The sequence below is a fragment of the Saccharibacillus endophyticus genome (assembly GCF_013185185.1).
Taxonomy (GTDB): domain Bacteria; phylum Bacillota; class Bacilli; order Paenibacillales; family Paenibacillaceae; genus Saccharibacillus; species Saccharibacillus endophyticus.
Map to the genome: position 1 here is coordinate 57,672 of NZ_JAAZWE010000005.1, position 115,343 is coordinate 173,014.

The following is a 115,343-nucleotide window of genomic DNA, read 5'->3' on the forward strand; positions in this document are numbered from 1 at the left end:
GATGATCGACCATGCTAACCCCTGCCGCCCGATACGATTCCAGTACCGCCACGTTCAGCTCGACCAAAGCCCGATCCTGCCATAAGGTGCTGCGTCGACTGCGGTCGATCCCCATCAGATCCGCCACGACGGGCAGCAGATTGTAACGTCCTTCGTCCGCCAAATTACGCGCTCCGATCTCGGTTCCCATATACCAGCCGTTAAAAGGAGCCCCGCCATAACGAATACCGCCGATCTCCAGCCGCATGTTCGATACAGCCGGAACGGCGTACCATTTCAGCCCCAACTCGTTGAAACCCGGCAGCTCCGAATGACGAATGTCGACCTCCAGCACATGCTCACGCGGCAACTCGAACCACTTCGGCGCTTGCCCGTCCAATTGGATCACCAGCGGCAGCACGTCGAAATCCGTTCCCGCCCCCTGCCAACCCAGCTGTTCGCAGATTGCAGTGAATTCCAGCGAAGCCGGGTCGCCGATTCGGCTTCCGTCTTCCCGCGTATATCCGGCATAACGGATCAACTGCTCGTTCCATACGCGCGCTCCCGGACGTCCGCCTTGTTCCGGTCGCAGAATCGTGATCGTCGGACGGATGCGTCCCCGATTCGCGGCGTAATCCAGATGCTCCAACAGCGACGCCGCGATCTCTTCCTCGGAAGACGCGTCCCGCTTGTCCACCACATGCAGGCCGTCCCACGGCAAACGTCCGATGCAGCGATTGCTGTTGCGCCACGCCATCCTCGCGCCATGTTGGAGTTCCTCGTAAGTATGGCTGTAAGTTCCGCTCTGTTCGATCTCGCCTGCAATCTCCTTCAGCCGCAGCTCCGCCGCTTCTTCCGTCAGGTTCAGCTCGGCGTAACATTGTTTTATAAAAAATTCCGCTTCCGCGAAAAGAATAGAACGTTCACTCATCGTCTACACCTCGTCTTGTAAATGATCTCAATCACATCTCTTTGTATCATAAAGCAGTACGTTAGAAAATAAGCGGTCTGTTCGGGGAGATTTGGTGTCGAAAAGTCGATACGGCAAAAAGCCGGAGTAGGCGCTCCTGCTTATCGCAGGCAAACCCACTCCGGCTCCGTTCCTATCTATGCGGATTAACGACCCAGGTATGCTTCCAGCATCCAAGCGTCTTTTTCGACTTCAGCCTTCAGGCCGATCAGCATGTCTTCCGTCGCTTTGTCGTCCAACGAACCGGCGATTTCGATCGCGTCTTGCAGTTCGGATGCTTCCGTACGGAAGTCGCGAATCAGCGCTTCAACCATTTCGTCCGCCGTTTCTCTGCCTGTCGCTTCGGCGATGCCGGTCAGCGCGAGGTGCTCGCGAAGCGTAGCGGCCGGCGATCCGCCGATAGTCAGCAAACGTTCAGCTACCTCGTCCATACGTGCCGCGGCCGCGTTGTAGAACTCTTCGAATTTGGCATGCAGCGTGAAGAAGTTCGAGCCCTTCACGTACCAATGGAAGTTATGCAGCTTGGTGTACAACACCGACCAGTCAGCCACTTGTTTGTTCAATGCGCGATGCAGCTCAACCGTCGTATCCACGTTCACGTTCGTTTTTACAGTTTCCATTTTATGTTCTCTCCCTTTATTTTAAATTTAGACTTATTCTAATTCCTGTTTAAATTATAGCACCGTTCCGTTTAAAAAGCGAGGGGTTTAGGAAAGTTTTTCGGTATTGAAAACTTGTTAACAAAAGGCTGCAGATCGCAGGCATTCGGCCTGATTCTTTCCGCATATAACGTAATCAAAAAAGGAAGCCAATCCGGTTTAAAAATGTGTGCATGAGATCAACATTCCTTTGCATTCAAGCGACTTTGAGAAGCATTTGCTGACGTTCAGTCAGCATTTTTATCTTTTTTTCGATCAAATCCTTGTTTTACGCAAAAAATGTTGACGATACGTAAGCATTGGCGTCACAAAGTGTAGTTTCGGGAGAAAATACGTACAAAACGTCAACTTTTCAAACTCTTGAAAATTAACTATATAGAAAAACAAGTTTCGACCGCAAAAAAGCCCGCCTTCTGCGATCGCAGAAGACGAGCTTTCCAATTTGGCGCAGAAAAAACCGAAACGCGGGACTAATAACGTTTGGGAATCGGCTTACGCAGTAAGACGCGCAACCGAAACGCAGGTCTAGTAACGTTTCGGTGCCGATTCCTTCGCCAACTCCGTGATGTAGTCGAAGAAGCCTTCGGCGTTCACGTCGTATACCAGCTGCACAGGACGTCCGTCGGCGGTCTCGACCGTGCGGCCTTGGCTCGGGCCGTCCGGAATGACGATCGCGTTTACGGTGCGGCGTTCAACCAATTCCGGTTTGCCCAGCGAAGCGGTAGTCAGCACGTCCCACAGATAGTAGGTCGAGTTGGTTTCCATGTAGACCAGCGGCGGGCAGAATGCGTAGCATTGGCCCAGGAAGTCGACGCCTTCGTAGCGGCGTTCGGACGCCCAGCGGTTGCGTACGGCCAGCGTCAAAGGAACCTTATTCGTGCTTTCCAGCGCGACCAGGTCGATCTCGATGCCCGTGCGGAACACGCGATCCGCGGATTCCGGGTCCCAGAACACGTTCCATTCCGCCGTGCCGTCATGCTCCGGTTCTTGGACGTTGCCCGTCTCGAACGTGCCGCCCATCCAGAACAGGCGCGAAATCTTCTCCTCGATCTCCGGCGCTTCGTCCAGTGCGCGAGCAAGGTCGGTCAGCGGACCGGTGAACAGCAGCGTCGTCTGTCCTTCCGTACGCTTCACGGTCTCGATCAGATGGCGATGCGCGGGAAGATCCGACAACGGCGCTTCCATTTTACCCGACTCGTTGAGCAGAGGAAGAGCATCGACCAGGAACGAGTGCATGCGCCACTCGGCCGGGAACGGATTTTTGCCGCGCGAGTTGGACTTGGCCACCTCGACGCTTTTGCCTTTTCCGAAACGATCGATGATCTTGCGGCTGGCATCGGTCGCCGGCTCCAAATATCCGTCTGCCGGAATCACCGATACGCCCGTAACTTCCACATCTTCCATTTGCAGCAGCAGAAACAGCGAGACCAGATCGTCTACTCCGCCGTCATGATTGAAATATACTGGTGTTTTCAAACCTTCCACTCCTTAAAGCTTAATGATACCCGTCGAATTTCCTTTATCGTTACATACCCGTCACAACACTATTTATTATGAAGCTTGCAAGGAAGGGAGTAAAGGCAATCCGGCAAATTAAAAAGACCGTTTTTCCAGTATATTTTTCCATTCGGACGCGAAGGTCGAACGGGAGTGATCGGCGCTTAGACTTACGAACGACAACGGCGCGAAGGATCGAAGGATCAAGCCGCGATCGCGCATCAAGCGCGAATTTCGCTTGTTTTCCCGTCCTCTTCCAGCTGCTGCGGCGCGCGCCCCGGCCAGAACGCGGCGCGGCCGAGCAGGCGCGTGATCGCGGGAACCAGGAACGGACGCACGATGAAGGTATCCAGCAGCACGCCCAGTGCCGCGACGACGCCGAACTGAACGAGCACTTGAATCGGCAGCGTCGCAAGTACCGCGAAAGTGCCTGCCAGGATCACGCCTGCCGAAGTAATCACGGTTCCGGTTTCGCCCACGCCTTCGCGAATCGCGCGCTTCAGCGGAAGGGATCGGCTCTTTTTCCAGATGCTCGATACCATGAAAATGTTATAATCCTCGCCCAATGCTACCAGGAATACGAAGGCGTACAGCGGAATCGCTCCCTGGATCGCCTCTTGTCCCAGCCCGTAATGCAGAATGAGCCAACCCAGACCCAGCGCAGAAAAATAGGACAGAACGACGGTAGCGATCAGATAGACGGTAGCGACTACCGAACGCAGGTAGGCGAGCAGCAGCAGCGAGATCAAACCGATGACGACGGGGATGATCAGATCGGTATCCCGTTCGGTCGCGGCTCGGGTATCGGTCTGCGTTGCCGTTTGTCCGCCGATCCAGACTTTTTGATCCGGAGCGACGATTCCTGCACTGCTCAGCGCAGTCTCGGCGGTCGAACGCAGCTCCGCTACATCGTCCATCGCTTCGTTCGAGTAAGGATTGACGTTCAGCTTCACGCTGTAGAGCAGCATGTTCGCGTTTTCGGCCCCCGTCTCAGGTTCAGCGACCGCGTCAACGAAAGACAGATCGGTCAGACGCGCCGCCAGATCGCTTTCTTTCCCTTCGCTGTCGACGATCACTTGAACGGGAGCCAACTCGCCCGGCGAGAAGCCTTCCGCGATCGTATCGAACCCTTCGACCGACGGCATGTCCGACGGGAACGACGATAACAGATCGTAGGTAAAACGAATTTGCGACGAAGCCGCCGCCAAGCCGCCCAATATGATCAGCGAAGCGATAACGACCGTCCATGGGCGCTCCGTGACGATGCGGCCGATGCGGCTGTCTTTTTTTCTTTTCTGATGGCTTACGGGCTTGTTTCGGCGCTTCGCGCGCTCTTCTTCCATCTCCGGCGTACGCGGCACGAACGGGAAGAACGAAGCCCGGCCGATAATCGCGAGCATAGCAGGGACAAGCGTCAAACTGGCGATGCCCATGATCAGAATCGCGACGCCGAACGGCACGGCAAACCGGTGATACGCGCCGTATTGCGCCAGCAGTAAAGTAAACAGCGACAACACGACCGTAAGTCCGCTCATGGCGATCGCGCCGGACGAACCGGAGATCGCGTCTTTCAAAGCTTCGCGTTTGCTGGTCGTCTCCGTCAGGCACTGCCGGAACCGGGTGATCAGGAACAAGCAATAATCCGTGCCCGCCCCGAACAGTAAGACGGTCATGATCGAGATGCCTTGCGCATCCGCCGTGATCCAGCCCCGATCCGCCATCGTGCCTAGAATCGGGCTGATCACCAGATACGCGAAGCCTACGGCTACGATCGGGATAAAAGCAAGAATCGGCGAACGGTAGATGAGCAGGAGGATGACCAGTACAAGCACGACGGTCGCGATCAACAGCGATACGTCGGCATTTTGGAATAACGCGCCGCCGTCGATCGCGATGCCGACCGGTCCGGTTACGCGGGCGGACAGCTCGCTTGTGCCGGCTGCCGTCTCGAACGGATCGCCGCCCGTAATCGAGACGGCTCTTTCCTTCAACTGCTCGACGCTTTCTTTGAGACCGTCCGTATCCGCGGCTTCATCCAGCGTAATCGGCAGGACGATCGTGCTTCCGTCTTCCGACAACAGGGACTGACGTGCAGGAGCAGGAAGCTGATGCAACGGCAGCACCCCTTCCTGATTCGCCAACGGCTCCGCTTCCAACGATTCCGTCAAAGCCGCCAACTGATTCAAATCTTCGGCGCTCAACCCTCCGCTGCGATTCCATACCAACAACGCAGGCTGTCCTCCGTCTCCGGGGAATTCGCGCTCCGCGACCTGCGCGGCCTGAACGGACGGATAGGCGTCGCTCAAGTCGGCAGCAGCGTTATCCTCGCGTTCGTTAATCCCGGGCCACATTACATTTAACAGAATGGCTGCCGCAATCCAAATGCCCACGACCACCCAACGTCCGATCGGTCCGGACAAGGCGCCGGAGGCTCCTTTTCTTTCTCTGCTAGTTCTCTCTTGGTTCGACATTCTAGGTCTTCCTTCTCTCTGTGATCAAATTTCCCCGCTGCGAAAAGTTCCCCCGAAATTTTGCGCCGCTCCCTGTGACTCACGGGTCATTGAACAACATTATGACTCACGGGTCATTTTTGGTCAATCCCTTATTTTAAAAACAGCAAGGTACTAAACAGCCGACACGACAGACGAATGGCTTCGCTTGCCGGCTGGTAAAATCCAACGTATTCGAGAAAACTCAACCTCCGGAAGGCATGGCGTCTATTCCGGCGTCTTCGTCTTCGATCCCGTTCGTGTCTGCATTCGGTCCATAGAAAAAGCGGAGCTTCGAAGGCACTACGGAAATTTCCGCGGGCGTTTGGAGATAGATTTCGCCGTCGCTGTCGATGCCTTTGGGTTCGTCCGTATCGATCCGAAGCGAAGGCGTCCGAATGTATTCGATGATGCCGCCGCTCTCCCGATAATCGGTCAGGTCGCCGCCGTTGATGACCTGCCAGGCCAGCGATAAACCGGCTTCGCGCACGATCAAAACATCCAGCAGTCCGTCCTGGACCCCTTCTCCGGCGAAAGGCAGTTTGGCCGTACCCAACGAGCGGCCGTTGGCGACAAGAATCATCACGGCTTCGCTGTCGATAACGCCTTCTTCATGAGTAAGCCGGAATCGGAAAGGTTCAGCCTGACGCAGCGTTCGAAGCGTACTCAGAAAGTAGCTCAACTTGCCCATTCGTTCTTTTTGGTCCGAATCGATATTTTCCGACGTATCCGTAATCAGCCCGATGCCCACGAAATTGGTAAAAATCCGACCGTTCACCTTCCCGACATCCGTATCGCGCACGCGCCCGGCCAATATTTCCTCCGCAGCACGCCCCACCTGCATCGGCAATCCCAGCGTCCGCGCAAAATCGTTGCAGGTACCGCCCGGCAAAATGGCGATTTCGGGCGGCCCGGCAGCTTCGGCGGCGCCGTTTATGCACTCGTGCACGGTTCCGTCTCCGCCGAGCACAAGCAGCAAATCGTGATCGCTGCCGCGATCCCGGCATATTTTCTCGCCGTCGCCGGGTTCCGTCGTCTGCACAAGCGTCAGCTCGCCCACTTCGCCGGCCAATGCCGCAACGACTTCGCCGAGCTGACCGGCCTTTTCCTTACCCGCTTTGCGGTTATAAACCAACATTGCTCTTCCCCAACGCATACGCTCATCCCCCGTCCACTTCTTTGCGAACCGGTTAGCCGGTTCCCGTTCTCATTATTACCCACGAGAAGAAGAAGCGACGGCAGCAAACTCAAAAGGAATTTCAGTGTCTACTTCTATGTATAACCGTTATGGGATATCGCTGCGCGATGTCACTAATCTGCTCGAACCGCACCGTTTGGAGCCGTGTTGACTCGCCATGCTCCGGCTTCTACTTCCTCGGGCGGCATGGGACGCCCGTAATAATAACCCTGCATTAAAATACATCCGCGCGAAAGCAAGAACTCTGCTTGTTCGGCGGTCTCGACGCCTTCGGCTACCACCTCAAGGTCAAGCAGCCTTGCAATGCCGATAATGCCGACAATCAAAGCTTGCTTGGAAGCCAGATCGCTGCTTTTGACGAAGGATTGATCGATCTTGAGCGTATCAACCGGAATTTCATCCAGTCGTCCCAGCGACGAATGTCCCGTTCCGAAGTCGTCCATCGACACCTGAACGCCGAGATCGCGCACGCGTTGAAGCTGGGAGAGCGTGATCGCCATGTTTTTCATCGCAATCGATTCGGTAATCTCCAGTTCGAGCATCGGACCTGGCAGTCCGCTTGAACGCAAGGCTTCGTCGACCATGTCGAATATCGTCATGCTCTCGAAAACGCGGTACGACATATTCACCGAAATGCATACCTGAAACTTGCTTTCGTCATGCCAGCGCTTGTTCAATCGGCACACTTCGCCCAGCATCCAGCGGGTCATGGGTACGATCAAACCGGTTTCTTCCGCGATCGGGATAAACTCGCCCGGCGAGACGACGCCTTTTTCCGGGTGACGCCAGCGCAGAAGAGCCTCGAATCCGGCTTCTTTCCCGCGGCGCGCATCCCATTTCGGCTGATACACGATAAAAAACTGTCCGTGTTCGAGCGCGAGTCGGAGGTCTTTTTCAAGCTCCATCTTCCGACTGAGCTGCCCGCCGATTCCGGCATTGAAAAATACCGTTTTGTCTTTGCCCGATGCCTTGGCCTGATACAAAGCCGCGTCGGCTGCTTTCAACAGCGCGGCGCGATCCCGTCCGTGAATCGGGAACAAGCTGATACCCGCGCTCGCCGTGACGTATAACTCGTTGCCTTCGATCATATACGGACGGCTGATCTCCTCCAACATGCGGGTGACCTTCTCCAGCAGCAGATGAGGATCTTTTTCCGCGCCGACCAGCAAAAATTCATCGCCGTCCATGCGGAACAGCGCTTCTCGCTCGTGGATACGCGTACGGATGCGCTGCGCCGCATGTGCCAAAAGCAGATCGCCAAGATCGCGGCCAAGCGTATCGTTGATGACCTTAAAGCGGTCCAGATTAATGAGCACCATCGAACCCAGTCGTTCCTCGGCCAATCTGCGTTCGGCTTCTTCGGCAAGGGCATAGCGGTTGCGAAGGCCCGTCAGCGGATCAAGGAAGGCAATTTGCTTGAGCTTTCGGCGTTCAAACACCATGAAAATCCAGGTGATCGCCAGAATGATCGAGATCAACGCGGATGCTCCGGCGATAAAATAGGGCGAAGGCACGCCGGTGTAACCCAGCACGGCGGCCGCGGAATGCAAGCCGTCAATGCGCAGCGACCCCAGAACCGTATACTGCATGGCGAAAATTCCCGTACCCAGAATCAATGACGCTACGGGCTTGGATAAGCTAAATCCGGTTGAACGGTGAAAATTCCCTAATACGTATAAAGCAAAATAACAAGCAATAAACAAGATCGCCACAGAGAAAATGCCGACAACCGTGTCGATATCCACGACCCATTCGGGCCGGAGGGCAAACAAACCGAGCGCGGACATCAACGTAACGCCTACACCGAAGACTGCGCCTGCAATCCGGCTTGTTAGCGGCTTCTGTTTGGCGAACAACGAAAACATTATGTATGCGGATAAACTCACTATCGCGATCGCCGCAATAACGACGGACGGCTTATGGTGCAGCGAAATACGATGATGATACGAGAGCAGACTCATAACATGGACCAACCAGGTTCCCGTTCCGAGAACCAAAGCTGCGACAGCCGGATATAGTCGCTTCGACCTTTTGCCCGATCGGCTGTTTGCCGTAGCCAAACCGAGGCCTAAATAGGCGGAGAGCAGGGCGACCGAAAGCGACAGAACGACAAGCATGCCGTTCCAATTCTCCGTTAAACCTGTGAAAAGGACAGAGATCATAAATCGGTACCCACTTTGCGTTATGATATTTTTATTCAAATGCTCTTGCTTGAGGCAAGTAAAACCTTTTCTTAATTATATCGAATAAATATGCGAAATCCATTAGGAGAGTGAAAAAAAACCGGCACGGGGTGGCCGGGGCATTTTCATGCTTGGAAAGTCCTATTCGTAAAAGAAGCGGGGGCTGCGGGGGAAATTCGTTCAAGCCGCTGTCTCACCCGGAAAGCTGATAGAAGGATTCGAGGAAGAGGCTTTCCGGGTTCAAAGGCGTCTTTCACTGAATTTCCCCCTCCGCCGTCTTCGCTTCGATTACGGGCAGGACTTTCGGGCATGAAAAAGAACCGGCAGAGTGTGCCGGTTCTTTTTTGGGGGAGGTTAGGAACCGAGCGCTTGTTGCATGCGCGTTCGGCTCAACCTCCGGTTTGAACGTGCTAAGTTCAAGGGATCAAATTAAACGGCTTCTTCGGAGAATTGGCTGTTGTAGAGGTCGGCGTAGAAGCCGCCGGCTTCAAGCAGTTCGTCGTGGGTGCCTTGTTCGATCACTTCGCCGTGGTTCATGACGAGGATCAGGTCGGCGCCTTTGATCGTGGACAGGCGGTGGGCGATGACGAAGCTTGTGCGGTCCTGCATCAGTTCGCCCATGGCTTGTTGGATAAAGATTTCGGTCCGCGTATCGACGCTGCTTGTCGCTTCGTCGAGGATCAGGATGCGCGGATCGGCCAGTACGGCGCGGGCAATGGTCAGAAGCTGCTTTTGACCTTGCGAGATGTTGGACGCGTCTTCGTTCAGTACGGTGTCATAGCCTTCGGGCAGCGTGCGGATAAAGTGGTCGGCGCGGGCCGCTTCGGCGGCGCGCACGATCTCTTCCTCGGTCGCGCCTTCGCGTCCGTAGGCAATGTTTTCGCGAATCGTTCCGCCGAACAACCAGGTATCTTGCAGAACCATGCCGAACAGGCCGCGTAAGCGGTCGCGGTCGATTTCGCGCGTATCCACGCCGTCGATCCGGATCGTGCCGTCGTTGATTTCGTAGAAACGCATCAACAGGTTGATCAGCGTCGTTTTACCCGCTCCGGTCGGGCCTACGATCGCGACGGTCTGACCCGGAGCCACGTCGATGCTCATGTCTTTGATCAGCGGTTTTTCTTCCGAATAACCGAAGCGGACATGTTCGAACGCTACGGCGCCGTTACCGGACAAATGACGTTCCAGTTTGCGGTCCGGCGACTGTTCTTCTTCATCCAGAATTTCGAATACGCGTTCCGCCGAAGCGATCGCCGACTGGATCACGTTCGCGATATTCGCGGTTTGCGTGATCGGTTGGGAGAATTGGCGGGCATATTGAATGAAAGCCAGAATGTCGCCGATGCTGATCCGGCCGTTGGTCGCGAAGATACCGCCGACCACGCAGATCAGGACATAGCCGATATTGCCGATAAACGACATGAGCGGCATGATCAATCCGGAGATATATTGGGCTTTCCAGCCCGACTCGTACAGCTCTTTGTTGTGAGTCTCGAATTTCTTCTGCGAGTCGTCCTCGCGTCCGTAAGCCTTGATGACGCGGTGGCCGTTGTACATTTCTTCGACGTGTCCGTTCAGGTCGCCGAGGGAACGCTGCTGACCCGCGAAATGCTTCTGGGAACGCTTGGCGACCATAATGACGACGATCAGACTGAGCGGAATCGTCAGCACCGTAATCAGGGTCATGATCGGACTGATCGTCAGCATCATGATGATCACCCCGATAATGGTCACGAGCGAGGTGATAATCTGGGTCAAGCTTTGCTGCAAGGTGTTGCTGATATTGTCCATATCGTTGGTGACGCGGCTCAGTACGTCGCCGTACGGATGGTTGTCGTAATACTTCAGCGGCAGGCGGTCGAGCTTTTCTTTGACTTCTTTACGCAGACCGTACGAGGTACGCTGCGCGACGCCCGCCATGACGAACTGTTGAATATAGCCGAACAATGCGCTGGCGACATACAGCCCGGCCAGGATCATGACGATCTGCCAGATATACTCGAAGTCGACGGAGGCTCCCGGAATGCCCTGCATTTTGGCGATGACGCCTTCGCTGAGCCTTGTCACGGCTTTCGCCATGACTTTCGGACCCAAAATATTGAAGACCGTGCTCAAGATCGCCGTAATCAGAACAACGAGCAGATGATATTTATAAGGAGCCAGATAGCCCGCAAGACGCTTGAACGTGGCTTTGAAATTTTTCGCTTTGACGACCGGCATGCCCATTCCGCCGGGACCGCCCGGTCCGGGGCCCATACCCGGTCCTTTGCGTGGGGCAGCATTGCGTTTTTGTTCACTCATGTACGTTTCCTCCTACCTGTGCGCCCAGCTCTTCTTCGGACAGCTGCGACGACACGATTTCGCGGTAGACTTCGCTGGTACGCATCAGCTCGTTATGGGTGCCCATACCCGCGATGCGCCCCTGGTCAAGCACGATGATCCGGTCCGCATCCATGACGGTGCTGACCCGCTGCGCAACCATCAGAACCGTGGCATCATTGATTTCCGTCTTCAGCGCGGCGCGCAGTTTGGCGTCGGTCTTGAAGTCGAGCGCGGAGAAGCTGTCGTCGAAAATATAAATTTCCGGACGACGAACAAGCGCGCGCGCAATGGATAACCGCTGCTTTTGACCGCCGGACAGGTTGGACCCGCCTTGCGATACCGGAGCGCCGTAGCCTTCTTCCAGGCCGTCGATGAATTCCGCGGCTTGGGCGATCCGAGCCGCTTCCCGAACTTCCTCGTCGGTCGCGTCTTCTTTGCCGTAACGGATATTTTCTTCCACGCTGCCCGTGAACAACAGCGCTTTTTGCGGCACATAGCCAACTTTCTGCCTTAACGCTTCCTGCGGAAGCTCCCGGATATCGGCGCCGTCTACGAGGATGCTGCCTGACGAAACATCATAGAAACGGGGAATCAGGTTCACCAACGTCGACTTCCCTGACCCGGTTCCGCCGATCAATGCCGTCACTTCGCCCGGTCTTGCTTCGAACGAAATATGCTCGATAGCCGGGGCTTCCGCGCCTTCGTAACTGAACGACACGTCTCGGAACTCCAGATGCCCGCGTTCCGAGACGGATTTAGGCGAACGGGAGTCTTTGATATCGGGAACGGCGTCCAGCACTTCGTTGATCCGTCCTGCCGATACCGATGCGCGCGGCACCATGACGAAGATGATCGATACCATGATCAGCGAGAACAGGATTTGCATCGCGTATTGGATAAAGGCCATCAGGTTGCCGAGTTCCATCTCCCCGGCGTCGATCCGGTGGCTTCCGTACCAAATGATCGCGATCGTCGAGAAGTTCAGGATCAGCATCATGGCCGGCATCATCGCCGCCATCAGCTTGTTGACCTTGATCGCCGTCTCCATCAAGTCGGCACTCGACGCGTCGAAGCGTTTGCGCTCGCTGTCTTCGCGGCCGAAAGCCCGTATAACCCGGATGCCCGTCAAATTTTCGCGCAGGACGAGGTTGAGCTTGTCGATCTTTTTCTGCATGGCTTTGAACAGCGGCAGCGCGCTTCGGCCGAGCACCAAGATCAGCAAAGCCAATACCGGAATGACGACCACCAGCACCAACGACAGCTTCGCGTCTTTGGATACCGCCATAATGATGCCGCCGATCATCATCATGGGAGCCATCGCCATCATGCGGAGCAGCATGATCAGAACCTGCTGAACCTGCGTGATATCGTTGGTCGTCCGCGTGATGAGCGACGCCGTACCGAATTTATCGAATTCTTTCAACGTAAAACGTTGGGCGTGCGAGAACACCCGGCTGCGCAAATCGCGGCCGAAGCCCATCGAGACTTTGGCGGACAAGTAACTGGCCACGATCGAACACGCCATGCCGACCAGTGCCACGCCGAGCATCAACCCGCCGATTTGCCAGATGTACGGGATGTCTCCTTTGGCGATGCCGTCATCGACGATATCCGCCATCAGCGTCGGCAGGAACAACTCCGTCAACGCTTGAACGAATACGGCCAGCAGGACGAACACGACGCCTACCCGGTAGGGCTTAAGCATGCGAAACAGTTTCATCATAACGGTCTCTCTCCTTTATCGGACGCCTCTGCGTCCCTTTCTTGGACAAACTCTTCTTTCTCTTCGGCCAGCTCTCGCGCCTGACGTTCGGCAAAGTAATCGTGCGTGCGCCCGAGCAAATGGATCAGCGTCCGCGTATCGTTTTCCCCGAGATACTCCGCCAGCCCGCCGACCATCGATTCCATTTCCCGGATAAAAGAATCCGTGACGCGTACGCCTTCGTCCGTCAACGTGATCCGCACGGCACGCCGATCGGAAGGATCGCTGCCGCGAACGACGAGCCCGTCGGACTCCAATCCTTTGATCAACTGGGTCACCGTCGGCGAAGTCACGTCCAAAATCCGGCCCAGCTCCGACACCATGATGCCCGGCTCGCCGTCCTCCACGTGATTGCGAAGCACCATGAGCAGCATGCCTTCGCTTTGCTTGCGCCCCGCGATCGGACCGGAATGTTTTTTCTTCCCCCCATGACGAAATCGCCGAATCGTAATCAGCAATTCCCGCGCCAAAGGGCTTATGCGCGATTCCATGATGCTTTCCTTCTTCCGTTATCGAATGTCCTTCATTCCATTTTGAGGAAAAAATAAATATTTAGGTCGGCTAATATTTAGGTATGCAATCTATTAGCTACCTAATTGTATTCCCGTGAACGATGAATGTCAACTTTGACATTTGGAGTGTGGGAAAAAGTTTCTTCGGCGGGGGAAGCGAGAAGACTGCGAGAGAAATTCGTTCAGGGCGCTGTCTCACTTGGAAAACTGGATTGGAATTGAATAGGGAAGTTTTCCAAGTTCAAAGGCGTCCTTCACTGAATTTCTCTCTCCGTCTTCTCGCTTCCAGCTACGTTGGACTTTTTTGATAGGTTTGATGGGAGAAGAGAAAGTAAAAACCCTTCATCATTTTCGATGAAGGGTTTCGCCTTTAAAAAGCTCTTATTCTGTCCGGAAGCGACAGCGGAGGGAGAAATTCAGTGAAAGATGCCTTTGAGCGCGGAAAGCTGGAAGCTTTCTGCGCGAGACAGCATCTTGAACGAATTTCTCCCGCAGCGCCCCCAGCTTCCCCACCGAATAGGACCTTTTTCAACCAAGAAAAACGGTCATCGCGTCCCCCATTCGTCCGGGAGGAGAGAACGGTAGGGTTCCTGGAGGAAACGGTCGTCGGCCAGAATCAGCACTCCGTGATCCTCCTCCGTTCGAATCAACCGTCCTCCGGCCTGCTGAACCTTGTTCATGCCCGGATAGACGTACGCATAGTTGAACCCGCTCCGGCCGCGCTCGTTGTAATAGTCCCGAATGATGTCCCGCTCCAGACCGATCTGAGGCAGGCCGACGCCGATGACCGCTACGCCCGTCAAACGGTCGCCTGCCAGGTCGATCCCTTCCGAAAACACGCCGCCCATGACGGCAAAACCGACCAATGTCTTGTCCCTACCTGTAGAGAACGCGTCCAGAAATCCGGTGCGTTCCCCTTCCGACATGCCCGATTCCTGTCCGAGGATTTCCACGTGCTCCCGATCGATTCGGGTCTCGAACGCCTGCCGAATCTCCTGCAAATACGCATAGGACGGGAAAAAGAACAAATAATTGCCCGGACGCTTGTTCACCGTCTCCGCCAAAGCCGCCGCTAACGCATCCCTTGTTCTTTCCCGGTCCCGGAAGCGCGTCGAGTAAGGCAGCACCGTCACTTCGAGCTGCTCCGGGCTGAACGGCGACGGGATCGACAGCGTGTAATCGTCCTCGGCCGCCCCCAACATTTCCCGGTAAAAACCGAGCGGAGCCAATGTAGCGGAAAAGTAGACGGCGGAACGGTAGTTTTTCGACGCCTGAAGCAGCAGCTCCGACGGGTCGAGGCAGAACATCTTCATCTTCACCTCGCTGCCGTCCGTTTCCACGTAAGTCACGTATTGATCCCCGTACAGCCGTCCGATCCTTAGGAAAGTCTGTGCAGCGAAATACGCCTCCAACAGCTCTTCCTCCGATTCGCTGCCGTGCACGGTCACCAGCGCATGCTCGGCCTGGTCCACGAACGGCTCCAAAAGCTTAAACATGACTTCCGGCGGCTCGTTTCCGACGAAGCGACCTTCTTCCCCCGCCTGCTTGCGCAAGAGAATCAGGTAAGCGTTGACCCGTTCGGCTGCACCGCGCACGCCTTCGTGAACCCCTTTATACGCGCGCTTGATTTCTAAAAAAGCGGACTTCAGCAGCTCGGCCGAAAACATCTCGCGTCCGCGTTCGACCAGGTTGTGCGCTTCGTCGATCAACAGCGCCGACTTGCTGCGCTGCTCGTCCGACAAACGTTTGAACGAGATGCGCGGATCGAATACGTAGTTGTAGTCGCAAACGACCACATCCGCCGCATACGCCGCATCCAGCGAAAATTCGAACGGGCATACGGTATGCTTGCGCGCATAGTGTTCCAGCACTTCCCGCGTAACGCGGGTCTCGTGCTCGAACAAATCCTGAAGCGCGTCGTTGATCCGGTCATAGTAGCCGATCGCGAAGCGGCACTGTCCGCCCGCGCAATCCTCTTCTTCTTTGAAACAAACCTTGTCCTTCGCCGTGATCGTCACCGAGCTTAAATAAGCGCCGCTTTTCTCCAGCAGGTTCAGCGCTTCTTCCGCGCCCGCGCGCGTAGTCGTCTTGGCGGTCAGATAGTAGATACGACCGATCAGACCTTCTCCGATCGCTTTGACGGCCGGGAAAAGGGTGGAGATCGTCTTGCCTGTTCCGGTCGGCGCGCGCGCCAGCAGATTTTTTTCTTCGCGGACCGTTTTGAACACGGCTCCCGCGAACAATCGCTGCCCTTCCCGGTAATGGCCGAACGGAAAGCCGAGCGCCGACGCCGCGGCATTGCGCTTTTCCTCGCGCTTTTTGAGCAGCAGCGCGAACGGCGCATACCGCTCGGCCACATCCTGCACGAAAGCGGTCAGCTCCTCCATCGTTTGCGACGTCTCGCGCACGCTTCGTTCGCCGCCCGGTTTATGCACATAGGTCAATCGCACGCCGACTTTTTGAAGCTGCATCTCCAATGCCAGCATATACGCATAAAATTTTGCCTGCGCCCAGTGCACGTCGCGCCCGCCTTCGATCTGCTCGGGAGTCTCCGACGTCGACTTGATTTCGTCAATCGTGTAGATGCCGTCTTCGCCGAGCAGCACGCCGTCGGAACGCCCTTCCACCTGAATGAGCAGCTCGCCTGCGGCGCAGGATAATTCCGTTTTTAAAAAGACTTCCTTGCGGTCGTTCTCTCCATAGTTCTCCTGGACTTCGCGGTGGATGCGCGTTCCTTCCTGCAAGGCATTGCCGAAGCGCGTCCCCGACTCCAGACTGCCGCTGCGGAAAACGTATTCCACCAGCGGGCGAACAGACGTTTTCACGGTATAAGTCATGCAAACTCCCCCTTTCCGGGAAGATGATCGTCGATTCTTTTTGAACATTTTTCGATTTTTTCGTTTTCATGCAGACCAAAACGTTTTTTGGCGCGTCTATCTTATTATAGCCGATACCCGACGTTCCGAAATCCTTCCAAAGCAAAAAGCGACCTTCGCCGCAAGAGCGAAAGCCGCCTGAAGTGACCCGTTACCTGATCAAAGGCAAAAGGACAAACTTGATTAAATCGACTAAAATTTGCGATTATTGAAGTACGCGTCTTGCCGATACGTAATGATCCTGCCAGTATTTAAGGTCGAGCGGCGAAATGGCTACCCCGTCCTTGCTGGCACTGTTATGTACCAGATTTCCGTTTCCGTCGTAAATGCCTACGTGTCCGATCAGGCCGGGAACGCTGCTCCAGAAAAACAACAGGTCGCCTTTTTGCCACTGATCCTTTTCGACCGCGATGCCGATGTCTTTCTGATAAGCGGTTCCGAACGGCAGACTTACCCCTTCAAGACCGAATACATAACGGGTGAACGAGGAGCAGTCGAACAGAACCGGAGCTTCGCTTTTTCCGAATCCGTAGCGCGTAATGCCTTGCAGAGCAAGTGCATTCTCGATCACGCGATCAGCGGTATCGGGCGTGATCGCGCTGCCGGACGGGAGTTCCGCAGGCGCAGGCGTCGAAATCTCCGGCTGTACCGAAGGAATGCTGACGGGCGGCGCCGGAGGCGCGACGGGAACCTCTGCCGCGGGCGCCGGCGGTGCGGACGACACCGCTCCTGAAAGCGCGTACGTGACATAACCCGTCGAGACGTAGCCGGTCACGCCGCTGCTGTCCGTAATTTTGAGCCAAGCCGAGTTCGTCAGTTCGACTGCCGTAAAACTTTCTCCTGCGGACAATACGCGATACACGTCGCTGCCCGATACAGGCTCGGAGCGGAAGTTGACGTTCTTCGTGACTACGCCGCTGCCTGCGGCAACCGCCGGGCTAGAAACCGGTTTTTCCACAGCCGGCTTCACATTCGAAGGAGCAGAAGCAGCCGGAGCGGATGCCTGCTTCACGGAGGAAGAGGACTTTTGATTCGAAGAAGCCGATTGCGTCTTCGCGGAAGCAGCGGCTTTCGGCGCAGCAGCCGACGGGTTGGTGTAGGTTACATAAGAAGAAGACACGTAGCCGGTTTTGCCTGCCACCTGAACTTTAAGCCAATACGTATCGGACCCGTCCAACACTTCGAGCTTGGTGCCGGGCTGCAAGGTACGGTATACGCTGCCCTCGGATGCCGACGGGGCCGACCTGAGATTGACGGGGCGGTCGACTTTGCCGGGAGCGGCATCCGCTGCGGCGGGCAGGGTCATTACTAAAGTCGATGCTGCGAGCAGGCTGAAGAGCGTTCTTTTCATGATTCCCTCCTTGAAGTACGGCGCCGTGCACCGATTCCTTATCTTCATAAACGAAACGGCACGAAGCGACGCATGAGTGCGATCGGGAGCGCTTAATGAAGACTGGTTACTATTCTAACGATATTTTAACTTCTATCGGCCGGAATCGCCAGCTTTTTGAGCAAATTCCGAAGGAATCGGAAACGTTTTTGACATCTTTTGCCGCCGGGAGCATAATAGCTAAGGATTTATCGCGCATTAGCCAGAAAATGGGACAAATCACGCGAAACGGTTTATCCCTATATAACTGGTTTTTCGGCTGGGGGAATCCCCGTCGCCTCTCCTATTTTCGTAATCCGAAGTATATAGAAAAGGAGCTTTGCATCGTGGAGTCGATAAAAAATTGGCGGTCGCTGCTGACCCAACCTTTCGTTCTTTTTACCCTCATCCTATTGGTCAAGGGCTATATCGCCTGGGGACCGATTTTCGAAGACACGCCTCTATGGGGGCCGCTGCTGACGGAAATTCCGTTCTTGTGGATCATTTTTTGCTTGCTGGAATGGTTGGCGACCAAACGTAAATTGTTGTGGTACATGGTCACCAATCTGTTTGTGACCGCGCTGTTCTTTACGGCGATCATCTATTTCAAATATTACGGTAACCTTGTGACTTACCATGCACTCGATCAGGGCCGTCAAGCCGTAGAGGTCAGCGACAGCGTCTTTTCCCTGATGTCGCCGCAGTATCTGCTGATCTTCACCGATATCATCGTGCTCAGCGTCTGGTTCTTCATGAGCAAAAAAGCGCGCACTTGGCGTAAAACCATCGTGCAGCACCGAATGAGCCGGCGCGCATGGGGCAGCGTGCTGATCGTCTCGCTCGTGCTGTGCACGATGAACGTTTGGCCGAACCGCGCCAGCATGAACGAAGTCGTCAAAGCCGAGAAGATGGGCATTTTGAATTACGAAGCCTACACGCTGCTGACCGACCGCGAAGACGATCCCGTTCCGCTCGACGAGATTTCGCAAGAAAGAATCGATAAACTGAAAGGCGTCACGACGCCCGAGAACCCGGTCTACTACGGTTCGGCGAAAGGCAAAAACCTGATCATCCTGCAAATGGAATCGCTGCAAAACTTCATGGTCGGCCTCAAGATCGACGGCCAAGAAATCACGCCGAACTTGAACAAGCTGACCGGGCAGGGCCTGTATTTCCCGAACTTCTACCAAAGCGCGGGGCAAGGCAACACGTCGGATGCCGAATTTACCGTCAATACGTCGTTCTACATCCCGCCGCGCAAAGCTGCCGTGATCGCTTACGGAGAGAAGGAACTGCCGAGCCTGCCGAAGCTGTTGGAGGCACAAGGCTATCAAACGGCTACTTTCCATACCAACGACGTCACCTTCTGGAACCGAAACCAGCTCTATCCGGCGCTCGGCTTCGACAAGTATTACGATAAAGAATTCTTCGGTACGGACGATACGCTATTCTTCGGCGCTTCCGATGAAGTCTTGTATGACAAAACAACCGACGAACTGCAAAAAATGGACGCATCCGATCAGCCGTTCTACGCGCAGATCGTCTCGATGAGCGCGCACCATCCGTTCACCATTCCGGAAGACAAATACAAAATGACGCTGCCGGAACGGTATGAAGACACGCTCGTCGGCGATTACATCCGGGCGCAAAATTACGCGGATTACTGCTTGGGCCTGTTGATCGACGAATTGAAGGAAAAAGGCTTGTGGGAAGACAGCATGCTGATGCTTTACGGCGACCATCTCGGCCTGCCGCTGCATTCGATGGATGAACGCGACCTTGAGCTGGCAAAAGAAATCTTCGGCCACGACTATACTTATAGCGACATGCCGAACATTCCGTTCATGATTCTCGGTTCGGGCGCGAAGGCGGACAACGTTCAGACGCAGCTCGGCGCGCAAGTCGATATTCTGCCGACCGCCGCCAATCTGCTGGGCGTCTCCCTGGAGAACCATATCCACTTCGGCCAGGATCTGCTCAACCAGGGCGAGAACATGATCCCGGAACGCTACTACTGGCCTTCCGGTTCCCTGATCACGGGCGATACGCTGTTCATTCCCGGCACGGCATACGAAGACGGCACGTATTACCCGCTGAAAAAAGGCGGCACGGCGTCTTCGGGCGTAACCGAGGATCAATACAACCGAATGCTGGAGCTGTTCGGATTATCGAGCAGTTACGTGCGCCAGCTGCCTGACCGGCCGGAGGCCGAAACCGCGGAGTAAGGCGAAAACGACTGTACTCCCCGAACTTGACCTATACGCCAAAAACCGCCTGCGGATCAATCGCGGGCGGTTTTTTTTCGCGAAAACAAAAAGAGAATAAAAAAGCAAGCGAATCGGCGTTACTCCGTATTCAGCTCCGTCACGGAAAAGCGGACCGCGGCGCCTCCTTCCGGACGATTGCGGGCGGCGATCTCCCCGCCGTGCCTGCGCACGATGGTTCGGGCGATGAACAGCCCCAGCCCCGAATGCGCGCCGTCGCCGGGGCCGCCGGCTGCGGATCTTGCCGCGTCTTCGCGATAGAATTTCTCGAAAATGCGGCCGGCTCCGGATTCGGTAAACCCCGGTCCCTCGTCGCGAATCTCGTATTCCGCTTCGCCGGTCCGCAGGCGAAGGTCCATTTCGATTTTTCCGCCTTCCGGCGAATAACGCAGGGCGTTGCCCACCAGGTTGTCCAGCACCCGGTTGATCCGATGCTGGTCCAGCTTCAGCGGAATCCGTTCGCGTTCTTCGCGCAGATCGTTCACGGACAGCACGAACCCGACCCCCTGCCTGCGGCATAAAAAGGCGTATTCCTGCGCTTTGGCGCGCACCGCCGCTTCCGGATCCACCGGCTCGGGACTAAGGATAAAGTCCGGCCGTTCCACTTTGGCGGCTTCCGACAAATCTTCGGTCAGCCGGATCGAGCGGTCAGCCGCGCCCAAGATCGTCCGCGCGTAACGCTCCGCCCGTTCGGGCCGCTTGCCCGCGTCGCCGAGCAACACTTCGGCATGGCCGCGAATCACGCTGAGCGGCGTGCCCAGATCGTGCGCCACGGCCGCGATCATGTCGCGGCGTTCCCGCTCCGACTCCCATTCGCGGCGCAGCGCGTCCTTCAAAGCTTCGCGCATCTGCTCGAAAGCCGTCATCAGCTGGTTCAGTTCGCGAACGCCGGTGCCGCCGCGCTCCAGCGAAAAGTCCAGATCGTGTTCTCTGATCTTTTCCGCGCCTTCGATCAAGCGTCCGAACGGCTTTTCCAACCGCCGGCCGAGCCTGCGTCCGCCCCATACCGCGAAGCCGTACAAGTATGCAAAAGGCGCGGCCGCCATCAGCAGTCCGCCGAGAACCACGGGCACGCTCCATGCCGGATTGGACGAAGCGACCGTCAGCTTGTAACGCAGGGCGATCGCTCCGGCGAAGCGTCCGTCAGCTGCCGTCAGCGGTTCGTAACGCACGTAGTACCCGTCGGAAGAGACTTGGCGGTTCAGCTTTCCGAGCAGGTCCGCCGCGCCGCCGACCGCTGCCGACGGACCGGGCTCGAACGATCCGTATACCCGGTTTCCCGAAGCGTCGTACACGGCGTAACCGATGCCTTCCCGCGGCACGATCCGTTCCATCTCGGAACGGGAAGCCGCGGAAACCGGATCTTCCAGCGCCTGCACGCGCGCCGCGACTTCCGGAATCCGGTTCTCGTAATAATTCGCCGGCCGAAGCGAACTTCCGAACGCCGCAAGCGCGGCAAGTCCCAGCCCCCAGGTCAACAGCGTCGCCAGCACGCTCAGCAGCAGCGTGCCGCGGAATGTCCGCCCGATCAGTACCTTCAACGATCTTTCTTTGGACGCGGGACCGGTTAAGCCAAATCGTTTTTTCCTCACGCCCGTCTTTTCGCCCGATCCGGAATCCGGTCCCGGATTTTTACCGCCGGTCAAGCCTGCCACTTGTATCCGACCCCCCAGACCGTCGCGATCGGATTGCACGCCGCGTCGGCGGCGCTCAGTTTGGCCCGGATTTTTTTGACGTGTTCGGTTACCGTAGCCGAATCCCCGTCCGCTTCCAGCCCCCAAATCCGTTCGTAGATGTCTTCCCGCGCGAACGCCTGCGACGGATGCAGCGCCAGCAGCAGCAAGATATCGAATTCCCGCGCCGTCAACGGCACTTCGGTTTCGCCCAGCCGCACTTCGCGTCCTTTTCCGTCGATCGCGAGCCTGCCGAACCGCAAAAAACGGTCGGAAGCGGCCCGATCCCTTTTTTCCCGGCGAAGATGCGCGTAGATCCTCGTTTTGAATTCGCGCAGACCGAACGGCTTGACCAGATAATCGTCGCCGCCCGCCATCAAGCCGAGCACCCGGTCTTCTTCCGAACGCCGGGCGCTGACGAACAGGATCGGGCACGAAGCCTCTTCCCGGATCGCCGCGCACAGCTCGTACCCGTCCATGCCGGGCATCATCACGTCCAGCACGACGACGTCCGGCTTGCGCGAAAGCAGCTCCAGCGCCTGCTCCCCGCCGTACGCGCACAGCACCCGATATCCTTCGTCCTCCAGCGCGTCCCGCATGAACGCCACGATCTCGCGTTCGTCGTCCACCAACAACACCGTCTCCGCCATCTTCCGTCCTCCCCTTTTCCGTGCCGCGCCGACCGGCGTTCCGCGCTTTCGCGGGCGCTTCGCCCGCTCACTGCGTCCAGTCCCTGCGCTGCCAACTCCATGTTCCTATTATAGCGCAGCCCGCCAGCATCGCGCAGAGCATCCACGCCAGCGAAGCGTCGCTGCCCGGAATCCCTCCGAGAAAACGGAACAGCGAATCCGATACCGACAGCAGGAAAGACAGCCGGTCCGAAACGTACAGTCCTCCGACGATCACGGCCAAGATTCCGACATAAGCCAGCACCGGATTCGGCAGCACCCGCGATACGACGCCCCCGATTCCGATCAGCGCCGAAAACACGCAGAACGCGAGCATATAAAATCCCAACGTGAAGCCGAGCGCGCCCGAACTGTCGAGCCGGCCGGCTCCCATCAGCGTCGTTTCTTCGACCGCGGGCATCGCGATCCGGGCGAACGCCGTTCCGACCGCCCAGGTGAACAGCGTCAGTCCTCCTACCGTCAGGCCGAGCACCAACCATTTGACCCCGAACAGTTTCGCGCGCGAGACCGGCCGGATCAAAACCGTTCGCAGCGCTCCCGAGGAGACGTCTCCTCCGAAGCTGTCCGCCGCCAGCATCGGAATCACGACGAAATTCATCAGAATCGCGAGTTCCCTGAGAAGGAAAGGCGCCGTATTGAGCGAATCCAAAGCCACGCTGCGCCGCGGATCGTAAAAACTCGTGTTCATCATCGTCAAAAATACGCATTCCAGCAGCGCGAACGCCATATAAACGATCAGCACGGCCCAGGTCCGTTTGCGCTTGAACACTCTCTGCGCCTCGCTGCGGACCATATTGCCCAGGCCGACTTTATTTTTGTTATTCAAACGAATCCCTCCTTTTCCAAGCCCATGCCGTCATCCCGCCGAACAATATCGCGTAACCCGCCAGCACGCCGAAATTCCATACCGCCAGCCCGTGCAGGTTCGCGAGCGTCGCCGCCAGTCCTTCCCATTCGATCATGAGCAGCGACAGGAAATACATTCGCATGTAGACGCCCGCGTCCAGCAGCGGCCGAAAATAGTTCAGCAGCGTAGGCGCCGCGTAAGACAACAGCAAAAAGCCGATCCCCGTTCCCAAAGCCGCCGTGGACGAACGCCCGATCGTCGCGATCCAGAAAAACACCGTCAACAAAACCGCCAGCGCCAATGCGGCCAATCCGTAATACGCCAGATCGTAAAATATTCCCTGCGCGTAAGAAACCGTGCCCGCCTCGTAAAAAAGCGGATAAGACGCCGGATTCGGAAATCCGAACCGTCCGATGACGACGGAGCTTAGAAAGTAAAGCGCAAGCTGAATCAGCACGAACGACAGGCAGGCCAGCCACTTTGCCGCCATGATCCGCGTCAGCGAAACGGCTCGCAGCATGCCCATCCGCAGCTGCCCGCCGCGGTATTCTTCGGTCACCGTCAAGCCCGCAAGCACCAGCATCATGCCGCTGAACGCGGTAACGAGCATCTCGGCCAGCGCCAGCACCGGCACATTGCCCGCCGTCGCGTATTCCGGAAGCGCCGGATCGAGCAGCGCGTTTTGGGACAGCAGGTACTTGGCCGACACAAGCGAGGCCGCCGGCGCGGTCAGCGCCATCAGGCGAACGGGCCGCCTTTTCCATAATCTTCTCCATTCCGCTTCCAACACCCGGGCAAACCGGACGCCTTCGATGTTTTCGTTCACCAACAAGCTCATCTCGTCATCATCTCCACGAAGGCGTCTTCCAGACTGCCGCTGCTGCCGATCATTTCTTCGCGGCTTCCCGAGAAGACCTGCTCGCCTTCGCGGATGACGACGATGCGGTCGCAGATCTTTTGCAGTTCGTCCAAGAGGTGGCTGGATACGAGGATCGTTTTGCCGAACTCGGTTTTGAGCTTCAAGATCAACTCGCGCAGCTCGCGGATGCCCATGGGATCGAGTCCGTTCGCCGGTTCGTCCAGGATCAGCAGCTGCGGATCGCCGAGCAGCGCCTGCGCGATGCCCAGCCTCTGCTTCATGCCGAGCGAATACGTTTTGACTTTCTCGTCGGCGCGCTTGTCCATTCGCACGACTTCCAACACTTCTTCGATCCGGCGCTTCCGCGCTTTGCGATCCGGCAGATTGGGATGCAGCAGCGCCAGATTGTCCAGATTTTCGCGCCCCGTCATATAAGGAAAGAAAATCGGCGACTCCACGATCGCGCCCACGTTCGCCACGGCGGCTTCGCGCTCGCGCACCACGCTGCGGCCGCCGATCAGGATGTCGCCCGAATCGGGACGGATCAGTCCGGTCATGACGCGGATCAGCGTCGTTTTGCCCGCTCCGTTGGGACCCAGCAGCCCGCAGATCTCTCCCTGCTCCACCGCGAAAGACACGTCTTTGAGCAGTATGCGCTTCCGCACCTTTTTCGTGACGTTGCCGACTTCCGCCAGCGGATGCGACGCCTGCGGAATCTCGATCGGTCTTTGTTGGATCTTTTCCATGTTCTATCCTTCTCCTTTGCCGCGCCTGCGGTCCGTTTTCCGGAAGCCTTTCTTCCGATGAACCCAGTGTAGAAGGCAAATCTAAAGAAACGCTAAAGAAAGAGGCGAATTTTTCGTTCAGGTTTTTTTCGCAAAAAAAGTCAAAACGCGGCACCCGATCCGGCTACCTCAAGTCGGTCACCGCACACTCGCCGGAGCAGTTCGCCATGATGATGCAGGTTTTTCGGGGCAAAAAAATCAACGCGAAAAAAGCCCTCTTTTTAAAGGGCTCTCAACGTGTCGAGAAAATTCGACGTAACTGGAAGCGAGAAGACGGAGAGAGAAATTCAGTATAGGAATGATAGCGACCGAAACGAATTTCTCTCGCAGCCTTCTCGCCTACCGCTTGCCGCTTCCTTCTTCCACCGGCGTGCCGCCCAACCATTCCCGCGTGAACGAAATCCATTCGCGCGCCGCATACGATTGATATCGATCCTTCCGCCAGATCACGCCGAGCCTCCACCAAATCGCCGGCTCCTCCAAAGGCACGACGCTCACCGCCTTGCCCGACGCCTGGCGGCAGATCGTTTCCGGCAGCAGCGCCACGCCGAGTCCTGCCGCTACCATCTCGCTGATCAAATCCCACTGCGAGCTTTCGTACACGATACGAGGCTGGAAGCCGGCTTGCAGACATTCATTAATAATGCGGTCATGCAGCGTGAAGTCTTCCCGGAAAAAGACGAAGTTCTCCTGCGCCAGCTCTTCCAGCTTTGCGCTCGATGCCCCGGACAAAGCATGCGAGGCCGGCACGATCAGGTTCAACCGTTCTTCGGCGAACTGAAAAGAGTCGAAGACGTCGAACGAGTGGGGAAGCACCACGACGCCGATATCGAGCAGTCCGTCGGCAACGTCGGACTCTACCTTTTTGGCTCCGTCTTCGAATACCTGAAGCGTCACGTCGGGATAACGATTGTGGAACGCGCCGATCACCTTCGGGAAAAAGCTTGATCCGACCATGGGCGGCAGGCCGATCCGAATCTGTCCGCTTTTCAGCTCCGCCAGATCGCCGAGTTTTGCCGACAGGCTGGAGAACGATTGGGTGATCGCCTGCGCCTGTTCCATCACGACGCGCCCCGCATCGGTGAGTTCGATCCGCTTGCCGATTCGGTCAAACAATGTCGCGCCAAGTTCTTCCTCCAACTGGCGGATCGCTTTGCTGATCGCCGGTTGAGTGAGGTAAAGGGATTCGGCAGCTCGAGTGAAGCTTTTCAAACGTGCGGTCTCCAGAAAATAAGCCAAATGCCGAATGTCCATAAGCTACCTCCATATCGAAAATACATAACCCTAAGGAATGATCTTCATTCTTTATATTCATTTTACTCATGAAAGAAAGAGATGTAAAATTTTCAATATAGAGAATCGGTTACAGAACATTTCTAGCATATTTTTCATATATAACTCGGAAAGGAACGTCCCTTTTATGAAAAAAGCACTGCTTGCCGCGATTCAGGTTGCGGGCCTGATGGGTTTCTCCCTGCTGATGAATCGGTTGGCGGTCTGGATGCACCTTCCGGTTCCCGGCAGCATCCTGGGCATATTCGTTTTATTCTTGCTTCTCCAATTTCGGATCGTGAAGCTGGAATGGGTCGAATTGGGCGCGAACTGGCTGCTGGCCGAGCTTCTGTTGTTCTTCATCCCTGCCGCCGTCGGCGTCATGAATTATATCCCGCTGCTTGAACAAGACGGAATCCGCATTCTGGCCGTCGTCATTCTGAGCACCCTGATCGTCATGGTCAGCTCAGGCCTGCTGGCAGGTGCCTTATCCAAAAGAAAGGAGAGTCGAGCCTCATGATTAACGAAGCCGTTACGTACCTGACCGCCACACTGATTATCTACTATGCCGCCAAGTGGGTATATCGCAAATATCCGCGCGTTTATCTATCGCCCTTGCTTGTCACGCCGATTATTCTGGTTGTGCTGCTGCTTGCCACGCATTCGTCCTACGATAGCTACAACGCAGGCGGGGCTTGGCTCTCCAAACTGCTTCAGCCGGCTACGGTCGCATTTGCCGTACCGCTGTATAAAAATCTCCAGACGCTTAAAAAACATGCGGGAGAGATTGTCGCAAGCGTGTTGTTCGGTTCTCTGATGGCTATGCTGTCTTCAGCTCTGTTGGCTCGAATGATGCACCTCAACGGCGAACTCGCCAGCAGCCTTGTCCCTCGCTCGGTCACCACGCCTATTGCGATGAACGTCTCGCAGATGATTGGCGGCGTTCCCACTATCACGGCCGTGTTCGTCATCATGACCGGTTTGCTCGGCGCGATGATGGGCCCTTCCGTCGTTAAGCTGCTGCGCATCGAAGGCGATATCGCCCGCGGCGTTTTATTCGGAACGAGCGCGCACGGTACGGGGACTTCGAAAGCCTTCGAGTTGAATCCGCTGACCGGGACCATTTCGAGTATTTCGATGATTCTTGCGGCTCTGTTCACCTTGTTGGCGGCGCCTGTGATGCTTGGGTTGCTGGGTTAACGTTCGTTTTGCCACATCGTTATTTTCAAAAAAAGACCCCCGCCTCCACTTGTCGGAGAACGGGGGTCTTTAACTATTGCGTTTACTTTGATTATTTCGCTTACGATGTGAAGTTGTCGCTCATGCGCTCGATCAATCGGACCAGGACGGTTGCCGCTTCGGCGCGCGTCGCATTGCCTTTCGGATCAAGCACGCCGTTCGTTTTGCCGATCAAAATGCCTTCTTCAAGCATCCGGCTGATCGGTTCTTTTGCCCAGTTGCCGACACGGTCGTAATCACGGAAAGCTTCTGCCGCTGCGTAATCCGGGCTGTTCGGGAATACGTCCGGATTCAGCCACAGCATGGCGTTGGTCAAAATTTTCGCCATTTCTTCGCGCGTAACCGGTTCGTCCGGATCGAAGTTGCCTCCGGTATAGCCGTTCACGATCCCTTGTTCGTAAGCTCCTTGGATCGAAGCTGTATACCAACGGCCGGCCGGCGTATCCGAGAAGATCGGCGAATTCTGCGAATTGATACCCAGCAGGGTAGCGACCATCTTCGTAAACTGCGCCCGAGACAGCGTTTCGCGCGGTGCGAAGCTGCCGTCCGGCAGGCCGTCGATAACGCCGAGCGCGGCCAATCGTTCGATGGCGCTTTGCGCCCAGTACCCGGAGATATCGTTGAACGTGCGCGGTTCGCGCATCGTCAAGGTTACGATTCGGCCCGGTACGTCAAGTTCTTCGCCTTCACCTTCCGTTTCCGGCGTAACCGGATTCGTTTCCGGGGTGACGGGGTTAGCAGGGGTTACCGGACCCGCAGGCGCGGTTCCTCCGTCGCCTCCTCCTACGCCCGTACCCGGTTCTTCTTCTTCGATACGCGCCGGGTAAACGATCGGCGTCGGCGCGCTTTGCGTCGCGCCTCTTGTCAGAGTAACTTGAATGTTGCCGCCGGCCTCATCGAGCGAAACCGGAATCGCGACGCTGGTCGCTCCCGGCTGAACTTGGGCGCGGCCGATGATCGTGGTGCCGTTGGCCGCATAGACCGTGACGATGTCGCCCGGTTGTACGTTGGATACGACGACGCTGCTGCCTGCTGCCCCATTGTTGTTGACCGCGACGCTGGCAGGTGCCGGTGCAGGTACCAAAGACGGCTCCGCTCCGTACGAAACGGTCGTTCTGCTGCTTTCGATGCCGCCGCGAGTGATCGAAACTTGCACGTTTCCTCCGCTTGGATTCAACGTTACCGGAATGACCCACGTTGCCGGATCGGAGCCGACGGTAACGCGATCGAGGATCGTCGTTCCGTTTGCCGCGTAAACGGTAATGATGTCTCCGGCTTGCAGATTCGTCAAAGTGACGTTGTCCGAGCTGCCCGTAATATTGTTGACGGTAATGCCGGCCGCGGCCGGCGCATCCAGCGTCGTCGGCTCTGCCGTATAGTTCGAAGAAGCCGGCGCGCTTTCCACATTGCCTCGCGTCAACGTTACGTTGACTGCGCTGCTTCCTTCAGGCAGGGTCACCGGAATCGTCAGCCTTCCCGCTTCTGTCGCGGTCGCTCGAGCCAGAATCGTCGTGCCGTTCGAAGCGTACACGGTGTACGTATCGCCGACTTGAACGTTATTGATCGTCACGCTGTCCTGAGATCCCAGGTTGTTGGTCACCTGGATATTCCCGACCGTCGGCACCGGTACGCTGCTAGATTCTGCCGCGTAAGGTTTGGTCGTCTTCGCGCTTTGTACGTTGCCGCGAGTGATCGCGACTTGAACATCGCCTGCCGCAGCACCCAACGTGACATTAAGAGTAACGGTTCCGGCAGTCGTGACTTCTGCCAAGCCCAACACGGTCACGCCGTTGGCCGCGTACACGGTTACGACGTCGCCGACTTGAAGATTGGCGCTCGTTACCGTCACTTGGTCGCCGTTTCCGGTGTTGTTGGTAACGGTAATATCGGTTGCAGACGGCTGCGGAACGCTGCTCGTCTCCGCCGCGTAAGTCTGCGGCGTTTTCGAGCTTTCGATTCCGCCGCGAATGATCGAGACTCTGATGCCTCCGCCTTCGCTATCGAGCGTTACGGGAATCGTGACCGCCGTTTCTCCGCTCGCTGCTTCTGCTTGGCCCAAAATCGCTACGCCGCTGGCGCTGTACACCGTTACGATATCTCCCGCTTGCACGTTATCCACCGTCACGGTATCGTTGCTGCCGGTGTTGTTTACGTACGTGATATCGCTTGCCGCGGGAGCTTGGATTCCGCCCGGTTCAACGCCGTACGATTTCTCGGTCTTGGCGCTTTCCGTCGTTCCGCGCGTGATCGAGACCTCAATCTCGCCTCCTCCGCTAAGCAGCGTCACGTCGATTGTGAGACTCGTTCCGTTTGCTGTCTCTTTGCCCAGAATCGCCACGCCGTCGGCCGCATAGACGGTAACCACGTCACCGGCTTGCAGGCCGTTTACTTGTACGCTGTCTCCGTTGCCTGCATTGTTGGTGACCGTGATGTCGGATTCGTCAGGCGCCGTAACCGCTCCCGGCTCGGCCGCATACCCTTTATCCGTCTTCGCGCTCTCCGTGCCGCCGCGCGTGACGGAAACTTGGATGCCTCCGCCTCCGCCGAGCAGCGTTACAGGGATGGTAAGCGTACCGTCCGCTTGCGCCGTCGCTCTTCCGAGAACCGCCGAACCGTCTGCCGTGTATACCGTCACGGTATCGCCGGATCGGATGTTCTGCACTTGTACGTTATCATCGTTGCCTGTGATGTTGTTGACCGTGATATCCGTATCCGCCGGAGCCGTCACGTTCGACGTTTCGCCCGTGTATGGCTTCGTCACTTTGCCGCTCTCCAACCCGTAACGCGTCACGGATACTTGTACGCTTCCTCCCGCAGGATTCAGCGCCACCGGAATTTCCAGTGTCGGAGAAGAAGTCGTTGCTGTTGCTTGTCCCAAGATCGTCGTTCCGTCAGAGCCGTAAACAATGAAGTGATCTCCCTCTTGAACGCCCGCTATAATCACCACGGAATCGGTTGATCCTGTATTGTTATTGACTGTGATGTTAGCGTCGATCGGATCTTGCGGCGCGACCGCATCATATACGACCGTCACGGGAGCACCGGAATCGGTCCCGCGGTTCACAATGACTTGAATCGTTCCGCCTTGCGGCCGGAACTCGAATCCGGCTGCCGTTGCCGTCGTTTCTCCCGTACCTACCGTCCCCGTCTCGACTTGCACGCCGTCGACGGTTACAGATACGGTGTCGTTCGGTTCAAGTCCGCTTACCGTGACCGTTCCCGCGTCGCGACTATAAACAATCTGCGTTACGCTCGGAGTAGGAGCAGCGCTTGTCGCCGCTCCGTTATAAACGTTAGGGCTCGACAGCGGCGCGCTCGTGATGCCGTCGCGCTCACGGACCGCGTCGAACGATCCTCCTCCCGCATCAAATCCGGAAGGAACCGGAATCGTGACGATGCCGTCCGAAACGGCGGTCGCCTGCGCGCTCACGCCTCCGCTCAAAATAATGGTATCGCCCGCCAAGATGCTAGGATCGGAAACCACTACGGTACCCGAGCCGTCGGAATAAACCGTCGTCGCGAAACTCGCTCCGTCGAGATTAGGCACTGTTTCGGCCGAATACCCGACTTCCGTCTTCTCGCTCTCCAGCCCGTCTCGCGTAATCGAAACGGCCACGTTTCCGACACCGGTCGTCAATTCGACCGGAACGGTAACCGTAGACGCGCTTGCAGTTGCCTGTCCCAGCACGCGCGTCCCGTCTTCCGAGTAGACCCGAACGATATCACCCGGGGCAACGCCGCTAATCTCCACCGTATCGTTCGCCGTTCCCGGCTCGTTGGCAATCTGTACGTTCGCCGCCGACGGCGCGTCAGGCGCGGTCGGCGCTTCCGGTTCCGCAGAGTAAGTCTTCTCGCCGGAAAGCGCGCTTTGCAGACCGTTGCGCTCGATACGAATCTGAACGGCTCCTCCGTCCGCAAGCAGGATAACCGCTACCTCGACGGCAGATGCCTCAGCCGTGCTTTGGCCGAGCAATGTCGTTCCGTCAGCCGCATATACGCGAACGATATCGCCTGCGACCACGTCGCTTACGGTCACGCTGTCGTTTGTCGTTCCCGTTTGGTTATCGACCGTAATACTGCCTAATGCGGGCGCCGCGGGCGCGGTAGGTCCTGCCGGCTCAGCGACATACGTCACCGGAGCAGAGAGCGCGCTTTGCAGACCGTCACGCTCGATGCGTACCCGAACCGTTCCTCCTGCCGGGTCCAACGCTACCGCAACGACGGCACTCGTCTCGCCTGTCGGCACGGCATGCTGACCCAAAAGCGTCGTTCCGTTCGCTCCGTATACGCGAACGATGTCGCCTGCTTGCACATTCGTGACCTCGACCGTATCATCGGCCGTTCCGATCGGATTGAGAACGGTTATGCTGCCTGCCGCCGGCGCGCTCGGCGCGGTCGGAGCCGCAGGCTCCGCTCCGTACCTTACGGGAGCGGACAACGTGCCTTGCAGATTGTTGCGTTCGATCCGAACTTGTACCGTGCCGCCGGCCGCGTTCAATACGACCGGGATCACGGTTTCCGTCGCTGTCGCCGTACGTTGTCCGAGCAGCGTCGTTCCGTCCGTTCCGTACACGCGGAGGATATCGCCGGCATTGACGTTATTTCCTGTCGTTACGGTAACCGTATCGTTTGTCGTTCCGGTCTGGTTGGAGACGGAGATCGCGCTTGCCGCGGGAGCTGCGGGAGCAGGTTCCTGCTCGTAACTGACCGGTACGGAGAGCGAACTTTCTACCCCGCCGCGTTCGATCGTGACTCGGACGCTGCCTCCGGATGCATTAAGTTCAACCGGGATTTCGACGGTAGTATCCGTCGCGACCAGTTGGCCGAGCTGAACCGTTCCGTTCGCATTGTAGACGCGAACCAGATCGCCGGGTTGGACGTCTTCGACGACAACGACTCTGTCCGACGTGTTTCCTGCAGCGTTCGTTACTGTGATGTTCCCGGCTGCCGGAGCCGGCGGTGCCGGATCGCCAGGATAAGCGACCGCTGCGGATCGATCGCTCACCGCACCGGCGCGTTCGATCGTGACCGTCACGCTGCCGCCTTCCGATTTCAGGGTTACCGGAATCGTGGCGCTTGCCGCGGTTGCCGTCGCTTGTCCGATCGGATTCGCGATGCCCGCTTCATAGACGCGGATCCGATCGCCCGATTGAACATTGTCGACCGTCACGCGGTCCGTGGTCGTGCCCGCATCATTGGTTACCGTGATGTTCCCGACGGTCGGAGCATCCGGTTTCGGAGCGGTTTCCGCGCCGTACGATACCGAAGTCCGCGGACTCTCGAAGCCGCCGCGTTCAACGCTGACGTTAACCGTGCCCGCGCCGGCGTCCAATGCCACCGGTATCACCACGCTTGTTCCCGTCGACGTGCGTTCGCCGAGTTCCGCCGTTCCGTCCGCCGAGTAGACTCTGACAATGTCGCCCGATGCGACGCCCAGAACGATTACCGCGTCATTCGCCGTTCCCGGCGCATTGACCACGCTGATATCCGCCGCCGCAGGAGCCGGAGTTGCTGTCGGCTCGGCCGCGTACGGCTTCAATGTCCCGGTACTTTCCGCATTGCCGCGAACAATGCTGACCCGAACATTTCCGGCCGAAGCTCCCAATTGTACGGGAACGATCGCGGTTGTTCCCGTCGCCGTCGATTCTCCCAACAAAGTCGCTCCGTTCGCCGTATAGACTCTCACCCGATCTCCGTTGGAGACCCCTGACACGGTAACCGTATCGTTGGACGCGCCCGCGGCATTGTTGACGGCGATGTTTGCCGCCGCCGGAGCCGGAACCGCCGATGTTTCCGCCGGATATGCGACCGCCAACGGTCCGCTGGAGACTCCCGCGCGAAGCACGTTCAGCTTAAGGGTACTCGCGTACGACTTCAGTCTCAGCGTGCGCAGTACCGCAACGCCCGAAGTATTTGCCGTCGCCGTGCCGATATTCGTATCTTCGTCGTCGAAGAACTCGACGTCGTCGGCGGCCGCGAGACCCGTAACCGTAACGATATCCTCTTCAGCCGGATCGCTCGAACGAACGACCGTGACCTGCGCGGCTTCCGGTACCGGAGGCTGAGCCGGGTCGTACGCCGCATAAGTTTTCGGCGTCCGCGCGCTTTCCGCTCCGTCGCGAATGACGGCGACTTCGATCGTGCCGCCGCTGCCGTCCGCAAGATTGACGAGAACGGTAATGCTGCCGTCCGCCGAAGCGGTAGCTCGACCCAGTTCGGCTCCGCCCGCCGCATAGACGACCACGATGTCTCCCGCCGCGACATTGTCCACAACGACCGGATCGTTATCGTCTTCGCCGTTTGTGACGGTAATGTCATCCGCGGCCGGACCCGCGTTCGGTTGGATCGCTTCCGCCGCATACGAAACGTTTGTCGTCGGTCCGACAACCGATCCGCGTTCGAGCGCGACCAACACGCTTCCTCCCGCAGGAATCAACGTCACCGGAATCGCGAACCCGCCGTTGGCATAGGTAGCGGAACGTCCCAATTCGTTCGAATTTGCGTCATAGACGATATAGACGTCCCCGGCCCGATAATCCGCAGGGGCTACGCTGATCGTTACCGAGTCCTGCGTACCCGTATTGTTTGCGACCGTTACGTTATTTGCATTGACACTAGGAACCGCCTCGGCTCCGACCGCGAACGTAATGCCCGTGCTCTCGATGTCGTTTCGCACACGGACAAGCGTCAACGTCTCGCCGCCTGCCGCGAACGTCGTTTCGTATACGGACGGGTTGCCTGCGGAAGGTTGAATGTTCAGGGTCGTACCGTTCGCCCTGTACACGCGAAGCGTCTCGCCGCCGTTCAAACCTCCGACAGTCAAGGTATCGCCGCTTCCGACGGCGTTATTCGCCGACACCCGAGCAATATCGATCGGCTCGACCGTTTCCGCTCCGTACGCAATCGGCACATAAGAGCTAAGCAAACCGTCACGGTCGAGAGCTACGAACAAGCTGCCCCCCGCCGGAGCCAGATTGCCAGGAATGTTAACCGTGACGGACGCGCCGCCTGCCGTCTCGAAACCGATCTCCGTATAGGAAGAATCGTAGACGCGAACGATGTCGCCCGCCGTTACGCCGCGCACCTCGACGCTATCGAGAACTCCTGCCGCGTTAGATACGTTGAATACCGTAATATCCGAAGCCGACGGCGTAGCAATGACTTCCGCCGCATAAGGCACGCCCGTCGAAGCGCTGACGATCGTGTTGCGGGTGACCGTCACTCCGACGACGCCTCCCGCACGGTTCAGCGTAACCGGAATTTGTACCGAGGTGCCGCTCGTTACCGTTCCGGTCCACGGTTGTTTTCCGCTTTCCGTTACCGTAACCAAATCTCCGATTCGCAATCCGCTTACCGTAACCGTGTCGCCGGGACCTGCCGTATTGACGACCGCGACGTCCGACACGGCCGGAGCAGGGACGACTTCGCTCGGATAAGAGACCTGCGTGCTTTGACTTTCCAGCGTATTCCGCACGATAGTCACGCGTACCGCGCCGCCGCCCGGCACGAGCTGTACGTCGGCAGTCGCCAGACCGTTCGATGCCGTCGCTGTTCCCAATTGCCGGCTGCCGTCCGCGTCATAGACGCGGATCTGGTCGCCGGCTTGCAAACCGCTTACCGCAACCGTATCCGATTCTCCCGTATTATTGGTCACCGTAATGTTTCCGACGCCGGGCGGAGGAACCACTTCGGCACTGTAAGAAACGCGCGTCTCCGCGCTGGATACGCCGCCGGTACCGTTCGTGCTGTAACGAACGATCGCTACCGTAACGTGTCCGCCTGCCGGCGCGAGAGCCACATTCGCGGTAGCCGTGCTTCCTTGAGCCGCTACCGTGCGGCTTGCAACCTCGACATCGTCGGCGTCATAGGCCACGACCGTCACGTAATCGCCGCTCGACAGGTTGGTAACGACCACCCGGTCTTGCGCGCTTCCGCCCGCGTTCGTAATCGCGATGTCATCAGGACCAGGCGCTTGAACGACTTCCGCATTGTAATTCACTCGCGTCTCCGCGCTGACGATCGTATTGCGCGTAATCGCCACGGTCACGTATCCGCCCGTAGGCGAAAGGCGCAGCGCAGCCGAGGCGGAAGCGCCGGAAGCCGTCGGCTCAACCTGATCCACTCGAACGCCGCTCGCATCGAAGCTGGTTACGGTAATCTTATCGTTGTTCGTCAAGTTGTTGACGGTCACACTATCGCCCGTTCCCGAGTTGTTCGAGATCACGATGTCCGCAATCGCCGGAGCGTTGACGACTTCCGTCGGATAATTGACTCGCGTCGCTTCGCTCGTGATGCCGTTTCGCGTAATCGTGACCGCGATCGCTCCGCCCGACGGAACCAATGTCAGATTCACGAGCGCGGAATAATCGCTGCCGCTGCCCGCAGCCGTCGCTTCGGCAGGATCGGACAACGTTCCGTCCGCATTCACCAAGCGGACGCGAACCAGGTCGCCGGCCTGCAAACCGGATACGGTTACGGTGTCGCCGTCGCCCGTGTTGTTCGCAGGCACGATATTATTCATGTCGGGCGGGCTGACCGGTTCCGCCCCGTACGTGACGTTGACGGTTCTCGTACCGGAACCTTGAGGCGTGAAGCTGAAGCTGAGCGTGCCCCCTGCAGGAACCAATTGAACGGGTATGCTCAAATTTCCGGTCGCGCCGACCGTTCCCGAACCGAGCGACGTTCCTCCGCCGTTGATTGCCGAGAATACTTCGATCGCCGTATTGGCCGGTACCCCCGTCAAGTTGAACGTATCGGCATTTCCTTCGGCGTTCACGACGGATACCGAACCCGTGAAATTCGGAATCTCCGCGGCATACGTTATCGTCGTCCTTGTGCTTTCAACGCCGTTTCGCACAATGCTTACGCTGAGCGTACCGCCTGTGCCTGTCAGATTGACTTGTCCGGAAGCGGTCGACCCGCTGGCCGCAAATTCATTTGTCTGCGTCCCGTTTTGATAAACGCGGATCAAATCGCCGGGCTGCAAGGCGGTAACCGATATCGTATCCGCGTTCTGATTCGCGTTATTGGTTACCGTTATCGTTGCGGGAGCAGGCGGAGCAACGAATTCGGCGTTATAGGAAACTGCCGTTTGCGGGCTTTCCACCGTATTGCGCACGATGCTGACTTGAACGCTGCCGCCTGTCGGCGTCAGCGTCTGGTTCGTCAGCGAAGCCGTATAGCTTCCCGGTGAACCGGTAGCGTTCGCCGTTCCGATCAGCGTCGTTCCGTCGGCTTGATACACGCGGATCGCGTCGTCCGCCGCAAGTCCCGTAACGACGATCGAGTCCGTCGCAAACGGACTATTCGTTACCGTAATCGTATTCAAAGGAGGGGCAGCCACAGTTTCGGAGTTATAAGAAACCGCTGTACGGGTGCTCTCGATGCCGTGCCGTTGAATCGATACGTAAGCCGTTCCGCCGCCGGGCGTCAGCTGCACGTTCGCCGTGGCGCTTGTCGTCGAGGCCGTTTGCCGGCCCAAAGCCGAAGTGGCGCCGGCCGAACCGTAAACGATGATTTCGTCTCCCGCGAGCAGATTTCTCACCGTAACGGTGTCCGCGTTGCCCGAAGCGTTCACTACCGTGATGTTGCCGGGCAGCGGAGCTTCGACCCGTTCGGGATCGTACAGCAAGTTAAGCGTAGGACCTTCGATCGTATTGCGCAGGATACTCAAGGTCAAGCTGCCGCCGTTCGGCAGCAAAGTCGCCGGAATATCCACGGATCCGCTGCTGTTGGCGGGATCGGAAGTGATCGGAGTTCCCGTACCGAGACCCAAGATGACCCGATCTCCTTCACGGAGGCCGGTTACCGTGATCAAGTCGTCATCGTTCGTATTGTTTTGAATCGTGATCTCGCTGGCGAGCAGCGAACGCACAACTTCGGCCACGTACACGACCGGAAGCGCGAGGCTTTGCACGCCGTTGCGTTCAAGTACCAGATTCACCGTGCCGCCGCCGGGCGTGAGCGCGATCGTTCCTTGCGCTATGCCTCCGGATCCGGCCGTCAAAGAATCGAGCAACGTTCCGTCGGTCGCGTAAACGCGCACGATGTCGCCTTGAGTCAGGCCCGTAACCCGAACAAGGTCGGCGCTTCCCGAAGCGTTGGTGATCGTGACCAAATTCGAAGTCAATGCCGCAACGACTTCGGGCAGGTAAGCAACAAGGGTACGCGCGCTCTCAATGCCGTTGCGCACGCGGGATACGTACAACGTTCCGCCGACCGGAGCAAGCGGAGTCGGGACCGTGACCGAAGCTTGCCCGGTAGGCACGGCGGACGACGTCGCCAAAGGCGCGGTTCCCGTCAGCGTGTCGTAAATGCGAACCGAGTCTCCGGGCGTCAAATTATTGACGGTCACGGTATCGGAATTGCCGGATTGGTTGGACACGTAAACGGAAGTCAAAAGAACCGGAGGCACGATTTCGGCCAAATAAACGACCGGAAGCCGAAGGCTTTCGATTCCGCCGCGGGTTTGGCTGACGCTGATCGTTCCGCCGACCGGATTCAACGTTAAAGGAACGGTAAGCGTTCCGTCAGCTTGAGCGGTAAGCTGAGTTTTAAGCGAAGCATCCGGATTATAAATTTTGATAATATCCCCGGTTCTGACTCCGCTTACCGCAACGGTATCGGAATCGCCGGGATTGTTCGTTACGTTGAGCAAAGAAAGGGTAAGGGTCAAAGCATTGATTCCGAGGCTTGCGATTTGCGTATCGGTCGGGGCGCCGCCGAGGTTGACGTTCAGACCGTAAGTGCGAGCTTCGAAATTGTAATTGCCGGAAGTCGGCAATTGCTTCTGTTTAAGCGAGAGGGTAACTGTCGAAGATCCCAGCAAAGTCAAAAGAGCCGGGCTCACGCGTACGCGTTGACCGTTGTCCAAAATTTGCGAAGGGGTAAGGTTCTGTCCGCCGAATTGATCGGAGGTCGTTGCTTTGACTCCTGCCGGAAGAATAAAGTCCAATGCTCCTATATTCAGCCCCAAAAGAGCCGTATTGGTATAAGAGACATTGATATCCGTTACATCTCCCGCTACTGCATTGGCGTTGGACATGGTCACGCTAATGGTCCCCGCTGCAGATGCTCGTTCCGGAGCCAGCGGAAACATGGCAATCAAAAGCACGACTGCCATTAACCCGCTAACCCATGATTTCCACGTCCGTTGTTGAGCCTTATTTTCCATTTTCACATCAGCACCCTCTCTTGTTCATCTTTTTCTGCGGCTAGATAACGGACTTTGCTTCTTGAAACTAGGAAATTAGCTGATAACCCAATAGTAAAAATACACCTTTGGAACTTTTATACATCATTCAGTAAATGTTTTCCATATATCAAGCGGAAAAAGGGAATTTATTACTATTCAAAATGGAAAAACGACAAAAAAAGACCTTCCAAATTAGGAAGGTCTGCACGTTTCAAATTTTTCCCTTTGGGGTATCATCCGATTCCCCGATTGAACACTCTTGCAATAGCTTGCGCCCGGTCGCTTACGCTCATCTTATTGAAAATATTGGTCAAGTGATTTTTCACCGTATGCTCGCTGATGAACAACTTGGCCGCGATGTCCTTGTTGCTCGAAGCCCGAACGACCAACTCCAATACTTCTTTTTCCCGTTTGGATAGTCCGAATTCCTTGACGATAGCGTCGATTCCGCGTTCCTCCGCTTCGGCCGGATTGAAGGCGGCGGTAGAGCCGTCGGATAACACGACTTCGCTCTGCACCGTGTGGCGAACGGCCATGAATTTGCGGAAGTGGTTGAACAATTCGGGGGATACGCCCGTCAAATGCAACCGGCCTGCCGTCTCTTCATCCAGTTCCGCGAAGTACAGCACCGTCCGGAGAATCTGCGTATATCTGGAATAGGAAAAAGTTCCCGTCTGCCCCTCCGTGTCGAGCATGGCACGGTGTTCCTTGAGTACCGCCAACTCGTCGGCAAAAGCTTCGCCCAGCTCGCGCTTCGCGGCGTCATCGAGCACGGACAACATCGCGGACCGCTGTAACAGCGAGGCTTCCTCGTTCGTGATGCCTCCGTAACGGGCATACTCATCCAGCAGCCGCAGCGATAGATCCGTTTTCTTCCCCTGGTCGTCTTCGCCGGCCTTGGCAGACGAATACATCAGGCGAAGGAAGCGTTCATTTTGCAGGCTGAGCTGCTGCTGGTCATGTACCGATTGCAAAATGATGCTGCCCATCGTAGCCAACGCCAGCAGCACTTCACGGCACTCTTCCGCCTCCTGCTCGCTGCTAAGCGAGACGGCGAGGACGCCGCGGGTTTTGCCTGCGTACACGATCGGGTATTCGATCATCAATTGCCCTTCTTCGGTTTGCGACAACTCGAAGCCCAGCGAGTGCGAGCTTGGATTTTCTCGCAAAATGCGTTTGGCGACATCGCGTGCATACTGCTCCGCAAAGTCATTGGCAATGCCGCGCGAAACGATCTGCACCTTCTGGCCGTTCGCATTCTCGTGCACGATGATCGCCGAGGAAGGATTCCACACCAGGCTTAGGCTCATATCCACCAGCATGAACATGATCCGCTGCGTATTTTGAGCCGAAATCATGAAGCGGGTCACTTCCATCAGCGGGCGAAGCCGTTGAATTTGGCGCTCCATGCGTGCCTCGATCGTTCCGCTGGCGATATATTCGCCGACCAGCACGATTAACGTATCTTCAAACTCGCGCAGCAGGGAATCGACCTGAACCTTGGTTTTGCTGACAATGAACAAAATGCCCAATTGCTCGCCGCCCACGCGGACCGGAAAGCAGCGCAGTCCGTAAAATTCTCCGACTCCCCGCTGCTTTAGGAACAATGCCCTCGGATCGCGTTGGATATCCGTCCACTGCATCGGATTATCGCTCAGCGCGGCCTGGCCCAGAAATCCTTCGCCTTCGCGGAACTCTGCGTCCTGAAGCCCGGAGGCTCCTTCTCCGGCAACCTGGGCGATGCGATATTCGCCCGGTCCGATCTTTTGCGCATAACCCATCACGTCGGCGGCGCTGCTCAGCGTCATGAACTGCTCGAACGTATCGCTTACGGAAATGCGATCTTTGCGGGCCGTGGATAAAATGCCGCGCAGATCCGCGATCCGGTCCCGCACGTACGTCTCCCGGTACGCGGACCGAAGAATACGTTCGGCCGTCTCGGCCAATTTCCCGATCTTCTCGCGCCATACCTCGGCCTCTTCGGAAGATAATTCCTCCGCTTCGAGCACAAGGTCAAGCAGCAGCTTATGGCCTTCGTCGTACAGGCCCGAACCTGCCACTTCTTCTTCCAACAGGTCCTTCGTACCCGACTGAATCAGTACGCCGGCCAATACATAATAGACGGCATCCCCGGCTGGCGACCGAAAAGGAGCAATGATAAACTTGACGCCCGGCAGCCAAAGATCGCACAGGGCCGGCCGCGTGAGTCCTGCATAATGGCGCACTTCTTGCCAGAAGCGCTCTCTCGTTTCTCCGTTCGCTTCCACCAGCTTTTTGAAGAACGGATGATACGCGGACGGCTTAACCAGAGGACGACCTTCGCTATCCACGATCAGGATCGAAAGGTTCGTAAATTCCGCATAGGTATGTTGAATTTCTTCGACGGTTTTCTTGACATCCATTGCCCAGCTTTTCTCGATCATATTAATGGATCTCCACTTCGTTTTGAGTATAAGGGGTTTTGTACGAATAAATAGCCATGTTCCCTTCACCTCTTTTTTCCAGGATGGAGATTGCGGCCAAGCGATTTAATACGATGGCTAGAGGTTCAACGCCGCGCCCAAGTTTCTTGGCGAGTCCCCTTGCGGTCTCATAGGCGTAAGGGTTATTTTCGAAAAATACGGTACACTCCATCTGCAGCTTCAACAACTCCTGGTCCGAAATCGTCATCTTTCTCGTGAGCCCCCTATATCAGCCTAACATACGGTCTGTCTCTGATATTGTCGACAATATGGGGTGCCGACATGCGGCCGCCCGGGGATTTCGTGATCTGGAGATACTGATAACTGCCGTCCACCCAAGTGCGAATGACTCCGTTGGAAGCACGCTCAAGGAAGGAGGACGTCTCCAGTCCGATTTCCGTAAAGTTGGTCTGGCAGAGCACCGTTATGCCGGCCGCCCTGCAACGGGCCATCTCGTCTGCAAAATTGCGTTTGATGAATTCTCGCCCGCGCTCGGAAATGATCGTGTTCAAGTCGTAGTGGATAAACCACCGTTTGCCTTGAACCATCGTTTCGCGGAAATGCGGATTGATCGCTTCGTACACCTTCTTCTGGTACTCCTCGTTCGATAGGCGATCGACGTGGATCACGAGATTTTCGTATTCGCGCTCGACTTTGCGATGGTAGTGGTCGATGAAAAAGACCCTTTCCTCCGCCGCCGCCTCTTTCAGCGAAGCTCCGAACAATTCCAGCGTCTGCTCGATCGTCTCGACGGAACTTAATCCCGACAGCATGAACAATACGCAGTCTCCGCGTTTCAGTCTTTCGGCAAGAATCGAGTTCATCAGGTACTTGTAGTTGGCTTTGCTGTTGCTGTCCAGCATGAACGCGCTTCCCTGGGGAAGTCCGCCAAGCAGCAGTTCGTCCAGCGATTCGATCCCGGTACTCAGGCGTTCGACGCCGTCGCTCAGAATCTTGTCCTCCACCATGGACAATGCCGGCAGGATGCAAATGCCGTCCTTCATGAAGCGATAATGGTGTTCCCCTTCGACGATGCAGGTGCCGCGCATCTTGAGAATTTCAACCGTGCGCTTGCGGTACTTCTCCAGATGCTCGCGCAGCGACAAGCGAATAATGCCGTCGCAGACATAGTTCTCGAAAGGCGTGGAACGTCCTTCCGTCTCTCCGTACTCTCTCAGGAAAAAGGCCGTCAGGTCGAATTTGCGCATGATGTTGCGAATCGAATAAATCTGCTCTCGGCCGTCATTGCCTAGGCCCGCCAACGTACGGAACAAGCTAATGCTGTCGATCACGACGCGCTTGCAATCGATCTCGCGAATCAACTGTTCGAACAATCCGTCCGTTCGCATCATCTGATCCAGCAAAACATCCGGCTCCAAACAAATGATTCGAAGCTTGTTCTGCCGTTCCAATTCCCTCAAATCCCAGCCGAAGCCGGACATGTCGCGATAAATCTGTTCCGGAAGCTCTTCAAACGTAATATAAATGCCCGACTCCCCGTACTGCCTGGCCCCTTCAAGCAAGAACTGGATGCCTAACGTTGTTTTTCCGGTACCCGGATTCCCCTCCAAAATGATCGTTGTTCCGCGGGGAATCCCGCCGTTCAACAGCTCGTCAAGCCCCGGAACCCCTGTGTGTACGATATCGTGCATCAGCCCCGTCTCTTGCATAAGTTCCGTCGCCCCCTTGAAATCGAAGTGATTGGTGCTCTATGGTCTGTCTTTTTGAAAATAGGAAATTTCTCTTATCTTGATCTTACCCGATTCTATTAAGGTTTGAAATAGCTTTTCCATTTTTTCCATAGCGCTGTAAAAGATGTTTCATTTGTTCGTATGCAGGGTATCGCGCCAAGCCCATGTATTGAGCGCGATCGAAGCGGCAATCAGTCCCCAGACGCCGTAAACAGGCACCGCCGTGACCACCATGTAATGAATTCCGGCAAAAGCTCCCAGCAGCAGCATAACCCCCAGCACCTTCATTCCCCCACTCTGATCGGACGTCGGGAACGGCAGGGAAAAAGGCAGTTCACGTTCCGTGATCCGCAGCGTAAGGGGAAGCAGCGAAGCCGCAACCGCGGCGATCACGATCAAGTCGGGAACGATCCGAATGCCGAACATCACCGTGAAGATTACAGCTTCGATCATGAACAAAGGGAAGAACAATCGCGCAAAAGAGGCTTTCAACGTTGCCCGGTATACCGATCCCAAGCGTTCGATCGGCGCGGAGGCATAAATCCAACTTCCTTTGAAGCTGCCCGAAAACTTAAGTGTCAGAACAAGTGTAGGAATCATGATCGCGCAGGAATAGAGGTTCAGATAAGCCAATCCGTTCGCGTAATCGATCGACGATAAGCCTTCGCCGGCAGTGGCGAAAGAAAACAGAAAGATGAACGGAACCGCGAGCGAAAATCCGAGCGAAGGGTAGACTTTGAGCTTGAACTCCCGCTCTCTGGCCAACATCGCCGAGGCAAATACGTAGAATGCCCGCTCTTCTTTGCTTCGGCATAACAGATTCGCCAGCAAGCGGTTGAGGCGGCTCGTCGACTTGCGCCCTCCGCCGGATGTACCGCCGCTCAGCTTTTCGAGACTGCGCTCGAACGCGGGAATGAATCGGAAGAAAATCACCGCGCCGATCAAAGGAACGATAAGTCCCATCAGCGCAGGAATGATATAGAGCGGCTCGCCGCGTCCGTTCAGCAACCACTCGAATCCGGCGCTGTACCACAGGGGCGGCACGGCCAACTCCCACCAGCCGGGATGAAATTCATCGGAGATCCGCGACATGTCCATGGCTCGAATCGCAACCTGATAGCCGATCAACATGAAGAGCGTCATCGCGATCTGCACGTAGTTGATCATATCTTTCAGCGTCTCGCCGTCGAACAATTTGAGGACCGCCAAGTAGACGAATGCCGTGAAGACGGCAACCAGCAAACCGCCGAGCACAAAAGAGAGCAATAGCAGCAGGCCGAAGGCCGGTCCGTTTTTGACTATGCCGACCGCGATCGGAACGATGCCTAACGCCAGCGCGAACTGCGTGAAGTAAATCAGGATATGCAAGGTTTTCGCCATGCCGAGCGTACGGGCGTCCACCGGCTTCGTATGCAGAATCGGCTTATCCCGCACATCAAGCATGACCGATGAAAAATCCGACAGCATGGCGGTCATCATGATGAACAGCAGCACCGCCAGAATAAGCCCCGCTTGAAAGAAGTAGGTCCCTCCCGCCAACATGAACAAGGAAGAAATCGCTCCGTATAATCCGTAAAAAAACAAACTGCGGCGCAATCCCCCGTCCGTATCTTCCGCCGTTTCCTTCGGCTTCAAAGAGCTGCCGCCCTTGCGCCCCGATCCAAATTCCATCGAACCGGACTTCGACGCGCGAAATAAAGCGGCTACGCCCGTCGTGCGCCGCCGATCCAGCGTAAGCTTAAGGGCAAGGATGCGGCGCATGATCGGGTAATCGATGCCCATTCGTCCGAACAACGGCTGAATTCGATCCAAAGCGCGCAGGATGCGAGGTTCGCCCATATCAGCGTTCCTCCAAAGCCGTGACCAGCCGTTCGGCAATGATCCGGTGGTCATGGAAGTCCGTGAGTTGGTTGAACAACTCCTCCAGCGACTTTTCCCCGCCTCTGGCGCGAAGTTCTTCGAAGCTTCCGTCCGCCGCCACGCGGCCTCCGCTCAGCAGCACGATCCGGCTGCTGATCTTCTCCACGACATCCATGATATGCGAGGAGTAAAAGATCGTTTTCCCGCGCGAAGCCAACAATTCCAGCAGTTCCTTGATCACCATCACGCTGTTCGCGTCCAGACCGCTCAGCGGTTCGTCCAGGAAAATCAGATCCGGATCATGCAGCAGGCTTGAAGCCAGCAGCACCTTCTGCTTCATCCCTTTCGAATACGAGGATACGCGGGAATCGATAGCATGGCTCAAACCGAACCCGTCCATCAGAGCCTTCGCTTTGCGCTCGGCGGATTCCGGTGCCAGTCCGTACAATTCGCCTGTAAAAGTCAAATATTCGCGTGCGGTCAAGCTGTCATAAAGCTCTGCCGTTTCCGGCACATAGCCGATACGGCGCTTATACTCGGTACCCGCTTCTTTGATGTCCTGTCCGAATAAACGAACTTCGCCCGTGTAGCCTTTTACCAGTCCCAGCATAATCTTGATCGTCGTGCTCTTCCCTGCCCCGTTGGGGCCTATGTATCCGATGATCTGCTTCGGACGCGCTTCCAGGTCAACTCCGTTCAGCACGTATCGTCCGTCGTAGTTCATGCGCAAATCGCGAATCGATAATACGGCTTCTTCCCGCTCCCGGCTTGCTGCCTCGACATTCATTGCTTCCATGGATTCTTCGTCTCCTTGTTCCGGCGGGTCAAGCCGCCTTACCGGCGGCAGCCGCGCGTTGTCGTCAGGAGGGACGTCCGCTGTGCGCGTACAGACTATTCAAGTGTATTCATGCCTATCATCTTCAGCGGTATTCATCGTAAGGAGTAAACACGGCCGTCCCGGCCTGCAATACATTGTTCTTATACGTATACTCAAGCTTAAGGTCTCCGATAAATTCCGATGTGCCTACGATCACGCCGGCAGTCACCGTTAATTTTCCGTTTTCGACCTGGTAACGGATGATGCTCCCGATCCCTGCCCCGTCGCCTCGATGCGCTTTTTCCGTCAAAATCAGATCCTTCGCAATAACCGTGGACACGCCTGCGGCTTCAACCAACAGGGAACCGTCCGCCTGCTCCGAAGAACGGAACTGCTTCCGCAAAGCAACCTCCCCGTCTTCAATCGGCAGCCGATTCAAATCGGACGTGTACACAACGGCTTCATTGATAAAAACGCCTGTTCCGTAACCTTGCGTCAGCAGGACGATAATGTCCGGTTCCGCTCCTTCCGTCAGATTTGCCCGGGCAAACTCCGGCGCGTAACTGGTGTTGCTTCCGATCGCTTTTCCGGGAAGATAGACCTCGCTGCCGTCGGCGCGCAGACGCAGATTGTCCCACATGCCGTCTCGATCTTCCATACCCGTAACCGACAACGTGCCGTCTTCGGACGTCGCAATCAGACCGCTTCGGTCACTCACGTTCATGATGCGGTTTTTCGAATCGTAGCTGAGCTTGCGGTCGAACAACTCTTCAGCCAAGCTGAACGGAATCATAACCTGTCCTTCCACGACGTGGGGCGAGGCTTCGGTCACGACTTCGGTGCCGTCCCGGTACACTTTGATCGGAGCGGCGGCCGACGCCGTAAGAGCAGCGGCGGCAACGGAAAGACAAACCAGGACAGAGACGGCAAGGCGGCGTGTGTTTTTCATGAATAAATGTCCTCATTTCGTTCCCGAAGGATATATGGAATTAAAAGGGCTTATCGCGAAGCACCTATATGTTCATCGGTTCACATAACATGTCAGTTTCAAAAAAGCAGCGTTGTTTATAGGGAAAAACCCTCTATCTTCTAGCTTAAAACATTCTGGCGATTTTTCCAGATAAAAAGTTGTAACCCTGTATTACAGTTCCATGACAAAAGCCCCTTTTCTTCTGAAAAGGGGTGAAAAGACTCATTTTTCACGACGAAAACCGAACATTGAAGTCCAATCAAGCACTTCGAGCCTGTTCATCGGACTTCGGCGACGATGAGACAGGCCACAATTTCCGCCCGAAGAGCAGTCCGATCAGTCCGAGCACGAATACCAACAGACCGACTGCGGCAAAAACTTCGCCCGGCCCCCACCGTTGAACGAGCAATCCGCCAAGCGGAGGAGCCGCAATCATGACGCCTCCAAGCACGGTACTTTGAATCCCGAAGACCCGACCCGTCAGTTCCGGCGGCGTTTCCTGTTGAAGCGCATGGTTGAACGTGATCATGAACAATCCGTTCCCCATGCCCAACAGAAGTCCGGTTACCAATAATGCGTAGATCGGCGCGCCTACCGGCAGTAAACCGATTACCAGAACGGACAAGCCCAACAAGGCATAACTTCCTCCCAACTTGATCGCCCAACCTGCACGACGGAGTCGCTCAAAACGCATATTCGCGGCCGCGACGCCTGCCGCGGCCGCTCCGGAAGACGCCAACAGCCAGCCGATCGCCGTTTCGTTATCGGGAGCGATACGGCGGAACAAGCTAACGAATTGAAAATCGATCGTCTGAATCGCCAACATGCCGAGCAGCGCGAATAACATGAGGTTGCGCAGAACCGGCGTCCGCCTTACAAACGCCCAACCTTCGCGCAGCATTGCTCCGGTGCGAGGCTTTTGCTCAAGAGATACCGCTTTGTTGCCCTCCATCTGCTGTTCGCTGACGGCCTCCTTCGGTACGGTGCGCAAAATAACGTAAGAGAACAGACGAACGATCGCGTTTACCGCAATGCATGCCTGGGGCGAAAGCAGCGCCAAGACGGCGGCTCCCATCAACGGCCCTGCGATTCTCGACAGCTGCCCCACCAGCCCGTTCAATGAAGTGGCATCCAACAACTGCTCTTCACTTACCACCCGGCGTGTCAGCGCTTGCTGAGCCGGTACGTTAAATACGCCCAGCGCAGCACGTACCGTCAACAGCGGCAGCAACCACAGGATATTCGGCACGAACAAAATCGCAACCGTCGCCAGCGCAGTCAACAGGTCGCAGACCCGCATCAATCTCAGCTTGTCCAGGCGATCCGCCGCCGCTCCCGCTGCCGCCCCGAACAATAACCCGGGTACAGCCATGCACACAGGGACTAAGGCAATTTCCAACGGACTCGCCTGCCATCGGTATCCGATTAATACCTGGATCGCGATCGCATCGAACCAATCCCCGAACACCGCCAGACTGTACGCCGTAAACGTTCGCCCGAATACCGGATGCCGAAGCAGCGACGCGCGCCTCTTTTGACCGGATTGCCCATTCTCGACTTGCTCATGCAGAGCCTTTTCGCCCTGCTCCCGCGACTTCCCCATTCCCGTTCATCCCTTCTCCGTCAGCATAACGCCGAGCTTCGTCTTGAATCGGATTCAGTCTACGCGGGAATTGTCAGAGGTTTATCAGAGAGTCATGGATGTTGCGTTATGTTTGATTCGAAACTTCGAACTCCAAACGATCCAAATGCCGTTCAATCGTTCCGATCAGTCGCGGGAGCAGCTGACTAAGCCCAAAGCGTTCATATTCAGCCTCCAGAATCGCCGAGTATTTCCGTTCGATCCTGCTGCCCGGCATGCTTTTGCGCAAAATGCCGCGAACGCGCAGCAAAGCAAGCAGTCGATGAGGCGCAAAGCCCGAGCGTTCGAACGTGTCCAATCCTTCTTGCAGCAGTTCTTCTCCTTGCGCGGAATATCCGGCCGACAGCAGACGGACTCCTTCGATCATGCGATATCCGGCCAACTCGCGCAGATGCGTCTCGCGTTCCAGCAGAGTCGCGATTTTCGCGGATTGCGCGGCGAGCACCGTTTCCGATTCTCCGGCCAGCAGTTCCACGTACAATCGGCTGACTTCAAGCGGAATCACGAAACCGTCCAACCCTTGCTCCGCTGCCGTTCGCACGCCCAAGTCCAACGTCGATAACGCCTCCTGAATCCGGCCTTCCGACGCATACAGATCCGCGATATTCAGAATCTCCATCTCCCGATGCCCGTCGCTATGCATGGCACGCAGCCGCAGAGCCCTTTCGCACAATGCGGTTTTCGGTCCGGTCGAATCCGCGCACATATGGAATAGCAGCAGCCAATAAAAGCGCTCCTCCATCGGCACTTCGTCCGCATCCAGGAACCAACGCAGATCCCCTTCCACGAAATGCATATACAGCCGGTAAAAAGAGTCCAATTCAAACCCCAGTTCCCGACGCTGCCCGGCCAGCGCCAACATGGCGTGCCCCCGGCCCAACCGATGATAGCGCGCAAACACGCCGTTCATGGCCTCCTGCACCGCCGGATCATGCAGAGAAGGCGCCTCCTGATCGACGGAAGGACGCAGGGTCAGCCCGTAACCGACGCCCCGGATCGTCTCGATCGACGGCCCTCCGATCTTTTTCAACTTTTTCCGAAGCCGATAAACGTGATCGTCCACCGTACGGTCTACGGGATACTCGCCGGCCCACACCCGGTCAAGCAGCTGCTCGCGGCTGAAGACATGGTTCGCGTTCCGATGCAAATAACGCAGCAGCGCATATTCCTTGGCCAGCAGCGCCACGACCCGGTCTCCGTATTGTACTTCCAGCCGTTCATCGTTGAATGCCATCGTCGGCATACTCATTCCTCCCTTGGATCGGGCCGATTCATCTTGTGTGATTATTATAGCGCACGTCAAAAAGAAACGCTCGAAGCGCCGCAGTGCGACGTTCGAGCGTTTCTTTTTCCGATTCGTACGCGGATTGCCCGGATTCCTTATTTCACCGCACCCTGCGTGACGCCGTTGATGATCCATTTCTGCGCGAACAGATAGATGACCACCATCGGCAGCATCGCCAGCAGGTACGAAGCGAACGCCAGGTTGAATTCGGTGTTGAACTGTCCCTGGAACACGTACTGCACCAGCGGCAGCGTGTACTGCGACTGATCGCTGATAATGACGAGCGGCAGCAGGAAGTCGTTGTACGTGGACAAACAGATCAGGATCCCCACCGTAGCGTTGATCGGCGCCATCAGCGGGAAAATGATGCGCACGAACGTCCCGAACGTGCCGGTCCCGTCCACCGTCGCCGCTTCTTCCAGATCGATCGGGATGGAGCGGATATAGCCGACGTAGATGAACACGTTGAACGCCAGCCCGTACACGGTATGCAGAATGATCAGGCCGAACAGATTGGTCATGCCGAACGAAGCCGTCAGTTTGACGATCGGCAGCATGATGATCGGAAACGGAATGAACATGGCGCTGATGAAGTAAAAGTAAAGCCCTTTGAAAAACTTGCTTTTTCCCATATTGCGGGCGACCGCGTAAGCGACGAGCGAATTGCTGAGGATGGTCAGCACGACGGTGGAGATCGTCACGATCGCACTGTTGCCGAGCGCTTGGAAAAAGTTCGTCATCTCGATCGCTTTGGCGAAGTTTTCGAACCGCAGATTCGTCGGCAAGCCGAAGATCGAGTTCAGCATATCGTTTTGGTTTTTGAGCGCGATGGTGACGGCCATGTACAGCGGGAACAGAATAAAGATCGTCCCGAGCGCAATCAGGATCATCGCGACCCAGTTGGTGCGTTTGCGGCTTTTCATTACATATCCGTCTCCCTTCTTTGCAAGTATCGGATCTGCACGATCGAGATCACGGCGATAACGATAAAGTAAATGACGGAGTTGGCCGACTGATACGCGAACTCGCCGCCTTCGAAGCCGCCCGTGTAGATCAGGTGCGAGATCGACTGCGTGGCGCGGCCCGGCCCGCCGTTGGTGAGCGCGACGATCAGGTCGAACACCATCAACGCGTTTTTCATGGCGAGAACCATATTAATCGTGAAAAACGGAGCGATAAGCGGGAACGTGATTTTCCAGAATTCCTGCCATTTGTTCGCGCCGTCGAGTCCGGAAGCTTCGTAAAGCTGCGTCGGAATCGTTTGCAAACCGGACAGGTACAAAATGGTGTTCAGCGCGATGCCCTGCCAGACGGCGACGAACACGACGCCGATCCAGGCCATCGTCTGGCTGCCGAGCAGGTTGGTCGAAAGCCATTCCCAGCCGAGGTTTTCGCCCCAGACCGTGAATACGTTGGAGAACAGGTAATTGAATATGTAGCCGACGATCAGAACGCTCAGGATATTCGGCAGGAAGTAGACGCCCCGGAAAAAGTTCCGGGCTTTGATGCTGGCGTTCAGTCCCATCGCGATCAGCAAGCTGAGCACGTTGATGACGATGGTGACGACGACGGCGAATTTGAACGTGAACCAGTAGGCGTTGCCCACGTTGTCGTCCTGGAACAGGTAATAGTAGTTTTTGAAGCCGACGAACTCGTAGGTTTTGGCGAATCCGTTCCAGTTGGTGAAGGAATAGAACACCCCCTGCAAGGCCGGAAACGTATGGAAAACGAAAAACAGCAGCAGGGCGGGTATGGTCATCCAGTAAAAGGCGGCTTTTCTTTTGGCCACGTTAATCCTCCTTTTCGACGGTTTTGAGGCGCTGCGGATGCGTGGGTGGCGCTCCGGGCGGGGAATCCCTACGATCGCTGTCTCGATCCGATTTTTTGATTGAACTTGTATAAGGTGAAAATCGGATCTCGAAGGCGAGCGCTGCGCTTCTTCGAGATTCCCCGCCCTCCGCTTACGCTCGCGCGTCGGAGTTACGGTTTGGGTTTAGGGTAGGGCAGGCGGCCTTGTAGCTAGCCCGCCGTTTACGATCTTCGGTTCGCGACTTTGGTCCATTCGCTGTCGAGGCGCTTCAGGAAAGCGTCGACGTCGCCGCGCTGCAGGAATTCCTGTACGAGGGAATTGAGCTGCACGGCGGCGGGGATGTAGTGGTCGGCGAAGTCGACCAAGCGGCCGGATTCGAAGAAAGGCTGCAGTTCCGACAGGGCCGGGTCTTCTTGGTCGATGCCTTCGACGGCGGAAAAAGCGGTTTGTTCCTGGATGTATTGCGAGATGTTCGGTTCGTCGAGCAGGAAATCGATGAACTTAAGCGATTCTTCGCGGTGCTCGGTGCTTTCGGCTACGGCGAGCAGCGTGTCCACGCCGGAGACCAGATTGTTGGACTCGGCGTCGTCGCCGGTCGGGGTCGCGAAGAAGCCGAGGTCGATATCGGCATTGGCTTTGCGGATTTCGGGAATCGCCCAAGTGCCTTGAATGTACATGGCGGCTTCTCCGTTGGCGAAAGCGCGGTTGCCGTCGGCGTAGGTGCGGCCGAAGTTATCGTTCGTTCCGTACGGCAGCACGGCGAGCGCTTTTTCCGCGACTTCGCGCATGACCGGATCTTCGAACGTGACCTGATCGTCGCGGCGCTGGAGGAAGAAGTCGATGCCCGCGATGTTCGGCGCGAGCGCATTGAACAGCAGGTTGGTCGTCCAGTCGTCTTTATACGTCAGATAGAACGGGGTGATTCCGGCATCTTGAAGCTTCTGCGCCGTATCCATCAGCTCGTCCCAAGTCTTCGGAACTTCGAGATTTTGCTCTTTGAAAATGGTGCGGTTATACATGATCCCGTCGGCGTTGGCCGCATACGGAATACCGGTGATCGCTTCCTCTCCCGTCAGGTCCGTCAGCATGGTCATATAGCGCGGATTAATGCCGTCCAATACGGATTCTCCGGTCAGGTCGGCGAAGATTTCGCTTTGGCCCAGCACGGAGTACGTATCGGTCGCGCCCATGCCGATCACGTCGGGCACGTCTTCTTTGACGACCCGGGTCATGAGTACCGTTTCCGCGTCCGGCGGATTCGTTTGCGTGACGACGATATTCGGATTCTCCTCGTTGAACTTGGCGATGAGCCGATCGAAAGAGTCTTTGGCTTCCGGTTTGTTTTGGAAAAACTCGATATGTACTTTCCCGTCGGCCGACTCTCCGTTTGCGCAGGCCGTCAGCGTCAGCAGCGCGCCCAGTAGGCATGCGGCTCCCAGCAGTCTGCTCCATTTTGCCATATAATGCGCCTCCCTGCGTTTTGGTGCGCCTTCTCGCAAGCCGGGACATGTACGCAAATGTTTCGGAGCGTGCGCTTGCGAAGCGCACGCATTCGAAAGGTTCCAGCGTTTACGTCTACGACCGGCGAGGCGGCGCACGGTTTTGATTGTCCTTTGGGCAGCAGCGGCAGCTTCCTTCCGGAAGCCTGGCCATCCTTATGCTCGCCCGTCCGCTTAACAATACCCTTGAAGAAGCAGGATCGAATCTGCTTGTAAAACGCTTTCGGAAAAGGATAAGACGCAAATCCTTGCGGGACGCGAAGAGAGCAGGCATAAATTTTTTTTGGTATTTCGGCTTCTTGCGTCTTATAAAAAGCAAAATTTTATCTGTCCGAAATGCGAATCGGACGCACCGATTCGCACTCTTTTTTTCTTGCGTCTCTTTTCGTATCCATAAGTTGAAGGCGTTTCTCCTGATGTTTTTCCGAAACCTTTTTCGTAGGCTCGCCTTGAAAGAATGACGCAATTGAATTTTTTTAAATCCCAGTTGTTTACAGCGATTCGTTTTTAAAATATGGGTAATAAGGGCTAGTTCAAACGTGAAGCAAACATCATGCGACAGACAACTTTGAGGAGGCTTTCTAACATGGGAAAATACATTGAAGTAGAATCCGGAGTCAATATTTACGTAGAGGACGTAGGTCAAGGGCGTCCGGTGATCTTCCTGCACGGATGGCCGCTCGACTCCCGGATGTTCGAATATCAGTATATGCGCCTGCCGGCTCAAGGCTTCCGCTGCATCGGCATCGACGCGCGCGGCTTCGGCAAATCCGATGCGCCGTGGGACGGCTACACGTACGACCGTTACGCCGACGACGTCCGCGCCGTCATCGACGCTTTGGGCATCGATGACGCGATTCTGGTCGGTTTCTCGATGGGCGGCGCAACAGCGGTCCGTTACGCGGCCCGGCACCAGGGACACGGCATCTCCAAGCTTCTCCTGCTCGGTGCGGCAGCGCCAAGCTTCACCGTCCGCGACGGCGTACCCGACGCGATGACCGTCGAAGAACTGAACGAGCAAATCATCCAGCCGACACTCGAAGACCGTCCGAAGATGGTCACTTCGTTCGGCAAAATGCTGACGCACAAAAAACCTAGCGCGTCATCAAGCGCCTGGGTCGAAATGGTCGCTTTCCAATCTTCCGCCGTCGGCACGCTGCGCGCCGCCGAAATGCTGCGCGACGAAGACCTGCGCGGCGACCTGGCGAAAATCACCGTCCCGACCGCGATCTTCCACGGCGAAAAAGACGAAATCTGCCCGTACGGCCTGGCCCAAGCCATGCACGCCGGCATCGCGACGTCGCATATCGTAACGTTCGAGAAGAGCGGACACGCCATGATGATGGACGAACCGGAAAAATTCAATGAAGAACTTGTTGCGTTTTTGCGATAAAATCGTGAAAACCGAAAGAGAACTCGCTGATTCTCTCCCCTATACAAAGACATAAAGACCGACTGCCATTGGCAGTCGGTCTTTATCTTTTTCAATGCACAAGCAGTGCCCCCGCCGCGATCACGACCACCCGCACCCCCGTAAGCAGCACGAAATTCTTCACCGCAAACACGAAAGTACGACGCTTCGACGGGTCCTGCGAAAAGGCTCGGATATTTTTCCGCAACGGGATCAGCGTCGCCAGAATCGGCAAAAGCAGCAGCGGATGCACGCCGAGCCACAGCAGCACGAACATATCCAGATACGATACATAGTAGATCGCCGCGAACAACTTGAGCGCGCCCGCGCGCCCGATGTAGACCGGCAGCGTATAGCGGCTATTCTCCACGTCTTCTTCCATGTCGCTGATATTATTGGCGAGCATGATATTGGCAATGCTCGCCACGGCAGGCACAGACACCGACAGAATCAGCAAAACTTCCAGCCCGTTCACATGCAGGTCGAACCAGCCCTCCGCATATTCCAATGAAGCAATCGTATCGGGCGGCACCTGGATGTAGGTCGCGACGAACGTGATCACGAATCCCATGAACAAGCCGGAGAACAGCTCGCCGAGCGGCATCCGGGAGATCGGAATCGGTCCGAACGAATACAGGATGCCCACTCCGAAGGAAAGGAATCCAAGCAGCAGCACCAATGGTCCGGCTTCGAACACCAATAAAATTCCTGCTGTCACAGCCGTGGCGAACAGCAGTACAATAAGCAATACGACGACCCATTGCTTAAAGCCGTGCTTGACGATCGCATTATGCTCTTCGTAGCCGTAACCGTGGGTGCGCACGGCTTTGCGGTAATCGTAATAATTGTTCATGGCGGTGACCACCAGATCGAACGACAGCAATGACACGAGCATCAACAGGGCATGCAGCGGTCGAAATTCGCCGAATCGCAGCAAGGCATACACGGTCCCTAATGCAAAAGGCAGCATGCTGGCGACTTTGGTACGGATCTCGACCAGGTCGAGGAAACTTCGAAACGTCGGCATAAGAGCTCCTTTCCCTTTTTCCAATCTCCAAATCTTAGCACGGAAATCCAGGGTCGTCACCGGTTCAACACACCGAGTTCTTTACTTTGACACACGCCGGTAATACAATGAATCGGAAATCCCATTTCTATCCTATAACGCGAGGACTTAAGATGTTCAAACCTGTAAAAAGCCGAAATCCGCTGCTCAGACTCAATCCTCCCCAAGTGTTGGCCGTCGGATTCCTTATCATGATTTTGGCCGGTTCCGGCCTGCTTTATCTTCCGGCAGCGTCCAGCTCCGGCGAGTCCATGCCTTATCTCGACGCCGTGTTCATGGCGGCTTCCGCAACCTGCGTCACCGGACTGTCCGTGCTGAATCCCGGCGTTGACCTGACTACATTCGGCCAGTTGGTCATTATCGGGCTCGTTCAGGTGGGCGGTCTGGGCTTTATGACCGTCGCTACGCTGATTGCCTTGGTGTTCCGCCGCCGGATCACGTTCCGCGAGCGTCTGATCCTTCAGGAAACGCTGAGTCAACATTCCACCGAAGGCATCATTCGTCTCATCCGCAAAGTCATGCTGTATGCCTTGGTTATCGAAACGGTCGGAGCGTTACTGCTGTTTACTCGTTTTGCCTTTGAAATGCCGCTGGGCCAGGCTGCCTACTTCGGCGCTTTTCATAGCATTTCTATTTTCAATAACGCCGGGTTCGACCTGTTCGGAGCCATCGAGGGACGGGCCGGCAGTCTGATGCATTACGTGGACGATCCGTTTGTCAATCTGATTGCCATGCCCATGATTTTGCTTGGCGGCATCGGCTTTATCGTGATTGCCGACTTGCTCGATTTCCCTCAAAAACGTAAGCTGTCCCTGCATAGCAAGGTCGTTTTAGCCATGACCGGATTGCTTGTCGTCGTGGGGGCGGTCGTCATTTTCATTTTCGAATTCTCGAATCCGGCCACGTTGAAATCGCTCGATACGTCAGGCAAAATATTCGCTTCCGTCTTCCAGTCGATCACCTCGCGCTCGGCGGGCATGATGACGCTGGATATCGCAGGGATGCGCCAGGCCACGCAGTTTTTCATGGTCATTATGATGTTCATCGGCGCGGCTCCGGGATCGGCAGGCGGCGGGATCAAGGTGACGACCTTCGCGATCTTGATCGGTGCCGTTTGGGCCATGATACGCGGCAAGCAGGATATCGTCTTTTTCCGCTATCGAATCGGTTCGGACCGGGTATATAAAGCAATTACCTTCTCGCTGCTCTCGTTCCTCTTGATCGTCGTTGCCGCCATGATCTTGTCCGCGACCGAAAACTTTTCGTTCCTGGGCATTCTATTCGAGACGACTTCTGCTTACGCAACCGCCGGGATCTCGATGGGATTGACCTCTCAACTCACGCCGTTCGGTCAGTTTATGATTATCATGCTGATGTTCGTCGGCCGTCTCGGCCCGATCACGTTGGCCTTCACGTTAACGCCGCGAATGGATAATGAACCGTTCCGTTATCCGGAAGGCAAAGTCACGATCGGTTAATCCATGCGAACGTCCACCAAATATGCTTCACGAAACAGGAAAGAGGATCGTACCCATGAGACGCAAACGAAACCAAAGCAACTCTTCAAAGCCTAGATCCGAAACCATTGTCGCTCCCTCCTCCTCCGACACGTCGAACGAAACCGGACAATCTATACCGGATGCACAGACAGCGAATGCACGTACATCCGAATCTTCCGTAGAACAACGGGACCGCTCCGTGCAAAATCCATCGCAGCCGCCGCGCAGCGGGCGCAAGCGTCGTCGACGCAAAAAAAACGCTTCGCCGACGAGCACGGCTCAAGCTGCGGAACAGGCAGCGGACTCCGAAGAAACGGCTTTGACCTCCGTCGGGCAGGCTGATGCCCTATCCGCATCGGAAACAGAGCCAACCGCCAATCATCGGAAACGCAAACGACGACGCCGAAAAAAAAGTTCAGCGCCCGCAGCAGTCGATACCGATTCCGTTCAACGCTTCGGCAATCCGCCTTTTCCGCTGCCGGAAGCCCAAGTGAAGGCTTCGGCAAGCGAAGAGACAGCCTCGGCAGAGCCCGACTCCAAACCGCGGAAGCGACGGCGGAAGCGAAGACAAGGCGGAGCCGCCAAATCGGCACCTCAACATACCGTTGAAGCTGCGCCGAGACCTAAAGTCGTATGGCCGGACCCCAAGCCGTCCAATCGTACAGCTGCAGCGGACAATCGTTTGGCATACGCTCCGGAATTGATGACCGAGCCGGAGCCGGCACCGAAACCTTTTCCCGATCAAGACGAAGCTTCGGCATCTATCACGATTGAAGACCATTCGACGCATGCCTCCGAATCCGTTACGGTCAAGGCATGTCTGTATTGCGGAGAAACGAAGCCGCTGGGCGACTTCCTGCGTCGAACAGGCAAGAAGTCCGGACATGAATCGCGGCGCGGTGCCTGCCGGGACTGTCGCAAGCGCAGAAGATCAGCAAGGCTTGCCGATGACGAGATCGCTTCGGACCCGCTGCCTCTGCCGCTGGCGGCCGGACCCGCCCTATCCTTGGACTCGGAAGAAGAGTCGCTCGAGGCGATTCCCAAGCGCCGATTCCGTCGTCCTCCGCCGGAACCTCCGGAGGGTGCCCTGCTGGAACCGACGCGCGAAGCCGAGCTGCGCACGACCAAGCAGGGAACGGTACGCATGCGCGGCCGAACCGACAAAGGGCGCCGCTGGCAGCAGGAGACCGATCTGGAAATGGCACGCTGCCTCGTTCGGGAACATGCGGCCGTCGTCGTGAATCGGTTTACGATTCGTCGGCTTTACACGAACCGTTCCTTCCGTCGTTACATTCTGGAGCGCGATCGCTACACCTGCCACTTCTGCGGCGAATACGGCGATACGATCGACCATCTGCTGCCGCGCGCGAAAGGCGGACATACGACGCCGCTCAACTGCGTCTGCGCCTGCATGCTATGCAACCAGAACAAAGCCGACCGGGATCTGGATGAATTCATGGAAGACGCCGAGCCGCTGGATGATCTGCCTGCGGATCGCGGATTCGAACGACGCCCTATCGAGCAGTGATTGGCGTTTTTCCATTATCCGTATCAAAAAGACCTTTCCGTCACAGCCGCCATCGGCATGTTGACCGGAAAGGTCTTTTTTCATACAAGAAGTCACGCCGTTGCCGGACCGCATGCCCGCCTAAGCACCTGGCATAATTCGGATTGCCGAACCGGCTTCGTCAGGGAAGCGAAGGAAGTCCGGCTCGAAGGCTCTGCTTCGCTGGAATGAGCCAGCGGCAGCAGCAGGATCAAAGGAGTTGCCGGCGAATTCGAAGCGGGAAGCCCAGGCAGCCGCGACGCTTCCTCCCGCACATCCCAATCGCTCAGCACCATATCAAAAGGCCCCTCTCGCACCATCGCCAGCGCTGCCTCCGGCCCGCTCGTTGCTTCGCGCACCTCCAAACCTAGTCGAATAGCCATTCGGGACAAGGTACGGCGTGTTCCCGCACCTGCCGCAGCCAGCAGCAGCCTGCGCCCTTGCAGGCGGGAAATGTCCGTCAAGCCTGCATGGGCTTCGCGCTCCAACTCAAGCGGCAGCACAAAGGTCATCAGCGTCCCTTGGCCTTTTCTGCCTTCAGCCCAAATCTTGCCGCCCATCAGATCAACCAATCTTTTGCTGATCGACAGTCCCAGACCCGTGCCTCCGTAGTCTCCTTCATCCGGCCGATGCACCTGCTCGTAATCATGAAACAGTCGACCGATCCCGGCCTCCGAAATGCCGATCCCCGTATCCCGGACGCAGAACTCGATCCAGACGCGATCTTCTCCCTCGCCTTCGAGGCGCCGCGCCATGATTCGAATCTCGCCGGACGAGGTAAATTTGACGGCATTGCTGACCAGATTGCTGAGTACCTGCCGAATCTTGCGCACATCTCCAATCAGAACCAGCGAAGGATCAAGATCCAAATCCAACGTCAATTCAAGCCCCTCGCGCTGAGCGGCCTTGGCCGCGAATTGATACGCCGTGTCCTCCAACGCGCCGATCAGATCCATCGGAGCCGTCTCCAACTTCATCTGCCGAGCTTCGAGCTTGCCATAGTCGAGAATGCTGCCGACCAACTCTAAGAGCGATTGCTGACTGTCTTCGATAATTTTCAGATATTGCTTCTGCTCTTCGGTCAATCCCGTTTCTTTTAACAACTGGGACATCGCTACGATGCCGTTCATCGGCGTGCGAATCTCGTGTCCCATCATCGCAAGAAGCTCCCCGGTATGACGGGCGGAGCGTTCGGCCGTTTCCGTGCTTTTGCGCAGCTCGTCCTCCCGTTTGAGCGAAGTGCTCTTCTGCTCCGACTCGGCCAGCTGGGCAATGACCGAAGCCGTGCGCTTCAAGCAAGCTTCCGTATCGCCCTCGAACGCCTCTCCGCTGCGCAGCGCTCCGATGATCCCCTGCTCCTGACCGCAGGAGAAAGGCAGCGGAACCGTGATCCCCCGCTCCGGGTTGCCTTGCAGCAGCAACAGTTCCCCCGGTTGAACCCCTTCATGCTCCCGGCCCCAGACGATCAGGGTACGCATGCCGATTTCGGTACGTTTTGCCACAAACAACGTCTCCGCCCGCGTCGCTCCTGCGGCAAGAGCCAGCAAGTCATCGGCCGCCGCACGAAGGGCGGGCGAGGGGCAGAGATCCGTTTGCATCGAATATTTCATTTGTCAGTCACCTGCTTTCCAAGAAAATAAGGAAGAGGCAATGCGCCTGCCGGTAATCGGATTGCCGAAATAGGCAGCGCAATAGCTCCTGAAGCGAGGAAGTCGGGAACGCCATCGGGAATAATCGTGAGGACAACCAGATCGGATTCTCGTGTCGAAGAGGAAGTAGGCGAGCAACGGCTCCCGAAGTGCCGGAACGTTCTCTATATTGAAAAAACGGGGGATGCGGACCGTTCGTTTGGCCTCTTGGACAAAAAAGTTTCCAATTTTCTCAAAATGCCGGATTTGGAATCATTATAGCACTCTCCGGGGGGGCCGCGTCCAATCAAAACAATTGATAACTTGATCGATTTTGCCGACTCGCTCATTGATGGGACATAAGAGCTTATATGTTGACGGCGTTTAAAAACCCAGGGGGCTGGGTAAGTATAAACTAGCATCACATGTGAGTTTATCCCGTAGAAGAGAAGGAGTTGTTCATCATGGCAGACAACGGATTGGGCGATAAAATCAAAGCAGGCGTCAACAAAGCCAAAGGCGAGATCAAGGATCAAGTCGGTAACGCCAAAAACGACCCGGGTCTTCAGGCCGAAGGCAAAGCGGATAAAGCCAAAGGTGCCGTTCAAGATAAAATCGGCGACGTGAAAAACAGAGACAAACACTAAAGCTTCGAATGCGAAGCTCCTACATTTGACATTCAAGCCGTGCTGCTTTTAGCGTTGAAAAGGCAGCACGGCGGTTCGACGCACGATGCTCGTGCGCTCTTACCCTAATGGATTGACCTACATCGAGCAAACGACGTCGAGCCGATCGGCGTCGGCCGAAGCCTGGTAGCTTGTTAACGCTAAAAGTAAGGTTGCGCCCGTCTGAAATACACCTAAAACGCGTGTATTTCAGCCAAACGTAATCCTATGATTAAGAGTCGACAAGCCCTTAGAGGCTGCGGTTACGAACACCTATGAAAAGACCACCCCCGCACATGCGGGCTGTGGTCTTTTTGCCGTTCGGGGAAGATATTTCGAATAGCGTCAACGTTCCGCGACCTCGAATAATCTGGCGGTCCTGCTTCTTTCCAGACGGACCTTAAGCGCACCCGCTTCTCCGTCCCAAACGCAGTCTCCGCCCGGCTTTCCTTGCGGATACAGCAGACGACAATCCGCAGCTTTGCCGATCATTCCGGATACCGGGAGGGCGGTTTCGCTCTCTTCCGCGTCAATACGCCATACGGCTATATACCGCTTGCCGCCTCGACGCAGTCCGAAGCTGACCCATCCGTCTTCGACCTTCGGCAAGCCGAGCGGCCAGAACGGAAGCCCTTCGCGGATATCGCCCCGGATCGACTTATACAGATCAAGCGCTTCGCGGACAAGCTCGCGGCGCGGCGCACTCAATTCGGCCAAATGCCCGCTCTGATGCACCCGCAGCAGCAGCGCGTTCACCATATTGAATACGACTTCCTCGTCATCGCCTTCACGCAGCGGATACGACCAGATTGCCGACTGTTCGGGCGTCAGCGCGGCAGGCGAACTTGCCGCGATCTGCGCGTATTTCACGTAATCCTCCTGATCGCTTGTCGACTGGATGCTATGACGGCTGAGCATCGCGTAATCCATTCGCATCCCGCCGCTGGAGCAGTTTTCGATGACCAGTTCCGGGTACGTCGCAAAGGTTCGGTCGATCCAGGCCAGATAAGCCCGATTATGTCCCAGCAGACCTTCGCCCAAACTATCCGCGTCCGTCTCCGTTCCGACACCCGCGTTGATGTTATAGTCCATCTTGATATAACCGACTCCGTATTCTTCGACCAATCGGCGAATCACTTCATCGGCATGCGCGACAACCGCCGGATTGCGGAAATCGAGTTGGTAGCGGCTGCGATCCTTGACCCTTTTTCCGTGACGCATAAAGAACCAGGAATCGTCCGTCTCCGCAAGCTTCGGACTGTTGATGCCCATCACCTCGATCTCCAGCCATAGCCCGGGAATCATGCCTTTGCCGCGAATATAGTCCAAGACGTATTTGATCCCTTCCGGGAAACGCTCTGCCGACGGCAGCCACTCGCCGACGCCGTCCCACCACTTGCCGGGCGAATACCAACCGCAGTCGATGCAGAAATATTCGCAGCCCACGTCCGCGGCGGCATCGATCAGCGGCAGCAGATTCTGCGTCGTCGGATTGCCCCACAGGCAGTTCATGTAGTCGTTGAAAATGATGCGCAGCTTCTCGTTGTCCGTATTCGGACGGCGCGCAGCGCGGCGGTAGCGGGTCAGCTCGCCGATTGCTTCTTCAAAACCGCCGAGCACGAAACCGACCGCTACCGGCACGCTGATGAACGACTCGCCCGGCAGCAGTTTTTTCCACCAGCCGTGATCATGCTCGGACGGCCCGCTCGCCAGCAAGGAAAGATGATCGAATTGATTCAGCAGCTCCCAGTGCCACGATCCGTTATGCTCGATCTGCCAGAACAGCGTCGTGCCTGCCTCTTCGTTCTCGAGCAGCCCCATCGGCAAATGCTCGGCAGCCGCCCAGGAACCGGTATTGCTCAGACTTACCCGTTTCGAGCTGCGATCCGTCATATGCGCAAGTCCCAGCTCCGGCAGCGTATTGGATCGCCATTGCACCTCGCTTTGCCAGCCGTTATGCGCCAGATGCAGCTTCATTTTATCGTCCTGGTCGCGTGCTCCGTCCTTGGCCAATCCATTCAGCGAGAACGAAGACACATACTCGACGCCCAACTCTTCCGAGCCATGGTTGCGCAGCTCCGTCCAGCTTTTGAGCACCGCAAGCCCGTCATGGAACTGGTAAAAAGAAACCGTCTCAAGCCCGGTCGCCGGATCATTCATCTCCAACGCGAACAGCAGCCCCGTGTCATTGCGTTCTTCGTAATGCCGCGCATATTTCATCCGCAGCCCCGGATAAGACGCCCGATGGCTCCGCCCATGATACTCGTCCCGGTCTTCCCCGCTAAGCTGCACTTCCAGCACCCGGAATCCCTGCTCCGCTTTTTCTTCGATACGTCCTTCTTCGAACGGTAAAACTCCCCCGTGCAGCAGCCGAACGTCCCCGTCTTCCGTTACGTCGAACACTAAGCTTAAACCGTTTTCGGAAATTTCGATCCTTTTGCCCATATCTCTTCCCCCTCTTCCTATTTCAACTTCGATAAGCCTGATTATACCTTACTCCGACGCGTTGATGATAGCGCTTTAAAAGATACCGTGCGGGATTATACCTTGGGTGGCTTCAGAGGGAATGCGTTCCGATCGCGTGTTGAATTGGGAAGGCTTCGACATAGAATTACGCCTGGGTGGCTTCAAAGAGAACCCGTTTCGGTCGCGTGTTGAATTTGGGAAGCTTTGATTAGACTGGACTGAGGGAGCTTCCCAAATTCAAAGGCGAACGCTGACGCTCCTGCACTGGATTCCCTTTTCCGCCAATCGGCTGAATCCTCCGGCGAAGCCGGAGGAAGGGATAAAAAAACAGCGCTCCGCAAGCGAGCGCCGTTAATCAAGGTCTAGAACTTTACCGTTTTCCCCAGAAGAAAACGGTGCCTACCCTACCTAACCCCCATATGCGAGCGACTGAGCTGGGACGAAGGGGAGGGTCTGTGAAGGAGCGTTAGCGCTCGCCTTTGCATTCGGGAAGCCTCCATTTAAATATCATCAAGCTTCCCGAATGCAACACGCGACCGGAACAGACCCTCCCCGCAGTCCCCTCGTCCACGTCACTCCGACGATGATCGAGTGAAATAAGCTTCCGCCTTCCTGCTCCCCCAAAAGGAGAGCGCCAAAAACCCCACCACGTAAAGAAGCTCGTACGGCCGCTCGATGAAGCGTCCGAGATCGTGGCCGACGTAGGATACGGCCAGGACCATGATGGCTTTGCCGCCTGCGATCGCGAAGAAGAAGGCCAGTTTGGGCATGCGGACGATCGCGGCGGCGGTGTTGACGAGAGCGAACGGCCCCAAAGGCATCATGCTCAAAATAAATACGAAACTGAACGCGTTGCGGCGCGCCCAAGTCAAGCTTTTTTGCACCTTCGGGCGTTCGGCCCAGCGCAAGAAGTACGGGTGTGACGCAATCGCGCGCACGATCAGAAACGTCGTCATGCAGCCTGCGATCAAGCCGATCCAGGAATACAAAAATCCGAACCACAACCCGTAAGCGGCAGCGTTGACCCCTACGATGACCGCAGTCGGAAGAGGAGGGATGAATGATTTGAGAAACGTCAGGAAAATGCCCGGCAGCGGACCCCATGAACGGAAACGCTCCATCCATTCGTTCAGATTCTCCTCCGTCATATACGACAATAGGTTTGATATCAACAAATGCGGTACTCCTTTCGGGGTTCCTTGTCCGGCTGTAGGGCATGCGCGCACTCTAGCCGGCATATCCGCTATTATAGCCGCTAACTGTACCGTTTTGCCGCAAAAATATGGATTTTCTCGCAACGCGGTCGATCAATCGCCTGAGGTTTCGGGTAATCATTGCCATACGACCGGAAACGGAGGCACACATCCAATGAGTGAAAAACACAGCGTACAAATCTTTCATTTCGAAGACAATGGGAGCATTCCCAACAACCCGAATCTACCCGTGATCTTGTACCCTGGAGCATTAATCGACAAGCCGGAATGGTGCGAGTCGGTATTCAACGGCAACGGTTGGCGCAATAGTTGGGAAAACGGCGTGTTCAACTATCATCATTACCATAGCAACACGCATGAGGTACTCGGCGTTACGCACGGTTCGATCTTGATTCGATTGGGCGGCGAAGACGGCAAATCTTTTGATCTGAAAGCAGGCGATGTGATCGTGCTTCCGGCCGGCACAGGTCATAAGCGAATAACCGCAAGCGATGATTTCCGTATCGTAGGTGCTTATCCGGACGGCATGGACTACAACACGAGACTCGAAAATGACGGAAAGCACGATGCGTCGATACAGGAGATCGCGGAGGTTCCGCTGCCCCGAACCGATCCCGTGTACGGGGACAAAGGTCCTTTGCTGGAGAACTGGAACAAAAGTATGAAACACGGATAAATTTCGTTTTTCCTTGATTGCGAAGCGCCTTTGCGGCGCTTTTTTGTGTTATGATTTTCATGCTATTCCGGCGTGCGCGCAAACGCGGCAAGCCGGCGATGCACGAGGCGAATGACCATTTTAACAGACAGGAGCTCCCACGTTCATGAATGCCGCCTTCTCTACCTTTATTGCCTTGTTTGCAATTTCCGGCGTGCTGAGCATTTTGCTTGCTCTATATAGTTCTTTTCAAAAAACGCGCTTCTCGGGGATGCACCTTTTCGTATTGATGTCGGTCGCGACGGCGATTTATACGTTCGGCAGTTCGATGGAACTTGCCAGCTCGTCATTAGAAAAAATCAAGTTCTGGATTTCGTTCGAGTATCTGGGACTGCCGTTTATTTCGCCGCTGAACCTTCTGGTCGTGATCCATTATGTCGGCCGCGAACGTTTGACGACGCCCCGCGCCGCGTTCGGCATTTTGTTGATTCCCGCGATCACTTCCGTCCTCATGCTGACCAACGATCTGCACGGGCTGGTATACCAGAGCATGGAACTGCGGACCGACGCGCCGTGGCCGCTGGTCGATTTCGTCATGGGCTTTTGGTACGTCGTCAACGGCAGTTACACGCTCGGGTGCGGCTTGGTCGGCATGTGGCTGCTGGCTCGGCATATGCGCCAAACGCTCAATGTGTACCGCAAGCAGACAGTCACCATGTTCCTTGGCCTGTTCATCCCGATCCTTACCTCCCTGATCTACATCATGAACTTGACCCCCTACCATATCGACCCGGTTCCCGCCACGATGAGCTTGACCAATCTGCTCTACTGCTGGGCCATTTTGTCCGCGGGCATGCTGACGTCGACGCCGGTCGTGCGCGAAAATATTTTGGAAAGCATGCGTGACGGGGTGATCGTGCTCGATCCTGCCGGAAGAATCGCCGATTACAACAAAGCCGCTTCGCTCCTGTTTCCGTTTCTGACCCCCGAAAAGATCGGCGCCGCGGCTGCCGAGGTGTTTCCCCGCAAGCAGCTCCGAGCCGAAGATGCCGATATGCGCTTTCTCGAAGCTGAAGAACGGCAGATCGAGTGGCTGGAAAGCGACGGGATCCGGTATTACCGTACCCGGTCTTCGCCCGTGCACTACCGGCGCGGCGGCGCTTACGCAGGTCGGACGCTTGTCATCCTCGACGTGACGGAAAATGTCCTGCTCCATCGCAAATTGGAACGGATGGCCACCCACGACGGCATGACGCAAATTTATAACCGGACGCACTTTGTCGAATGTTCCGATCAGCTGTTGGCCGAATCCCGGCAGACGTCGGAACCGCTGACGATTGCGCTGTTCGATATCGACCGGTTCAAACTGATCAACGATACGTACGGACACGACGTGGGCGATACCGTGATTCGCCATGTCGTGCACGCCTGCAAAATCTATTTGGGCGACCGGGACGTCTTCGGCCGTTACGGCGGCGAAGAATTCGCTCTGTGCATGCCGGGTCGCTCACTGGACGAGGCGTTCAATTTGCTCGAAAGCGTAAGACGGGAATTGGCTTCCGGCCCCGTCATGACCGCGGCCGGCCCCGTCAGCGTGACGGCAAGCTTCGGTTTGACGGAAGCCCGAATCGGCAGTCCGCTCAAAACGCTGACGAAGATGGCGGATGACGCCCTCTACCTGGCCAAGCAGAGCGGTCGCAACAATGTGCAAATCTCTTACGACACGGACGGGGAAGCCGAAGTATCGGGCAGCGGGACCGGGACCTAGACCAAGCTGGAAGCAACGCAAAAAAAAGCGCTTGGCTGAGACGTACCCGTGCGTCCTGATACCGATCGCCGTCCTCCAATCCCCAGAGAAAGAAGGAGCTGTCATGAAATTCGAACAGTACGTCCAATACGATGCCGTCGGTTTGGCGGAACTGCTGCGCAAGCGTGAAGTATCTGCCCCTGAATTGGCTGAAGCCGCCTTTGCCAGAATGGACGAAGTCAATCCGTCGCTGAACGCCGTAGTGCGCGATCGCCGAGCCGCGGCGCTTCAGGAAGCAGCCTCCGCTCCCCTTCCGGACGCGGACCGCCCCTTCTCGGGCGTGCCTTATCTGCTCAAAGACATCTCGCAGGCTTTGGCCGGGGAACCTCTGACGTCCGGCTCCGCGCTGCTCCGAAACAACATCGCGCGCCGCGACTCCAATTATGTCGCGCGCGTTCGGGCTGGAGGATTCATCCCGCTCGGCCATACGAATACGCCGGAATTCGGCCTGAAAAACATTACCGAGCCGACGCTGCACGGGCCTGCCCGCAACCCATGGAATCCGCAGTATTCCCCGGGAGGCTCCAGCGGCGGTGCATCAGCCGCTATCGCTTCCGGCATCGTGCCTGCCGCCGGCGCCAGCGACGGCGGAGGTTCGATCCGCATCCCCGCCTCCTTCACCGGCCTATTCGGCCTTAAGCCGACGCGCGGCAGAACCCCGGTCGGCCCCGGCATCGGCCGGCAATGGCAGGGCGCGTCGATCGACTTCGCCCTGTCGCGCACCGTTCGCGACAGCGCCGCGCTGCTGGATCTGCTGCAAGTGCTGCAGCCGGAAGCCGCTTTCCAGACGCCGCTCTACCCGGGCGTCTACGTCCAAGACATGCTGGCGCCTCATTCGCGCCCGCTGCGCGTTGCTTTCACGACCGCTTCGCCGGTCGGCTCGCCCGTCGGCGACGATGCCGTGCAGGCCGTGCTGAAAACGGTAAAGTGGCTCGAAGAGCAAGGCCATCACGTCGAAGAAAAGCTCAGCCCCGTCAACGGCGTGCGCTTGATGGAAAATTACTACACCATGAACGCCGGCGAAGTCTCCGCCATGTTCATCTCGTTGGAACGGATGCTGGGCCGTGCCATTCGTCCGGACGAAGTCGATATCATTACTTGGGTCTTCGCCGAGGCGGGCAAAAACGTATCGGCGGCCGAATTCGTCCACAGCCTGAACGAATGGGACGTGGCCGCCGCGCAGATGGCCGAGCTGTCCGCCCGCTACGACCTGTACGTGACGCCTGCCACCGCCTTCACGGCACCTCGAGTCGGTGAACTCACGCATACGCCGGAGACGGCTGCGCCGTGGATGAGCGTCAGCGAACTGTCGGCGAACGAACAGCGCCGGATGCTGTACGACATTTTCGAACGCAGCCTGACCTTCACTCCGTTCACGCAGCTCGCCAACCTGACCGGACAGCCCGCGACCAGCTTGCCGCTGCATCTGACCGAAGAAGGTCTCCCGCTCGGCGTGCAGATGATCGCCGCCAAAGGCCGCGAAGACCTTCTTCTCCAAGTCGCTGCGCAATTGGAACAATCCGATTTGTGGGCGGGAATGAAGGGAAACCCGATGCTAAGCTAAAATCTATATCTTTTCTTCCCACTTAACTCACCCAAAAAAAGACGCCCTCCTAAAGAGAGCGTCACCGCGTCGATAAAGCCCAACGTAACTGGAAGTCAGCGGACGGAGAGAGAAATTCAGTGAAGGAGCGATAGCGTTCGCCTTTGAAATCGGGAAAATTCCGCTAAAATTCAATCCTTTTTCCCGATTTCAACACGCGACCGGAACGAATTTCTCTCGGAGTCTGATGACTTCCTCCGCCTACGTAACTTTATCGACAGCCCGAGACGCCCTCCTTGCCGGAGAGCGTCTTTTTACTCATTCACGAACCACGCCGCGCGAATCAATCCCTCGCTCGTCTCATAGATCGCGGCTGCCTGAAGCACGCGATCCGAGCCGGCCTGAGTCACCTCTTCATGATCGATCACCCGACTGCCGATCACCATTCGGTTGACCAGCTTCGCGTGCACCTTATCGACCTCGAACCGTTTGCGATAACGCTCGCGCATTGCTTCGCGCCCTTCCGCGATCAGCGTTCCGTCGAGCAGATTGTACAGCTTGGCATCCTCTGCGTACGTCGCGAGGAAGCCTTCCAAATCATGTGCGTTGTAGCAATCGAGCTGACGCTGCGCCAATTCTTGTGCCGAATGCTGATCATGCTCTTTATTCCCGTTTTCCATATGCGGCATCTCCGATCTAAAGAACTTTCGTGACCTATCGTCGCATATCTTTGCCAGATTGCGCAACGCCCGTTTCGTGTAATAACTAACACAGCACGTTTTAACCCCATGCAAGGAGGAGATTTCCATCATCACTGTCGGATTGACCAATTTCAGCGACCATGACGAGCTTTATGGAAAAAAGAAGCCTGCCGAGCGATTGCCTGCCTACAGCGAGACGTTCAAAGTCGTCGAGCTGGACAGCTCTTTTTACGCGATCCAGCCCGTGAAAAACTACGAGAAATGGGTCTCGCAGACGCCGGATGACTTCGGATTCGTGATCAAAGCGTACCAAGGCATGACCGATCATCTCCGCGGCAAAAAGAATTACTTCGACACCGCCGAAGAAATGTTCGCCGCTTTTCACACCAGTCTGGAGCCGGTCATCGATGCCAAAAAGCTCACGATGACGTTGTTCCAATACCCGCCCTGGTTCGATTGCACGCGCGAAAACGTCGAGAAGCTGCGCATCACGCGCGAGTTTATGAAGGACGTTCCCTGCGCGCTCGAATTCCGGCATCAGTCGTGGTACTCCCCGCAGTTCCAAGACAAGACGCTGGACTTTATGCGCAAAGAAGGCTGGATTCAGACCGTCGTCGACGAACCCCAGGCCGGCAGCGGCTCGATTCCGATCATCGCCCGGGCGACCAGCGACGAAGCCACCTACGTCCGCATGCACGGTCGCAACGTGGGCGGTTGGCATAAAAGCAGCGATCCCAACTGGCGCAAGCTGCGCTATCTGTACCGCTACAGCACCGAGGAATTGAAGGAGTGGCGCGATATCCTGCTGGAGCTGGAAAAGCAGTCCAAGCACGTCTACGTCGCCTTCAATAACAACTCCGACAAAGACGCCACGCCGAACGCGCTGGAATTGATGGAGCTGCTCGGCCAGCCGATTCCCGAAGGAGCGCCGTGGCCGCCGCAGAAGCAGGACGAATCGGAGAAAGACCAACCCGAGAAGACGGAAGAGCCCGAAGTGCAGCAAGAAAAGCTTTTCTGAATCATGCGAAAAAGGCCGCTTCGGCGTCAATCGACACCTAAGGAGCGGCCTTTTTCGCGTATTATTGCATGTATAAAACCCTACGCTTTCCTTATCCGAACCACTTCAACCGCTCTTCCAACGGTTTGAACTGCTTCTCTCCCGCCGGAGCCGTGATCTTGCCGAACGGCATCTGCGCGATCAGCTTCCAGCTTTCGGGGATGTCCCATTCCGGCTTGACCTTCTCGTCGATCAGCGGATTATAGTGCTGGAGCGAAGCGCCGTAGCCTTCCGCCTCGAGCAGCGTCCAGATCGCGTACTGGTGCATGCCCGAAGACTGCTGCGACCAGATCGGGAAATTGTCTTGATAGGCTTGGAACTGCTCCTGCATGCCGCGAATGACCGACTCGTCCTCGAAAAAGAGAATCGTGCCGTAACCGGCTTTGAAGCTGTCCATTTTTTCCTGCGTCGGCCCGAAATTGCCTTCCGGCACGATTTCTTTCAAAATGTTCGTCGTGAAATCCCACAGTTTGTCGTGATGTTCGCCGAGCAAAACGACGACGCGCGCGCTTTGCGAATTGAACGCGGACGGCACATGCAGCAGCGTCTGCTCGATCAGTTCGCGGATTTTTTCGTCGGATGCAGTCTGTTCTTTGCTGATTCCGTAGATGCTGCGTCTGTTTTTCATCAGTTCCAACATGTTTTCGGTCGTCAAGAGTAACGCCTCCTCAAAAGTAGTCCGTTTGCGATCCATCGCGAAAACGGCCCATCCGTTCATTACCCTTCAAAACCCGCTTTCCAAGCACCGCTGCCCGATTTTACCTTTTCCCCGATGTAAACGTTACCGAAAACATTATCAAATCCGGCTTTTCGTAAAAAAATCCGGGCTCGTTTGAATCCCCCTTCCTTTTGGGTAACTTGTATTATTCCTTTAGTGAGCGACTGATCGCTCCGCTTTCCCGGAGAGCCGTCCGGCGCTCCGACCGAGAATTCCTTACAAATTTTACTCGGACGCTCCCTGCGTCTTTTTCTTATAATCCCGGTCTGATGACATACGGCTTCCGAACCTGCATTTACGGACATCCGAATACGCAGCCGAACCCCAACACAATTCGAGGAGGTTTTTTTAACATGCCCGCTAACCACACGATGATGCAGTTTTTCGAATGGCACGTAGACGCCGACGGCGAACATTGGAACCGACTCAAGGAAATGGCTCCCGAACTTAAAAAGTGGGGCATCGATTCCGTGTGGATTCCGCCCGTCACCAAAGGACAATCCGCGGAAGATACCGGCTACGGCATCTACGATCTCTACGATCTGGGCGAATTCGACCAAAAAGGCACGGTCCGCACCAAATACGGCACGAAAGAAGAATTGAAAAGCGCGATCGCGGCCTGTCACGAATTCGGCATCGCCGTTTACGTCGACCTGGTCATGAACCATAAAGCCGGCGCGGACGAAACGGAACGCTTCAAAGTCGTCGAAGTCGATCCGAACGACCGCAACGTCGTCATTTCCGAAGAACCGTTCGAAATCGAAGGCTGGACCAAATTCACGTTCCCGGGACGGGGCGACCAGTATTCCGCGTTCAAATGGGATTACCGTCACTTCAACGGCACCGACTTCGACAACGCGACGGGCAACAACGGCATTTACCGGATCGGCGGCGAAAACCGCGGCTGGGACGACAAAGTGGATAACGAGTTCGGCAACTACGATTACCTGATGTTCGCCAATATCGATTACCGCCGGCCGGAAGTCCGCGAGGAAATGATGGAATGGGGCCGCTGGCTCGTCGACACGCTGCAATGCAGCGGCTACCGTCTCGACGCGATCAAGCATATCAACCATGACTTCATCCGCGAATTCGCGGGCGAAATGATCCGCAAACGCGGCGAAGATTTCTATATCGTCGGCGAGTTCTGGAACAACGACCTGAACGCCTGCCGGGAATTCCTCGACAACGTGGATTACCGCATCGACCTGTTCGACGTCTCGCTGCACTATAAGCTGCACGAGGCGTCGCAGTCGGGCCGCGACTTCGACCTGACGAAGATCTTCGACGACACGCTGGTGCAGACCCACCCGACCAACGCGGTCACGTTCGTCGACAATCACGACTCCCAGCCGGGCGAATCGCTGGAATCCTGGATCGACGACTGGTTCAAGCAGAGCGCGTACGCGCTGATCCTGCTGCGCCGCGACGGTTATCCGTGCGTCTTCTACGGCGATTACTTCGGCATCGGCGGCGAAAACCCGATCGACGGCAAAAAGATGGCGATCGACCCGCTGCTGTACGCCCGCTGCCAAAAAGCATACGGCGATCAGGAAGATTACTTCGATCACCCGAACACGATCGGCTGGGTACGCTTCGGCAGCGAAGAGGTCGAAGGTTCCGGCTGCGCGGTCGTGATCTCCAACGGCGACGAAGGCAGCAAACGCATGAACGTCGGCGCGCATCGCGCGGGCGAAGAATGGATCGACCTGACCAATACGCGCGAAGACAAGATCGTGATCGAAGAAGACGGCTTCGCCACCTTCCCGGTCAACGGAGGAAGCGTATCCGTCTGGGCGCTGCCGGAAGAAGACCGTACCATGGACTGCGCGGCGGACGAAAGCGCGAAGTGACCGGCAATCTATGCGGACGCGCGGACGGCTCGCCGAAATTCGGCGCCGTCTCGGTAGTTACGCCATACGGATGTACAGCAGATTGTCATCCTGCCAGCATCTCCGCGACCAGTTTTTGCAGCAGAACCAACGCCGTTCCCCAGATGAACAGCGCCGATCCGCGATTGAACCACCCTATCGCCCGGCCGCTGCCGTCGAATCGGCGAAGAGCGGAACCCGCGCAGGCCAGACCGGCGAACCACAGCCACGAGACGGCGACGCACGCAGCCGTAAAGCGCAGCTTGGCATCGCCTTCGTAGGCAAGCGCGCTCGTTCCGATCACGCCGATCGTGTCGAGCAGCGCATGCGGGTTCAGCAGCGACACGGACACGGCAAAAAGAATTTGCTTGGAAGAGGGAAGCGCCCGCGCGCTTTCCTCTTTGCCGTTGCCGGACGAATCCGAGCGGGAGCGCCAGAGCGCAAAGCCCATATACGCGAGAAACAAAACACCTGCCAGCATCAGCAAAATACGTAAAGCCTCGAACTTCAACACGACGGCCGAAACGCCGAATATCGCCAGCACGATCAACAAAGTATCGCACAGCGAAGCCGCAAGTACAGCCGGAAGCGCCCGGGACAAGCGGGGCTGGGCCGCTCCCTGCGCAAAAACAAAAACGTTCTGTACCCCAAGCGGCAAAATCAATCCGAGAGCTAATATGAATCCGTGCAATGCAGCTTCCATAATGAACATCGACTCCTTTTCCTCCTCCATGTTACGATGCACGGAAGAAATGAAAAACCGCCAATTGGACGGATATTGAACCACCCAATTTTCTCGACAAGCAAAGGAGGGACGTTATGGATTGGAAACTGTCTTCGCGCCCGCATCATACGCTGCAAGCCCAAATTGTCGCCCGGATCACCGAACGAATCGAGCATGGCGATTGGGCAGCCGGAACGCGACTGCCTGCACAGCGAGAGTTGGCTATGCGTTTCGGCGTGAACCGCAGCACCGTCCAAGCCGCGCTCGACGAGTTGAAGGCAGACGGCCTGCTCGAGACAAGGCAAGGCTCTGGCGCTTATGTGTCGGGCAGCGCCTGGAACGCGCTTCTTGCCCGCTCCCAACCGAATTGGCAGCGGCACATCCGCGCAAGCGTGCACAGGCCGAACCGGCATACCATTCGTCTGATTAACGAAAGCGAGCCGGATCCTTCTTTTATTCGACTTGGAACGGGCGAGCTTTCGCCGGAACTGCTGCCTGCCGAACAATTGCAACGATCCTTGCATGACCTCAAGCTGGATGCCCGCACGCTCGGCTATTCGGAACCGCTCGGCAGTTTGAGACTGCGTTCGGCTGTCCGCACCCGACTCGAGGGATTGGGTATTCATGCGCAGCCCGATAATATCTGCATCGTCTCGGGCGCTCTCCAAGCCCTGCAATTAATTTCGGTGGGCCTGCTGGAAGACGGATCCACGGTATTTCACGAATCGGCTTCGTATCTGAACTCCGTGCATCCTTTTCAATCGGCAGGCATGCGCATGTTGACCTTCCGACCGGGTTCGGATGTCCAAGAACGCTTGGCACGGGCAGGCCGCGGGCGTCAGTCTCTGCTGTATGCCGTCCCTGCCTTGAACAATCCTACCGGACGAAGTTGGAACGAAAAGGAGCGAAAAACCGTTTACGATGCTTGCTCCGATCTGCGCATCCCGATCGTCGAGGACGACGTGTACCGGGATTTGCTGTTCGCGCCGGGCTTGCCGCCGATCAAGGCCTCCGACTCTTCGGGGCAGGTGCTGTATTTGGGGAGCCTGTCCAAGTCGCTGAGTCCGGGACTGCGCATCGGCTGGATCGTCGCGCCGTCTCCGGTCATCGCTCGACTGGCCGACGTGAAAATGCAGACCGACTACGGTTCGAGCGCTTTTTCCCAAGAAATTGCGGCCCACTGGTTGGAGTCCGGCTTGTATGCGCATCATGCCGAGCAATTGCGGAGCAAGCTTCAGGCACGGGCAAGCTTTGCCGAACAAGCCCTGCATGACAGACTTGGCGAGTTTGCCGATTGGCAGACGCCGGAAGGCGGTTTTTACATCTGGCTGCGTTTCCTTCACCCTATCGTGAACAAAGGCTTTTTCCGTCGTCTGCTGGATCGGAAAGTGCTGATCAACCCGGGTTACATTTATGCGCCCGACGATCTGCATCATATTCGCTTCTCTTGTGCTTACGCCTCGCAGGAAGAAATGATTAGCGGGCTGGATATCCTTCGGGAAGAAGTTATACGTTCACTCTCGAATCCGAATAGGTAAAAGCCAACAAAAACCCGATGCGCACGGAGGATGCGATCGGGCTTTTGTTGGGGTTGAAATGAAATTCGGCTGAGAGACCGTTCAAGAGAGGCGGACCGTTGTTACGCCCGGATATCGAGCAGGCTTCCGGTATCGCCGGCCGAAGCCGATGCCGTGTTTTGCAGAAGCATCTTCTCGTCCGGGGCCCGCTGCTCCGTTTGCGAAGCTTGGTTCGCCGCAGGTGACGCCGGAGCGGAGGACTCCGCCGAAGCACTCTTCTGCGAACTAAGCTGCGCAATTTGGCGTTCGATCTGCTGAATCCGCTGCCGGATCTGCTTGACCTGCTGCTCTTGTTCCGACTTGTCGGATTGATCGGAGCTTTGTTCGGCTTTGGTCAATTCCGATCGGAGCGCGGACTTCTGTTTCTCCAATTGCGCGATTTGCTTCGTCGAATCCGAGGCGGAAGAAGCGGATGAATACGACGCTGCGCTGCTTGAAGATACGGATGAGACGGACATGAAACCCCTGCTTTCTGTATCGGTATCGAAGTTCGGTGGATCGAGCCGTTTGCCTACTTCTTCTCCATTGTAAGCCTTGTCGTTGAATACCGGCTGAACGGCAGCTGAAAGTTTGCTGAATGCCGGAAAACAAAAAGAAGCCCTCCTCCCGGCGTGTATCCGAGGGTGAGAGCTTCCGGAAGCAGAACTTTCTTTTTTAAATACTCACGTCGAAATTACGACCGACCTTCGCGGCCCGGGTTGTCTCCGAACGGTTTTCCCACGGTTGCACCGCACCCGGAGCAGAAGGCGCCGAATAGAGCGAACCCGGAGAATCGAACGAACCCAACATGGCTCGGGCATAATCGTCTCCGCCTTTCGGAGCCGGCACCCGGTTTGCGGATGCGGTCTGGGCAGGCTCTTCCTTCTCTTCTTCCGGAAGGGCGAACACAGGCTGCTCCTTCTGCTGCTCCTGCTCGGAATGCTCATGCTCCGGACGCCCCTGCACCGTGAATTCCGCACGTTCTCCGTTTGCCGCATCCAGCAGGGCAATATGCCGCTCGAGCAGTGCGATATGCCGTCGGATGCGCATCGCCCGCTGATCGCGGTCCGCGACCGAAGCCGGGAGTTGAAGCACGCGGGACAGCTCGGCTTCCAGACTGACCTTTCGACTTTCCAGCGGAGCTTTGCCATGGCGACTCGGCGTGTACGAAGTGTTTAAAGCCGTGAGACCTCCGATCGGAGATATGGAACCCATTCTGCCTTGTATACTGCTCATTGAAGCCATCCGCCTCTCTCTTCGTGAAAATGAAAAACGTCGAATGTCACATGCGCATGCATAGATTTTAAACTCGTGTGTCCTACTCGTTCAAACCAGCGATCACCGTTTATGTGACTGGGCCGCCCGAATTTTTTGGACTGCCCGGTTTTTTTTCGATCAGAGTTGAGTAAATAGTGCAAAATATACTGATTCCGTATAACTTACCCCGTTTTGCTCCTTTGTAACGCTCGAAACCAAAAAAACTTGCAAAATCCGACAAAAACGGATTTTGCAAGCAATTGGGCGAGCAAAACGAAACGTTTCGCAGATAAGCGACAAATCCCGAATTCGGTTTAAAACTCTATATTCGATGCATATCCCGATCATGAATCGCCTGAGCCGTAACCTTAACGATGATTCTGAGCGCATCCAGCAGCGTTTCTTGAGGCAGTGAAGGAAGTGTCGGTTTAAGCACGGACAAGCGGGTCGAAGCCGGAAAATGAACAAATCCCGCGAGTGTTTTTGCCTCCTTCTGCCGTAACGAATCCAATAAAGCGTACATCGTATTATTGCAAATATACGTTCCTGCCGTATTCGAGACGGAAGACGGAATATCGGCCGCGCGAAGCTCTTTTACCATCTGCCGGATCGGCAGGGTAGCGAACAAGCCGTCCGGCCCTCCTTGACGGATAGGCTCGTCGCGCGGGCTGCGCCCTCCGTTGTCTGCATAGCTCTCCGTATCTTTAACGTTGATCGCCACCCGTTCCGGCGTAACGGACACGCGTCCCGCGGCCAGGCCGCAAGCGATTACCGCATCCGGCTGCAAACGCTCGGTCTCCTCCAACAGCCGTTCGGCGCAATCGTCATAGCGTACGGGCAGCAACAGCGTATGGACGTCGACGCCTTCAAATGTTTCTTGAGCGATACGCTCCAACAGCTCCTGCGTCGGATTAATCGGCGAGTCGCCGAAAGGCTCGAAGCCCGAAATCAAAATTTTCATTGCTGATCTCTCCTATTCGATTTGCTTTTTTCGCTTGCCGGTCTTTTTCCCGTTCGAATCTCCGTCCTCTTCGCGCCGCTTTTCCTTGAATATCGCATAGGCGATATGCAGCATAAGCCCGAGGAAGATTCCCGTACCCGCCAGAACATAGACCATGGTAAAAACTTTGCCCAAACTCGTGGTCGGCACAAAGTCGGGATGCCCCACCGTGCTGAGCGTCATGACGCAGAAATACAAAGCATCCACGATCGCCAACCCTTCTTCCCGTACATAGAAGATCGTTCCCGATATCAAGAAAATCAGCGCCAGAACAAATAAGGCCTGAAAGTTTTTGGAGCGAAAAGCTCTGAATATTCCTCCAATCAAGCGTTTGAGCGTCAGTAAAAACGAAACCATCCCTTCTCCTCCTTCAAATTGAAATCGCGCGCCCGCGCTTCTTGTTTTTGATCTTCTTTCTAACCTAACGTGATCGAAGGGCAAGACGCAAGCCTTTATACCGGTCGCATGCGCTCCGTGCCGCTTGCGAACGCCGTAAATCGGTCTTGAGACCGAGAGCTATTCAATCCGTTGGACGAGGTGCACGGGTACCTTAAAAGCGTATAGTTAACCTAGACTTCGACGTGCTGACGTGCACGATCACAAAAACAGAGGAGAGGTTGTTATGTCAAAAAAAGCGATTCTCGGTCCGCTGCTGATTCTGCTCGGCGCGTACTTGCTGCTCGGACAAGGGACAGGCATGAATTCGGGAATGATTTTCGCGTACTTCTGGGCTTCCTTGTTTATTCTGCCGCTCGGCCTGTTCTTCCACTGGATGTACTTCTCGATGACTCACGGCAAAGCGCCCGGACTGCTGATTCCCGGCGGCGTGTTGGTAACGGTCGCCATCGTCTGCCAGGTTGCCATGCTGTTCGACAGTTGGGATGTCATGTGGCCCGGATTCATTTTGGCTCCGGCCGTCGGCCTGCTCGAGTTCTACTTCTTCGGCGGACGCAATCGTTGGCTGCTGATTCCGATCAATATCCTGACCGTGGTTTCGCTGCTGTTCTTCGCCGTATTCTCGATCGAAGCCTTGACGACGCGCACTTTCATGGAGCAGCCGCTGCTGGCTTTCGTGCTGATCGGCTTGGGCGCTCTGCTGCTGATTCCTTTCAACAAAAGGTCCAAGGTCTCCAAATTCTAAAAGCCGCTCCGCTCCGAGCTTCAACAAAAAAGAGCGCGTTTCGCATCTAGCGAAACGCGCTCTTTTTGTTCACGCTCCGATACGGGACCAGAGCGTGTCTTCAAGCATCGGAAGTTTACGATTCGCCTTTCAGCGCTTCCACCAGTAATTGCGTATACGCCCGGGCTCCCGCCGGCATCAAATGCACGCCGTCCCTGGCAAAGTAATCATCGCGTCCCGCGCTCGCCGTGTACCAATCCACAAGCAGGATTCGATCATCCCGCTGCGCGGCGTTCTGCAAAGTACTGTTCACGACGCTCTCCCATGGACGCGGGACACGCGTGTTCACAAGCACGATTTTGGTTGCGTCCGGCAGCTTCGCCAACAGATCGTTCATCTGCTCGTCGGTAAACGAACCGTTCGTCCCGAGCTGGATCAGTACCGTCGTTCCCATCTGTCCCCGCGCATCCAACTGATCGACGAGAGCCGGGGCTTGAGACATCTGCCGACCGACCAGTCCGTCGACCGTTATTCCGGGCAGCGCCTCCTCCAGATAAGGCTGAATATCGAGCATCACGGAATCCCCGATGGCCGTCATTCCCACTCCGGTTCCGGCCGGCAAAACGGTCTGCTTCGCTTCGCCGTTTGCAGGGTCCGCAGCGCCGGATGCGTTCGCCGCAACGCCCGCGGCCCCTCCTTGCGCCACCTGCGTTTCCGCGGCCGGAATATCCGTCCCCGCATAAGGAGTCTGCGCTTCCGCCGGCGGAGCCAACCGGGTCATCGCAAAGCCGAGAATCAACACCAGCGCAACCGAGCCGCCCAATGTCCCGGCCAAGCGTTTACGCCCGATGCCGGGCTCTTTCATGACGCGGCGCCACCATTTGCCGAACTCGCCTGTACGGACCGGCTGTTCGATATAACGGTACGACAGAGCTGCCAATACGAAACTCACAATCAATTGCAGCACGATGCGAAGCATGTTCGGCCCGCCCGTATTGACGAGCGGGGTGGTCAGCACGATGACCGGATAATGCCATAAATACAATCCGTACGAACGGGCGCCGATCCAACGCAGCGGCTTCGTGCCCAATACGCGGCCGAGCCGGCAGGCCGGATGCGCCAGCGCGGCAACGAGGATCGTCGTCGCCAGCGACAGCAGCACCATACCGCCCCGATACAGGAACGTGCCGTAGTCGTTGGATTTGAAGATCAAGACCGCAATGACGATCAGGCAGATCGTCGCCGTAATATCCAGCGTCTTCGTGGCCGACTTCGAGATGTTCGTTTTGAGCTTGCGGCTCGGCCAGACAACCGCCAGCGCCGCGCCGATCAACAGCGAGAACAGGCGGGTATCCGTGCCGTAGTAGACCCGGCTCGGATCTTCGCCCGGACGGTACATGATCGCCATCGCCAGTGCCGAAGCCAATGCAAGTCCCGCCAGTACCAGCGCGAGCTTGCCGCGATTCTTCTGAGCTAGAATCAGTCCGATTCCGAGCAGAATCGGCCAAAAGATATAAAATTGTTCCTCCACGGCAAGCGACCATAGATGCCCGAGCGGCGATAGCGGACCGAAGCTCTGGAAGTAAGACACTTCATGGAAGATCGACCACCAGTTACTGTAGTAGAGAAGCGCGGCGGGTACGTCCCCGATCATGGCGGGAAGTCTGGTACGGTCGACGATCAACGACCATAGAATCGTCACCAGCACGACCGCCAGCATGGCGGGCAGCAGTCTTTTCGCCCGTCTAACCCAAAAATCCTTCATATCGAACTTTCCGGTCCGGTCCCATTGCGCCAAAAGAATGTCCGTGATCAAGTAGCCGGATAACACGAAGAACATCGTGACGCCCAGCAAACCGCCGGGTGCCCATTCCGTATGAAGATGATAGGCGATGACGGCCAGCACGGCGAGCGCGCGCAATCCGTCAAGCCCCGGCATATAACGTCCGGCACTGGGCTTGGGCTGTTCGGACGCCGGACTTCTTCGGCCGGAAGGCCGGGACTCTTCCCTATCGTACCGCCTGTTTTCACTTTTCGCTTCATTGCCTGCGTGTTGTCCGTTAATCATGGCCTCTGCCCTTTCGGTGATTCGGATTTATGTAAGCCTCTTCGGGTTTCGAACCTGCGGCTGTCAATATACTAACCCCTATTATAAGCAGGTCGCGCGTTTATATCCAGAATCAGACCGTTTTTTTCCAGAAGGACTTTCGAATGCGACGGTGATTGCGATCGCCGTCGCCTCGCTCGGTACCGACCGGCGATCCGGCATGCGACCCGAACCCGCGAAGAATGATATCCGCTTAAGGCAACCTGACAGCAGATAGACGCAAATCGACCGTCCCCGGACTCGGGAACGGTCGATTGTTGAAATAGTACCTTGACCGCTTCAGAAGTTAGGTTACGCCCCTCGAAAACCCGCTTGAACCGTGCGTATTTCCGATGGACGCAAACCTTAAACTTAATGCGGTCAAAGTAATAGCTGCAAATATCCATTTATTTTCGCCAAATCCGTCTTTAAAAGCGAAATAACAACATATATCCATTTATTCCGCCTGAATTCAGGCATGATTCACTTTTTCGCTTCGTTTAGCTGTATATTCGCATCTATTTTCGGTCCCGCCGTTGCGACTTCGAAATAACTGTATATTCGCACTTGTTTCATATGCCCAGGCAACGACAGGAACAGCGGCAACGGAAGGAACATCAGCAGCGGTCTACGACCCGTTCATCTTGAATTGCAGGAACAATTCATTATACCGAACCAACATCTTTTTGCCCAAGTTCTCGTACACTTCCAACCGTTCGGTCAGCTCGTCCGGCGGATAGAAGCGCTCGTCGCCCGAAATATCCTCCGGCAGCAGCGCGAGCGCGGCGTCGTTCGGCGTTGAATATCCGACATACTCCGTGTTCTGCGCGTTCACTTCCGGATCGAGCATGAAGTTGATGAACGCCATCGCGCCGTCGACGTTTTGCGCCGTCTTCGGAACGACCATGTTGTCGAAATACAGGTTCGACCCTTCCTCCGGCACCACGTAATCCAGCTCTTCGTTCTCGCTCATGATCTCCGAAGCGTCGCCCGAGAATACGAGCCCCGCCGCCGCTTCGCCGTTGGCGAGCAGCAGCTTGATCTCGTCGCCCACGATCGCTTTGACGTTCGGCGAAAGCTGCATCAGATGATCCAGCGCCTGCTGCAAATGCTCTTCGTTCGTATCGTTGAGCGAATAGCCTTGACTGACCAGACCCGTACCGATCACTTCGCGCGCCCCGTCCGTCAGCAGGATATCGTTGCGCAGCGAAGGGTCCCATAGATCTTCCCAACTTTCGAACGCCAGGTCCGTCAAATTCGGGTTGTAGACCACGCCGAGCGTGCCCCAGAAGTAAGGCATGGAATACTCGTTACCCGGATCGAACGACAAATTCAAAAACTTCGGATCGATGTATTTCATGTTCGGAATCTTCTCATGATCGAGCGGAATCAACAGCTTTTCTTCCCGCATTTTCTCGATCGCATAGTCAGACGGTACCGCGATATCGAACGTCGTGCCGCCCTGCTCGATCTTGGTCAGCATCGCTTCGTTCGAATCGAACGTCTGATAAATCACCGTGATCCCTGTCTCTTCTTGGAAACGGTCAAGCAGTTCCGGATCGATATAATCGCCCCAGTTGTAGATGGTCAACGTGTTGCCGCTGCTGTAACCTTGGCTGGAGTTCAAGCGGTTCGCTACAAGGATCAGCGCGAAAGCGACGACCAGAATCAGGATCAACGTACGCGTCATCGACTTCATTCCGGCACCCCCACTCGCGAAGCGGCTTCGGCCACTTTGCGCTTTTCGCTGCGCCGCGTCGAGATGTAATAAGCCACGACGAGGAACAAGGTGAACAGGAAGATCAGCGTGGACAAAGCGTTGATCGACAGCGACACGCCCTGCCGCGCCCGCGAGTAAATTTCGACCGCAAGCGTCGAATAACCGCTGCCCGTCACGAAGAACGTCACCGCGAAGTCATCCAACGAATACGTCAACGCCATGAAGAATCCGCTGAAGATACCCGGGCGGATAAACGGCAGGATGACCTTCGTCAGCACCTCTCTTTTGCTTGCTCCGAGATCCCGGGCCGCGTCGATCAGCGTCGGGCTCATCTCTTGAAGTCTCGGCAATATCATCAGCACCGCGATCGGGATACTGAACGCTACGTGCGAGATCAGGACGGACGCGAAGCCCAGCTTGACGCCGACCATCGTGAACAGGATCAGGAACGAAGCGCCGATAATGACGTCCGGGCTGACGATCAACACATTGTTGAGCGACAACAGCGTGTTTTTGAAACGGGCACGCCGGATGTTCTCGATCGCCAGCGACCCGAATATCGCGATGATCGTGGCGATCGTCGACGATAACAGCGCGATAATCAGCGTGTTGATGACGATGATAATAAGCCGCGTATCCGCAAAGACCTCTTTATACCAGTCGAACGTAAAACTCTCGAAGTCGTGCATCGTACCGCCGCTGTTGAACGAATAGTACATCAGGTACAGAATCGGCGCATATAACACGGCAAACACGAGTACCAGGTACAGATTGGAGATTCCGTTTTTCTTTCTCATCTCCGCACCCCTTTCTTGCTTCCGCCTGTCACGAACATGATGACGGCCATCGCCACGATCAGGAATACGGCGACGGTCGAGCCCATTCCCCAGTCCTGCGTGACAAGGAAGTGCTGCTCGATCGCGGTACCGAGCGTGATGACCTTGTTGCCCGCGATCAGACGCGTAATCATAAACAGCGACAGCGCCGGAATGAACACCGAAATGCAGCCCGACTTCACGCCCGACAGCGTTAACGGAAAAATAACCCGGCGGAACGTGATCCAGCCCGATGCGCCCAGATCGCGCGAGGCATCGGTCAGCGATACGTTCAACTCTTCGAGCGCGTTATAGATCGGCATGATCATGAACGGCACGAAGATGTAGATCGATACGAACACGAAGCTTCCGCTGGTGAACAGCAGCTGCTGCTCGCCGATGCCGATCGCGCCGAGCAGCGAGTTGATTGGGCCGTACGTGCCGAAAATCCCGATAAACGCGTACGTTTTCAGCAGCAGATTCATCCATGTCGGCAAAATGATCAGCAGCAGCCACAGCTGTTTGTGCTTGGTGCGCGTGAGCAGGTAGGCCGCCGGATACGCGATCAGCAGCGAAAACAGCGTGATCAGAAACGCGTACCAGAACGAGCTTAGCGTCATTTTCAAATACACCGGGGTAAAAAAGTCGGCATAATTCGAAAACGTAAAGTTGCCTTCCACGTCGAAAAGCGAATAGTAAACGACCAGCACGACAGGCGCGATGACGAACAGCACCACCCACAAATAGTAAGGGATATAGGCGAGCGACCGCGCGTTTACGCTGCCCTTACCGTTCATGGCTGCCGACCTCTGCTTCTTCGTCCTCCTCGTAAGCTTCCAGGCGGCGGTCGAACTCTTCTTCCGTTTCCCCGAAGCGCATGACGTGGATCGCTTCCGGGTCGAAGGTCAGTCCGATCTGCGCGCCGACGTCGGCCCGCTTGGTGGAATGCACCAGCCATTCCTGACCGGATTCGTCGTAACAGCTGATCTCGTAATGCACGCCGCGGAACAACTGGGTATCCACGCGGACTTTGAGCTTGCCGGCTTCCTGCGTCGTGATCACCAGATCTTCCGGGCGGATGACGATCTCGATCGGTTCGCTGGCGCGCAAGCCCGCATCGACGCACTCGAACCTTTTCCCGTTGAACTCCACCAGGTAATCGTCGATCATCACGCCCGGCACGATGTTCGATTCCCCGATAAAGTCGGCCACGAAGCGGTTGATCGGTTCGTCGTAAATATCGTTCGGCGTACCGCTTTGCTCGATCCGTCCTTCGTTCATGACGAAGATATAGTCCGACATCGCCAAAGCTTCTTCCTGATCGTGCGTGACGAAAATGAACGTGATGCCCAGACGCTGCTGCAGCTCGCGCAGCACGTACTGCATTTCGGTACGCAGCTTCAAATCGAGCGCGGACAGCGGTTCGTCGAGCAGCAGCACTTCCGGCTCGTTCACGATCGCGCGGGCGATCGCGACGCGCTGACGCTGACCGCCGGACATCTCGGTGATGCCGCGGTTTTCGTAGCCGTTCAGGTTGACCATTTTGAGCGCTTCGGTCACTTTGGAGGCGATCGCGTCTTTTTTCAGCTTTTTGATCCGCAGCCCGAAAGCGACGTTCTCGAATACGTTCAAATGAGGGAACAACGCGTAATCCTGGAAAACGGTGTTCACCTGTCTTTTCTCCGGCGGCACTTTATTGATCACTTTGCCGTCCAAATAAATCGATCCCGCCGTCGGTTCCATGAACCCTGCGATCATGCGCAAAATGGTCGTTTTGCCGCAGCCCGAAGGACCGAGCAGCGTATAAAATTTGCCCCGCTCGATTTCGAAATCGATATTTTTCAATACGGTCAATCCGTCGTCGTATCGCTTCATAATGGATTCGAAACGAATGATATTTGATTCTGCGATGATGAAACCCCTCCTCCGGCAACAAGAGACCCGGACCCCGATCGGCTCCGGCGCGTCTCTTGTTCTTGTTCTTGATGGTTAACCTGTTTCTAACCGCCATTTTACAGAAGAAAACAAGGCGGCGCTACATTTCTGTGTATGCGGAGTACTCTGTCCCAAATGAATGTAAGGTTACGCTCATCTGAAACTCACTTAAACCGTGTGAGTTTCAGCCAAACGTAAACCTACTATTTTGAAGTGGGACAAAGTAGTACGTCGCTTTATTGATCAAAATCGGATCGAAGCTCCGCCTAAAACTTATGCTTTTGCATAATCGGCACGCCTACCTTGTTCAGCAGAAGCGATAACATCGCCCAACCCGTACGACGGTAGAGAGGCAGATGCCGATCGTATACCGCGCTGTATTCGATCTCCGCCGTTGCCCCGCGATTGCGCTTGAACCGGGCTGCTCCGGCGCTTTCGTGCAGCAGGCAGCCTTCCTCGGCCGCTTGTCGCAGCAACACGGCCGACAGCATGCGATACAGACCTACCTCCTGCGGCACGGCCGTATCGTAACCGAACACCGGCGTGGTCATGATCCCGTCCTGAATATAGTAGCCCAGCACCGCGTCAAGCCTGCCACTGCCGCGGGAACGCAGCGCATACAGCTTGAGCAGATTCTTTTGCAGAGCTTGCTCGAAAAAAAGCGGCGTGAAGATCGGATTATGCGCGGAATACTTTTCGATGTACAGCAGTCGATACAGCTCGGCCAGGCGCGGCGAATCGGAAGCGGACAGCTCCTCCGGGCCGCAAATGTCATACCCGTGCTTGTCCAATAAAGCGTAATCTCGCTTTTGCAGCCAACGCGCTTTCGACGGAATGCGATCCGGGGAATCGTACAGATACACCTGACGGCTCGGAACGAGGCGGAAGCCCAGCTTTTGCAGCGTCTTCAGATAAACCGGCGCAGTGCGCGTATTGAGCGAACGGAAAATGAGCGTACGGTCCGGGTACTCGCGCAGCAGCAGCTCCGCCAGCGAAGTGATCTCGGCCGCGCCAAGAGGCGGATACAAGTTGGTCGACAGCAGACGATTGTTCACCTGCACGGCTTTGTTGAAGCGCGAAACTTTGAACAGCCAGCCGACAGGCGTAAGCAGCGCGCTCAATGCCGTCCGGGCGGCACGCGATTGCAGCATCGACAGTTCCTCGCGGGCGTAACTGACGTAATGCGTATACGGCGAAAAAACATACGAAGCCCCGTACTCCCGGTCGCCCACGCTGATCGGCAGCGTGACGCCGAGCGCTTGGTGATGCAGGGCGCGCAAGTGGGTATCGACGTTGGCGATCAACGCGGAGACGCCTTCCGTTTGCATGGCGGAGAGCCAACGCAGCGCGGAACGTTCATCCGGCGCTGAAGCGAAAGCCATGCCCGATTCGGGAACGGTCATGCTGCCGGACGAATCGGGATCAGACGTCGCACCCTCGATCGCCGTGCCTTTTTCCAAAAGCCATCGCTGCAGCGCTTCGCCTTCATACAGGCTCCATTCGTTCATTCACGGCAAACCTCCTCTGCACCCGCCTCAGCTTGATCGCGCCGGGCACGAACGTATACGGTTCGAACCCGATCTCCGGCGTATGCGCGTCAACCCGACCGCATAATTCCGCCAAAACCTGACGCGCGCGGCGTTCCGTATCCGACCGGTCGGCGCCTTCACGGATTTCCAGTTCCAAGGTCAAGCTCCGCGGCGAGTTCAGCACCGCGCGATAGGCTTCGATCTGTTCCGAAGCCGCGATGATCGCCCGCGACACGAAATCGGGAAAAAGCGTGACGAAGCCGTTTCCCGTTCGGGACGGCAGGACAAACAGATCGTCGCTGCGTCCTTCGATGCGTTCGATCGCCGTGAAAGGCGAACCGCATGGACAAGTCGTCCGGCGCTCCGTAAGCAGATCACCCAACCGGTAGCGGATGATCGGCTGCGCGAAGCGCACGAAGTCGGTCACGATCGGGACGAAAACGCCGCGCTCTGCGTCGATGTAGTCTTTTTCGATATGGACGACGTCTTCGTTGAGATGGAGGGTCCCATGCCTGCAAGATGCCCCCAAAAAGCCTTCCGTACACTGATACACCTGATGAATCTTGCGGCCGAACGTTTCTTCAATCACCTGGCGATCAAGCGGGTCCAACACCTCGGCCATCGCCACCAAATGCGCCGGTTCGATATTCAACTTGCCCGCTCGGCGTTCTCCCGCCAGCAGTCGCAGCATGGACGGCGGCGCGGCGAGTATCGTCGGTCGTTGAGCATTCAGCGCAGCGACATGCTTTTGCAAGGGATGCAGCAGATCATAGAATTCGAAGACCACTCTCTTGCTGCGCACCGAACCGTACAGATTACTGTCCGCTCGCAGGAAAAAGGCAATGTTATGCCGATTCAGCAGCGATCCCGGCAGCACCCGCTCCAGAATCGTGCCGGTCCAAGCCAAACGCTCCTGACGACTAACCAGGAACAACCCCCGGTTGCCGGACGTTCCGGACGACATCCCGATGGTCAGTCCCCCGATCTCCGGCGTAAAATCGCGCGTTCGCTCGGCTTGCAGCGCCAGATCCATCGCCTCTTCGCGTCGGATGCCGGCCGTGTTCAGCGCGTCGAAATGCTCCATCATCGCGCGTTTGTCGATCTCGGGAAAACGACGCCAATCCGCGGCGTCGATTCCTTGCCATAGCTCCCGGTAAAAAGAAGACGCTTCGCGCACGCGTTTCACGTGGCGCACAATACGCGATTCTTGCCAACGCTCCAGACGCGCGCGATCCCGCATGGCCGCACGCCTGCGCGCCGCCGCGTACTGCATGACAATATGAAGCGGATCGGTGTTCATGCTATCGCTCTCCCCTTTCGCATACTGCTTATGTAAAACGCAGGGCTATAAAACCCCTTCGCCGCCTGTCACATATAAACGCTCGGCTTCCGGACAATGCGAAGCGACGATCGTAAGCTCCGGGAACGCTTCATGAAGCTGCCGTAACGCCCGGAAGCTGGAAGCGTACGCTTTGCGATCCGGCATGATGATCCCCGCCAGGCCGCTGGGCGGACGATTCTCGCGATAGGCGGCTGCCGACCAGGCGGCATCCGCGCATAACAATACCGGGCCTCGCTCCGTGCGCAGCAGCAACCCGATCTGCCCGTAGGCATGACCCGGCAGATCCACGGCGAGCAGGCTGCCGTCGCCGAGCACGTCCGTGATCCGGCGGAAAGGAAATCCGGGCAGCAGATCGGGCGGAACCTCGATGCGAGACTCCGGCGAAAAAGGTCTGGCGCGCCGATCGAAATCATCCGGCAGCAAACCCGGCAGGAAGCCGCGTTTGACCGCGCCTATTCCTTTTAACCGCCGCATGGAATCCAGCGCTTCGCGTTCATAGAAAAATTGCGCGTTCGGAAAATCCCGCAGTCCCGCTACATGATCCGCATGGAAGTGCGAGACGATAATATGCCGAATATTCGCCGGATCAAGCCCTGCCGCATGCAGTCGTTCCGCCGCGCTTTGTCCCTGTTCGAAATCCACGGGAGTCACCATCCGATACAGCCTGGCCGGAAAAGGATCGGTTTCCCGAAAGAAACGTTCCGAATATCCCGTGTCGAACAGCACAGCGCCCGCTTCAGGATGTTCGATACGGGCAAACAAGGCAGGGATACGGATGCTGCGCAAGCTTCCGCCGCGAATGGTCACCCGCTCCGGATGGCGGCAGCTGCCTGCGGAAAATATCTTCAGCGATACCCTAGGCGAAGAACCGCTGACCAGCCCCCATAAACGATCCCATCTTGATCGAGCCTGTTGATGCAAAAAGTCGTGCGTCGCTGTTAAAGAAGCAAGCGAACGTTCTGTCGGATTTGCCGGATGGTTCGCATGGTGCTGTTTATCCCGTTCCTTCACGATTGTCCGTCCTTTCGTTCTTGTTCTTGCCACCATTTCACAAACTGATCCAATCCTTCGTCGATCCCTATCGACGGCTCGTAACCGAGCGCCGCGCGCGCCGCTTGGATATCCAGCGTCTGGCTGCTTCCGAGCATGCCGACCAACGAACGGGTCAACAAAGGCTCCGCGCCGGACGGACGCAATCTTGCTGCCGTCTCCAAGACCGCTGCCGCTGCGCAAGCCACGGCAAAAGGAATTTTTTTCGGTCGCAGCGGTTTGCCGAGCTTCGCAAACAGCAGCTCTGCTGCTTCGGCGAAACGAATAGGTTGTCCTCCGCTGATATTGTAAATACCGCCGAGCGCTTCTGCCGGAGCGATCGCCGCAAGCCGGATCGCCCGCACCGCATCGTCGACGTAAGTGAGATCGATCAGAGCCGCGCCCCCGCCGATAAACGGCACGCCGGTTTGCTCGTTCGCTTCGATCAGACGAGGCAGGATCGTCCGGTCCCCCGGTCCGTATAACGCTCGCGGCCGCAAAATAATCGTCCCCAGCCCCGATTCGCCAACGCGTAAAACCTCATGTTCGGCCGCCAGCTTCGTCCGGGCATACGCGCTAATCTGTTTGGTCGGCAACGGATCGTTTTCACGGACATTTATACGCTCGCCCAGACCGAAATAAAGGCTTGGCGTTGAAATATGGATAAGCCGCGATACCCCGCCAAGCAAACAGGCTTCCGCGACATGGGCCGTTCCCCGGATATTGGTCGCTTCGAAAGCTTCATCGCTCCCCCATGACGCGGATAACGCTCCGCAATGCACCACGATATCGAAATTGCGGAATATGGCGGAGCGAATCGCTTCTTTGTCGCCGAGTTCGGCTTGAATAAAAGGGATGCCGCCCTGCTCCAGCAATCGGCCGATCTGCTTGTTGCGTCCCAACCCTACCACCTCATGGCCGTCTTTGAGCATACGGTACGCAAGCCTTTTGCCCAGAAACCCGGTTGCCCCGGTCACCAACATTTTCATCTTTTCCCCTCCCGAGCCGGTGTATCCCGATCGCGGCGTTCGCCGCTGTGAACAACTTTTTCTAACCGAATAAATCCACAGAAACCGAGCAACCTTATCCCCGTTATCCCCCGGATATCCCCGGTTTCGGTGTAAAAGTGCTTCGAAATACGACTTAAAATCATTTTTCCACATGTGGATAACGTTTTTCGACGCAGCGATCCCTCTTGCTTATCCACATGCGGGCTGCCTTTTCCTTTTGGCAGGGTTGCCGTACTCCGTCCCTCTCCAATATGGGAAGCAATCTTCGGCGAACGATTTATGGACGACACGTTTCACGGGATAGGAGAAGAAGCCTCGCTCTCCACGATCGGCTGGCCGTTCCAACCGATATCGACGACGGAAGCTTCCGAGGTCGTTTGCCCGTTTGAACGTGCCGTACGACGCAGCTCCAGCATCATGCGCAGCGCTTGAGGCAGCACCGCGGCATCTCCACTGCGCAGCAGCACGTCGCGCGAACCGCAAAAATCGCGGAACCAGCGCGCCGCTCGCTTCGGCGAATGCAGCTGTCCCAGTCCGCTGCCCAGCATCGGAAGCAGCAGCATCAGGGTTCGTGCGGGATTCGCGATTAAAGGTTCGGCAATACGGGCCGGATCGGCAAGCGCATCAAGCAGATCCGGTTCATGAATGGATTTATTGACGGGAGCGTTCGCTCCCGCAGCAGACTGCTCAGGTATCGGTTGGTCTTTTGCACCGCTTCTGTCCGCTCCGCGCCGCATCTGCGGAGCCAGCAGCAAATGCACGCCGCTCGTCGCGCGCGGATTGCACTCGATCGGCAGCAGCTTTCCGCCTTGCGTACGGATAAAATCGAACGCGATCTGACCGCTGAAGCCCGTTCGCTTCACGAAAAGTTCAACCCATGCTCTCGCCTGCGGGTCGGCATCCGAACGAAAGCAGACGGACGCTCCGCTTGCCGTCTGCGGCGCCCGGTACGCCGCATGCGCCAGCAGCCGTCCTTCGTGCGCGACTGCGTACGTGCACAGCAGCTCGCCTCCGGCGTATCGCTGCGCCACCCACGCCCCGCCCTCGCGCTTTGCATGAGCGCGGGCTTCGTCCAGCTGCTCGTGCCTCGACAGCCGGGCCGAAAACCGCGAAAACTCCGGCTTCAACAAATAAGCCGGTTCCCCGGATCGCAGCGGCGGCGCTTCGCCCGCGATCTTCGCTTCCGTGCCTTCGCCCAGCCGGAACGTCTCCGGCACGGCAAACCCTAGCCGCGCGCACAGCGCGATAAACGCCCACTTGCTGTGCAATTCGCGCAGCGTCTCAAGCGATGGCGCCAGAACGCGGCAGTCCGGGCCGAAGCGGCCTTGATACGCGGAAACATAAAAAATTTCCTCGCACGTCGGCAGCAGCAGACGTATCCCCTCGCCGCGCACGATCTCGCGCAGCGCGGCCGCGTATCCTGCCGGGTCCTGCGCCGGCGCCGGCACGCGGAAGTTCCGCTTTACCGCGCGCGAAGCCGCGCACAGCGGGTACTCCAGGCCCTCGGCGGTATAGACTTCCGCCCCTCTCGCCGCGAAGCCGCGCGCCAAATCCAGCGCGCACGGCGCGCGGCCGCCCGTAATCAGCACACGCAATCCATTCATACGGAACCTCCTTTTTGCCGCTTAATAAACCAGCGCGACGCCGCCCAGCGACAAGCCTGCGGAAGTCCCGATCAACAGCACCTTGTCTCCGCGTTCCAGTCGGCCTTCGCGCACGGCCATATCCAGTCCGAGTGGGATGGAAGCCGCGATCACGTTGCCGTAATGCGGCGCGATGTACAGCATCTGTTCCTGCGAGATTCCGAGCTTGCGCTGCAGCAGCTTCATCGCCATGACGCTGCCCTGGTGCGGCACGACAAGCTTGAAATCTGCCATCGCAAGTCCGGCACTGCCCAGCAATCCCTCCATGAAATCCGGAAGCAAGCGAGAGGCTTGGCGGAAGATGGCTTCCCCGTCCATCGAGAATAGATAATCAGCCGCCGTCTCCTCGCGATACGATCCTGCCGGAATCCCGCTGCCGCCGCCCCGAATCTCGGAGTGTTTCGCGCCTGCGCTATGCGTGGTCATCCGGGCATTCAAGATCCGCGCCGGCTCTCCTTCCGCGGAACGTTCCACGACGGCGGCTGCCGCCCCGTCCCCGAATAACGCCGCGCTTTCTTTATCTCTCCAATTCAGTCCTTTCGAGGCAATCTCGGAAGAGACGATCAGAATGCGGCGGTAGCGCCCGGCTTCGATCAAATAAGACATCGTATCCAGCGCCGTCACAAAGCTCAAACAGGTCGAATTGATATCGAAACAAGGCACGCCGGAATCCTCTTCGCCAAGCGCTCTTTGGATCAAAGCCGCCGTACATGGAATCGGCTGCTCCATCGTGCCGCTGGCGCAAACCAGGCAATCGATGTCCGCGAAAGTCAGCGCTGCTGCTTGTAACGCTTCTTGAGCGGCATGGGCCCCCATCTGCGAAGCCGTCTCTTCTTCGACAAAGTGCCGATTGGCTACGCTCGTCTTCCTCATCACCCAACCCGGCTCGGTGCCGAGCCGAAGATCGATGGCTTCTGCCGAAATCCCTGTCCCCGGTAAGTATCTTCCCGTTCCCGTGATCTTTACATGACGCGTTTCCATGAACATTCCCCCTACAGGATGTTGGACTCGCGAACGATGTCCTTTTATCTTTTGACCTCATTATACGCCATATGCCGGACTATCGACGCGGTTTCTCACGCTTCGGAAAACGCAAAAAATCGTCTTCGGTTCGCCGCCCGTTTACCGGGCGTTTCGTACCGAAGACGATTTTTCGTCTCGTTTCTATGCGAGGCCGAACGCCCCCGCCTTCATTGGGAAGGCGAGCGTCCCGGTCTACTTGTTCTCCGGTTTAGGTTCTCCTGTCGGATTAGCCAGTACCGGAAGCATTTTGGTGTCCCGTTTCATCGGGGACGAGCAGATCGGACAAGTCGGTTCGTCTTCGAACGAAAAGTTGTCTCTCATCCAGCCTTTGCAGTCTTCCTTCTCGCAACTCCATACCGCGGTGCTTTCTTTCACAAGTTCCTCGTCCTGCTTTTTACGAAAATACATGCTCGATGCCTCCCCGTTATCGGATAGGGGCCGCAGCCGGTCCCGGATTTTACGTGTGTTGAAAAAATGACAATGATTAAACTGAAAAAAGGACCACTCTCAACTCATAGTTAAGAGCAGTCCGTTCTTTGTATTCTTACAGCTTAGTTACGTTTTCCGCTTGTGGTCCACGGTTGCCTTCAACGATGTTGAATTCTACGCGTTGGCCTTCGTCGAGGGTTTTGAAACCGTCGCCTTGGATAGCGGAGAAGTGAACGAATACGTCGCTTCCGCCTTCAACTTCGATGAAGCCGTAACCTTTTTCTGCGTTAAACCATTTTACTGTTCCTGTTTCCATGAAAGAAAACCTCCAAAAAGTTATTTCCGAAACTTTGGTGGATATCCAAGTTCCGGCAACATGCATTTTTTATGCTCCGTGGGGATATAAAAAAATCACACATTGGAAAAGGTACCATACCCCAAACATGACAACCCTTTCCAATATGTGAATCTGGACTGCCCAACCGCTATTACTTGATATCTTAACACAGCGAGGATTCAAAAGCAAACGTTTCCTTCTTTGAACAAAGGTTCTTTTCTAACTAAGCAAGCGAGCGGGGACGCGGCTTCAGCCCGATAAACCGCTCCGAGATCCGAGCATCGCCGTGCCTGTTTTGCCCTATCATCTCGAGTCGTTTATCGCTCAGACCGAGACGACGAATCAATGCCGATTCCGATCTCGTACAGCAAAATTGGCGAAAAGTCATAATAAGCAGCAAGGTTCGCCTCAGACGGGCATTGCGACGCCGCAGAGTATTAAAAAGCTTAACCTAGCCGGAAGCGAGAAGACGGATAGAAAAGTTCTTCTTGACTTCGCGTCCGGCAACTTTTCTCGGAGTCTTCTCGCTTTCCGCACCCACGCGACTTTCGAACACAGCTTGAGCCGCTTCCATCATCGGACGCGGCTGTTTTCTATTTTATGCCCAACATGGGGCGTAGTGCGCGGACGATCTCGCCTGCGCGTTCCAGAGCGCCTTCGCCGCTGCGGATGATGAGGTCGCAGCTTTCAAGCGCCGATATTTCTTCGTCGTAGCCCGCCAGCCTCGCGGTAATTTGTCCGGTGTCGGAGCCGCGTGCCAGCAGGCGGGCTTCGCATTCGGCGCGCAAGGCGGAGACGCCGAGCATCAGGGCGCGTTCGCCGAGCAGGGCTTTGGCTACGCGCGCGCCGCTCGGGTCGAGCACGATGGAGCGAAGTCCGTCGCCGCCTGCGGCGGCTTCGATCGAAGCCAACGAGGTACCGTACAAATGGCCGCGATACTCGCTGGTTTCCAGCATTTTGCCTTCGTTCATCATCCGCTCCAGCGTCTCGCGTTCCGCAAAGTGGTAGTCGACGCCGTCGATTTCGCCTTCGCGCGGCGCTCTCGACGTCCAAGTGACGATGCGCGGCAGTCCCAGTAAGGCCTGAAGCGTCGTTTTCCCCGAAGCGCTCGGCCCTTGAAAAACAACCAGCGATATATTCATGTGTCCAACCTCCGAATGCCGGATCGCAGGAGTTCTTTTTCCTGATTCGGCCTGATAAGATGCAACGTGTATTTTCGCATGTTCGCGCAAAATGCGCCAGCTTTGAACCGATCAAACCGCACGCCGCAGGCTTTTTTCGAAACCCTTTTTCATGCTAAAATAACGGTATGCGCGTCTCTGTCCTTTCAAAAAGAGCGCCAAATCGAAACGCCGATCCAGAGTGTTCCATGGCCTCGCGACCCCCTTCCCTCACTTGTAAGGCGAAGGGGGTTCGTGCCTGATCGCGCCGGAATCGGCCCAACGGAAAGAAGGAACCCACCCATGAAACAAGAGCTGATCGAACGTCTCGACCGCTACGCCCGTTTCGATACGCAGTCCAACGAAGAAAGCGAGACCTGCCCGTCCACGCCCGGACAAATGAAGCTGGCCGAGCAGCTCGTGCGCGAGCTGACGGAGATGGGCCTTACTGAAATTACACTCGACGAGAACGGCTATGTCATGGCTTCGCTCGAAGCCAATACGGATAAAGATAACGTTCCGGTGATCGGCTTCCTCGCCCATCTGGATACGGCAACCGAACTGAGCGGCGCGAACGTCAATCCGCAGATCGTGGACAGCTATGACGGCGGAGACATCGTGCTGAACAAAGTACTCGGCATCGTGCTTTCCCCGCGCGAGTTCCCCGAGCTGTCGCACTACGTGGGCCACACGCTGATGACCACCGACGGCACGACGCTGCTCGGCGCCGACGACAAAGCCGGCATGGCGGAGATCATGACGGCGCTGAACCATCTGATCGCGCATCCGGAGCTGAAGCACGGCAAGCTGCGCGTCGCGTTTACTCCGGACGAAGAGATCGGCCGCGGACCGCAGCGTTTCGACGTGCAAGCGTTCGGCGCGAAATACGCGTACACGATGGACGGCGGGCCGCTCGGCGAGCTGGAATACGAAAGCTTCAACGCCGCAGCCGCCAAAGTCACGATCAAAGGCGTCAGCGTTCACCCCGGCACGGCCAAAGGCAAAATGATCAACGCCGCCAAGATCGCGATGGAATTCCACCGTCGTCTGCCGGAGCAGGAATCGCCGGAATTCACGGAAGGCTACGAAGGCTTTTTCCATCTGCTCGATATCAACGGCGGCACGGATCAAACGACGCTGTCGTACATCATCCGCGATTTCGACCGTGACAGCTTCGAAAGTCGCAAAAAGCTGATGGAAACCATCGCGGGCGAATTCCGTCAGACGTACGGCGAAGAGAACGTGCTGCTCGAACTGCGCGATCAGTACTACAATATGCGCGAAAAAATCGAGCCGGTGATCGAGATCGTGGACCTTGTGAGCGACGCGATGAAAAAGCTGAATATCACGCCGGACATCCGTCCGATCCGCGGCGGCACCGACGGTTCGCAGCTGTCTTACATGGGACTGCCGACGCCGAACATTTTCACGGGCGGCGAGAATTATCACGGCCGTTACGAATACGTGTCCGCCGACAATATGGTCAAAGCAACGGAAGTCATTTTGGAAGTGGTGCAGGCGTTCGAGCGTCAGGCCTAAACGGGAGGCAGGTTCAACATGTTCGAATATGAAAACCGCAGCTACGAGGACGTCGATTTCGGCGCGCAGGAACTGCGGGACGGCGAGCTGACGAACTGCACGTTCGTCCGCTGCCGCTTTACGCACGGCTCGCTCGAAGAGATTCTCACCCGCGGCTGCCGCTTCACCGAATGCGACTTCCGGGGTGCAGCGATGAACGGCTCGATCCATATCGAATCGGCGTTCGAGAACTGCAAGTTTACCGAAGCGAATCTATTTGCAGCCAAGTTCGACAATTGTAAAATGACCGGGTCCGACTTCGCAGGCTCCAAGCTGGACGGATTCACGGTGGTGCGCGGCGATTGGTCGTATACGAACCTGCGCCACGCACGCCTGGACCGGCAGGATTTGCGCGGGGCGCGCTTTTTCGAAGCCGACCTGTCCGAGACCAGCCTGCAAAAAGCCGATCTGCGCGGGGCGGACCTGACGCGCTGCATGCTCGGGAATGCCAAGCTGCAAGGCGCGGATCTGCGGGATGCCGTACTGGACGGAGTCGATTTCAAAGCGTTGGACGTCAAAAACGTACGCATGGATCGGGACCAAGCTGTTTTGTTTATGCGTTCTTACGGGGCGAAAGTCGATTGATCCCGCAGCGATAAACGGATGATCGGATTCAAAAATACGGTGGACGGAAAGCTTCCGTTCGCCGTATTTTCATTTCCCGACTTTTTTAATCGGATTTTAAGCTTGGACAGTTACGTCAGCTCTTTTTACGGGTAAAATATACAGATGCGGTTCGAATTTATTTTTGCATTCATTTACGGAAAGCGAGGGTTTTGCAATGACGAAAGCAGTGAACGAGAAAGCAACTTTGGGTAAAAGCGGTTTGAAAGTGAACCCGATCGGCCTCGGTACCAATGCCGTCGGCGGGCATAACCTTTTCCCTGATCTGGATGAAGAAGCCGGCAAAGCGTCGGTTCGCTCGGCTTTGGAAAGCGGCATTAACTTCCTGGATACGGCGTTCATCTACGGACCCGGACGTTCGGAGGAGCTGATCGGCGAGGTGCTGAAAGCTTACGGACATCGCGACGAGATCGTCATCGCCACCAAAGGCGCGCACAAAATCGTCGACGGAGGCGTCGAGCTTGATAACTCCCCGGCTTTCCTGAGAGAATCGGTCGAGGCCAGCTTGAAGCGTCTCGGTACCGACTACATCGACTTGTACTATATCCATTTCCCGGATGAACATACGCCGAAAGACGAAGCGGTAGGCGAACTCGCGAAGCTGAAGCAGGAAGGCAAAATCCGTTCGATCGGCGTCTCCAACTTCTCGATCGACCAACTGCGCGAAGCCAACAAGGACGGTCACGTCGACGTGTTCCAGGGCGAATACAACCTGTTCAAACGCGGCGCCGAAGCCGAGCTTCTGCCTTACGCCAAAGAAAACAACATCTCGTTCGTCCCTTACTTCCCGCTCGCTTCCGGTCTCCTGACGGGCAAATACGGCTTAGACGACAAGCTCGACGAGAGCAAACTCAAAAACCCGATGTTCCAAGGCGACAACTTCAAACGCAACGTGGAAAAAGTAAACCGCCTGCGCGAAATCGCCAACGCTCAAGGAGCGGACATCTCTAACGTCGTCCTAGCTTGGTACCTGACCCAAGACGCGATCGATTCCGTCATCCCGGGCGCCAAAAACGACAAGCAGGTCGCGGCCAACCTCAAAACGCTCGACGTCAAACTGACGCCCGAACAAATCGAACAGATCGATTTCCTGTTCCGCGATTAGGCCTGACCGTTCCGCGAAGCATTCGCTCGTTCCTTTTGCTTTGCGGCCTCATCCTTTATATTGTTTCCAGACCGCCGATTTTTCGGCGGTCTTTCTTTTCTCTCATCTCAAAAAAAGTTTGAGGAGCGCCGAGCGGAGGGAAAAATTCAGGTCAAAACGCCTTTGAACTCGGAAAATTCCTTATTCAAACCCAATCTTATTTTCCGAGTGAGACAGCGTTTTGAACGAATTTTTCCCGCAGCGTACCCCCGCAAAACCACCCAATCATCCGTCTCCAAATAAGGCTTTTTTATGTTTTTTCATACATATAAAGTCTCGTAAGCGCCTCCAGTCTTCGAAGCACTGCATTTTTTCGAAAATTTTTCGTCAAAACGCGATTTTCCATATTCATTTCGTCTTTCTTTTCGAGTACAATAGGTCAGTTGAGTTCCACAAAGAACGGAACCGTTCGGAAATCACTTGCTTTCTATCTTGTATTGTTGGAGGAATAATTAAAGCTATGAATCACCCGTCACCTTCCACCGTCAAAGTCGTTACCGCCGATCCCGGCGCGATCGGCTTGTTCGGTCTGGCCATCGTTACGCTCGTTGCTTCGTCGCAGAAGCTCGGATTGACGGAAGGCCTCAGCTACGCCGCTTCCTGGGCCGTTTTCCTGGGCGCTTTCGCCCAGCTCTTCGCCAGCATCCAGGATGCCAAGCACAATAACACGTTCGGCATGACCGCTTTCGCCGCCTACGCCTTCTTCTGGTTCGCCATGGCGACCAACTGGTTGATGAAAATGGGCACGTTCGGTCCCGAGCTTGCCGGTGCCGTCGACGGCAAACAGCTTGGTTTTGCTTTTGCCGGATATCTGGTCTTCACCTTGTTCATGACGATCGGAGCAATGGAGACGAACAAAGTCTTGTTCATTATCTTCTGTCTGATCGACGTCTTGTTCCTCGGTCTGACGCTCGACGCGTTCGGCGCGCCGGAGTTCTTCCATAGCCTGGCCGCTTACGCGGAACTGGCGATCGGCATCGTATCGCTGTACGGCTGCGGAGCCAATGTGCTGAACGTCCACTTCGGACGCGAGTTCCTGCCGATCGGCAAAGCGTTCGGCATTTTCAAACCGCGCGCTTAAGTCGGAAATTCATCCCGGCAAGCGGTCTTGCCGAAGCTGCATCTTGAACGATTCCGTATGATCGACCCGGATCGTTCCCACGAAAAAGACAGCCTACGAGTCGCGACGCGACTTGCAGGCTGTCTTTTTTTTGCGGATTCGGGGATCGGACGATCCGCAACACTTTAGCTTATTTCAAGCTGAGCAGCTGTTTGAATGCCTTGATATTCGTATCGAAATCAGGCACGGTTCGGGATTCTTCGGCTGCTTGGATTTGCGCGACGACCAGATCGTTAAAAGGCGTCTGGATGCCGGTTCCTTCCGCCATTGCCGGAACGACGCCGTTGATATAATCGATCTCGGTCTTGCGTTTCTTTTCCAGATCCTGAAGCATGCTGGCTCTTAGCAGCCGGGAAGGTTCCATGGTTGTCCGGAGAGTCAGGATGCGTTCCGGAATATCGCTTTCGCTGTTCAATTCCAAAGATTCCACGTCGAATCCGCCCATTTTGGCAAAGGTAATGCCGTTCGCGTGCCCGACCTTGATCGTCTCGTCCGCGATATGAACCGCGCTCTCGATGCCGATCTCATGGTCGAGAATATCCCCGTACATCCCGTTCAACGCTGCCGATAAGCCGCTGAACGCGTTATTGATCAGCAGTTTCGACCATTTCGTCCCGACCAGGTTGTCGGAAACGTGAGTACCGCCCACAAGTTCCAACACCGATCGGATGCGTTCGATGCGTTCCGTCGTTTCGCCGTTCAGTTCTCCGATTTGAAAAGCGTACTGCTTGAATTGATTGTATTCGGTCGTAAGCGCGGAGACGCCCGGCTCGATAAAGGTTGCGCCGAACTCGACGGAACCTGCAATGACGCGTTTTTCTCCGACGATCGAAGCTACTTTTTGTTCGGGTATCCCGTTTTGCAAGGAGCATACCACGCTGTCTTCGTTCAAAAAAGGAAGCAGTTCCGCAAGAACGGAGTCGTTGTACAACTGCTTGGTCAACAGCAGGACCAGATCGTATTTTCCCGACTTGTTTTCGGGCGCAACGGCTTTTACCTCGGCATGAAATTCCGTCGTCCCCGTTACTTTCGCACCGGCTTGATTCAGGGCGTCCACATGTTCCCGATACGCATCGATCAACTCGACGTCCATGCCTCCGGAAGCCAGATAAGCTCCGACTATGGTTCCCAACGAACCTGCTCCCAAAACCGCGATTCTCATTCTATAATCCCCCTTATCGTTTTTCTAGGTAGCTTGACCAACTTTGATCGGAGGCTTACGTTAACCTGAAACGCACACGCTTTAGGTGCGTTTCAGGTTGGCGTAACCTTACTTTTAATTTGGTCAAGCCATTAAGTAGTTGTACACGGGCTGCGCGGCATTCAAGGTCAAATCCGTCAGGATATGGGATGCCGAGACGACTTCCAACACGGGCAAATCCGCAAGAGGCGCCAGGGCATGTTCGAACAATTGAAGCCTTGCCGGTCCGCTCCATGCTCCTTTGACCTCGATGTCGGTAATTTGCGTTCGCACCAAGTCGCAAATCCGTAAATTCCCTTGGTAATCCGTCGCGATTTTCACCATAAAATTAGGTCGGCAAATTTCGCTTTTGGCTGCTTCCTTATCCATCTCGAAATGCTTATATCCCATGGTCGCCGTCGCGACGCGAAGCGAACCGTAATCCAGCGTGCCGACCAAAGTGTCCGAGTCCACGTAAAGCTTGGGCGCGCCCAACTTTTTGGGATAAGCCGTAAGTTCCCGACCGCTTGCGATCGCCGGAAAGTTGTCCACGTACATCGAATGCACGTAATCGCCGTCCTCGCCGTCGAATCGGACGGGAATGACCTGCCCGGCTTCGGTATAAGCGCCCAAACCGGAAACGTCGGGCATCCACATCACTTCGAACCGGACCAAAGGATCGACGATTTCCAGAGGCTCCGGTACCGCTGCACGCAATGCTTCGACATCCGTGCGGTAAACGATGTTCAGGTATTCCCGGTTGATGAATTGATAAGGCGGTAAAGGGTAGGCGGGCGCCGTCAGCGGCGTATTGAGATTTTTCGCTATGTTGGCCACATCGATTTTCATGGAATAATGCCCTCCTTGTTGTCGCTTGAAGTTTTATACTGTTCATTCATCGTACCTCTGGTTTTAAATTTAATCTAATATATAATTAGTTATGTATACATTTATTCTAATCAATAGGTAGGGATGCGAATGGAACTGCTTCAGCTCAAATATTTTCAGACGGTTGCCTATACGGAGCACGTTTCCAAAGCAGCCAAGCAGCTGAATATCGCGCAGCCTTCTTTGAGCCTTACCATCAAAAGACTCGAAGACGAATTGGGCACGGCCCTGTTCGAAAGGACGGGAAGAAACATTCGATTGAGTCCTTCGGGAAAAATTCTTTTGAAGCACGTCAACCGGATTTTTACCGAGATCGAAAACGCGAAACGGGAAATTCATTCGGAAGAGCAGCTGATTTCCGGAACGTTGAACATCGCGATCACCAATCCGAGATTCCTTACGGGACTGATCAGCGACTATATCAACCTTTTTCCCGAATCGAAAATCATTCAAGCCTTAGGCGTCAAAAGCGAAATATGCACGAGTTTGAAAAAGGGGGACATCGATCTGGGAATAACGGGCCATCCGATCGAAGACGAAGAAATCGAAAGCCGCGTTTTGGTGGACGAAGACATCGTATTGGCGCTGCCTTCGAACCACAAATTAACGGGCTCGAACAAAATCCCGCTAAGCCGCGCTGCCGACGAACCGTTCGTTACGTTGGCCAACAATGCGGAATATCGGGATTTTACGACGCTGCTTTGCGAAAAAGCCGGCTTTGTGCCGAATATCGCTTTCCAGGTCGACTCGCATTTACTGGTCGAGATCATCAAGCTCGATCAAGGCGTGGCTTTGCTTCCGATCTCGATTTGCCGGGCATTGGGGCTGAATCATATCGAAATCGCGGACGATTCGGCCACGTACCCTGTAGGCTTGTCTTGGAGCAAACATCGGACATTGTCTTCTTCGGCCGAAAATTTTCGCGACTTCATTCTTTCCTACTACGAACAAAACCATGCTATATTCAAAGTTCAGTTGGTGTTATAATGTAACGAATGATTGTAAAGTAACATCCATTATTCAGCGATTCGGGTGCGGTCGAAAAAGCATCCGTCGCCAAAAGGAGTCTTTTCCCATGAAAATCGAAGTCTGGTCGGACTATGTCTGCCCGTTCTGTTATATCGGCAAACGCCGTCTTGAACACGCTTTGGAACGTTTCCCGAACAAAGATCAGGTCGAAGTCGTCTATAAAAGCTTCGAACTCGATCCGAACTCTCCGGTGCAGCATAACGGCGATATTCACGATCTGCTCGCCGGCAAGTACGGCATGAGCCGCGAGCAGGCCATGGATTCCAACCGCAGCGTCGGCGAAGCGGCGCGCGGCGTAGGCCTGAATTACGATTTCGACAATATGCGTTACACCAATACGTTCGATGCGCATCGCCTGGCCCATTTCGCGGCTGAAAAAGGACTGTCGCCGGCTTTGACCGAGCGCCTGATGCAAGCTTACTTCACGGAAGGCGCATTCCTGGGCGACCACGAAGAGCTGGCGAAACTGGCCGCGGAAGCCGGTCTGGACAAAGAAGAAGTATTGGCGGTATTGAAATCCGATACTTACGGCGACAAGGTTCGGGCCGATGAAAACGAAGCGATGCAGCTCGGCGTGCGCGGCGTGCCGTTCTTCGTATTGGACGGCAAGTTCGCGGTTTCCGGCGCGCAGCCGGACAGCGTGTTCGATCAAGCGTTGGAGCGTGCGTGGGGCGAGCGTCCCGCATTGACGGTGCTCGGCGACGATTCGGCGGGTCTGGACGGATGTTCGGACGGCTCATGTGCGGTGCCGGGGGTTGCGAAGCCTGAGTAAAGCTTCCGGAGAAGTCCTATTCGTGGAGGCGCGCTGGGGCGCTGCGGGGGAATTCGTTCAAGTCGCTGTCTCACTCGGAAAACCGATTGGAATTTCAGTGGAAGTTTTCCGAGTTCAAAGGCGGCTTTCACTGAATTCCCCCTCCGCTATACGCGGTACGAATCGGACTGCCTCCAAGGCCTAACACTGGCTTCGCGGTGTGGGGTATAGATTAAAACATAAAAACAGCGTTCCGGGAAAGATTCCGGAACGCTGTTTTTATATGCACGGCTGTAGGATGCGTTATGCGTTATGCGTTGCAATATTGACCTTTTGTGCATATTTTAGCGTGTTTCGGCACTGGATTTTGAGCCAAAACGAAGCAAAATGTTGATCAAAAGTCAGCATTTCAAAAGAAAAGTCGTAAACCTATGATTAAGGTTGGTCAAGCTACTGGTGAAATTGTTGATGCTTTGCACACATTTGCATACGCTGTTCGCCGGGATTCCGCAAACCTAGCTATTCGATGCGCCGTTTTCTTTTATTCTTCCAATCTTTCATACACCTGACGAGTCAAAGGCTCGGGTTCTGCGCCCAGTTCTTCTTCGAGGCGCTGCTCGAATGCACGGTAGCATTCGCGCGCCAGACGTTTGTTGCCGGCGAATTCATAGGCAGACATGAGTTGGCGGCAGATTTCTTCGGCGTAGGGTTCTTCCTCTTGAAGAGAGGTTAGAAGACGAATCGCCTCGTCGGTTCGGCCTGCGGCCTTTTCTTCTTGGGCCAGCTCAAGGGCTAGGCGGAAGCGTTGACGGTTTAGCTTTTCGGCTCGGGATTCGGCCCACAGGTAGTCGTGATGTTCCAGGTAGCCGCCTTGCCATAATGCCAACACGGCCTCGGCCGGATCTATTTTTCCTTTTACCGAACCGATCAGCTTTTCATATTCGCGTTCAAAACGTTCAACATCCGTCTCTACGCCGCCGCGCAGCAGGCGATAGCTCTCTTGGCGATACTCAAGGGCCATCTCCGGCTTGCTCTCCTTCAGCAGCTTGCGAATCTGGTAGACGGAGGTGTGCAGGTGCGTAGCGGCCTTGTCGCCCGGCATGCTTGGCCAGAGCAGATCGGTCAGCTCGCCCCGCGGTACCCATTGCTCGCCCTGATGCAGAAGATAGGCGAAGAGTTCCTGCGACTTGGCGGTGCGCCACTTGACGGGATGAACCTTGCAGGCTGCGGAATCATAGAGTTCCAGCCGACGGAACATCAGAACGCCGGGCATTTCTGATTTTTTTGAAGCAGCATCGATCAACCCCGCAGTAGCAGCCTCCGCTTCCGAAGAGTCCGGAACGATTCGGGCTATGGCCTTTTGCAAGCGCGCAGGTCCGATAGGTTTGAGCAGGTAATCGATCGCCTGCAAGTCGAACGCTTCTACCGCATAATCGGAATACGCCGTGACGAAGACGATCGCAATGCCGGGATAGCGCTGCTGGATATGCTCCGCTGCCTCCAATCCGTTCATCTCCGGCATTCCGATGTCCAGAAATACGGCATCGATCCGTTCCTTGTCCAACCATTCGATACCTTCGCGGGCCGATGTGCACAGCGCTACAGGCTCCAGTCGCCCATCGGCACGAATCAGCCGCTCAAGATGTGTCAGCGCGGGCTTTTCATCGTCGATCAGCATTGCTCGCATCCGTATCACTCCACTTTATCTAGTCTTTCTTGCTGCGTATGAATAAGGCTTCCGCAGGAACGCCGCAGACGAAGGATCGTCCGCTCCAGTCGCTCCAGCGTCAGCGGTTTAAGCAGGTAATCGAATGCGCGTTGTTCAAAAGCTTCAACCGCGTATTCACGGCTTGACGTCACGTAAACAACACGCAAGCCGGGCAATTCGCGCAGGAGGCGCTCCGAAGCCGCAAGTCCGGAAATGCAGCCAAGACGCGTTTCTATAAATAAAGCATCGGGTTCAAGCCCCAGTGCTTCGCTTAATGCCGCTTCAGGTTCATAGGAGCTTCCAATCAATTCGACATCGGGATAACCGCCCAACATGCGGGCTGTCCGTGCCAGCGATTCCCGGTCGCCATCCAATAGATAAATCCGCATGATTCTCATCCCTTTCCCGGAAAACGCGGGTACTCGTACTTAGCATACCCGAAAGGGCTGAACATTTTCTGAACAAGAAACATGGAAATTCCTCACTGCAAAACCAAATTTTTGGGAAGGTCGAATCCGATTTCCGTACCGCTTTCTTTTTCGGAAAAAGCTGATTCGAGTCGCAACGCCGCCCCATGCAAAGCAGAGAGGCGACGATGAATATTACGCAGGCCTACGCCGCCCATTCGACCGGCCATAATCTCGTCGAAATCCTCCGGGGCAAGACCCACTCCATTGTCTCTAACCCGTACGGACACCGTCGAACCGGTATCCCGAATCTCCAATCGGACCACGCCTCCGGCCGAACGCTGCATCACGCCGTGACGAACCGCATTCTCGACCAGCGGCTGAATGCTGAGCGGAGGGACGAACACGCCCACCAGATCATCCGCTTCATATTCAAAGACCAGTCGATCATCGAACCTCGCTTGCTCCAGCGCCACGTAAGCCTCGACCAGCTCCAGCTCTTTTTGCAGCGGTACAAGCCGATCCCGGTTGTGGAAGTCGAAGCTCCCTCGCAGATAGTGACTCAGTTCGATCAGCAGATCAATCGCCTTATCGGGATCGGTGCTGCATGCGGAAATGATCACGTTCAGCGCATTGTACAAAAAGTGGGGCTTGATCTGGGCTTGAAGGAACGCCATCTCCGTGCGAATCGCTTCTTCCGCCGAACGGCGCATTCCGATCAGGGTACGAACGCGTGCCCTCAATTCGCCGGCATCGACAGGCTTGCTCAGAAAGTCGCTGGCGCCCGCCTCGAAGCCTGCCCGGATGTCCTCCGGCAGCCCTCGCGCGGTGAGCAACAGAATCGGCAATACGGCCAGCGTATGACGCTCGCGCAATTGGCGGCACAGCTCAAGACCCGACATGCCCGGCATCATCCAATCGGTCACCACCAGCTCGAAGCCGGGCTTTTCCTCCATCAATATGAGCGCTTCGGCTCCGCCGGATACGGCCTCTGCCTCGTAACCGGCAGTCGCCAGCAGATTCAGCAGCACCCGCCGATTGACCGGATCGTCATCGACAATGAGCACGCGTCCGGCATCCGCAACCGCAAATTCCGGAGCTTCGGGAACCGTGCCTCCGGAGTGCAGCTCTTCGGCGAACGCCAACACGCCAGTCTTGGAAGCTTCCGGCGCGGATGAAGATACGGGAAGGGTGAAAAAGAAACTTGTGCCTTCACCCGGCGTCGAATCCAACCAGATCCGGCCGCCGCCCAATTCAACGAGCTGTCGGGTAATGCTGAGTCCGAGTCCTGTTCCTTCCATCCCCAAAGCTTCGTCCGTACGCTCGAAGCGTCGGAAAATGTCAGGCCAGCGCTCCCGCTCGATTCCGATCCCGGTGTCGGAAACCTCGACCTTCACCTGATCGCCATCAATCGACGCGCCGATTCGAATCTCGCCCTGCTCCGTGTATTTGACCGCATTGCCCAGCAGATTATAAAGAATTTGCCGTAATCGGTCTTCATCCATTCGCACGCCGGGCAGATCTTCGGGACACTCCTGCACGATTCGAATCGGCCTGTTCTCCAGCGTGTAGGTCATGACCTCGATCACCGAACGGACAACCGAAGGCAAGTGCAAGGTGCGCACATCCAAACGAATACGGCCTTCCTTCAAGTTCGAGAAATCAAGAATATCACCGACCAACAGAGACAGCCGTTGACCCGTCGTCATGATCATCGCCAGGTTCTCGCGCTGCTTGGCCGAAGCCGGCCCTGCCGCCCCTTCCAGCATGGAGCGCGCAATATTGATAATGCCGTGCAGAGGCGTCCGCAGTTCGTGCGACGTATTCGCCATGAACTCGTCTTTCAAACCGTCCAGCGTCAGCAAACGGCCCGACAATCGCTCCACATCGGCAAACGCCCGGACGAAGCGGCGGATCAACAGCACGGTCTGAGCCAGCACGAACAGCACCAGCTCGTAGATCGCCAACCATCGCGTATCCGCTTGGGCAATGAGATAGATAAGATTCAGCAAGATGAATACGCAAATGCTCATCAGGCCCAGCGTGACCAGATACCAATCCTCCGCGCTTTTTTTTACCCAGCGAATCATCACCCAGCCCGTATAGGCCAAACTGAGGAAAGCCACGGAGAGCAGAAGGCTTTCCATCATCGAAAAGATCGGCATCGGCAGCACCAAACCCAACACTGCTCCCAATATAGCCAGCGAAGCATATCCTTGCAGCACCCGCTTGTGAATGATCCCCGGAATCAGTGCATCCATATAGGCGATCAGAAACAGATAGATCAGGTTCGACGACACGGCCTGAAGCTTAAGCATCGCCATATACGGCATGTTCGGCAGGAAATAATCGAGCAGCTTTTCCCCGTGCGTCAAGACATAGATGACTGTGAGCATGCAAAATAGGCCAAGGAAAAGCTGAGGCAGCTCGCGCTTGTGCAAAACATACAGCAGCAAGAACAGCATGCCCGGCAAAAAGAATCCGCAGATCGAAGCAAAGTCCCGAATCCAGTCCCCCTGCTTATCCAGCAAAATGACGCTTTCCGGTCCGATGACAATCGAATCGAAGATCCCGCCCGAGGCGTAACTGAAATTCGAGGCTTGCACCGCCAGCACCGCTTTGGTCCCGCTCAGGTGAACGAAGCCGGTGTACGGTACGTTTTTCTGAATATCCAAGGCACGATCTTCCGAAGGCATGCCGCTTCCGCCGACTTCTTCTCCATTCAGAAAGACCCGGCTTGCCATCCGAACATTGGAGACACGCAGTCCGAAATCTTCATCGAAAGACTGACCCAGATCGATCTCCAATCGATAAGTTCCGTAACCGAGCGGACCGTCCGGCATCGCATCGTTCCACGCGCCCGGAACCTGAAGCGTCGTCCCTCCCGATGCTTTTTCCGTCAAATCGGCAGGGTCGACCAACCGTCCAGGATAAAAGGTCCACTCTCCGTTCAGCGTGGCCGCGCCGCGCTCGGCATAGTCCCAGCCGCTCAAATCGACCTTGCCATCCTCTGCACGAGGCAGGCCGCGCTGCGACGTCATCATATCCATGAGCCCGACCGCAGGCACAATAATGATCAAACAGACAGCCAATATGAGGATCAGCCACTTTTTCAACATCGTATCGCTCTCATTTCTGTTCACCCGGACAAGGCGCATAAGGCCCTGCACGCGTTGTGATCGCTTGTTTGCATCATTCGAAAACGGATTTTCACTGAAGATTATACACGGTTTTTCCATTCGAAAGTTCCGATTTGCGTAGACGGCTCGCGCAAATTTGCGCAAAACGCGATTGCGGCCGTTCGGGCGACCTGCTACGCTAAATGCAACGAAACGCCAGGACCTTGTCAACGCTATAGGAAAGAAGGGGGCCGCATGAAAAAGAATCCGCGCAAGAGGCAAATCGTTGAAGCGGCAGCACGAACGATTGCAGAAAAAGGCTACGAAAGTTCGTCGATCAAGGAGATCGCGGCAGAGGCCGGGCTTCCCGCTCCCGGCCTGATTCATTACTACTTCAAAACCAAAGAAGAAATTTTGCGCGAGGTGGTCAAGCAGAGCCGCGAACGGTACGAGGAGGAGTTCGGGGATACGATGCCGGGACGTTCATCCGAGCTGTTCGGAGCCGAGGAAGGCGCGCCCCGCAAGACCTCTGACGAGCACGGCCCGGAGTGGTACAAACTTCGTTATGAGTTTTTTGCCCAAGGATTACGGGATGCGACGCTTGCGGGCGATGTCTCGCAACTGCTGGAGGTCGGACGCGGAGGCATCGCCGGCGTGCTGGATTCCGCGCTGCTTGGCCTCGGCGATCAGGAGCGCGAGTCTTTGTCCGCCATTCTTCTCGCCTGCTTCGACGGCCTTGCGCTTCAAAAGCTGCTTTATCCCGATTTGGATCTGGAGAAGACCTATGGGCTGCTGGAAACGATGATCCTGGATCGGTTTCCGGCAGCGGAGTAGCGTTTCTCGGAAGTTGCGTTTGCGCGGGAAGCGAAATATCGCTTTTTCGCAAGCATGAACACCGAAGTCACTCTACGACTCATAGCGCTTCAACATATCGTGCAGCTCATTTCGAAGCAGAACGCGTAATTCCTCGGGTTCGACTACTTCAGCCGAAGCGCCCAAGCCGAGCACCAGCGGAAGCAGATCCTTGATCTGTCGCATTCGAAAATGCAGCAAATATCCTTCATCGGCAGGTTCGATCCGTTCCAGATAGTAAGAGCGCAGTTCCTTCACCCGCTCCGCCGCGGAGCGGTCGGCGCGAATAACCGCTTGCAGCGTCCGATCATCCTTGCCCCGATAGTCTGACAAGCGAAAATCATCCGGCAGAAGGAAACGTTCCGGCTTGAGCTGCAAATCAGCGATACGGGAAACGCGGAAATGACGAATTTCGCGGCGACGGTCGCAGTACGCAATCAGCATCCAGACGCCGCGTACCAGCGCGATTCCATAAGGGTCGGCCGTGCGTCGCAGCTCCGGCGCGGCGATCGAATCTTCCTCGCCCGCTTTCGCATAGGCAAATTCGACTTTTCTTTTCTGCATTACGGCTTCCCGTAAAAGCTCGGCGCGTTCCAGCTCGGCTTCATCTTGCTCTGCTGCCCGATCCGGCGCCAGCCTGGCCGTCTCGCGCAAGTGTCGGACTTCCTCGCGCAGATTGGGCGGCAGGATATGCTCCAGCTTTTCCCCAAACGTCTCCGCTCCTCTACGCACTTTCCCCGCAAAATACCGCTTTGTCAGATCCGCTCCGATCAATGCCGCCAGCGCTTCGTCTTCGGTCAGCATGACAGGAGGCAGAAAATATCCTTCCACCAACGAATATCCGGTTCCCGGCGTACCGAGCAGCGGAACGCCCGCTTCGCTCAAAGCCTGCATATCCCGATAAATCGTCCGAACGCTCGTCTCGAACGTCTCGGCCAGATCTTCTGCCCGAACCGTCCGTTCCCGTTGGAGGCGGAGCAAAATAGCCAACATTCGATCGGTCTTGTTCAATCGCTCTCCCCCTCGGACCACATCTCTATTTTTATTCCGCTGTTCGCTCTGCGAACCGAGTATCCAATAACCGACCGTTTTCTTTAAAACCGATCTTGCGGTATACGCCATTGGAATCCGGGTTCGCGCAGTCGGCATACAATACGGGCGTGATCCCTTCCGCGTTCAGGCGAAGGCAGATATCGGATACCAAAGCGCTCGCGTAACCTTTCTTCCTAAACTCGCGCGGCGTATAGACTTCATTGATTCGGCGATATCTCGGAGAAGCCGGAGCCATGTTGGCCATCGCGACAGGCTCTCCGTTCGCTTCCCAGAAGTACAGATTGCCCGAAGAAGCCAGCTCCTCGGCTGCCCCGGCCAACGACGTCGGCGTCATCCGGCAAAACAATGCGCGTATTGCCTTCAACGCCCGACGGCGGACGTACCTCCCTGCAGACGTAGGATTCCAATTCCATATTCGATCGATAGTCCAAACCATGCGACTGCGCATAGTGTTCAGCAAAAAAAACGACCGTCTCCGGCTTGCCGTGCACGCCGCCGAGTCGGATTCCCCGGCGATCCGTCTCCTGCATAAGCGCCAGCATCCGCCGTTCGCGTTCTTTTTGATTCAGGCTCGAATCGATCCACAGCCAGCCGTTCCGCCCCGGAGTGCGCACGAAGAGCAGCCGATGATCCCCGGCCTTCAAACGAAGCGACGAAGGATCGGAAGCAATCCCGTGCACAAGATCATATCGGGCCTCGTCATCCGTAAACGGAGCCTGGTTGAGAACTGAATCCCCCGGCTCGAAATCGTACAATATTTCATTGCGTTTCATAGGGTCTTCTCCTTTTCCGTTAGTCGATTCGGATTCGCAAATAAGCAGCAATTAGACTCCGGTCATGAACGGCTCTTTGACCTGCGCGGTCACGACACCGGCTTCGATTCGGAGGCTCGGAACGGCTTTTGCAAATAAATGCTCAAACGAACATAGCGCTTCACAGGGTTCAAGCCCATAAGGATATGCATTTCTCGGTTCACCGCAAGAATTCCTTCTTTGGCCGATTGCAGCATAGCGCCGCTTTCTTTCCATGCACGCGAGATTTTATACGGTTCTACGCCGAACATCGGCGCAAAAAGAAGCCCTCCGATCGGATCGGAGAGCTTCAAGCTTGAAAAGGAACACGTTCGGATCAAGAACGTTCAGCTGCAGACGCATGTTCGATCGGCATCAAGCTTGGCAGGACATGCGTCAAGTGGAGCCGCTGCAACATCGAATTTGCCTCTTCGTCCATTCCGTGCGAACGGTAGAATCCGGCCAAGCGACAGGCGTTATCCAGCCACAGTTCCCTCAGTCTCAGACGCTCTTCCAACGCCCAGCCATACTCCGATTCCTGCAAGTAATCTCCGGTATACGCGTTCAACACGGTCTCGTACCGGCTCGCGGTATCCCGGCCGAGCGAGGATAATGCAAGGAGCGATTGCTCCCATAGATCGACGTCAAGCCGAACCGTTCCGAGATCCAATCGATATCCCGCCGCCGGACCTCCTTTGGCGATCGTGATATGCAGTCCTTCGCTTTTCAACACCGCCCTGATGGTATAGATCGTGTTATAGAGCTGCGCGGCTGCGCGCTCGGCATCGAATTCCGGCCACAGCAAGCGGAACAAGCTTTCCCGGCTGACCATATGTCCCCGATGATGCAACAAGTAGGCGAACAATTCCTGCGCTTTGGTCGTTCTCCATCTCGGATAAGCCGTTTCCGAGTTCGGGCGCCGAATCGTGAGCGAGCCGAGACAAACAAGCCGCGAATCGGCAGCTCCGTCCGATATGGCCTGCGCGCCGTGCTCGGATCTTCGGCGGGCCATGCCGATCGTCCGCGCAAGACGGGTATGATCGACGGGCTTGCGCATATAGTCCAGAGGATATACCGTATAAGCTTCAAGCGCATGGCGATCCGAGCGCGCGGTAAATACGATATCGACCACGGGATCGGCCGCACGGATTCGGGCCGCCAACTCCAACCCGCCGTTTGCTTGCGCGTCCAGATCGAGGAACACGATATCCGGTGCCCATTCTTTCAATCGTTCTTCGAGCCGGGCGCCTTTTTCCGACATGCCCACAACCTGAATTCCGTCCTCTTGCTCCAGCATTGCTTTTAAACGCAGCAGCTCCGTACGTTCTTCTTCTACCAGCAGCGCCCTCATCTTTCATTCCCCTTTCCCGAAGGTGTAAGTCGGTGTAGCAAAAACCCCGCCCGGCTTTGCCGAAACGGGGATTTGTACCGCTGTTTAATTTGCGGATGTCCATTCTTCTCCGCCATTGTCGCGGTCTGCGTAAGCATGATCCAATGCCGCTTCCATCAGATCGGCGTAAGCCCAATGTCCGGGCTGCGCATCCGGCCAGTTCGATGTCGGCGCGCCGTGCAGCGGTCCGCGTTCGAACAGACGGTTCAGAATCGTAACGGCTTCGCTGCGGGTCAACTCCTGCTGCGGGCGGAAAGTTCCGTCCGGGTAGCCCGTCATGATGCCCTTGCTTTGAACGGCGGCAATGATTCCGCCGGACCAACCGTCGGCACGCACGTCCGGGAACGAACCGGACGGCTCGCCCTTGCCGAGGCCCAGATAGTTGAACGCGATCGAAGCCATTTCTTCGCGCGTAATTGCGCCGTCAGGCTTGAAGCTGCCGTCGACATAGCCTTTCATCCAGCCGGCTTCGACGACTTGCCCGATGTAATCGTGTGCCCAATAACGGTTGCGCGAATCGCTGAAGGCCGAAGCTTTCGCAGATGCCGTCGGCGATTCCAGCATGCCCAGGCGCGTCAGCATTGCCGCCATTTCGGCACGAATCACCTTATTGTCGGGACGCAGCGTGCCGTCCGTATAACCTTGGATATAAGCTTGGTGGTGCCGCGATTCGCCCAAATGCACGATCGTGAAGTTGCTGAACTTTTGAATCCCGAAGCGCAGGCCGAGTTTGTTGCTGCCCGCCGCGGCCTCATCCATCGTCACGACTTCGCCGCGCACGACTTCCTTGGTTCCGTCGCTATGCTCGATATAGACGCCCAGTTCGCGCAGGAAACTCTCGCGTTCCGTCGCATTTGTCGGCAGCTTGGTTCCGTCCAAAGGCAGAACCAACGTAACCGGACGGCTCGAAATATTAGTCTCGATCGTCATCGGTCTGGAAACGACTCTCGCCGCTTCATTGCCGCTCAGTTCGCGTACCACTTGTTCCGTGACGGCGCGATTCTCGACTTGCTGACGCTCTTGCTGCTGCTTGATCGGCACGAGGCGGAAGTACAGATCGTCCGTCCAACCTTGCAGCGAAGAAGCAGGTACGATCACGGTACCGTTCGGATTATGAATCTCCAAATCGATCGCGTTCTTTTGCAGCAGCGCCACGGTTTCTTTCGGAATATTAACATTCACTTCGGATACCGCATCGCTCGGGTCCGGAATCAAAATCCGGGCCGTCGGATCGTTTTTGGCCAGCGCCTTGTCGATCGCTTCCTGCGCCTTGGTCGGCGTGAAAACAACAAGGTCGCTTAGCGAGCCGTCGGCATTGGTGGTGCGTTCCAACTCGACCTTCGTGATGTCGCTCAGGTCCGCGGAGCCCGAAGCCACGTCCACGGAAATAATCTGCTTGGTCGGCGCCGTCGATACCGGAGGTGCCGAGACGACCGGAGGAGCAGACGGCTGGGAAGGCGGAACGACAGGCGTCGTCGGATTCGACGGTTCCGTCGATGCAAGGGTAAGTCCCGAGCGGGCCGCGTTCAGGCGACTCAGTGCCGCGTCAATCCGAGCTTGGGTAGCCGTTTTGTCATTCAAGACTTGCGCAGCTTCGTTCAAGGCTTGCTGCAATTCGTTCCAGGTCGCAGGCGTGTAAGATGTGCCGTTAAGATTCTCGCCGACGATCTCGTTGCTTCGTTGTTGAAGGGCCGTTTTGTCGGTTACGGTAAATTTACGCGTCTTTACTGCGGTTTGACCGTCTTTCACGGCGGTTACTTCCAACGTGTAGCTTCCCGGAGGAAGCTGCTGCTTCGAAGAGAAGCTCCAGTTTCCGGTTATCGGATCGATTACCGCGTCACCGCCTGCTCCGGTTACGATATTGCCTTGCGCGTCGCGGATCACGACCGTCAACGACTCGGTGCCCGGTTCGGTCATGCCCGCGAACGATCCGTCGTAAACGACGCCCGTAACCGTGTCCGGCTGCGTGATCGTCAGAGCGGCGCCTAATCCGCTGTACGCCGTTTCGTCGAAGCTGCTTACAGAGCCGCCGTTCAGCCCTTTCAAACTTCCCGCTGCCTGGTCGTAAGACACTCCGACTTGATCGATATTCGTCAGATCGAGATCCGACGGAAGTCCGATCAGCACCCGAGTCGGGTCAAGCGGATCGATGGTAATGTTTGCCGGATCGATCAGAACGTCGGTGTTGCCCACTCGAACCGTAAAGCCTGCCGGCGTCCCGCCGTTAAAGGTCACGCCGCGATCCAAAGTGATCGCGATGCGCGAGCCGGACACTGCTTTTTCCAACACCGCGTTTTCGAAAGTCGCTCCCTGCAGTTGCAGATCCTCATACGCTTCGGACAACTCCTCGAGCGCCTGATCGATTTGTGCCTGCGAGGCTTGCGGATTGCCCAACTGATTTTTTGCCGTCGTCAGCTTGGCTTGCAGAGCCGTCCAACTTTCAGGCGTATAATCTTCTTGTTTCAGCGTTCCCAGGTCGCTATCGACCGAAGACACTTTCGTTCCCAGCGCCGTTTTGTCCGCATGCGCGAAGGTGAAGAAGTCTCCTTCGGACAGCTGGTTGCCGCTTAACGTGATCCGGCCGTTTTCATCCAGCGGGAGGAAACTCGCATTGCCGAGATTTTCCTGATCGCCGACCACCAGATAATATTGCTCCGGCTGCGAAACATCCCGCTGCGCGATACCCGCCTGGAGCGTTACGTCTTGATCGGTCCAGCCGCTCGTGTCGACTTTATGGAGGCGTTCCATCCGTTTGAGCGACACGTCCTGAGCTTGTTCGATGCTTTGCGTGTAATCCGTGCTTGCCCCGTTATCGCCGAAAGTAAAGAAGGCAAGATCGGTAGCGAATTCATTCGGATTAGCCGAGTTGGTTGCCTTGATTTCGTTGCCCAACGCAAGGGTAACTAGAGCTCCTTCTTCTTGGGCTTTCGATTGTTTTTGCTTCAAGTCGCTGGCATCGTCTCTGCCGATGCTTGTGATGCGATTCGTGTACGCGCCGTTGACGGCCGAGTCCCAGACTTTGTTTTGCCGGGAATCGATATAAGACGTATCGTCCGGATTGCCCGGAGCGATCGTGTATCCGTGTTTGATCGCCAGATAAGTGCTGACTTGTTGACGTTCAAGATCGGTGAGCACGCGGTCATAGACAATGATGTCCAGAATGGTTCCGTCCCAATACCCTGCGGAAGCGGGAACGACTTTACCGATTGCTGCCCCGTGATCGATTCCCGTATTCCAATCTTTAGGCTTTCCGACCTGTCCGTAGCCCTCGGGTCGATCATCTTCTACCGGCTTCATTTTGCTGTAAAGCCGAGCCACGTTATTTGTGTCCGTCCCTTCCCCGCCGGTCCATGTCAGGAACTGCTCATAAGGAGAAGTTGTATTTACCAAGCCCTCATAAGAATACATGGTTTGCGTCTTTTCCGAGTCCATAGGCGTCAACCCTGCTTGCGTGCCGACTCTAACGACACCTG

General features: G+C 56.2%; 84 protein-coding genes and 1 pseudogene (2 of these 85 cut by a window edge). 21 read left to right on the top strand and 64 right to left on the bottom strand.

Annotated features, from left to right (window positions below):
- The 11 genes and pseudogenes from HRQ63_RS17760 to HRQ63_RS17810 all read right to left on the bottom strand — a co-directional run.
- Positions 1-910, bottom strand: a pseudogene (locus HRQ63_RS17760) (nitric oxide synthase oxygenase); its annotated part reaches 179 nt to the left of the window's first position; the annotation flags it as partial.
- A 185-nt stretch (positions 911-1,095) separates the two neighbouring features.
- Positions 1,096-1,569 (bottom strand): Dps family protein, encoded by a 474-nt coding sequence (locus tag HRQ63_RS17765; RefSeq protein ID WP_172246273.1) that lies wholly within the window; start codon positions 1,567-1,569, stop codon positions 1,096-1,098.
- A 564-nt stretch (positions 1,570-2,133) separates the two neighbouring features.
- Positions 2,134-3,084, bottom strand: coding sequence for a nucleoside hydrolase (locus HRQ63_RS17770; protein ID WP_172246275.1), 951 nt, complete (start codon positions 3,082-3,084; stop codon positions 2,134-2,136).
- A gap of 242 nt (positions 3,085-3,326) precedes the next feature.
- Positions 3,327-5,576, bottom strand: a complete 2,250-nt coding sequence (locus tag HRQ63_RS17775) for an MMPL family transporter (RefSeq protein WP_172246277.1) — start codon at positions 5,574-5,576, stop codon at positions 3,327-3,329.
- Positions 5,577-5,799: 223 nt separating this feature from the next.
- Positions 5,800-6,750: a diacylglycerol/lipid kinase family protein gene (locus HRQ63_RS17780; protein WP_172246279.1), complete on the bottom strand. Its 951-nt coding sequence runs from the start codon at positions 6,748-6,750 to the stop codon at positions 5,800-5,802.
- A 155-nt stretch (positions 6,751-6,905) separates the two neighbouring features.
- Positions 6,906-8,909: a putative bifunctional diguanylate cyclase/phosphodiesterase gene (locus tag HRQ63_RS17785; protein ID WP_172246281.1), complete on the bottom strand. Its 2,004-nt coding sequence runs from the start codon at positions 8,907-8,909 to the stop codon at positions 6,906-6,908.
- Between the two features lie 495 nt (positions 8,910-9,404).
- Positions 9,405-11,276: an ABC transporter ATP-binding protein gene (locus HRQ63_RS17790; protein ID WP_172246283.1), complete on the bottom strand. Its 1,872-nt coding sequence runs from the start codon at positions 11,274-11,276 to the stop codon at positions 9,405-9,407.
- Positions 11,269-13,020: an ABC transporter ATP-binding protein gene (locus HRQ63_RS17795; RefSeq protein WP_172246285.1), complete on the bottom strand. Its 1,752-nt coding sequence runs from the start codon at positions 13,018-13,020 to the stop codon at positions 11,269-11,271. The genes HRQ63_RS17790 and HRQ63_RS17795 overlap by 8 nt, the downstream gene beginning before the upstream one ends.
- Complete coding sequence (locus tag HRQ63_RS17800; RefSeq protein ID WP_229714326.1) at positions 13,017-13,550, bottom strand: MarR family winged helix-turn-helix transcriptional regulator; 534 nt, start codon at positions 13,548-13,550, stop codon at positions 13,017-13,019. The genes HRQ63_RS17795 and HRQ63_RS17800 overlap by 4 nt, the downstream gene beginning before the upstream one ends.
- A 566-nt stretch (positions 13,551-14,116) precedes the next feature.
- Positions 14,117-16,408 (bottom strand): helicase C-terminal domain-containing protein, encoded by a 2,292-nt coding sequence (locus tag HRQ63_RS17805; protein WP_172246287.1) that lies wholly within the window; start codon positions 16,406-16,408, stop codon positions 14,117-14,119.
- 244 nt (positions 16,409-16,652) lie between these two features.
- On the bottom strand, positions 16,653-17,798 hold the full coding sequence (locus HRQ63_RS17810; RefSeq protein ID WP_172246289.1) for a C40 family peptidase: 1,146 nt from the start codon (positions 17,796-17,798) through the stop codon (positions 16,653-16,655).
- A 365-nt stretch (positions 17,799-18,163) separates the two neighbouring features.
- Between HRQ63_RS17810 and HRQ63_RS17815 the strand changes: the two genes are divergently transcribed.
- Positions 18,164-20,041 (top strand): LTA synthase family protein, encoded by a 1,878-nt coding sequence (locus HRQ63_RS17815; RefSeq protein WP_229714325.1) that lies wholly within the window; start codon positions 18,164-18,166, stop codon positions 20,039-20,041.
- 119 nt (positions 20,042-20,160) lie between these two features.
- Here HRQ63_RS17815 and HRQ63_RS17820 read toward each other — a convergent pair whose 3' ends face one another.
- From HRQ63_RS17820 to cidR, 6 genes are all read right to left on the bottom strand, one after another.
- Positions 20,161-21,735: a sensor histidine kinase gene (locus HRQ63_RS17820; RefSeq protein WP_172246293.1), complete on the bottom strand. Its 1,575-nt coding sequence runs from the start codon at positions 21,733-21,735 to the stop codon at positions 20,161-20,163.
- Complete coding sequence (locus HRQ63_RS17825; RefSeq protein ID WP_172246295.1) at positions 21,723-22,403, bottom strand: response regulator transcription factor; 681 nt, start codon at positions 22,401-22,403, stop codon at positions 21,723-21,725. Before HRQ63_RS17825 ends, HRQ63_RS17820 begins: the two co-directional genes overlap by 13 nt.
- 67 nt (positions 22,404-22,470) lie before the next feature.
- Positions 22,471-23,268, bottom strand: coding sequence for an ABC transporter permease (locus HRQ63_RS17830; RefSeq protein ID WP_172246297.1), 798 nt, complete (start codon positions 23,266-23,268; stop codon positions 22,471-22,473).
- On the bottom strand, positions 23,261-24,127 hold the full coding sequence (locus HRQ63_RS17835) for an ABC transporter permease (protein WP_172246299.1): 867 nt from the start codon (positions 24,125-24,127) through the stop codon (positions 23,261-23,263). The genes HRQ63_RS17830 and HRQ63_RS17835 overlap by 8 nt, the downstream gene beginning before the upstream one ends.
- On the bottom strand, positions 24,124-24,894 hold the full coding sequence (locus tag HRQ63_RS17840) for an ABC transporter ATP-binding protein (protein WP_172246301.1): 771 nt from the start codon (positions 24,892-24,894) through the stop codon (positions 24,124-24,126). Before HRQ63_RS17840 ends, HRQ63_RS17835 begins: the two co-directional genes overlap by 4 nt.
- Before the next feature lie 378 nt (positions 24,895-25,272).
- On the bottom strand, positions 25,273-26,187 hold the full coding sequence (cidR, locus tag HRQ63_RS17845) for a cidABC operon transcriptional activator CidR (protein ID WP_172246303.1): 915 nt from the start codon (positions 26,185-26,187) through the stop codon (positions 25,273-25,275).
- 166 nt (positions 26,188-26,353) lie between these two features.
- On the opposite strand from cidR, the gene HRQ63_RS17850 reads away from it, so the two are divergent.
- On the top strand, positions 26,354-26,725 hold the full coding sequence (locus tag HRQ63_RS17850) for a CidA/LrgA family protein (protein WP_172246305.1): 372 nt from the start codon (positions 26,354-26,356) through the stop codon (positions 26,723-26,725).
- Positions 26,722-27,405, top strand: coding sequence for a CidB/LrgB family autolysis modulator (locus tag HRQ63_RS17855; protein ID WP_172246307.1), 684 nt, complete (start codon positions 26,722-26,724; stop codon positions 27,403-27,405). Before HRQ63_RS17850 ends, HRQ63_RS17855 begins: the two co-directional genes overlap by 4 nt.
- Before the next feature lie 100 nt (positions 27,406-27,505).
- Here HRQ63_RS17855 and HRQ63_RS17860 read toward each other — a convergent pair whose 3' ends face one another.
- The 12 genes from HRQ63_RS17860 to HRQ63_RS17915 all read right to left on the bottom strand — a co-directional run bounded on the left by HRQ63_RS17860 (position 27,506) and on the right by HRQ63_RS17915 (position 52,635).
- On the bottom strand, positions 27,506-38,617 hold the full coding sequence (locus HRQ63_RS17860) for an S-layer homology domain-containing protein (RefSeq protein ID WP_229714334.1): 11,112 nt from the start codon (positions 38,615-38,617) through the stop codon (positions 27,506-27,508).
- 254 nt (positions 38,618-38,871) lie between these two features.
- Entirely contained in the window at positions 38,872-41,061 is a 2,190-nt protein-coding gene (locus HRQ63_RS26230) for a LuxR C-terminal-related transcriptional regulator (protein ID WP_172246311.1), read from the bottom strand.
- Position 41,062: 1 nt separating this feature from the next.
- Entirely contained in the window at positions 41,063-41,308 is a 246-nt protein-coding gene (locus HRQ63_RS17870; RefSeq protein WP_172246312.1) for a hypothetical protein, read from the bottom strand.
- A gap of 16 nt (positions 41,309-41,324) precedes the next feature.
- Positions 41,325-42,770, bottom strand: a complete 1,446-nt coding sequence (locus HRQ63_RS17875) for an ATPase domain-containing protein (protein ID WP_172246314.1) — start codon at positions 42,768-42,770, stop codon at positions 41,325-41,327.
- Between the two features lie 150 nt (positions 42,771-42,920).
- Entirely contained in the window at positions 42,921-44,630 is a 1,710-nt protein-coding gene (locus tag HRQ63_RS17880; RefSeq protein WP_172246316.1) for a hypothetical protein, read from the bottom strand.
- A 1-nt stretch (position 44,631) separates the two neighbouring features.
- Positions 44,632-45,447, bottom strand: coding sequence for an ABC transporter ATP-binding protein (locus HRQ63_RS17885; protein ID WP_229714324.1), 816 nt, complete (start codon positions 45,445-45,447; stop codon positions 44,632-44,634).
- A 124-nt stretch (positions 45,448-45,571) separates the two neighbouring features.
- Entirely contained in the window at positions 45,572-46,417 is an 846-nt protein-coding gene (locus HRQ63_RS17890; RefSeq protein WP_172246318.1) for a hypothetical protein, read from the bottom strand.
- Positions 46,418-46,697: 280 nt separating this feature from the next.
- Positions 46,698-48,041, bottom strand: a complete 1,344-nt coding sequence (locus HRQ63_RS17895) for an MFS transporter (protein ID WP_172246320.1) — start codon at positions 48,039-48,041, stop codon at positions 46,698-46,700.
- 106 nt (positions 48,042-48,147) lie between these two features.
- Positions 48,148-49,323, bottom strand: coding sequence for a winged helix-turn-helix domain-containing protein (locus HRQ63_RS17900; RefSeq protein WP_172246322.1), 1,176 nt, complete (start codon positions 49,321-49,323; stop codon positions 48,148-48,150).
- 137 nt (positions 49,324-49,460) lie between these two features.
- Positions 49,461-50,288 carry a carbohydrate ABC transporter permease gene (locus HRQ63_RS17905; protein WP_172246324.1) on the bottom strand — a complete coding sequence of 276 codons (828 nt, stop codon included), beginning with the start codon at positions 50,286-50,288 and terminating at the stop codon, positions 49,461-49,463.
- Positions 50,288-51,124 carry a carbohydrate ABC transporter permease gene (locus HRQ63_RS17910; protein WP_172246893.1) on the bottom strand — a complete coding sequence of 279 codons (837 nt, stop codon included), beginning with the start codon at positions 51,122-51,124 and terminating at the stop codon, positions 50,288-50,290. The genes HRQ63_RS17905 and HRQ63_RS17910 overlap by 1 nt, the downstream gene beginning before the upstream one ends.
- A 272-nt stretch (positions 51,125-51,396) precedes the next feature.
- Entirely contained in the window at positions 51,397-52,635 is a 1,239-nt protein-coding gene (locus HRQ63_RS17915; RefSeq protein WP_172246326.1) for an ABC transporter substrate-binding protein, read from the bottom strand.
- Between the two features lie 625 nt (positions 52,636-53,260).
- Here HRQ63_RS17915 and HRQ63_RS17920 point away from each other — a divergent pair.
- Complete coding sequence (locus HRQ63_RS17920) at positions 53,261-54,067, top strand: alpha/beta fold hydrolase (protein WP_172246328.1); 807 nt, start codon at positions 53,261-53,263, stop codon at positions 54,065-54,067.
- 91 nt (positions 54,068-54,158) lie between these two features.
- On the opposite strand, the gene HRQ63_RS17925 is transcribed toward HRQ63_RS17920, so the two are convergent.
- Positions 54,159-55,112: a 1,4-dihydroxy-2-naphthoate polyprenyltransferase gene (locus HRQ63_RS17925; RefSeq protein WP_172246330.1), complete on the bottom strand. Its 954-nt coding sequence runs from the start codon at positions 55,110-55,112 to the stop codon at positions 54,159-54,161.
- A gap of 152 nt (positions 55,113-55,264) precedes the next feature.
- Between HRQ63_RS17925 and HRQ63_RS17930 the strand changes: the two genes are divergently transcribed.
- Together HRQ63_RS17930 and HRQ63_RS26380 are read left to right on the top strand one after the other, a co-directional pair.
- The gene (locus HRQ63_RS17930) at positions 55,265-56,629 is read left to right on the top strand and encodes a TrkH family potassium uptake protein (protein ID WP_172246331.1); all 1,365 of its coding nucleotides are present in this window, start codon (positions 55,265-55,267) and stop codon (positions 56,627-56,629) included.
- Positions 56,630-57,413: 784 nt separating this feature from the next.
- The gene (locus tag HRQ63_RS26380; RefSeq protein ID WP_371873256.1) at positions 57,414-58,178 is read left to right on the top strand and encodes an HNH endonuclease; all 765 of its coding nucleotides are present in this window, start codon (positions 57,414-57,416) and stop codon (positions 58,176-58,178) included.
- Between the two features lie 92 nt (positions 58,179-58,270).
- On the opposite strand, the gene HRQ63_RS17940 is transcribed toward HRQ63_RS26380, so the two are convergent.
- Positions 58,271-59,806 (bottom strand): hybrid sensor histidine kinase/response regulator, encoded by a 1,536-nt coding sequence (locus HRQ63_RS17940; RefSeq protein WP_172246333.1) that lies wholly within the window; start codon positions 59,804-59,806, stop codon positions 58,271-58,273.
- A 482-nt stretch (positions 59,807-60,288) separates the two neighbouring features.
- On the opposite strand from HRQ63_RS17940, the gene HRQ63_RS17945 reads away from it, so the two are divergent.
- Positions 60,289-60,471, top strand: a complete 183-nt coding sequence (locus HRQ63_RS17945; protein WP_172246335.1) for a CsbD family protein — start codon at positions 60,289-60,291, stop codon at positions 60,469-60,471.
- A 363-nt stretch (positions 60,472-60,834) separates the two neighbouring features.
- Here HRQ63_RS17945 and HRQ63_RS17950 read toward each other — a convergent pair whose 3' ends face one another.
- Both HRQ63_RS17950 and HRQ63_RS17955 read right to left on the bottom strand, forming a co-directional pair.
- The gene (locus HRQ63_RS17950) at positions 60,835-62,934 is read right to left on the bottom strand and encodes a glycoside hydrolase family 36 protein (RefSeq protein WP_172246337.1); all 2,100 of its coding nucleotides are present in this window, start codon (positions 62,932-62,934) and stop codon (positions 60,835-60,837) included.
- Between the two features lie 593 nt (positions 62,935-63,527).
- Entirely contained in the window at positions 63,528-64,130 is a 603-nt protein-coding gene (locus HRQ63_RS17955; RefSeq protein ID WP_172246338.1) for a TVP38/TMEM64 family protein, read from the bottom strand.
- A 193-nt stretch (positions 64,131-64,323) separates the two neighbouring features.
- Here HRQ63_RS17955 and HRQ63_RS17960 point away from each other — a divergent pair, with 193 nt between their 5' ends.
- The 3 genes from HRQ63_RS17960 (at position 64,324) to HRQ63_RS17970 (ending at position 68,195) form a co-directional block, all read left to right on the top strand.
- Positions 64,324-64,845 carry a cupin domain-containing protein gene (locus tag HRQ63_RS17960; RefSeq protein ID WP_172246340.1) on the top strand — a complete coding sequence of 174 codons (522 nt, stop codon included), beginning with the start codon at positions 64,324-64,326 and terminating at the stop codon, positions 64,843-64,845.
- Between the two features lie 145 nt (positions 64,846-64,990).
- The gene (locus HRQ63_RS17965; RefSeq protein ID WP_172246348.1) at positions 64,991-66,592 is read left to right on the top strand and encodes a histidine kinase N-terminal 7TM domain-containing diguanylate cyclase; all 1,602 of its coding nucleotides are present in this window, start codon (positions 64,991-64,993) and stop codon (positions 66,590-66,592) included.
- A gap of 103 nt (positions 66,593-66,695) precedes the next feature.
- Positions 66,696-68,195 carry an amidase gene (locus HRQ63_RS17970; protein WP_172246350.1) on the top strand — a complete coding sequence of 500 codons (1,500 nt, stop codon included), beginning with the start codon at positions 66,696-66,698 and terminating at the stop codon, positions 68,193-68,195.
- Between the two features lie 293 nt (positions 68,196-68,488).
- Here the strand turns inward: HRQ63_RS17970 and HRQ63_RS17975 are convergent, their stop codons facing one another.
- Entirely contained in the window at positions 68,489-68,854 is a 366-nt protein-coding gene (locus HRQ63_RS17975; RefSeq protein WP_172246352.1) for a nuclear transport factor 2 family protein, read from the bottom strand.
- A gap of 127 nt (positions 68,855-68,981) precedes the next feature.
- Between HRQ63_RS17975 and HRQ63_RS17980 the strand changes: the two genes are divergently transcribed.
- Positions 68,982-69,893 (top strand): DUF72 domain-containing protein, encoded by a 912-nt coding sequence (locus tag HRQ63_RS17980; protein ID WP_172246895.1) that lies wholly within the window; start codon positions 68,982-68,984, stop codon positions 69,891-69,893.
- Positions 69,894-69,984: 91 nt separating this feature from the next.
- Here the strand turns inward: HRQ63_RS17980 and HRQ63_RS17985 are convergent, their stop codons facing one another.
- Positions 69,985-70,572, bottom strand: a complete 588-nt coding sequence (locus HRQ63_RS17985; RefSeq protein ID WP_172246896.1) for a nitroreductase family protein — start codon at positions 70,570-70,572, stop codon at positions 69,985-69,987.
- A gap of 431 nt (positions 70,573-71,003) precedes the next feature.
- On the opposite strand from HRQ63_RS17985, the gene HRQ63_RS17990 reads away from it, so the two are divergent.
- Positions 71,004-72,503: an alpha-amylase gene (locus tag HRQ63_RS17990; RefSeq protein WP_172246354.1), complete on the top strand. Its 1,500-nt coding sequence runs from the start codon at positions 71,004-71,006 to the stop codon at positions 72,501-72,503.
- Positions 72,504-72,588: 85 nt separating this feature from the next.
- Here the strand turns inward: HRQ63_RS17990 and HRQ63_RS17995 are convergent, their stop codons facing one another.
- The gene (locus HRQ63_RS17995) at positions 72,589-73,224 is read right to left on the bottom strand and encodes a LysE/ArgO family amino acid transporter (protein WP_172246897.1); all 636 of its coding nucleotides are present in this window, start codon (positions 73,222-73,224) and stop codon (positions 72,589-72,591) included.
- A 116-nt stretch (positions 73,225-73,340) separates the two neighbouring features.
- On the opposite strand from HRQ63_RS17995, the gene HRQ63_RS18000 reads away from it, so the two are divergent.
- Positions 73,341-74,783, top strand: a complete 1,443-nt coding sequence (locus HRQ63_RS18000; protein WP_172246356.1) for an aminotransferase-like domain-containing protein — start codon at positions 73,341-73,343, stop codon at positions 74,781-74,783.
- Between the two features lie 101 nt (positions 74,784-74,884).
- On the opposite strand, the gene HRQ63_RS18005 is transcribed toward HRQ63_RS18000, so the two are convergent.
- From HRQ63_RS18005 to HRQ63_RS18020, 4 genes are all read right to left on the bottom strand, one after another.
- Complete coding sequence (locus tag HRQ63_RS18005) at positions 74,885-75,280, bottom strand: FlxA-like family protein (RefSeq protein WP_172246358.1); 396 nt, start codon at positions 75,278-75,280, stop codon at positions 74,885-74,887.
- A gap of 196 nt (positions 75,281-75,476) precedes the next feature.
- The gene (locus HRQ63_RS18010) at positions 75,477-76,037 is read right to left on the bottom strand and encodes a hypothetical protein (protein WP_172246360.1); all 561 of its coding nucleotides are present in this window, start codon (positions 76,035-76,037) and stop codon (positions 75,477-75,479) included.
- A gap of 343 nt (positions 76,038-76,380) precedes the next feature.
- Entirely contained in the window at positions 76,381-77,019 is a 639-nt protein-coding gene (locus HRQ63_RS18015; protein ID WP_172246362.1) for a pyroglutamyl-peptidase I, read from the bottom strand.
- A 12-nt stretch (positions 77,020-77,031) separates the two neighbouring features.
- Positions 77,032-77,415: a potassium channel family protein gene (locus tag HRQ63_RS18020; protein WP_172246364.1), complete on the bottom strand. Its 384-nt coding sequence runs from the start codon at positions 77,413-77,415 to the stop codon at positions 77,032-77,034.
- A 265-nt stretch (positions 77,416-77,680) separates the two neighbouring features.
- Between HRQ63_RS18020 and HRQ63_RS18025 the strand changes: the two genes are divergently transcribed.
- Positions 77,681-78,199, top strand: coding sequence for a hypothetical protein (locus tag HRQ63_RS18025; protein WP_172246366.1), 519 nt, complete (start codon positions 77,681-77,683; stop codon positions 78,197-78,199).
- 115 nt (positions 78,200-78,314) lie between these two features.
- Here the strand turns inward: HRQ63_RS18025 and HRQ63_RS18030 are convergent, their stop codons facing one another.
- From HRQ63_RS18030 to HRQ63_RS18095, 14 genes are all read right to left on the bottom strand, one after another.
- Complete coding sequence (locus HRQ63_RS18030) at positions 78,315-80,246, bottom strand: acyltransferase family protein (protein WP_172246368.1); 1,932 nt, start codon at positions 80,244-80,246, stop codon at positions 78,315-78,317.
- Positions 80,247-80,892: 646 nt separating this feature from the next.
- On the bottom strand, positions 80,893-81,963 hold the full coding sequence (locus tag HRQ63_RS18035; RefSeq protein WP_172246370.1) for an ABC transporter substrate-binding protein: 1,071 nt from the start codon (positions 81,961-81,963) through the stop codon (positions 80,893-80,895).
- Complete coding sequence (locus HRQ63_RS18040) at positions 81,960-82,781, bottom strand: ABC transporter permease (RefSeq protein ID WP_172246372.1); 822 nt, start codon at positions 82,779-82,781, stop codon at positions 81,960-81,962. Before HRQ63_RS18040 ends, HRQ63_RS18035 begins: the two co-directional genes overlap by 4 nt.
- The gene (locus HRQ63_RS18045; RefSeq protein WP_172246374.1) at positions 82,778-83,596 is read right to left on the bottom strand and encodes an ABC transporter permease; all 819 of its coding nucleotides are present in this window, start codon (positions 83,594-83,596) and stop codon (positions 82,778-82,780) included. The genes HRQ63_RS18040 and HRQ63_RS18045 overlap by 4 nt, the downstream gene beginning before the upstream one ends.
- Positions 83,586-84,710 carry an ABC transporter ATP-binding protein gene (locus HRQ63_RS18050; RefSeq protein ID WP_172246898.1) on the bottom strand — a complete coding sequence of 375 codons (1,125 nt, stop codon included), beginning with the start codon at positions 84,708-84,710 and terminating at the stop codon, positions 83,586-83,588. Before HRQ63_RS18050 ends, HRQ63_RS18045 begins: the two co-directional genes overlap by 11 nt.
- Positions 84,711-85,000: 290 nt before the next feature.
- Positions 85,001-86,242, bottom strand: coding sequence for a GNAT family N-acetyltransferase (locus HRQ63_RS18055; protein ID WP_172246376.1), 1,242 nt, complete (start codon positions 86,240-86,242; stop codon positions 85,001-85,003).
- On the bottom strand, positions 86,220-87,563 hold the full coding sequence (locus HRQ63_RS18060; RefSeq protein WP_172246377.1) for a F390 synthetase-related protein: 1,344 nt from the start codon (positions 87,561-87,563) through the stop codon (positions 86,220-86,222). The genes HRQ63_RS18055 and HRQ63_RS18060 overlap by 23 nt, the downstream gene beginning before the upstream one ends.
- A 45-nt stretch (positions 87,564-87,608) precedes the next feature.
- Positions 87,609-88,616, bottom strand: coding sequence for an MBL fold metallo-hydrolase (locus HRQ63_RS18065; protein WP_229714322.1), 1,008 nt, complete (start codon positions 88,614-88,616; stop codon positions 87,609-87,611).
- Positions 88,613-89,623 (bottom strand): NAD-dependent epimerase/dehydratase family protein, encoded by a 1,011-nt coding sequence (locus HRQ63_RS18070; protein ID WP_172246381.1) that lies wholly within the window; start codon positions 89,621-89,623, stop codon positions 88,613-88,615. Before HRQ63_RS18070 ends, HRQ63_RS18065 begins: the two co-directional genes overlap by 4 nt.
- Positions 89,624-89,937: 314 nt before the next feature.
- Positions 89,938-91,248 (bottom strand): ATP-grasp domain-containing protein, encoded by a 1,311-nt coding sequence (locus HRQ63_RS18075; protein ID WP_172246383.1) that lies wholly within the window; start codon positions 91,246-91,248, stop codon positions 89,938-89,940.
- Positions 91,249-91,269: 21 nt separating this feature from the next.
- Positions 91,270-92,268, bottom strand: a complete 999-nt coding sequence (locus HRQ63_RS18080) for a beta-ketoacyl-ACP synthase III (protein ID WP_172246385.1) — start codon at positions 92,266-92,268, stop codon at positions 91,270-91,272.
- 234 nt (positions 92,269-92,502) lie between these two features.
- On the bottom strand, positions 92,503-92,718 hold the full coding sequence (locus HRQ63_RS18085) for a cold-shock protein (protein ID WP_037286799.1): 216 nt from the start codon (positions 92,716-92,718) through the stop codon (positions 92,503-92,505).
- Between the two features lie 136 nt (positions 92,719-92,854).
- Positions 92,855-93,055 carry a cold-shock protein gene (locus tag HRQ63_RS18090; RefSeq protein WP_018976919.1) on the bottom strand — a complete coding sequence of 67 codons (201 nt, stop codon included), beginning with the start codon at positions 93,053-93,055 and terminating at the stop codon, positions 92,855-92,857.
- Between the two features lie 614 nt (positions 93,056-93,669).
- Complete coding sequence (locus HRQ63_RS18095) at positions 93,670-94,218, bottom strand: guanylate kinase (RefSeq protein WP_172246387.1); 549 nt, start codon at positions 94,216-94,218, stop codon at positions 93,670-93,672.
- A 321-nt stretch (positions 94,219-94,539) separates the two neighbouring features.
- On the opposite strand from HRQ63_RS18095, the gene pepT reads away from it, so the two are divergent.
- The 4 genes from pepT to HRQ63_RS18115 all read left to right on the top strand — a co-directional run bounded on the left by pepT (position 94,540) and on the right by HRQ63_RS18115 (position 98,663).
- Positions 94,540-95,775, top strand: coding sequence for a peptidase T (gene pepT / locus HRQ63_RS18100; RefSeq protein WP_172246389.1), 1,236 nt, complete (start codon positions 94,540-94,542; stop codon positions 95,773-95,775).
- A gap of 18 nt (positions 95,776-95,793) precedes the next feature.
- A complete protein-coding gene (locus HRQ63_RS18105) occupies positions 95,794-96,399 on the top strand; it encodes a pentapeptide repeat-containing protein (protein ID WP_172246391.1) in 606 nt (201 codons plus the stop codon).
- Between the two features lie 196 nt (positions 96,400-96,595).
- Positions 96,596-97,543 carry an aldo/keto reductase gene (locus HRQ63_RS18110; RefSeq protein WP_216673988.1) on the top strand — a complete coding sequence of 316 codons (948 nt, stop codon included), beginning with the start codon at positions 96,596-96,598 and terminating at the stop codon, positions 97,541-97,543.
- 499 nt (positions 97,544-98,042) lie between these two features.
- Positions 98,043-98,663, top strand: coding sequence for an acetate uptake transporter (locus HRQ63_RS18115; protein ID WP_172246393.1), 621 nt, complete (start codon positions 98,043-98,045; stop codon positions 98,661-98,663).
- Between the two features lie 169 nt (positions 98,664-98,832).
- Here the strand turns inward: HRQ63_RS18115 and HRQ63_RS18120 are convergent, their stop codons facing one another.
- Entirely contained in the window at positions 98,833-99,864 is a 1,032-nt protein-coding gene (locus tag HRQ63_RS18120) for a ketopantoate reductase family protein (RefSeq protein ID WP_172246395.1), read from the bottom strand.
- A gap of 123 nt (positions 99,865-99,987) precedes the next feature.
- Positions 99,988-100,731 (bottom strand): acetoacetate decarboxylase, encoded by a 744-nt coding sequence (locus tag HRQ63_RS18125; RefSeq protein WP_172246396.1) that lies wholly within the window; start codon positions 100,729-100,731, stop codon positions 99,988-99,990.
- Positions 100,732-100,860: 129 nt separating this feature from the next.
- Between HRQ63_RS18125 and HRQ63_RS18130 the strand changes: the two genes are divergently transcribed.
- Together HRQ63_RS18130 and HRQ63_RS18135 are read left to right on the top strand one after the other, a co-directional pair.
- A complete protein-coding gene (locus tag HRQ63_RS18130) occupies positions 100,861-101,757 on the top strand; it encodes a LysR family transcriptional regulator (RefSeq protein ID WP_172246398.1) in 897 nt (298 codons plus the stop codon).
- Positions 101,758-101,845: 88 nt separating this feature from the next.
- A complete protein-coding gene (locus tag HRQ63_RS18135; protein WP_172246400.1) occupies positions 101,846-102,571 on the top strand; it encodes a DsbA family oxidoreductase in 726 nt (241 codons plus the stop codon).
- 520 nt (positions 102,572-103,091) lie between these two features.
- On the opposite strand, the gene HRQ63_RS18140 is transcribed toward HRQ63_RS18135, so the two are convergent.
- From HRQ63_RS18140 to HRQ63_RS18150, 3 genes are all read right to left on the bottom strand, one after another.
- Entirely contained in the window at positions 103,092-104,237 is a 1,146-nt protein-coding gene (locus HRQ63_RS18140) for a response regulator (protein ID WP_172246402.1), read from the bottom strand.
- Positions 104,238-104,242: 5 nt separating this feature from the next.
- Positions 104,243-104,647 (bottom strand): LytR/AlgR family response regulator transcription factor, encoded by a 405-nt coding sequence (locus HRQ63_RS18145; RefSeq protein ID WP_172246404.1) that lies wholly within the window; start codon positions 104,645-104,647, stop codon positions 104,243-104,245.
- A 92-nt stretch (positions 104,648-104,739) separates the two neighbouring features.
- On the bottom strand, positions 104,740-107,784 hold the full coding sequence (locus tag HRQ63_RS18150) for a hybrid sensor histidine kinase/response regulator (protein ID WP_172246406.1): 3,045 nt from the start codon (positions 107,782-107,784) through the stop codon (positions 104,740-104,742).
- Positions 107,785-108,039: 255 nt separating this feature from the next.
- Here HRQ63_RS18150 and HRQ63_RS18155 point away from each other — a divergent pair, with 255 nt between their 5' ends.
- Entirely contained in the window at positions 108,040-108,618 is a 579-nt protein-coding gene (locus HRQ63_RS18155) for a TetR/AcrR family transcriptional regulator (RefSeq protein ID WP_172246408.1), read from the top strand.
- A 72-nt stretch (positions 108,619-108,690) separates the two neighbouring features.
- Here HRQ63_RS18155 and HRQ63_RS18160 read toward each other — a convergent pair whose 3' ends face one another.
- From HRQ63_RS18160 to HRQ63_RS26305, 5 genes are all read right to left on the bottom strand, one after another.
- Positions 108,691-109,647 carry a helix-turn-helix transcriptional regulator gene (locus tag HRQ63_RS18160; RefSeq protein WP_172246410.1) on the bottom strand — a complete coding sequence of 319 codons (957 nt, stop codon included), beginning with the start codon at positions 109,645-109,647 and terminating at the stop codon, positions 108,691-108,693.
- 31 nt (positions 109,648-109,678) lie between these two features.
- On the bottom strand, positions 109,679-109,987 hold the full coding sequence (locus HRQ63_RS18165; RefSeq protein WP_483407257.1) for a GNAT family N-acetyltransferase: 309 nt from the start codon (positions 109,985-109,987) through the stop codon (positions 109,679-109,681).
- Positions 109,887-110,462, bottom strand: coding sequence for a hypothetical protein (locus HRQ63_RS26025; protein WP_229714320.1), 576 nt, complete (start codon positions 110,460-110,462; stop codon positions 109,887-109,889). The genes HRQ63_RS18165 and HRQ63_RS26025 overlap by 101 nt, the downstream gene beginning before the upstream one ends.
- A gap of 355 nt (positions 110,463-110,817) precedes the next feature.
- Positions 110,818-111,831 (bottom strand): response regulator, encoded by a 1,014-nt coding sequence (locus tag HRQ63_RS18170; protein ID WP_172246414.1) that lies wholly within the window; start codon positions 111,829-111,831, stop codon positions 110,818-110,820.
- A gap of 84 nt (positions 111,832-111,915) precedes the next feature.
- Positions 111,916-115,343 carry the 3' portion of a DUF8202 domain-containing protein gene (locus tag HRQ63_RS26305; protein ID WP_342355261.1) on the bottom strand. 1,792 nt of this gene lie beyond the right edge of the window, so 3,428 of the gene's 5,220 nt are visible here — the last part of the coding sequence; its start codon lies beyond the right edge, outside the window; the stop codon is at positions 111,916-111,918.

Excerpts from the sequence above, each read along its gene's own strand:
- HRQ63_RS17765 (WP_172246273.1), bottom strand. The coding sequence starts at position 1,569 with ATGGAAACTGTAAAAACGAACGTGAACGTGGATACGACGGTTGAGCTG.
- HRQ63_RS17775 (WP_172246277.1), bottom strand. The coding sequence starts at position 5,576 with ATGTCGAACCAAGAGAGAACTAGCAGAGAAAGAAAAGGAGCCTCCGGC.
- HRQ63_RS17780 (WP_172246279.1), bottom strand. The coding sequence starts at position 6,750 with ATGCGTTGGGGAAGAGCAATGTTGGTTTATAACCGCAAAGCGGGTAAG.
- HRQ63_RS17785 (WP_172246281.1), bottom strand. The coding sequence starts at position 8,909 with ATGCTTGTCGTTCTGTCGCTTTCGGTCGCCCTGCTCTCCGCCTATTTA.
- HRQ63_RS17790 (WP_172246283.1), bottom strand. The coding sequence starts at position 11,276 with ATGAGTGAACAAAAACGCAATGCTGCCCCACGCAAAGGACCGGGTATG.
- HRQ63_RS17795 (WP_172246285.1), bottom strand. The coding sequence starts at position 13,020 with ATGATGAAACTGTTTCGCATGCTTAAGCCCTACCGGGTAGGCGTCGTG.
- HRQ63_RS17800 (WP_229714326.1), bottom strand. The coding sequence starts at position 13,550 with ATGGAATCGCGCATAAGCCCTTTGGCGCGGGAATTGCTGATTACGATT.
- HRQ63_RS17805 (WP_172246287.1), bottom strand. The coding sequence starts at position 16,408 with ATGACTTATACCGTGAAAACGTCTGTTCGCCCGCTGGTGGAATACGTT.
- HRQ63_RS17810 (WP_172246289.1), bottom strand. The coding sequence starts at position 17,798 with ATGAAAAGAACGCTCTTCAGCCTGCTCGCAGCATCGACTTTAGTAATG.
- HRQ63_RS17825 (WP_172246295.1), bottom strand. The coding sequence starts at position 22,403 with ATGGCGGAGACGGTGTTGTTGGTGGACGACGAACGCGAGATCGTGGCG.
- HRQ63_RS17835 (WP_172246299.1), bottom strand. The coding sequence starts at position 24,127 with ATGAGCTTGTTGGTGAACGAAAACATCGAAGGCGTCCGGTTTGCCCGG.
- HRQ63_RS17840 (WP_172246301.1), bottom strand. The coding sequence starts at position 24,894 with ATGGAAAAGATCCAACAAAGACCGATCGAGATTCCGCAGGCGTCGCAT.
- cidR (WP_172246303.1), bottom strand. The coding sequence starts at position 26,187 with ATGGACATTCGGCATTTGGCTTATTTTCTGGAGACCGCACGTTTGAAA.
- HRQ63_RS17850 (WP_172246305.1), top strand. The coding sequence starts at position 26,354 with ATGAAAAAAGCACTGCTTGCCGCGATTCAGGTTGCGGGCCTGATGGGT.
- HRQ63_RS17855 (WP_172246307.1), top strand. The coding sequence starts at position 26,722 with ATGATTAACGAAGCCGTTACGTACCTGACCGCCACACTGATTATCTAC.
- HRQ63_RS17860 (WP_229714334.1), bottom strand. The coding sequence starts at position 38,617 with ATGGAAAATAAGGCTCAACAACGGACGTGGAAATCATGGGTTAGCGGG.
- HRQ63_RS26230 (WP_172246311.1), bottom strand. The coding sequence starts at position 41,061 with ATGATCGAGAAAAGCTGGGCAATGGATGTCAAGAAAACCGTCGAAGAA.
- HRQ63_RS17870 (WP_172246312.1), bottom strand. The coding sequence starts at position 41,308 with ATGACGATTTCGGACCAGGAGTTGTTGAAGCTGCAGATGGAGTGTACC.
- HRQ63_RS17875 (WP_172246314.1), bottom strand. The coding sequence starts at position 42,770 with ATGCAAGAGACGGGGCTGATGCACGATATCGTACACACAGGGGTTCCG.
- HRQ63_RS17880 (WP_172246316.1), bottom strand. The coding sequence starts at position 44,630 with ATGGGCGAACCTCGCATCCTGCGCGCTTTGGATCGAATTCAGCCGTTG.
- HRQ63_RS17885 (WP_229714324.1), bottom strand. The coding sequence starts at position 45,447 with ATGGAAGCAATGAATGTCGAGGCAGCAAGCCGGGAGCGGGAAGAAGCC.
- HRQ63_RS17890 (WP_172246318.1), bottom strand. The coding sequence starts at position 46,417 with ATGAAAAACACACGCCGCCTTGCCGTCTCTGTCCTGGTTTGTCTTTCC.
- HRQ63_RS17895 (WP_172246320.1), bottom strand. The coding sequence starts at position 48,041 with ATGGGGAAGTCGCGGGAGCAGGGCGAAAAGGCTCTGCATGAGCAAGTC.
- HRQ63_RS17900 (WP_172246322.1), bottom strand. The coding sequence starts at position 49,323 with ATGCCGACGATGGCATTCAACGATGAACGGCTGGAAGTACAATACGGA.
- HRQ63_RS17905 (WP_172246324.1), bottom strand. The coding sequence starts at position 50,288 with ATGAAAAGCCGCAAACGCACCAACTGGGTCGCGATGATCCTGATTGCG.
- HRQ63_RS17910 (WP_172246893.1), bottom strand. The coding sequence starts at position 51,124 with ATGACCATACCCGCCCTGCTGCTGTTTTTCGTTTTCCATACGTTTCCG.
- HRQ63_RS17915 (WP_172246326.1), bottom strand. The coding sequence starts at position 52,635 with ATGGCAAAATGGAGCAGACTGCTGGGAGCCGCATGCCTACTGGGCGCG.
- HRQ63_RS17920 (WP_172246328.1), top strand. The coding sequence starts at position 53,261 with ATGGGAAAATACATTGAAGTAGAATCCGGAGTCAATATTTACGTAGAG.
- HRQ63_RS17925 (WP_172246330.1), bottom strand. The coding sequence starts at position 55,112 with ATGCCGACGTTTCGAAGTTTCCTCGACCTGGTCGAGATCCGTACCAAA.
- HRQ63_RS17930 (WP_172246331.1), top strand. The coding sequence starts at position 55,265 with ATGTTCAAACCTGTAAAAAGCCGAAATCCGCTGCTCAGACTCAATCCT.
- HRQ63_RS17940 (WP_172246333.1), bottom strand. The coding sequence starts at position 59,806 with ATGAAATATTCGATGCAAACGGATCTCTGCCCCTCGCCCGCCCTTCGT.
- HRQ63_RS17945 (WP_172246335.1), top strand. The coding sequence starts at position 60,289 with ATGGCAGACAACGGATTGGGCGATAAAATCAAAGCAGGCGTCAACAAA.
- HRQ63_RS17950 (WP_172246337.1), bottom strand. The coding sequence starts at position 62,934 with ATGGGCAAAAGGATCGAAATTTCCGAAAACGGTTTAAGCTTAGTGTTC.
- HRQ63_RS17960 (WP_172246340.1), top strand. The coding sequence starts at position 64,324 with ATGAGTGAAAAACACAGCGTACAAATCTTTCATTTCGAAGACAATGGG.
- HRQ63_RS17965 (WP_172246348.1), top strand. The coding sequence starts at position 64,991 with ATGAATGCCGCCTTCTCTACCTTTATTGCCTTGTTTGCAATTTCCGGC.
- HRQ63_RS17970 (WP_172246350.1), top strand. The coding sequence starts at position 66,696 with ATGAAATTCGAACAGTACGTCCAATACGATGCCGTCGGTTTGGCGGAA.
- HRQ63_RS17975 (WP_172246352.1), bottom strand. The coding sequence starts at position 68,854 with ATGGAAAACGGGAATAAAGAGCATGATCAGCATTCGGCACAAGAATTG.
- HRQ63_RS17985 (WP_172246896.1), bottom strand. The coding sequence starts at position 70,572 with ATGTTGGAACTGATGAAAAACAGACGCAGCATCTACGGAATCAGCAAA.
- HRQ63_RS17990 (WP_172246354.1), top strand. The coding sequence starts at position 71,004 with ATGCCCGCTAACCACACGATGATGCAGTTTTTCGAATGGCACGTAGAC.
- HRQ63_RS17995 (WP_172246897.1), bottom strand. The coding sequence starts at position 73,224 with ATGGAAGCTGCATTGCACGGATTCATATTAGCTCTCGGATTGATTTTG.
- HRQ63_RS18000 (WP_172246356.1), top strand. The coding sequence starts at position 73,341 with ATGGATTGGAAACTGTCTTCGCGCCCGCATCATACGCTGCAAGCCCAA.
- HRQ63_RS18005 (WP_172246358.1), bottom strand. The coding sequence starts at position 75,280 with ATGTCCGTCTCATCCGTATCTTCAAGCAGCGCAGCGTCGTATTCATCC.
- HRQ63_RS18010 (WP_172246360.1), bottom strand. The coding sequence starts at position 76,037 with ATGAGCAGTATACAAGGCAGAATGGGTTCCATATCTCCGATCGGAGGT.
- HRQ63_RS18015 (WP_172246362.1), bottom strand. The coding sequence starts at position 77,019 with ATGAAAATTTTGATTTCGGGCTTCGAGCCTTTCGGCGACTCGCCGATT.
- HRQ63_RS18020 (WP_172246364.1), bottom strand. The coding sequence starts at position 77,415 with ATGGTTTCGTTTTTACTGACGCTCAAACGCTTGATTGGAGGAATATTC.
- HRQ63_RS18025 (WP_172246366.1), top strand. The coding sequence starts at position 77,681 with ATGTCAAAAAAAGCGATTCTCGGTCCGCTGCTGATTCTGCTCGGCGCG.
- HRQ63_RS18030 (WP_172246368.1), bottom strand. The coding sequence starts at position 80,246 with ATGATTAACGGACAACACGCAGGCAATGAAGCGAAAAGTGAAAACAGG.
- HRQ63_RS18035 (WP_172246370.1), bottom strand. The coding sequence starts at position 81,963 with ATGAAGTCGATGACGCGTACGTTGATCCTGATTCTGGTCGTCGCTTTC.
- HRQ63_RS18040 (WP_172246372.1), bottom strand. The coding sequence starts at position 82,781 with ATGAGAAAGAAAAACGGAATCTCCAATCTGTACCTGGTACTCGTGTTT.
- HRQ63_RS18045 (WP_172246374.1), bottom strand. The coding sequence starts at position 83,596 with ATGAACGGTAAGGGCAGCGTAAACGCGCGGTCGCTCGCCTATATCCCT.
- HRQ63_RS18055 (WP_172246376.1), bottom strand. The coding sequence starts at position 86,242 with ATGAACGAATGGAGCCTGTATGAAGGCGAAGCGCTGCAGCGATGGCTT.
- HRQ63_RS18060 (WP_172246377.1), bottom strand. The coding sequence starts at position 87,563 with ATGAACACCGATCCGCTTCATATTGTCATGCAGTACGCGGCGGCGCGC.
- HRQ63_RS18070 (WP_172246381.1), bottom strand. The coding sequence starts at position 89,623 with ATGAAAATGTTGGTGACCGGGGCAACCGGGTTTCTGGGCAAAAGGCTT.
- HRQ63_RS18075 (WP_172246383.1), bottom strand. The coding sequence starts at position 91,248 with ATGAATGGATTGCGTGTGCTGATTACGGGCGGCCGCGCGCCGTGCGCG.
- HRQ63_RS18080 (WP_172246385.1), bottom strand. The coding sequence starts at position 92,268 with ATGGAAACGCGTCATGTAAAGATCACGGGAACGGGAAGATACTTACCG.
- HRQ63_RS18085 (WP_037286799.1), bottom strand. The coding sequence starts at position 92,718 with ATGTATTTTCGTAAAAAGCAGGACGAGGAACTTGTGAAAGAAAGCACC.
- HRQ63_RS18090 (WP_018976919.1), bottom strand. The coding sequence starts at position 93,055 with ATGGAAACAGGAACAGTAAAATGGTTTAACGCAGAAAAAGGTTACGGC.
- HRQ63_RS18095 (WP_172246387.1), bottom strand. The coding sequence starts at position 94,218 with ATGAATATATCGCTGGTTGTTTTTCAAGGGCCGAGCGCTTCGGGGAAA.
- pepT (WP_172246389.1), top strand. The coding sequence starts at position 94,540 with ATGAAACAAGAGCTGATCGAACGTCTCGACCGCTACGCCCGTTTCGAT.
- HRQ63_RS18105 (WP_172246391.1), top strand. The coding sequence starts at position 95,794 with ATGTTCGAATATGAAAACCGCAGCTACGAGGACGTCGATTTCGGCGCG.
- HRQ63_RS18110 (WP_216673988.1), top strand. The coding sequence starts at position 96,596 with ATGACGAAAGCAGTGAACGAGAAAGCAACTTTGGGTAAAAGCGGTTTG.
- HRQ63_RS18115 (WP_172246393.1), top strand. The coding sequence starts at position 98,043 with ATGAATCACCCGTCACCTTCCACCGTCAAAGTCGTTACCGCCGATCCC.
- HRQ63_RS18120 (WP_172246395.1), bottom strand. The coding sequence starts at position 99,864 with ATGAGAATCGCGGTTTTGGGAGCAGGTTCGTTGGGAACCATAGTCGGA.
- HRQ63_RS18125 (WP_172246396.1), bottom strand. The coding sequence starts at position 100,731 with ATGAAAATCGATGTGGCCAACATAGCGAAAAATCTCAATACGCCGCTG.
- HRQ63_RS18130 (WP_172246398.1), top strand. The coding sequence starts at position 100,861 with ATGGAACTGCTTCAGCTCAAATATTTTCAGACGGTTGCCTATACGGAG.
- HRQ63_RS18135 (WP_172246400.1), top strand. The coding sequence starts at position 101,846 with ATGAAAATCGAAGTCTGGTCGGACTATGTCTGCCCGTTCTGTTATATC.
- HRQ63_RS18140 (WP_172246402.1), bottom strand. The coding sequence starts at position 104,237 with ATGCGAGCAATGCTGATCGACGATGAAAAGCCCGCGCTGACACATCTT.
- HRQ63_RS18145 (WP_172246404.1), bottom strand. The coding sequence starts at position 104,647 with ATGCGGATTTATCTATTGGATGGCGACCGGGAATCGCTGGCACGGACA.
- HRQ63_RS18150 (WP_172246406.1), bottom strand. The coding sequence starts at position 107,784 with ATGTTGAAAAAGTGGCTGATCCTCATATTGGCTGTCTGTTTGATCATT.
- HRQ63_RS18155 (WP_172246408.1), top strand. The coding sequence starts at position 108,040 with ATGAAAAAGAATCCGCGCAAGAGGCAAATCGTTGAAGCGGCAGCACGA.
- HRQ63_RS26025 (WP_229714320.1), bottom strand. The coding sequence starts at position 110,462 with ATGAAACGCAATGAAATATTGTACGATTTCGAGCCGGGGGATTCAGTT.
- HRQ63_RS18170 (WP_172246414.1), bottom strand. The coding sequence starts at position 111,831 with ATGAGGGCGCTGCTGGTAGAAGAAGAACGTACGGAGCTGCTGCGTTTA.